Source organism: Phycisphaeraceae bacterium (assembly GCA_019636675.1).
Lineage (GTDB): Bacteria > Planctomycetota > Phycisphaerae > Phycisphaerales > UBA1924 > JAHBXC01.
The window spans coordinates 1-115,343 of the sequence record JAHBXC010000001.1 but is presented as its reverse complement, the minus strand read 5'-3'; the positions used below and the strand labels follow the sequence as shown (position 1 = coordinate 115,343).

Annotated in this window: 93 protein-coding genes, 4 tRNA genes and 1 riboswitch (1 of these 98 running past the window's edge); of the genes, 62 read left to right on the top strand and 35 right to left on the bottom strand. The window is 69.1% G+C overall.

Features of this window, described 5'->3' with window-relative positions; translation table 11 throughout:
* The 4 genes in view from KF684_00485 to KF684_00470 are tightly spaced (at most 25 nt apart) and all read left to right on the top strand, a layout consistent with a single transcriptional unit that may run on beyond the window.
* A protein-coding gene (locus KF684_00485; GenBank protein ID MBX3351385.1) for a CDP-alcohol phosphatidyltransferase family protein crosses the window boundary here: on the top strand, window positions 1-277 show its final stretch. It extends 401 nt beyond the left edge of the window; the window shows 277 of its 678 coding nt (coding positions 402-678); the start codon falls outside the window, past its left edge; its stop codon occupies window positions 275-277.
* Window positions 278-285: 8 nt separating this feature from the next.
* A complete protein-coding gene (locus tag KF684_00480; protein MBX3351384.1) occupies window positions 286-825 on the top strand; it encodes a phosphatidylglycerophosphatase A in 540 nt (179 codons plus the stop codon).
* A 9-nt stretch (window positions 826-834) separates the two neighbouring features.
* A complete protein-coding gene (locus tag KF684_00475; protein ID MBX3351383.1) occupies window positions 835-1,116 on the top strand; it encodes a hypothetical protein in 282 nt (93 codons plus the stop codon).
* A 25-nt stretch (window positions 1,117-1,141) separates the two neighbouring features.
* Window positions 1,142-2,305, top strand: a complete 1,164-nt coding sequence (locus KF684_00470; GenBank protein ID MBX3351382.1) for a membrane dipeptidase — start codon at window positions 1,142-1,144, stop codon at window positions 2,303-2,305.
* 34 nt (window positions 2,306-2,339) lie between these two features.
* On the opposite strand, the gene KF684_00465 is transcribed toward KF684_00470, so the two are convergent.
* Complete coding sequence (locus KF684_00465; GenBank protein MBX3351381.1) at window positions 2,340-4,121, bottom strand: S49 family peptidase; 1,782 nt, start codon at window positions 4,119-4,121, stop codon at window positions 2,340-2,342.
* Between the two features lie 118 nt (window positions 4,122-4,239).
* Between KF684_00465 and KF684_00460 the strand changes: the two genes are divergently transcribed.
* Complete coding sequence (locus KF684_00460) at window positions 4,240-5,199, top strand: dihydroorotate dehydrogenase (GenBank protein MBX3351380.1); 960 nt, start codon at window positions 4,240-4,242, stop codon at window positions 5,197-5,199.
* A gap of 12 nt (window positions 5,200-5,211) precedes the next feature.
* On the opposite strand, the gene KF684_00455 is transcribed toward KF684_00460, so the two are convergent.
* Window positions 5,212-5,664, bottom strand: coding sequence for a metallopeptidase family protein (locus tag KF684_00455; protein MBX3351379.1), 453 nt, complete (start codon window positions 5,662-5,664; stop codon window positions 5,212-5,214).
* Window positions 5,665-5,741: 77 nt separating this feature from the next.
* Here KF684_00455 and KF684_00450 point away from each other — a divergent pair, with 77 nt between their 5' ends.
* Genes KF684_00450 through KF684_00440 form a run of 3 tightly spaced genes read left to right on the top strand, consistent with a single transcriptional unit; the run spans window position 5,742 to window position 7,567 of the window.
* A complete protein-coding gene (locus tag KF684_00450; protein ID MBX3351378.1) occupies window positions 5,742-6,383 on the top strand; it encodes a Fe(2+)-trafficking protein in 642 nt (213 codons plus the stop codon).
* Window positions 6,380-6,985, top strand: a complete 606-nt coding sequence (locus KF684_00445) for a GNAT family N-acetyltransferase (protein MBX3351377.1) — start codon at window positions 6,380-6,382, stop codon at window positions 6,983-6,985. Before KF684_00450 ends, KF684_00445 begins: the two co-directional genes overlap by 4 nt.
* A gap of 33 nt (window positions 6,986-7,018) precedes the next feature.
* Window positions 7,019-7,567 (top strand): hypothetical protein, encoded by a 549-nt coding sequence (locus KF684_00440; protein ID MBX3351376.1) that lies wholly within the window; start codon window positions 7,019-7,021, stop codon window positions 7,565-7,567.
* 81 nt (window positions 7,568-7,648) lie between these two features.
* On the opposite strand, the gene KF684_00435 is transcribed toward KF684_00440, so the two are convergent.
* Entirely contained in the window at window positions 7,649-9,895 is a 2,247-nt protein-coding gene (locus KF684_00435) for a PDZ domain-containing protein (protein ID MBX3351375.1), read from the bottom strand.
* 251 nt (window positions 9,896-10,146) lie between these two features.
* Between KF684_00435 and KF684_00430 the strand changes: the two genes are divergently transcribed.
* The 7 genes from KF684_00430 (at window position 10,147) to KF684_00400 (ending at window position 16,556) form a co-directional block, all read left to right on the top strand.
* Complete coding sequence (locus tag KF684_00430; protein MBX3351374.1) at window positions 10,147-10,446, top strand: hypothetical protein; 300 nt, start codon at window positions 10,147-10,149, stop codon at window positions 10,444-10,446.
* Window positions 10,443-11,177 carry an SDR family oxidoreductase gene (locus tag KF684_00425; protein MBX3351373.1) on the top strand — a complete coding sequence of 245 codons (735 nt, stop codon included), beginning with the start codon at window positions 10,443-10,445 and terminating at the stop codon, window positions 11,175-11,177. Before KF684_00430 ends, KF684_00425 begins: the two co-directional genes overlap by 4 nt.
* A gap of 568 nt (window positions 11,178-11,745) precedes the next feature.
* Complete coding sequence (locus tag KF684_00420) at window positions 11,746-12,879, top strand: SUMF1/EgtB/PvdO family nonheme iron enzyme (GenBank protein MBX3351372.1); 1,134 nt, start codon at window positions 11,746-11,748, stop codon at window positions 12,877-12,879.
* 169 nt (window positions 12,880-13,048) lie between these two features.
* A tRNA-Leu gene (locus tag KF684_00415) sits at window positions 13,049-13,134 on the top strand.
* A gap of 98 nt (window positions 13,135-13,232) precedes the next feature.
* Window positions 13,233-14,741 carry an AMP-binding protein gene (locus tag KF684_00410; protein ID MBX3351371.1) on the top strand — a complete coding sequence of 503 codons (1,509 nt, stop codon included), beginning with the start codon at window positions 13,233-13,235 and terminating at the stop codon, window positions 14,739-14,741.
* 85 nt (window positions 14,742-14,826) lie between these two features.
* Window positions 14,827-15,690, top strand: coding sequence for an SPOR domain-containing protein (locus tag KF684_00405; protein ID MBX3351370.1), 864 nt, complete (start codon window positions 14,827-14,829; stop codon window positions 15,688-15,690).
* Window positions 15,691-15,974: 284 nt separating this feature from the next.
* Entirely contained in the window at window positions 15,975-16,556 is a 582-nt protein-coding gene (locus tag KF684_00400; protein ID MBX3351369.1) for a response regulator, read from the top strand.
* A gap of 145 nt (window positions 16,557-16,701) precedes the next feature.
* On the opposite strand, the gene KF684_00395 is transcribed toward KF684_00400, so the two are convergent.
* From KF684_00395 to KF684_00385, 3 genes are all read right to left on the bottom strand, one after another.
* On the bottom strand, window positions 16,702-17,301 hold the full coding sequence (locus KF684_00395) for a hypothetical protein (protein ID MBX3351368.1): 600 nt from the start codon (window positions 17,299-17,301) through the stop codon (window positions 16,702-16,704).
* Window positions 17,302-17,313: 12 nt separating this feature from the next.
* The gene (locus tag KF684_00390; GenBank protein ID MBX3351367.1) at window positions 17,314-17,718 is read right to left on the bottom strand and encodes a hypothetical protein; all 405 of its coding nucleotides are present in this window, start codon (window positions 17,716-17,718) and stop codon (window positions 17,314-17,316) included.
* Window positions 17,719-17,813: 95 nt separating this feature from the next.
* The gene (locus KF684_00385) at window positions 17,814-19,475 is read right to left on the bottom strand and encodes a YifB family Mg chelatase-like AAA ATPase (GenBank protein MBX3351366.1); all 1,662 of its coding nucleotides are present in this window, start codon (window positions 19,473-19,475) and stop codon (window positions 17,814-17,816) included.
* 53 nt (window positions 19,476-19,528) lie between these two features.
* Between KF684_00385 and KF684_00380 the strand changes: the two genes are divergently transcribed.
* From KF684_00380 to KF684_00355, 6 genes are all read left to right on the top strand, one after another.
* On the top strand, window positions 19,529-20,308 hold the full coding sequence (locus tag KF684_00380; GenBank protein MBX3351365.1) for a class I SAM-dependent methyltransferase: 780 nt from the start codon (window positions 19,529-19,531) through the stop codon (window positions 20,306-20,308).
* Between the two features lie 23 nt (window positions 20,309-20,331).
* A complete protein-coding gene (locus tag KF684_00375; GenBank protein ID MBX3351364.1) occupies window positions 20,332-21,432 on the top strand; it encodes a transglutaminase domain-containing protein in 1,101 nt (366 codons plus the stop codon).
* A gap of 85 nt (window positions 21,433-21,517) precedes the next feature.
* A complete protein-coding gene (locus KF684_00370; protein MBX3351363.1) occupies window positions 21,518-23,029 on the top strand; it encodes a transglutaminase domain-containing protein in 1,512 nt (503 codons plus the stop codon).
* A 77-nt stretch (window positions 23,030-23,106) separates the two neighbouring features.
* Window positions 23,107-24,618 (top strand): transglutaminase domain-containing protein, encoded by a 1,512-nt coding sequence (locus KF684_00365; protein ID MBX3351362.1) that lies wholly within the window; start codon window positions 23,107-23,109, stop codon window positions 24,616-24,618.
* Between the two features lie 138 nt (window positions 24,619-24,756).
* Window positions 24,757-26,571 (top strand): translation elongation factor 4, encoded by a 1,815-nt coding sequence (gene lepA / locus KF684_00360; protein ID MBX3351361.1) that lies wholly within the window; start codon window positions 24,757-24,759, stop codon window positions 26,569-26,571.
* A gap of 200 nt (window positions 26,572-26,771) precedes the next feature.
* Window positions 26,772-28,274 carry an AAA family ATPase gene (locus KF684_00355; GenBank protein ID MBX3351360.1) on the top strand — a complete coding sequence of 501 codons (1,503 nt, stop codon included), beginning with the start codon at window positions 26,772-26,774 and terminating at the stop codon, window positions 28,272-28,274.
* 87 nt (window positions 28,275-28,361) lie between these two features.
* Here KF684_00355 and KF684_00350 read toward each other — a convergent pair whose 3' ends face one another.
* Window positions 28,362-29,720, bottom strand: coding sequence for a metallophosphoesterase (locus KF684_00350; GenBank protein ID MBX3351359.1), 1,359 nt, complete (start codon window positions 29,718-29,720; stop codon window positions 28,362-28,364).
* Window positions 29,721-29,819: 99 nt separating this feature from the next.
* Window positions 29,820-30,022: riboswitch (cobalamin riboswitch) on the top strand.
* Between the two features lie 145 nt (window positions 30,023-30,167).
* On the opposite strand from KF684_00350, the gene KF684_00345 reads away from it, so the two are divergent.
* From KF684_00345 to KF684_00315, 7 genes are all read left to right on the top strand, one after another.
* Complete coding sequence (locus tag KF684_00345; protein MBX3351358.1) at window positions 30,168-31,235, top strand: hypothetical protein; 1,068 nt, start codon at window positions 30,168-30,170, stop codon at window positions 31,233-31,235.
* On the top strand, window positions 31,235-32,374 hold the full coding sequence (locus tag KF684_00340; GenBank protein MBX3351357.1) for a hypothetical protein: 1,140 nt from the start codon (window positions 31,235-31,237) through the stop codon (window positions 32,372-32,374). The genes KF684_00345 and KF684_00340 overlap by 1 nt, the downstream gene beginning before the upstream one ends.
* Window positions 32,371-33,171: a type II secretion system protein gene (locus KF684_00335; protein ID MBX3351356.1), complete on the top strand. Its 801-nt coding sequence runs from the start codon at window positions 32,371-32,373 to the stop codon at window positions 33,169-33,171. Before KF684_00340 ends, KF684_00335 begins: the two co-directional genes overlap by 4 nt.
* Window positions 33,168-33,434 carry a hypothetical protein gene (locus tag KF684_00330; protein ID MBX3351355.1) on the top strand — a complete coding sequence of 89 codons (267 nt, stop codon included), beginning with the start codon at window positions 33,168-33,170 and terminating at the stop codon, window positions 33,432-33,434. Before KF684_00335 ends, KF684_00330 begins: the two co-directional genes overlap by 4 nt.
* A gap of 59 nt (window positions 33,435-33,493) precedes the next feature.
* Window positions 33,494-33,844: a hypothetical protein gene (locus KF684_00325; GenBank protein MBX3351354.1), complete on the top strand. Its 351-nt coding sequence runs from the start codon at window positions 33,494-33,496 to the stop codon at window positions 33,842-33,844.
* A gap of 175 nt (window positions 33,845-34,019) precedes the next feature.
* Window positions 34,020-36,215 carry a glutamine synthetase III gene (locus KF684_00320; GenBank protein ID MBX3351353.1) on the top strand — a complete coding sequence of 732 codons (2,196 nt, stop codon included), beginning with the start codon at window positions 34,020-34,022 and terminating at the stop codon, window positions 36,213-36,215.
* 108 nt (window positions 36,216-36,323) lie between these two features.
* Window positions 36,324-36,396 (top strand) — tRNA-Ile (locus tag KF684_00315).
* 8 nt (window positions 36,397-36,404) lie between these two features.
* Here KF684_00315 and KF684_00310 read toward each other — a convergent pair.
* On the bottom strand, window positions 36,405-37,598 hold the full coding sequence (locus tag KF684_00310) for a patatin-like phospholipase family protein (GenBank protein MBX3351352.1): 1,194 nt from the start codon (window positions 37,596-37,598) through the stop codon (window positions 36,405-36,407).
* 264 nt (window positions 37,599-37,862) lie between these two features.
* Between KF684_00310 and pxpB the strand changes: the two genes are divergently transcribed.
* Together pxpB and pxpA are read left to right on the top strand one after the other, a co-directional pair.
* The gene (gene pxpB, locus KF684_00305; protein MBX3351351.1) at window positions 37,863-38,564 is read left to right on the top strand and encodes a 5-oxoprolinase subunit PxpB; all 702 of its coding nucleotides are present in this window, start codon (window positions 37,863-37,865) and stop codon (window positions 38,562-38,564) included.
* Window positions 38,561-40,249: a 5-oxoprolinase subunit PxpA gene (gene pxpA, locus KF684_00300; protein MBX3351350.1), complete on the top strand. Its 1,689-nt coding sequence runs from the start codon at window positions 38,561-38,563 to the stop codon at window positions 40,247-40,249. Before pxpB ends, pxpA begins: the two co-directional genes overlap by 4 nt.
* A 27-nt stretch (window positions 40,250-40,276) precedes the next feature.
* Here the strand turns inward: pxpA and KF684_00295 are convergent, their stop codons facing one another.
* The gene (locus tag KF684_00295) at window positions 40,277-42,367 is read right to left on the bottom strand and encodes a S46 family peptidase (protein MBX3351349.1); all 2,091 of its coding nucleotides are present in this window, start codon (window positions 42,365-42,367) and stop codon (window positions 40,277-40,279) included.
* Window positions 42,368-42,516: 149 nt separating this feature from the next.
* Here KF684_00295 and KF684_00290 point away from each other — a divergent pair, with 149 nt between their 5' ends.
* The gene (locus KF684_00290) at window positions 42,517-43,884 is read left to right on the top strand and encodes a carbohydrate porin (GenBank protein MBX3351348.1); all 1,368 of its coding nucleotides are present in this window, start codon (window positions 42,517-42,519) and stop codon (window positions 43,882-43,884) included.
* A gap of 64 nt (window positions 43,885-43,948) precedes the next feature.
* Here KF684_00290 and KF684_00285 read toward each other — a convergent pair whose 3' ends face one another.
* From KF684_00285 to recA, 3 genes are all read right to left on the bottom strand, one after another.
* Window positions 43,949-47,686 carry a PDZ domain-containing protein gene (locus KF684_00285; protein ID MBX3351347.1) on the bottom strand — a complete coding sequence of 1,246 codons (3,738 nt, stop codon included), beginning with the start codon at window positions 47,684-47,686 and terminating at the stop codon, window positions 43,949-43,951.
* A gap of 120 nt (window positions 47,687-47,806) precedes the next feature.
* On the bottom strand, window positions 47,807-48,481 hold the full coding sequence (locus KF684_00280) for a hypothetical protein (protein MBX3351346.1): 675 nt from the start codon (window positions 48,479-48,481) through the stop codon (window positions 47,807-47,809).
* Between the two features lie 195 nt (window positions 48,482-48,676).
* Window positions 48,677-49,771 carry a recombinase RecA gene (gene recA, locus KF684_00275; GenBank protein ID MBX3351345.1) on the bottom strand — a complete coding sequence of 365 codons (1,095 nt, stop codon included), beginning with the start codon at window positions 49,769-49,771 and terminating at the stop codon, window positions 48,677-48,679.
* A gap of 560 nt (window positions 49,772-50,331) precedes the next feature.
* Between recA and KF684_00270 the strand changes: the two genes are divergently transcribed.
* On the top strand, window positions 50,332-50,790 hold the full coding sequence (locus KF684_00270) for a hypothetical protein (GenBank protein ID MBX3351344.1): 459 nt from the start codon (window positions 50,332-50,334) through the stop codon (window positions 50,788-50,790).
* A gap of 443 nt (window positions 50,791-51,233) precedes the next feature.
* Window positions 51,234-51,336 (top strand) — tRNA-Pro (locus tag KF684_00265).
* Between the two features lie 220 nt (window positions 51,337-51,556).
* On the opposite strand, the gene KF684_00260 is transcribed toward KF684_00265, so the two are convergent.
* Entirely contained in the window at window positions 51,557-52,459 is a 903-nt protein-coding gene (locus KF684_00260) for an IS1595 family transposase (protein MBX3351343.1), read from the bottom strand.
* Window positions 52,460-52,591: 132 nt separating this feature from the next.
* Between KF684_00260 and murD the strand changes: the two genes are divergently transcribed.
* Together murD and KF684_00250 are read left to right on the top strand one after the other, a co-directional pair.
* Complete coding sequence (murD, locus tag KF684_00255) at window positions 52,592-53,995, top strand: UDP-N-acetylmuramoyl-L-alanine--D-glutamate ligase (protein MBX3351342.1); 1,404 nt, start codon at window positions 52,592-52,594, stop codon at window positions 53,993-53,995.
* 32 nt (window positions 53,996-54,027) lie between these two features.
* Window positions 54,028-55,470: a M28 family metallopeptidase gene (locus tag KF684_00250; protein ID MBX3351341.1), complete on the top strand. Its 1,443-nt coding sequence runs from the start codon at window positions 54,028-54,030 to the stop codon at window positions 55,468-55,470.
* Between the two features lie 75 nt (window positions 55,471-55,545).
* On the opposite strand, the gene rplU is transcribed toward KF684_00250, so the two are convergent.
* A complete protein-coding gene (rplU, locus tag KF684_00245) occupies window positions 55,546-55,866 on the bottom strand; it encodes a 50S ribosomal protein L21 (protein MBX3351340.1) in 321 nt (106 codons plus the stop codon).
* Between the two features lie 208 nt (window positions 55,867-56,074).
* On the opposite strand from rplU, the gene KF684_00240 reads away from it, so the two are divergent.
* Window positions 56,075-57,082 carry a DUF58 domain-containing protein gene (locus KF684_00240; protein MBX3351339.1) on the top strand — a complete coding sequence of 336 codons (1,008 nt, stop codon included), beginning with the start codon at window positions 56,075-56,077 and terminating at the stop codon, window positions 57,080-57,082.
* 18 nt (window positions 57,083-57,100) lie between these two features.
* On the opposite strand, the gene KF684_00235 is transcribed toward KF684_00240, so the two are convergent.
* Window positions 57,101-58,105 (bottom strand): 3D domain-containing protein, encoded by a 1,005-nt coding sequence (locus tag KF684_00235; GenBank protein ID MBX3351338.1) that lies wholly within the window; start codon window positions 58,103-58,105, stop codon window positions 57,101-57,103.
* 74 nt (window positions 58,106-58,179) lie between these two features.
* Window positions 58,180-59,163, bottom strand: a complete 984-nt coding sequence (locus KF684_00230; protein ID MBX3351337.1) for a hexose kinase — start codon at window positions 59,161-59,163, stop codon at window positions 58,180-58,182.
* 56 nt (window positions 59,164-59,219) lie between these two features.
* On the opposite strand from KF684_00230, the gene KF684_00225 reads away from it, so the two are divergent.
* The 3 genes from KF684_00225 (at window position 59,220) to KF684_00215 (ending at window position 61,996) form a co-directional block, all read left to right on the top strand.
* Window positions 59,220-60,017: a sulfite exporter TauE/SafE family protein gene (locus tag KF684_00225; protein MBX3351336.1), complete on the top strand. Its 798-nt coding sequence runs from the start codon at window positions 59,220-59,222 to the stop codon at window positions 60,015-60,017.
* A 109-nt stretch (window positions 60,018-60,126) separates the two neighbouring features.
* Window positions 60,127-61,002 carry a M48 family metalloprotease gene (locus tag KF684_00220; GenBank protein MBX3351335.1) on the top strand — a complete coding sequence of 292 codons (876 nt, stop codon included), beginning with the start codon at window positions 60,127-60,129 and terminating at the stop codon, window positions 61,000-61,002.
* A 19-nt stretch (window positions 61,003-61,021) separates the two neighbouring features.
* A complete protein-coding gene (locus KF684_00215; protein MBX3351334.1) occupies window positions 61,022-61,996 on the top strand; it encodes a UbiA family prenyltransferase in 975 nt (324 codons plus the stop codon).
* Window positions 61,997-62,002: 6 nt separating this feature from the next.
* Here the strand turns inward: KF684_00215 and KF684_00210 are convergent, their stop codons facing one another.
* From KF684_00210 to KF684_00195, 4 genes are read right to left on the bottom strand one after another with little or no spacing between them, the layout of a single operon-like run.
* Complete coding sequence (locus KF684_00210; GenBank protein ID MBX3351333.1) at window positions 62,003-62,857, bottom strand: ABC transporter permease; 855 nt, start codon at window positions 62,855-62,857, stop codon at window positions 62,003-62,005.
* Window positions 62,858-62,906: 49 nt separating this feature from the next.
* A complete protein-coding gene (locus tag KF684_00205; protein ID MBX3351332.1) occupies window positions 62,907-63,254 on the bottom strand; it encodes an STAS domain-containing protein in 348 nt (115 codons plus the stop codon).
* Window positions 63,247-63,813: an ATP-binding protein gene (locus KF684_00200; GenBank protein ID MBX3351331.1), complete on the bottom strand. Its 567-nt coding sequence runs from the start codon at window positions 63,811-63,813 to the stop codon at window positions 63,247-63,249. The genes KF684_00205 and KF684_00200 overlap by 8 nt, the downstream gene beginning before the upstream one ends.
* Entirely contained in the window at window positions 63,810-64,217 is a 408-nt protein-coding gene (locus KF684_00195; protein ID MBX3351330.1) for a hypothetical protein, read from the bottom strand. Before KF684_00195 ends, KF684_00200 begins: the two co-directional genes overlap by 4 nt.
* 121 nt (window positions 64,218-64,338) lie before the next feature.
* Here KF684_00195 and guaA point away from each other — a divergent pair, with 121 nt between their 5' ends.
* From guaA to KF684_00165, 6 genes are all read left to right on the top strand, one after another.
* The gene (gene guaA / locus KF684_00190) at window positions 64,339-65,949 is read left to right on the top strand and encodes a glutamine-hydrolyzing GMP synthase (GenBank protein ID MBX3351329.1); all 1,611 of its coding nucleotides are present in this window, start codon (window positions 64,339-64,341) and stop codon (window positions 65,947-65,949) included.
* A gap of 24 nt (window positions 65,950-65,973) precedes the next feature.
* Entirely contained in the window at window positions 65,974-66,183 is a 210-nt protein-coding gene (locus tag KF684_00185; GenBank protein ID MBX3351328.1) for a hypothetical protein, read from the top strand.
* A complete protein-coding gene (locus KF684_00180; GenBank protein ID MBX3351327.1) occupies window positions 66,180-66,587 on the top strand; it encodes a type II toxin-antitoxin system death-on-curing family toxin in 408 nt (135 codons plus the stop codon). Before KF684_00185 ends, KF684_00180 begins: the two co-directional genes overlap by 4 nt.
* Window positions 66,587-67,765, top strand: a complete 1,179-nt coding sequence (locus KF684_00175) for a 3-dehydroquinate synthase (protein MBX3351326.1) — start codon at window positions 66,587-66,589, stop codon at window positions 67,763-67,765. Before KF684_00180 ends, KF684_00175 begins: the two co-directional genes overlap by 1 nt.
* Window positions 67,766-68,010: 245 nt before the next feature.
* Window positions 68,011-69,498: an AAA family ATPase gene (locus KF684_00170; GenBank protein ID MBX3351325.1), complete on the top strand. Its 1,488-nt coding sequence runs from the start codon at window positions 68,011-68,013 to the stop codon at window positions 69,496-69,498.
* Window positions 69,495-70,838: a hypothetical protein gene (locus KF684_00165; GenBank protein ID MBX3351324.1), complete on the top strand. Its 1,344-nt coding sequence runs from the start codon at window positions 69,495-69,497 to the stop codon at window positions 70,836-70,838. Before KF684_00170 ends, KF684_00165 begins: the two co-directional genes overlap by 4 nt.
* A gap of 55 nt (window positions 70,839-70,893) precedes the next feature.
* On the opposite strand, the gene KF684_00160 is transcribed toward KF684_00165, so the two are convergent.
* From KF684_00160 to tig, 7 genes are all read right to left on the bottom strand, one after another.
* Window positions 70,894-74,460 (bottom strand): efflux RND transporter permease subunit, encoded by a 3,567-nt coding sequence (locus KF684_00160; protein ID MBX3351323.1) that lies wholly within the window; start codon window positions 74,458-74,460, stop codon window positions 70,894-70,896.
* Entirely contained in the window at window positions 74,457-75,689 is a 1,233-nt protein-coding gene (locus tag KF684_00155) for an efflux RND transporter periplasmic adaptor subunit (GenBank protein MBX3351322.1), read from the bottom strand. Before KF684_00155 ends, KF684_00160 begins: the two co-directional genes overlap by 4 nt.
* Window positions 75,690-75,694: 5 nt before the next feature.
* Window positions 75,695-76,252: a MarR family transcriptional regulator gene (locus tag KF684_00150; protein ID MBX3351321.1), complete on the bottom strand. Its 558-nt coding sequence runs from the start codon at window positions 76,250-76,252 to the stop codon at window positions 75,695-75,697.
* Between the two features lie 77 nt (window positions 76,253-76,329).
* A complete protein-coding gene (gene clpX / locus KF684_00145) occupies window positions 76,330-77,694 on the bottom strand; it encodes an ATP-dependent Clp protease ATP-binding subunit ClpX (protein MBX3351320.1) in 1,365 nt (454 codons plus the stop codon).
* A 210-nt stretch (window positions 77,695-77,904) separates the two neighbouring features.
* Complete coding sequence (locus tag KF684_00140) at window positions 77,905-78,249, bottom strand: SHOCT domain-containing protein (protein ID MBX3351319.1); 345 nt, start codon at window positions 78,247-78,249, stop codon at window positions 77,905-77,907.
* Window positions 78,246-79,565, bottom strand: coding sequence for an amidohydrolase family protein (locus KF684_00135; protein MBX3351318.1), 1,320 nt, complete (start codon window positions 79,563-79,565; stop codon window positions 78,246-78,248). Before KF684_00135 ends, KF684_00140 begins: the two co-directional genes overlap by 4 nt.
* Before the next feature lie 46 nt (window positions 79,566-79,611).
* On the bottom strand, window positions 79,612-81,009 hold the full coding sequence (gene tig / locus KF684_00130; protein MBX3351317.1) for a trigger factor: 1,398 nt from the start codon (window positions 81,007-81,009) through the stop codon (window positions 79,612-79,614).
* A 340-nt stretch (window positions 81,010-81,349) separates the two neighbouring features.
* Here tig and KF684_00125 point away from each other — a divergent pair, with 340 nt between their 5' ends.
* The gene (locus KF684_00125; protein ID MBX3351316.1) at window positions 81,350-83,557 is read left to right on the top strand and encodes a S8 family serine peptidase; all 2,208 of its coding nucleotides are present in this window, start codon (window positions 81,350-81,352) and stop codon (window positions 83,555-83,557) included.
* Between the two features lie 67 nt (window positions 83,558-83,624).
* Window positions 83,625-85,934 (top strand): prolyl oligopeptidase family serine peptidase, encoded by a 2,310-nt coding sequence (locus KF684_00120; protein MBX3351315.1) that lies wholly within the window; start codon window positions 83,625-83,627, stop codon window positions 85,932-85,934.
* Between the two features lie 80 nt (window positions 85,935-86,014).
* On the opposite strand, the gene KF684_00115 is transcribed toward KF684_00120, so the two are convergent.
* Window positions 86,015-87,724, bottom strand: a complete 1,710-nt coding sequence (locus tag KF684_00115) for an oligopeptide:H+ symporter (protein MBX3351314.1) — start codon at window positions 87,722-87,724, stop codon at window positions 86,015-86,017.
* A 207-nt stretch (window positions 87,725-87,931) separates the two neighbouring features.
* Between KF684_00115 and KF684_00110 the strand changes: the two genes are divergently transcribed.
* On the top strand, window positions 87,932-90,886 hold the full coding sequence (locus tag KF684_00110; GenBank protein ID MBX3351313.1) for a hypothetical protein: 2,955 nt from the start codon (window positions 87,932-87,934) through the stop codon (window positions 90,884-90,886).
* Window positions 90,887-90,898: 12 nt separating this feature from the next.
* Here the strand turns inward: KF684_00110 and KF684_00105 are convergent, their stop codons facing one another.
* Complete coding sequence (locus KF684_00105; GenBank protein ID MBX3351312.1) at window positions 90,899-92,560, bottom strand: agmatine deiminase family protein; 1,662 nt, start codon at window positions 92,558-92,560, stop codon at window positions 90,899-90,901.
* Window positions 92,561-92,714: 154 nt separating this feature from the next.
* Here KF684_00105 and KF684_00100 point away from each other — a divergent pair.
* From KF684_00100 to KF684_00080, 5 genes are all read left to right on the top strand, one after another.
* Window positions 92,715-92,799, top strand: a tRNA-Leu gene (locus KF684_00100).
* 18 nt (window positions 92,800-92,817) lie between these two features.
* Window positions 92,818-93,807, top strand: coding sequence for a zinc ABC transporter substrate-binding protein (locus KF684_00095; GenBank protein MBX3351311.1), 990 nt, complete (start codon window positions 92,818-92,820; stop codon window positions 93,805-93,807).
* A complete protein-coding gene (locus tag KF684_00090; protein MBX3351310.1) occupies window positions 93,804-94,598 on the top strand; it encodes a metal ABC transporter ATP-binding protein in 795 nt (264 codons plus the stop codon). Before KF684_00095 ends, KF684_00090 begins: the two co-directional genes overlap by 4 nt.
* The gene (locus KF684_00085) at window positions 94,595-95,461 is read left to right on the top strand and encodes a metal ABC transporter permease (protein MBX3351309.1); all 867 of its coding nucleotides are present in this window, start codon (window positions 94,595-94,597) and stop codon (window positions 95,459-95,461) included. The genes KF684_00090 and KF684_00085 overlap by 4 nt, the downstream gene beginning before the upstream one ends.
* A 42-nt stretch (window positions 95,462-95,503) precedes the next feature.
* Window positions 95,504-97,951, top strand: coding sequence for a heavy metal translocating P-type ATPase (locus KF684_00080; GenBank protein ID MBX3351308.1), 2,448 nt, complete (start codon window positions 95,504-95,506; stop codon window positions 97,949-97,951).
* A gap of 57 nt (window positions 97,952-98,008) precedes the next feature.
* Here the strand turns inward: KF684_00080 and KF684_00075 are convergent, their stop codons facing one another.
* Entirely contained in the window at window positions 98,009-98,476 is a 468-nt protein-coding gene (locus tag KF684_00075; protein MBX3351307.1) for a glutathione peroxidase, read from the bottom strand.
* Window positions 98,477-98,706: 230 nt separating this feature from the next.
* On the opposite strand from KF684_00075, the gene KF684_00070 reads away from it, so the two are divergent.
* The 7 genes from KF684_00070 to KF684_00040 all read left to right on the top strand — a co-directional run bounded on the left by KF684_00070 (window position 98,707) and on the right by KF684_00040 (window position 105,539).
* A complete protein-coding gene (locus KF684_00070; protein MBX3351306.1) occupies window positions 98,707-99,495 on the top strand; it encodes a 6-carboxytetrahydropterin synthase in 789 nt (262 codons plus the stop codon).
* Between the two features lie 107 nt (window positions 99,496-99,602).
* Window positions 99,603-100,295 carry a Maf-like protein gene (locus KF684_00065; GenBank protein MBX3351305.1) on the top strand — a complete coding sequence of 231 codons (693 nt, stop codon included), beginning with the start codon at window positions 99,603-99,605 and terminating at the stop codon, window positions 100,293-100,295.
* A gap of 41 nt (window positions 100,296-100,336) precedes the next feature.
* On the top strand, window positions 100,337-100,723 hold the full coding sequence (locus KF684_00060; protein MBX3351304.1) for a hypothetical protein: 387 nt from the start codon (window positions 100,337-100,339) through the stop codon (window positions 100,721-100,723).
* A complete protein-coding gene (gene lpxK, locus KF684_00055) occupies window positions 100,713-101,801 on the top strand; it encodes a tetraacyldisaccharide 4'-kinase (GenBank protein MBX3351303.1) in 1,089 nt (362 codons plus the stop codon). The genes KF684_00060 and lpxK overlap by 11 nt, the downstream gene beginning before the upstream one ends.
* Window positions 101,801-102,715 carry a carboxylating nicotinate-nucleotide diphosphorylase gene (gene nadC / locus KF684_00050; GenBank protein ID MBX3351302.1) on the top strand — a complete coding sequence of 305 codons (915 nt, stop codon included), beginning with the start codon at window positions 101,801-101,803 and terminating at the stop codon, window positions 102,713-102,715. The genes lpxK and nadC overlap by 1 nt, the downstream gene beginning before the upstream one ends.
* A 41-nt stretch (window positions 102,716-102,756) precedes the next feature.
* Window positions 102,757-103,830, top strand: a complete 1,074-nt coding sequence (locus tag KF684_00045) for a M28 family peptidase (GenBank protein ID MBX3351301.1) — start codon at window positions 102,757-102,759, stop codon at window positions 103,828-103,830.
* On the top strand, window positions 103,827-105,539 hold the full coding sequence (locus tag KF684_00040) for an amidohydrolase (protein MBX3351300.1): 1,713 nt from the start codon (window positions 103,827-103,829) through the stop codon (window positions 105,537-105,539). The genes KF684_00045 and KF684_00040 overlap by 4 nt, the downstream gene beginning before the upstream one ends.
* Before the next feature lie 7 nt (window positions 105,540-105,546).
* Here KF684_00040 and KF684_00035 read toward each other — a convergent pair whose 3' ends face one another.
* From KF684_00035 to KF684_00020, 4 genes are all read right to left on the bottom strand, one after another.
* Window positions 105,547-106,692, bottom strand: a complete 1,146-nt coding sequence (locus KF684_00035) for a 5-(carboxyamino)imidazole ribonucleotide synthase (GenBank protein ID MBX3351299.1) — start codon at window positions 106,690-106,692, stop codon at window positions 105,547-105,549.
* Complete coding sequence (gene purE, locus KF684_00030; protein ID MBX3351298.1) at window positions 106,689-107,219, bottom strand: 5-(carboxyamino)imidazole ribonucleotide mutase; 531 nt, start codon at window positions 107,217-107,219, stop codon at window positions 106,689-106,691. The genes KF684_00035 and purE overlap by 4 nt, the downstream gene beginning before the upstream one ends.
* 51 nt (window positions 107,220-107,270) lie before the next feature.
* Window positions 107,271-110,108 carry a S8 family serine peptidase gene (locus KF684_00025; GenBank protein MBX3351297.1) on the bottom strand — a complete coding sequence of 946 codons (2,838 nt, stop codon included), beginning with the start codon at window positions 110,106-110,108 and terminating at the stop codon, window positions 107,271-107,273.
* A gap of 76 nt (window positions 110,109-110,184) precedes the next feature.
* Complete coding sequence (locus KF684_00020; GenBank protein ID MBX3351296.1) at window positions 110,185-110,646, bottom strand: hypothetical protein; 462 nt, start codon at window positions 110,644-110,646, stop codon at window positions 110,185-110,187.
* A gap of 192 nt (window positions 110,647-110,838) precedes the next feature.
* On the opposite strand from KF684_00020, the gene KF684_00015 reads away from it, so the two are divergent.
* Window positions 110,839-111,897, top strand: a complete 1,059-nt coding sequence (locus tag KF684_00015; GenBank protein MBX3351295.1) for a hypothetical protein — start codon at window positions 110,839-110,841, stop codon at window positions 111,895-111,897.
* A 9-nt stretch (window positions 111,898-111,906) separates the two neighbouring features.
* Here the strand turns inward: KF684_00015 and KF684_00010 are convergent, their stop codons facing one another.
* Window positions 111,907-113,454, bottom strand: coding sequence for a hypothetical protein (locus KF684_00010; GenBank protein ID MBX3351294.1), 1,548 nt, complete (start codon window positions 113,452-113,454; stop codon window positions 111,907-111,909).
* Between the two features lie 366 nt (window positions 113,455-113,820).
* On the opposite strand from KF684_00010, the gene KF684_00005 reads away from it, so the two are divergent.
* The coding region (locus tag KF684_00005) for a hypothetical protein (protein ID MBX3351293.1) at window positions 113,821-115,343 on the top strand (1,523 nt) is incomplete at its 3' end.

Genomic DNA, 115,343 nt, shown 5'->3' with positions numbered 1-115,343 from the left:
CGAACTCCTCGTCACCTCCATCCGCGGCATCGTCGAGTCCAAGGGGATCTCCTTCGCCGCCATCGGCGCAGGCAAGATCAAGATGATCGCGCAGTCCGTCGCTGTGCCGCTGATCCTCGTCTGCGTCGCGCTCCAGACCGACTCGGCCGACACACTCCGGAGCCCTGCGCACACCGGCGCGATCGTCCTCGCGTGGGGCGTCACGCTCCTCACCGCATGGTCGGCCATTCCCTATCTCACGCGCGGCTGGCGCGCGCTCCGTGATTCCGCCGATTGATCCAACGCATGACAAACGACGCGCCATCGCCCACGACCGGCAACGACCTGCTGAAGACACTCGCCGTCACCGCGGGCGGGTTGGGCTTCCTGCGCCCTGCGCCCGGCACCTGGGGCAGCACGCCCCCCTGCGCCGTCGCGTGGTTCATCGTGCTGCTGGGCGGATCGACGCCGCATATCTCGATTGCCGCCGCGACGATCGCGCTCGTCGCGACGCTGATCTGCATCGCGCTCGGCGAATTCGCGGAGCAGAAGTTCGGGCGCAAGGACCCCAGCCAGGTCGTCATCGACGAGGTCGCCGGGCAGGGCGTCGCGTTGCTGTTCATCCCGGCGTTCGCGATCGAGACCTTCTGGCGCGCGACGCTCACGCTGGGCGCCGCGTTCATCCTGTTCCGTCTCTTCGACATACTCAAACCCCCGCCCGCGTACCGGATGCAGCGCCTCAAGGGCGGGCTGGGCGTCGTTGTCGATGATCTCTTCGCCGGGCTGTACGCCGGGATCGTGCTGGTCGCAGGGCTGTACGCCCTCCGGGCCGCCGGAATCCTGTAAACTGTCGGGATGCCCTGCCTCCTCGCCATCCTCGCGCTCGGTTTTCCACGGCTTGTCATCATCCTGCTGGCGCTGTTCTCGGGGTACCTGAGCAGCGCGTACAGCACGATCCTGTGGCCCGTGCTCGGGTTCTTCTTTTTCCCGTTCACCACGCTGGCCTACGCCGTCGCCATGAACGAGAACGGCGGGAATGTGAACGGGCTGTACCTCGTCCTCGTCGTCGTCGCGGTGCTGCTCGATCTTGGCTCTTTCGGCAGCGGCGGGTACTCGTACAAGACCCGCAAGCGCTAGACCACTCCCCCGCTACACTCGGCGCATGCTCCCCCTCTTCGACGCGCACCTTGACCTCGCGTGCCTCGCCGTCAACGGCCGGGATATGCACGCCGAGCCCGATCGCGCCGGTGGGCCGTGGCTCCCCGCCGCCGTTACGCTGCCCTCGCTGCGCGAGGGCAACATCGCCTGCGCGCTCGCCACCGTTTTCACCGAAGCGGTCCCCCACGGCGAGACCAGCGCCGACGCCGTCGCGTACCCGATGGGCGACGCCGACGCGGCCCATCGCAAGGGACGCGCGCAGCTCGAGGTCTACATGACCTGGGCGGATAACGGGCACGCACGGCTCGACCTGCGCAGGGCGCTGCGCGTCGACCCGCACCTGGGGACCGTGCGCGCCGGCATGGGCGTCGCCGAATCGCTCCCCGACGACCCGGTCGCGCGCCTCGCGCGCGCCTACCAGCGTCCCAAGAACCCCTCGCCCATCACGCTCGGCGTGCTCGTCGAGAACGCCGACCCCGTCCGCTCCCCTGACGAACTCGCCTGGTGGGTCGAGCGCGGCGTCGTCGCCGTCGGGCTCACCTGGGCGCGACCGTCCCGCTATTCCGGCGGCAACCTCACCCCCGAGCTCGGCCTGACCGACCTCGGGCGCGAGATGATCCGCGCGATGGACGCGCAGGGCGTCACCCACGACCTCTCGCACCTGTCGCAGCGTGCGACGCGCGAACTGCTCGAAGCCACGGACGCGCCAGTCGTCGCGTCGCACAGCAACTGCCGCGCGATCGTCGACCCGGGCGGCACGAACGAGCGTCACCTCGCCGACGACACCATCGTCGAGATCGGGCGTCGCGGCGGCGTGATCGGGATCAACCTCTTCGGCGTCTTCCTGCGACCGAAGCAGGACGGACGCGCCAGGATCGAGGATGTCGTCGCGCACATCGAACGGATCTGCGAACTCACGGGGCGACGCGACGGCGTTGGTCTCGGCAGCGACATGGACGGCGGGCTGTCGGCGAACGACCTGCCCGAGGGCATCGCGCGCCCGCGCGACATCCACCGGGTGCTCGACGCGCTGCGCGATCGCGGCTGGTCGCAGCGGGAACTCGAAGGGTTCGCGTACCGCAACTGGGCGGCGTTCTTCGGGAAGAAGGCGACGCCTCCCCGTACGCCGATCACCGCGTCGCCCCCCTCACCGGGCGCCCAGCGCTGACGAAACTGCTCACTGCTCCCTCTTCCCGGTCGCTTCACCTGAAGATGAGCACGCGCGGGTTGACCAGAAGGACGGGCTCGTCGCGCATCTGCATGAACGCGGTCATCGAGCCGCGGAGCTGCTCCCACGCGCGATCCCCGAGGATCTGACGCCCCAGTTCTGCGAACGCGCCGGCCTGCGAGCCCACGCCGGGCGACGCGACGCCGAAACGACCGAAGAGGTCGCTGAGGATCTCGTCGATCGAGCGCGGCGCCGGGAAGTCCATGACCTCGTACGCGCCCTCGCGCAGCGCGAGCTTCGCGGCCATCGCGCCGATCGCGTCGGTGAGGCCGCCGATCTCGTCGGCCATGCGCAGGTCGATCGCGTCCTGCCCGGCGAACAGGCGCCCCTCGGCGGTGCGCGCGATGTCGATGTTCTTGCGCCCTGTCTTCACGCGATCCACGAACTGGTCGTAGACCTTCTGCATCGTCGAGCGGACGACCTCGCGCTGCTGCGCGTTCCACGGGCTCACGCTCGACATCATGTCGGCCAGAGGCCCGCGCCCGCGAGGCACGATGCGGACCTGCGCCTTGTCGTAGACGCCCCCGAGCACGATCTTGCCACCGACCACGCCGATGCTGCCCACGATGCTCGTCGGCTCGACATAGATCCTGTCGCCGCCGACAGCGCAGTAGTACCCGCCGCTGGCGGCCATGTCGCCCACGCTGACCCACACGGGCTTGGAGGCGGCGACGCGGCGCAGGCCGATCCACATCGACTCGCTCGCGATGGCGCTGCCCCCGGGCGAATCGATGCGAACGACCAGGCCCTTGATGAGGTCGTCGTCCTCGATCTGCTTGAGCGCCTTGCGGATCGTGATCGAGCCGACGCTCGAGCCGCCCATCAGACTGGCCGCCTGACTCTCGCCGTCGACGATGGGCCCGTCGATGTGCAGCACCGCGATGGTGTCGCGGGTCGCTTTGGTCTTCGGCTTGGCGCTGAGCAGCTCGAAGATCGCGAAGGGGTTGGACGACGCGAGGGGCGAAGAGGCGCCCTTCTCGAAGTCGATCACGCGGTACGACAGCTCGTCGCCGTGCATCGACTGGAGGCGCTGGTGGATCTCGAGCCGGTCGAGGACCGCGTCGACGAGCTTCGCGCGCCTGGCGTCCTCGGGGTCGCCCAGCCAGGCCGAGCGCAGCGCCGCGTCGAGCTGCGTGGGCGACATGGAGCGCCCGGTCGTGAGGCGCCTCTGCATCGCGCCCCACATCGAGTCGAGGAGCTGGGTGATGTTCTGATCCCACGCCTTGCTGGGCGCGTTGTTCGCGAGCTGCTCGCTCGCGCCCTTGTAGTCGCCGATCTGCACGAAGTCGGCCTTGGCGCCGACCCACGCGAGCGTGTCGGCGAGGAACATCTCCTCCATGTAGAGCCCGGGGAACATGACCGCGCCGCCCCGCTGCACGATCACGTCGTCGCAGAACGACGCGAGCAGCAGCTCGACGGGGCCATAGATCTCGGTGAACGCGTGCACCTTCTTGCCCCGGGACCTCGCGTGCTCGACGGCGCGCCCGATCTCGTGGACCTGGGCCATGCCGGCCTTCAGGTCGCTGAAGCGGAGCACGATCGCCGAGATCTCGGGGTCGTTGGCCGCCTTGCGGATCTCGCCCACCACGCCGCGGAGGGTCATGCCCTGCGAGCCGGACATGAAGGACATCTCGGGGGCGCGTTCGGAAACAGCGCCCTTCATCTCGAGCCATGCCACCGTCCCGGCGCCGGCCGGGAGGGCGGCGACGAGCAGGGCGAGGGTCACGGACAGCAGACGGGCGAGAGCTCGGGACATTCGGGTGCTCCGGTCGGGGATCGGGTGCGCGTCGTCAGTTGTTGGGCCGACGCACGCCGTGGTTGCGGGATCGTACGCGACGCACCGGGCCCGGAACGCAGATACCCTTTCCTGCGCCATGACCCAGGACCACTCGACCGCCCAGGCACACCCCCTCGCCACCGACCTCGCCGGGCTTTCGCTGCGCAACCCGGTCATCCTCGCGGCCGGGACCGCCGGCTATCTGGACGAATACGCCGACGCGCTCGACCTCTCACGCGTCGGCGCACTGGTCACGAAATCCATCACGGCGCGCCCGCGCGAGGGCAACCGGACCTGGCGCATCCTCGACAGCAAGGCCGGGATGCTCAACGCGATCGGGCTCGCCAATGTCGGGCACGAGCACTACGCCGCCCACATCGCGCCGCGCGCCGGCGATGTCCCCTGCGTCGTCATCGGCTCCGTCGCCGGTTTCTCGATCGACGACTATGTCAAGGTCGCCGCGATGTTCGACGACGCGCCGGCGATCGGCGCGGTCGAGTTGAATGTCTCCTGCCCCAACGTCCACGGCGGCACGCTGTTCGGGCACGAGCCCGCCAAGCTCCGCGAACTGCTCGGCGCCGTGCGCCCCGTGCTGAGCCAGACCAAGCTCTTCGTGAAGCTCGCGCCCGACGCGCCGGATATCGTCGCGACGGCGCGCGTCAGCGTCGAGGCGGGCGCAGAGGGGCTGACGATCTCCAACACCGTCCCGGCGATGGCGATCGACGTCGAGACGCGCCGCCCGCGCCTCGCCGCCGTCACCGGGGGGCTGTCCGGGCCGGCGATCCACCCAATCGCGGTGCGGCTGGTGCACCTGGTCTATCGCGCCGTCGCGCGCGACGCCGGGGTGCCGATCATCGGCGCAGGGGGCGTCACCCACTGGGACGACGCGGCGGAGTTCATCCTCGCCGGGGCGACGGCCGTCGAGATGGGCAGCGCGCTCTTCGCCGACCCGCGCTCGCCGCTGCGCGTCGCGAAGGGGCTCGAGAAATGGGTCGCGCGCCAGGGGTGCTCATCGCTGCGCGAGCTGATCGGCGCCGTGGACCTTGGCGAGCATTGAGCACACGCCGGCTTACGCGTATCCGAGCGCGTCGAGGTCGTCCTCGTCGAGCCCGAAGTGGTGGCCGATCTCGTGCAAAAGCGTGACCCAGATCTCTTCGTAGACCTTGTCGTCGGCCCCGCGCTGGCGCCAGCCGCCGGCGAGATTCACGATCCCCGAACGGAAGAGTCGGATCTCCTCGGGCAGCGCGTGCCCGTGCTCGACGGAGCGCTCCGTGAGCGCGATCCCCGTGTGCAGGCCGCAGAGCTCGGTCGGGTCGTCCATGCCCAGCTCTTTCAGGATGTGCTCGGGTGGTGAGTCCTCGACGATCACGGGCGTGACCTCCAGGAGTTTGCGGATCTCGTCGGGCAGCTGGCCGATCGCCTCTTCGAGCAGGGTGTCGAAGCGATCGCGATCGGCCTCGGACAGCACCGGACCGACGCGGCTCGAGTGGGTTCGCGGCCTTGGGGTGTCGCGTCGCGCCATGCGCCGAGTGTAGCCCCAGCCCGGAGCCGCCCGGGATACCCTTGTCCGACAAAGCCCACCTTCCCACTGGAGCCCCGATGGACATCAACGAGCGCATCGCCCGCTTCGAGCACATGGCGCAGGCCGACGCCGACAACGACATGGCGCATTTCTCCCTCGGGGGCGCCTACGCCCAGGCGGACCGGCACGCCGACGCGGCCCGCTCGTTCCTGCGCTGCATCGAGATCAACCCCGACATGAGCAAGGCGTACCAGCTCGCCGGCGCGGAGCTCGTGAAAGCCGGCGATCGCACCGAGGCGGCGCGCGTGCTGACCGAGGGGTACCGCGTGGCAGCCCGTCTGGGCGACCTGATGCCGCGCAACGCGATCGAGAAACTCTTGAAAGACCTGGGCGAGGAAGTCCCCCAGCTCGACGCGTCGACGATCCAGCAGATGGACCGGCTCGCGTCCAGCGGCGCGTTCGTGTGCCGGCGCACCGGACGCCCGGGGACGAAACTCCCGGCGCAGCCCTTCAAGGGCCCCGTGGGCGCGTGGATCTTCGAGAACATCTCGGCCGAGACATGGCGCGAGTGGATCGGCCAGGGCACCAAGGTCATCAACGAGCTGCGCCTCGACCTCTCGCGCGACCAGGACGGCGCGACCTACGACCAGCACATGCACGAGTACCTCGGCATCGACGAGGCGCTCCTGCGCGAATTGCACGCGAAGCAGGGCGCGTGAGCGTGCGCCCCCTGCCGGCCGACACCGAGCGCCTTCGCTTCCGGCTCTGGGACGAGAGCGACCGCGACATCGACGCGGCCCTCGAGATCTATTCCGACCCTGAGGTGATGGCCTTCGTGGGCATGCGCCAGGTCGAGACGACCCGCGAGCAGATGCTCGCGCGCATCACGCGCCGGCGCGCGATGTTCGAGCAGGTCGGCTACACCGCGTGGGCCGTGGTCCTCAGGGATGACCCGACCGACACCCCCATCGGGACGATCGGGCTCTGGCCGCTCAACCAGGGCCCGCACGCCGACGCCGCGCGTCGAGACGATCGGTACGACGCGATGGTCGAGATCACCTACCACTTCCCCCGACGCGCCTGGGGCAAGGGGCTCGCGCGCGAAGCGGCGCGCAGCGTGGCCGAGTTCGCGCTGCGTCCCGCCCCAGACGGGCTCGGGCTCGACGAGATCGTCGCCACGATCTACCCCGAGAACCATGCCTCCATCCGCGTCGCGCTGGCCGCCGGGTTCACCGGTCGCGGGCCGGGCGGCACCCCCGAGACCATGCGTCTGTTCGGGCGCGACGACATCGTCCTCCTGCGGCGGACGCGCGAGGATTGATCCCCGGGGCCGCTCCGGGCCGATCTTGCCAGCGTGGCCAGACCCGTTGAACACCCAGACACCCTCGTCCTCGCCGACGCGACCCTCTCGTCGCTGGTCAGTCTGCTCTCGCTGCAGCGGCCAGACCTGGCGCTGCTCGCGCCGTCGACCCCCGACTCCGGCGCGCTCGCAGTGATCCGTCGCCAGGCCGACCTGGCGGGCGCGCGTGTGCTCGACGCCGGCGAACTCCCCAGCGCCGGCGAGGGCGTGACGCTCTCCCGTTCGCTGCTCGACGCGTGCGAACTCGCCTCGCGCGAGGGCTGCTCGCGCGTGGTGTGGCCGGTGTTCGTGAACGCGTCGATCGACGCGATCGCGCTCGCACTCGACCGGGCGCGACTCGTCTCGACCCTGGCGTCGCTCGACATCCGTGGGCGCGCCGTGCGCATCGATACGCCGGCGCTCGACCTGACCGAGCACCAACTCGCCGACCTGGCGGCCGACGTGGGCGTCCCGGCGCAGCGCGGCTGGTGGATCGGCCCGGATGCCGACCGCTGGCTCGAACTCGTCGCCGCCGCCGACGCGCGCCGACGCCAGCCCGCCTGAGCCGGACTCAACCTCGAAATGAAACACGCGAGGGAGCGTCTCCCTCGCGCGTGGTGTTCATTTAGGATGGGCGGTCGCCGGTCAGCCGCCGCGAGGCGCGATAGGCGCGTCGAGGAGCGCCTGGGCCTCGGTCTGCCCGAGGATGCGCGACTTGAGCAGCAGCAGCGCGGTCTCGAGCTGGGGATCGATGCCCTCGCTCAGCAGGCGCTTGGGGTCGGGGCGGTTGTCGCTGAGGACCGGCTTGCCGCGCCCGTCGAACTCGACGATGTCGGCGTCCTGTCGCAGCTCGAGGGCGTTGCCGACCTGCTTGGGCAGCATCTTGACCTCGATATCGGGGGCGACGCCCCAGCCGTCGGCGCCGGGGCGGCGATGGATGAGCCGGCCGCCCGGCAGCTTGTAGTACTGCGTGGTGAGTTTGAGCGCCGCGACGCCGTCGGCGAGGTCGTACACGTTCTGGACGCTGCCCTTGCCGTAGGTGGTCGCGCCGACGAGGATCGCCGAGATGCGCCCGCTCTTGGCGTAGTCCTGCAGCACGCCGGCGACGATCTCGCTGGCGCTGGCCGAGCCCTCGTTGACGAGGACCGCGACGGGGATGCGGTTGAGCGTGGCGAGCCCGCGCCTCGCGACCTGTCGGTCGGTCTGGAAGCCGCGCGCGTCGTGCTGGCTGACGATGACGCCGTCGTCGACGAAGCGGTTGGCGATCGCGACCGCCTGCGAGAGCAGGCCGCCGGGGTTGAACCGCATGTCGAGGATGAGGCCCTTGAGCCCGCGCGCCTGCATGGCGCGGATGGCGTTGTCGAAATCGCGCGAGGTGTTCTCGGTGAACTGGGTGAGCCGGATGTAGCCGACGCCCGACTGGTCGTCGATGAACCAGTTCCAGTCGGTCTCGGAGGGGCCGTTGCGCTCCCAGCCCTTGACGGTGTAGATGGGGATCTGGGCGCGGGTCAGCGTGACCTCGATCATGTCCTCGACGCCCTCGCGCTCGACGCCCAGGGTGACCTTCGTGCCGGCCGGGCCGGTGATGCGATCGACCGCCTGGAGCAGGGTCACGCCCAGCGTGGAGTCCTTATCGATGCGCCGGATGATGTCGCCGCGCTTGATGCCGGCGCGCTGGGCCGGGGTGCCCTCGATGGGGGTGACGACCTTGAGGTTGCCGGCTTCGTCGAGCTGGATCTGGATGCCGACGCCCTGGAACGAGCCCTGCGTCGAGCGCATGAACTGGTTCATGTCAAACGGCCAGATGATGCTCGAGAACTCGTCGAGCGCGAGCATCGCGCCGTCGCCGAAGGCCTGGAGGATCGCTTCCTCGGGCAGGTTCACGGTCGTCGAGTTGGCCTGGAGCAGCGTGGAGATCGCGCGCCGCAGCTCGAACTGGCCGGCGTTGGCCCGGTTGTCGTAGCGGCGCGCCTCGGCGCTCAGCTGCGAGAGGAACGACTCGCGCGCCTTCATGTCGGCCAGCGAGGGGAAGGTCTGGGTCAGCGCGCCGGTCGTCGCGAGATTCTCGACGGCGCGAAGGCCCCCGATGATCATCTCGCCCAGCCCGACGCCGTCGACATTGGCCTGGTCGGCGCGCATCATCGCGCGCAGCACCATGCCGCGGTCGATGCCCTTCAGGCGCTCCTTCCAGTCCTCGCCGATCGCGTTGAACGGGGGGAGTTTGTCCTTCCCGTCGCGCACGCGCTCGGCGTCGCGCATCTCGTGCAGCGTTTTCGGCGCGTACAGACGCAGATAGGTCAGGCGCTGCGAGAGCCTCTTGAGCTCCACGTCGTAACGCTTCGTGTTCTCGAACAGCAGCGACAGGCGGAAGTACAGCGACTGCGCACGCAGCCACTCGTTGCTCGCCTCGGCGCGCCGGGCGGCGTCTTCGGCGCGAGCGACCAGATCCATGATCTGCGGGTCGCGCAGGAACGCCTGCTTGTCCCCGGACAGGTCCTGCAGCTCGACCGCGCTGTTCAGCGCCTTGTCGTATTCCTTCTTGTCCAGCCGCTCCGCCAGCTCGGCGCGCAGCTCTTCCATCCGGGTCACGCGGGTCGCCTCGCGGTCCTGGATGTGGCGCTCGCGCAGGTCGACGGCGTCGCGAAGCGAGGTCACCGCCGTGCTCGCGTGGTTGCGAGGCAGCGCCTCGAGCAGCTTGAAGACCACTTCGCTCTTGCCCGCCTCGGCGTTCATCCACACCAGGCGCGACCACTCGTCCACCGAGACGCGCTCGGTGGACGACTGCGCCGTCGCCTGCTGGGCGATGCCCAGCGTGAGCGACGCGGCCGCGAGCAATCCCAGCGCGCGGCCGATGCGGCCATTCACGCTCCGGTCATTCCGTCCATGGGTCATCGTGTCCATCCTACAGATCGTGCCGGTCGCGGCTGCAAGGCCGCGCCTGGGCCCTCCCACGCTCCACGAGGGATTGACCCGCATTCCTGCATCGGACACCCCCCAAGGCCCTCTCAAGGCCCCGTGGAGACGCAAGTTCCGACCCGGTCTCGCCAGTCGGCACGACCCGCCCTCCGGCGGCGTCCGACCCATAAGACGCCCCCGTCGGCCCGGCTGTTCCCGTGCCCGGTCGGGTCGTGTACGCTTCCACGATGTTCGCCGCCGCGACCACCCCAGACGCAGACGAGGTAGTGCGCGCCGTCACCCTCCTTGTCTGGCTGACAGGCGTCCTGGTCCTGTTCGTCGCGATGGTCGCGCTGCTCACTATCAAGCGGCGGTCGCGCCTGCGTCGAGAGCGCGTCACCCACGAGCCCACCCGCCTCACCGACGCCTGGGCCGAAGCCGGGCGACGCATGGCCGTCGCCCCATCCAGACGATCCCCCGACGACGGGCCGCCACCACTCGACGACGACGACGACCCCAGCGCCAAGACCCGGGGCCCGGGCCAGTGAGCCGCCCGGTCGCGATCGTGACCGGGGGGGCGAAGCGCGTCGGCGCCGCCATCTGCCGGGAACTGGCCGGCGCCGGCTGCGAGGTCGTCCTGACCTACCGCGACAGCGAGGAAGAGGCCCACGCGCTCGCGCGGGAGCTGAACGGGCGCGCCGTCCCCCTCGATCTCGACAACCTCGACGATGTCGAACGCGTGGGCGTGTCGCTTCCCACGGAACTCTCGCGCGTCGATGTGCTGGTGCACAACGCGTCGGTGTATGGGCCGACGCCGCTGACGTCGCTGAGCGCCGAGGACGCGCTGCGACACTACCGCGTGAACGCGCTGGCCCCCCTGCTGCTGACCCGCGCGCTCGCCGCTCGACTGCGCGAATCGGCGCTCCCCGGGGGCGGCGCCGTCGTCGCGATGGCCGACATGCACGCGACGGGGCGCCCTCGCAAAGACTTTGCGCCGTATTCGATGTCGAAGGCGGCGTTGATCGAGATGGTGCGCACGCTGGCGCGCGACCTGGCGCCGCGCGTGCGCGTGAACGCGATCGCACCGGGCGTCGTGGCGTGGCCCGACGAGGGGTACGAGTCGGACCGCGACGCGCAGGAGGCGTACCTGAAGCGAGTGCCCCTGCGGCGCGCCGGGACCCCCGAAGACGCGGCAAAGGCCGTGCGCTGGCTCACGCTCGACGCGACCTACATCACCGGCGAAACCATCCGCCTCGACGGCGGGCGCTGGCTGGCGTGAGTGGGCCTTCTCGGGATCGGCTCCCCCTCCTCTCCGCTCCCCCTCCTGTGGAGCGCAGCGAGATCGGAGGGGCCAGGGGAGGGCTACCCAACCTCCGGCTTCTCTCCCCAATCTCTGCCTTTCTCTTCTCTACTCTCTCACTCTTCCTCCGGCGCCACCACACGAAGTGTGGTGCTACACCCTCTTGGGGCTTCCTCTTTCCGTCTCTCAGTCTTCCTCAGATCGAGAAGGGGGAGGAGGGGTAGGCACCACACTTTGTGTGGTGGCACCGGAGCGGAGAGAGAGAGAGAGAGATGATCCGGGTGCCACTGTCGGCTTGCCGACAGTGCTCCGTCTCCTCCATGCCTCGGAGTGCACCGGGTCAGTTTCGAGGTGATGCACGAGCGGCAGATCGAGAAAGGGAGAAGGGGTAGCACTGCCGGCAAGCCGACAGTGGCACCCAGAATTTCGCAACTTTCCGGTTCTCAGACCTTCCAATCCGCCCGCGTTTCCGGTACATTGCGGACGCACAGAACGCGCCCTTCGGGGGCCGCGTTGATCGAGTCACTCCGTTCCGAGGAGCGTCGCCGTGAAGATCCGTTCGTGTGGTTCTGTTGTCGGCGTGCTCGCGTGCGCGTCGGTCGTCGTTGCGCAGGGCTCCGGGGGCGCGGCCAACAACCAGCACCTGCGGTTCACGCAGGAGCACAATTGGACCTTCAGCACGATCGGCGATGTCGGCAACGCGCCCGCGATCGTGCCGAACTGGCTCACCACGCCGCAGAACCCCGGGCCCACGCGCCCGGTCGCGAGCGTCGACTACGAGTACCGCATCTCCACCACGGAGGTGACCTGGGGGCAGTACTTCGAGTTCGTGCAGGCCTATGCGCCGGTCCTTCCGACCAACTTCCGGCTCGCCATCGGCACGCCCGATGAGCTCGTGCCGCACCTCGCGCCGCCGCTCCCGAGCCCGATCCAGTTCGCGGGCGCCCCGGGCGGCGTGGCGAGGTTCACGCTGGATCAGTCGCGCGCGGATCAGCCGGCGACCTCGAGCTGGCACTTCTTCGCGCGCATGGTCAACTGGCTGCACAACGGCGCGAAGCCGGCGAGCGAGGTCACCAGCGCCGACTTCGAGACCGGCGTGTACGACACCTCGACCTTCGTGCGCGTGCCGGATGGGCCCAAAGGAGTTTCTTACAGTACCGATCAGGACTCACATTCACCGGGGTCGCGGTTCTGGATCCCGTCGATGGACGAATTGATCAAGGCGACTTATTACGACCCCAACCGCCACGGTGAGGACGAGGGCGGGTACTGGCTCTACGGCCATTCGAGCGACCAGACACCCATCCCCGGCGACCCCGCGCTGGGCGGGGAGACCAACGGGGGCACGCCGAACCAGTGGCCCGACGGACAGCACCGGCCCTTGGATGTCGGGAGCTACCCGGATGTGCAGAGCCCATGGGGTCTGCTCGACACCGTCGGCGGTGGGCGTGAGTGGACGGAGACCTGGCGCGAGGGAGAGCTGGAGTTCCGGCACAATCTCCGTCTGCTGATGCCGTCGCAGGCGTTCTTCGCGCTGAGCACCTCTGAACTCGGCCGCTACGGGTTCGCATCGCCCACCTCGGGCCTATTCACGCTGCGGCTGGCCGCGGCTATCCCATCTCCCGGTGTTCCCGCGCTGCTGAGTATCGCGGCGTTGGGCGCGATACGACGCAGGCGGTGACGCGCATCAACGCACCACGCACGCTTCGAGCCGCGTCCTCCCGGCCGCGGCTCTGATCGGTCTGGAACTCGCCTCGCGCCCCTCCCATTCGACTCCCCCTGCCTCCCGGGTATACTCCCGCCCCTCCGCAGGAGCCCCCGGGATTCGTCCCGGTCTCGTGCGATCCGAAGCCCAGGTGGCGGAATTGGCAGACGCGCCAGCTTGAGGTGCTGGTCCTGGTTAAACGGGGTGGAGGTTCGAGTCCTCTCCTGGGCATTCACGCTCGCCCGCGACGATCACCGTCGCGGGCGTTGCCGTTTTTCGGGGGGGCCGCGCTCTGGCCGCCCGGCGCGAAGATGGGGTATCGTCGGCGCATGAGTCTGCACTGGCCCATCCTCCGTCGGCTCGCCACCCACCCCCTCTCCGTGGTCGCGATCGACGACTTCAAGAAGTGGCGCGGCATCGAGATCCTCGTCGCCGCTTTCCACATCGCCGACGCCCTCGAAGACCGCTGCAAGACCGACACCGTCGGCATCATGCTCCCCACCAGCGGGCTCGCCCCGGCCGCCATGCTCGCCGGGTGGATCCTCGGCAAGACCGTCGTGCCCCTCAACTTCCTGCTGCGCCGCGACGAGCTGCAGTATGTCGTCGAGAACTGCGAGACGGACACCATCGTCACCGTGCAGCCCATGCTCGACTATGTCGCCACCGGCGGCGCCATCCCCACGGGCGTGAACTACCTCAAGATCGAAGACCTGAACATGAAGCGGGTGCCCCGCCCGCGCTGGCCCTCCCTGCGCGGCGTGGGCAAGTCCGAAGACGACCCCGCGGTGCTGCTCTACACCAGCGCCACCAGCGGCAGGCCCAAGGGCGTCGTGCTCACCCACAAGAACCTCGGCAGCAATGTCGCCCAGTGCGTCGAGTGGGCCGACTTCGATTCGAGCGACTCGCTCGTGGGCGTTCTGCCCCAGTGCCACTCGTTCGGGCTGACGGTGCTGACGCTGCTGCCGCTGACCGTCGGGTGCAAGGTGATCTACAGCGCGAAGTTCGTCCCGGCGAACATCGTTCGGCTGATCCGCGAGCACCGACCCACGCTGTTCGTCGCGATCCCGACGATGTACGGCGCGCTGCTGAGCGTGAAGCAGGCGAAGTCGGACGACTTCGATTCGATCAAGTTTCTCGTGTCGGGCGGCGAGCCCCTGCCGGAGGCGATAACCTCGCGCTTCGAGGAGCGCTTCGGCAAGCGGATCGCCGAGGGCTACGGGCTGACCGAGACCTCGCCGGTGACCAACTGGTGCCGCCCCCACGAGTACAAGAAGCACTCCGTGGGCAGGCCCATCCCGGGCGTGCGCCAGCGCATCGTCGACATGGACACCGGCCGAGACCTGCCGCCCAACGCCGACGGCGAGGTCCGCATCGCCGGCCCCAACATCTTCGGGGGCTACTGGAAGCTCCCCGACGACACGAGGGCCGCCTTTGACGAACAGGGCTGGTTCCGCACGGGCGACATGGGGCGTCTGGACGACGACGGGCACCTCTACATCACCGGGCGCATCAAGGAGATGCTCATCATCGGGGGGGAGAACGTCTTCCCGCGCGAGATCGAGGAGGCGCTGAACCTCCACCCCTCGGTGGAGATGTCCGGCGTGATCGGCATGCGCGACGACATGCGAGGCGAGGTCCCCGTGGCGTTCGTGAAGCTGCGCGAGGGCATGTCGGCGACGGAGAAGGAGTTGCGCCAGTGGTGCCGCGAGCGGATCGCGAACTACAAGGTCCCTGCGCAGGTCCGGATGATGGACGACCTGCCCAAGGGCCCCACCGGGAAGGTCCTCCGCCGGGCGCTGAAGGACTACCTGGTCGAGCCGAGCTTCCAGGAGCCGTGACGCGAGATCGGATCAAGGCGGACCCTCCGGTTGGACGATGCTTCTCGGACAGGAATCCCCTTCCAACGCGTCGAGAGAGGTTGTCATGAGTTCCACGCCCAAGTTCGTCACCCTATCCGTGCTGGCGTGCCTGCTGGCCGCCGGCCCGTCGCTCGTCGGCTGCTCCTCGGGCGCCGACCAGGGGGCGATCGCCTCCAACCCGCGCGGGTTCGACGGCGACGCGTCCGCCGCGATGATCACCGAGTACCAGGCGGGTCGCTTCTCGATCGCCTATCGCGCCGCGACGACCGCCGCTTCTCGGACCACAGGCCCGGAGCGCGAGCGGGCGATCCTCATCGCCGGGCTCTCCGCCCAGGCCCTGAACCAGCACGACGACGCCGAGCAGTGGCTCCGCCAGATCGAGCGGTCCGCCGACGCCGAGATCGCCGGTCGCGCCAAGGCCGGGCTGGGCCTCCTGGCGATGAACCGGGGCGACCACGCCAGAGCGGCGGCCATGCTGACCTCCGCCGCGACCCAGCTCAAGGGCGACGAAGCGGCCCGCGCCAGTCTGTTCGCAGGGCAGTCGTACGAAGCGATGAACCGGCCTGAGCGTGCGCGCACCCAGTACATGATCGCGCAGGGCGTCGCCCAGAGCCCGTCGCTCAAGTCCACGATCACCGGCCAGCTCGCCTCGATCGGGCAGCACGGGTACACGGTGCAGCTGGGCGCGTTCGCGTCGATGGAGAACGCCCGGATCGCGGTGTCTCGCTTCTCGGGCCAGTCCCAGAGCGCTGGGATGGGCACGCCGCGGATCGTGGAGCGCAAGGGCATCGGGGGTCGCCCGCTGTACATCGTGCAGGCCGGTTCGTTCCGGACCCAGCAGGAAGCCGACACGGCGCGTGCCGCGCTCGGGGCCGCGACCGCCCGATCCTCGTTCGTCGCGCCCGCCTTCGCGTCGGCGAACGAATAACACGACGGGACATCCGCTTTCTCACGAACACGCCCACGACCCGGCCCGCGAGCCGGGTTGTTTGTTTCTGGACGTGCGCGCGGGGCGCACACCCTGTCGGAGTGGTGCGCGCGCGACCGAGAACCACGCGTCAAGGTCCCGATACGGCGAACTTCTCAACCTAACACGCACAGGCGTCAACTCGTGCGCGTGCAACGCCGATTGGAGTCGCGTGCTCGGGCCGTGCTCGGAGGAGAACACGGTGTCGCGGGTTTCTGGTCGCGCTCCACGGACGAGGTGTGCGTATGCCGTTCGGCAAGGATGTGCTGACAACCGGTGAAGTCGCGAAGGTGTGCAATGTCGCACCCCGGACGGTTTCCAAGTGGTTCGACTCGGGCCAGCTCAAGGGGTACCGCATCCCCGGCTCGAAGGACCGCCGGATCCCGATCTCGCAACTCGTCCGGTTCATGAAGGAACACGGCATCCCGCTCAACGGCCTGAACACGGGCCAGACGCGAGTGCTGATCGTCGACGACGACGGCGAGGTCACCGCCACCCTCAAGAAGATCCTCACCGAGCAGGCCAACTACGAGGTCGAGACCGCCGCGTCCGCCTTCGAGGCAGGGCTCGTGTGCGAGAAGTTCAAGCCCCATGTCCTGCTGCTCGACCTGCACATCGGCGAGAACAACGACTCTCGCCATGTCGCCCAGCTCGTCCGGCGCTCGGAAGAGCTCCAGATGACCCGCGTCATCGCGATGAGCGGCAAGCTCACCGACGGCCAGGCCGCCCAGCTCAAGGGACAGGGCTTCGACACCTTCCTCAAGAAGCCCTTCCAGATCCGCCAGGTCGTCGAGGCCATCGAGCAGGCGTCGTCGATCATCCACTGATCGGCCGACGCGACCCATCGTCACCCCCCAGCAACCGGCATCGCGCCGCGTGCAACACGCGGCGCGATATGCCTGCGCGAAGGTGGTCACGGATGCCGCTTCATTTCACACAAGCCGACAGTGGCGGTCGGCGTGCCGGGCAACGCTATCGAAGGTCCACCTCCAGCATCCCGTCGCGGATCTGCGCACGCTCGCCGAGCAGCGTGAGCACGATCGAAGCGTCGTCGTGCCGGCCGACCGTCTCACCTCTGCCGGTCAACACGAAGTCGATGTCGTCCACGGGCACGGAATCGAGCACACGCAAACCGTGCGGCCAGTCGAAGTTCATGCATGCCGGCGTGGTGTTGCTTTGCGCGATCTGGAGATATTGCAGCACATCAAAGCCGATCCCAGCATGATGCGGCATGAGATACGGCCCGCGGTGCGGTGTCGATACGAGAATGAATGGATCGAGCGAGAGAAGGACGAAGACCCTTGGTATGCGGATTTCGTCCTGAGTGAGGCTGTTAACAGCTTTCTTGCACCGCGACAGAACATGGTCCAGGGCAACGGGTTCTCCCTCGGGGTGGCGGAGAGAGACTCTCAAATCAAGGGCGACTGGTCCGGAACAATTGACGATCATCGCTTGCAGCCCCCTCTCAGCCCCGCAGATGGGAACGGTCACCCTGTCGCGGCAGCAGCCGTGCAGCAGCGAGAGCGACGCGCCCGCGACGGTACACAGGATGAAAGGGGGTCGGCTGAACATTGGCGCGCACGATCAATCCTCTGGCTTGTCCACACGACGATCGGTTCGACCTTCGATTTCATGATCCCCCACCTTCACTTTCACAGCGCCATCTCCCGGGATGACCGCAAATGCGGGTCGTTCGAGCTTATCGACCGTCATGACCGTACCTCCCGAGGGAGATGCAGCGATTGCCGCCATCTTTGCCCCCTTGGGATCAAAGAGTTGAATCACACCGTGTCCGCGTACAGCGCGCAACACGATTGCAGGGTTGCCGTTCTCGTCGACGATCACGAGCTCGGTGCACTTCAGCTTCCCGACCGGAGCCTGGCGGCTTGTTCCAGCAAGAATACCGACACCCAAGGCGACAAGCAGGGAGAGCGAAATAACCAGAATGCTGCTAACAGATTTGCGCGCGTGCAAGAGAAACTCCTTCATCGTGCTCCACTATCCCACAGTGATGCGTCTTCAAACTGACTGTCCTCTCGATGACTCCGAGTGACGCCCGCCATGCTGCATCCAAACGACGCCTCTCAAGTCTTCCTATCCAGCAACCTGTACTGCACCGCCTCCGCCACATGGTGGGTCTCGACTCGTTCGGAGCCCTCGATGTCGGCGATCGTGCGCGACACTCTGCGCACCTTGTCGTACGCGCGCGCCGACAGCCCGAGTTCGCTGATCGCCTGGCCCAGCAGGGTTTTCGCTTCCTCGGACAGGGGGGCGAGCGTGTCGAGTTCGCGCCCTGACAGACGGCTGTTGCTCTTGCCCTTCTGACGCGTGCGCTGGCGTTCGCGCGCGGCCAGCACCTTCTCGCGGATCTGCGCCGTGCTCGTGCCCTTGGGCGCGTCGTCGCGCTTCCCGCCGCTCGCGCCGGCGGAGAGTTCCTTCCAGGGCACGGCGGGCGCCTCCACATGGATATCGATGCGATCGATCAGGGGCTGCGAGAGCCGAGACAGGTAGCGGTCCATGTCGCGCCGCCCGGCGCTGTCGTTCATCCCGGGGGCGGCGCCCTTGGCGGTCGGGTTCATCGCCGCCACCAGCATGAACGACGCGGGGAAGGTGACCTTCCCGCTGGCGCGGCTGATGGTGACCTTGTCGTCTTCGAGGGGCTGGCGCAGCGTCTCGAGCACGGCGCGCGGGAACTCGGGCAGTTCATCAAGGAACAGCACGCCCCGGTGCGCGAGCGAGACCTCGCCCGGGCGCGGCACGGGCCCGCCCCCCACCACCGCCGCGATGCTCGCGGTGTGGTGCGGCGAGCGCACCGGCCTGGCGGTCACGAGCCCGCGGCGCCCGTGGTCGCCGCTGGCGCTGGTGACCTCTGCGCCGACGGCGGAATAGATGCGCGTCACTTCGAGCGCCTCTTCGGGGGTCATCGGGGGCAGCACGCCGGCGATGGCCTTGGCCATCATGGTTTTGCCGGTGCCGGCGGGCCCGAGCATCAGCAGGTTGTGCGAGCCGGCGCACGCGATGGTGATGGCGCGCTTCACGCCCTCCTGCCCCCGCACCTCGGCGAAGTCGATCGGCGCGCTCGCGTGCTGGAGGAGCTCCGCGACATCGACCGGTGGGTGGGGCTGCGCGTCGAGCCCGCCGTTGAGCATGCCGACGACCTCGCTGAGCGAGCGCACGCCGTAGACCTCGATCCCTCGCACGACGGCGGCCTCTTCGGCGTTGTCGGCCGGGAGGATGACGCCTCGCATGCCCTTGTCGCGCGCGAGCATCGCCATCGCGAGTGCGCCCTTGATCGGGCGCAGGCGCCCGTCGAGCGCGAGTTCCCCGGCGAGCAGATAGCGGCGCTGGTCGACGCCCTCGTACTCCGCTTCGAGGAGCGCGTCGGCGGCGTCGCCGTGCTCGGACGACGCGCCCACGCGCTGGCGCGAGCGCGTCTGGATGACGGGGGTGGGCGGGCGGATCGTGCCGTCGGCGATGAGCGATCCGACGGCGATGGGCAGGTCGTAGACCGCGCCCTCTTTGCGCACATCGGCGGGGGCGAGACTGACGAGCAGTTTGCCCATCGGGAAGCGGTACCCGCTGTTCATGACGGCGGATCGCACGCGCTCGATGGATTCTCGCACGCTCGCGTCGGGCAGGCCGACGATCTGTTGTTTTTCGAGCCCGATGTCGGAATAGTCGATCTCGACCTCGCAAGGAGAGGCGTCTATCCCGGTTAAGACGAAACTCTGCACTCGTGCCAGCATATGGGCGACGAGGATATCAGAAACCGAACAGGCCGCAAGCGGCCCCCTCCCCCATGACCAGTCAGCCCCCGCCCAACTCGACCGCCCGCTTCGCCGACCGAGCGGGCGACTACGCGAAAGCCCGCCCGACCTATCCCGCGGCGTTGCTCGATGCGCTGCTCGCGCCCTTGGCCCACCCGTCGGCCCTTGTCGCCGCCGATGTGGGCGCAGGGACGGGCGTGTTCTCGCGGCTGCTGGCCGAGCGTGGCGTGCGCACGATCGCGGTCGAGCCCAACGCGCCGATGCGCGCCGCCGCGACGGCGCACCCGCTGATCGAGTGGCGCGACGGGACGGGCGAAGCGACCGGCCTGCCTGAGCGCTCCCTCGACCTGCTCACCGTCGCGCAGGCCTTCCACTGGATGCGCACCGAAGACGCGCTGCGTGAGTTCCATCGCGTGCTGAAACCCGGCGGAGTGCTCGCGCTGGTGTGGAACACGCAGGACCGCTCGGACGCGTTCACGAACGGGTACTGCGCCGTCATGGAGCGCCACGCGGTGGATCCGCCGCGCTCGCCTTGGGCCCTGGGGGATGTCTCGCGCGTGCTCGACGATCACCCGCTGTTCTCAAGGCGCGTTGTCCAGCGGTTCTCGCACGCGCAGGAACTCGACCTCGAAGGCCTGCTCGCGCGCGCACGCAGCGCGTCCTATTGCCCGAAGGAAGGGCCCGCCTGGGAGGCGGTTTCCCGGGATCTTCGCCAGCTTCACTCGCTTCACACCACGACCGGCGTGGTTCGACTGCGCTATCTCGCCGAGCTTCACACCTCGAAATCGTGCGCGACGCAAAGCCGGCCCTGACCTGCGCCGATCCTGAGTGTGCCATGCAGCAGTTCCGCGCCACGACGCTCGCGATCCTCAGCGCCTCGTTCTTCTCGGCCCCTCACGCCTGGGCGTCGGGGAACGCCGGGGCCTGGCTCCCGGTCCAGCGCGAGGAGCCCGTTCTTCGGACCTACGCGCTCAGCGTCCACCTCTCGCCCACCCCCCACGCGCAGACGCCGGCGCCGGGCGCGTCCCAGAACACGGGCGCCCGGCTCTTCGTGCTCGCGCCCAGCGCCGACCCGGTCTCCACGATCTCGCCGGCCTCGCGTGAGCCCGCCGCCGAGCGGACGACCACCCCCTCGGGCGAATCGCTCCTGTGGACGCTGACGCGGGTCAGCGAGCCGGCGGTGATCGCCGCCACGATCCGCGCGTCGTCCTCGCCGGTCTTCTTCGACGACCAGGCGGCGCGCAGCGTGCCCTGGCCCATCCGCGGCTGGCCCGAGCACACCGCCGACTTCCTGCGAGACCTCTCCACGCGCGACGCCGAAGACCCGCGCGTGCGCGACCTCGTCGCACGCTGGGTCGGCGCGCAGAACCGCTCCGTGACCCCGGTCATGCTCGCGAAGTACCTCGCGGCGCGCACGCTGACGCACGCCCCGGCCACGCTCGAGCCGCTGACGCTGCGCGACGCGCAGGGACGCGCGCTGGGCATCCGCTCGGGCGGCGCCGGTCGCTTCGCCGAGCGCTCCGGCTCCGAGTTCGACATGCTGCGCTTCTACGCGACCGCCCTGCGCGCCGCGAACATCCCGGCGCGCGTCGTCGTGGGGCTGCGAGACACCGGCGACGCCGGCGCCCGTCAGCACGCCTGGGTCGAGTTCTTCCTGTACGACGAGCGCGTGCGCAGGGGCGACTGGGTCCCGGTCGACCTCATCGCGCAGCGCGACCTCGACCCCACGCCCCCGGCCCTCGCCAAACCCTGGAAGCACTTCGGCGCCGACCGCGAGGGCGCGCTGATCCCCCTGGGCTTCGGCTGCCCGCCCCAGACCCGCGCCGAGGGCGTCCTCGCCCCTTGGTGGGTCGAGGCCGACTCCCCGGCGCGCACGCCCGTCGCCAGCGTCGCCGTCGAACGCCGCGCCGACGACAAGCTCGCCCGCGCGAACTGATCGGCGAACCTCGAGCTCGGGGCATCCGCGCACGTCGACCGCCCGTACCATCTCCTAGGCGGCACGCCGCCGGGAGGCCCTGTCGATGCGCACGCTCCTCGCCATTCTCACGCTCGCCGTGTTCACCGCGCCCGTGTTCGCGCAGCAGCGCTCCTCAAGGCCGGCAGCCGACGAGGGCCCCGTGCTCACGCTCACGGAGCGCCGGCTCTGGTCCCTTCGGGTCACGATCTCGGGCAGAACCGCCCCGACCAACGCGCGCCACGCGACGCCGCGCCCCCTTCTCCGAACCGGGCAGCCCGGGCTCGGGCAGCAGGGATCGATCGACCTGCGCGCCGCGACGATCGTCGTCCCGATCCTCGAGCGATCCGCGTCGCATGACGCGGCCCTCAGCCACGCGACGTGGGAGCTCCGGTTCAACAGGCAGGTCGTCCCGCAGGACCGTCTCGGCGCCCCGTCGGGGCAACCCGATCTCATCAATCTCCTGCAGTCGGTGATGATCGCAGACCCGTCGGGCGCGCCGCTTGTCCCCCTCGTGCTGAACGCCGAGCAGCTCGAGTTCCGTCTCCAGGTCCCGGTCTTCACGCACGAGACCCGCTACGACGACGCGCGCGCCGCGCGCATCGGCTGGCCCTCGCAGTGGCCAGAGTTCGTGCAGCCGTCGCGCGAGCCGTCGCCCTTCATCCCCAGCGACGACCCGTTCGTCGCCCAACTCCTCGACGACTGGACGCAGGGCGCCCATCGCTCCATGGCCCCGGCTGTTCTTGCCAAGCACCTCGCCAAGCGCATCGTCGACACCATTCAACCAAACGGGCTCGGAGTCGTGCCGTGGGATCTCGGCATGGGCAGCCACCCATTCGACGTCATCGGCCCCTGCGACGACTCGACCGACGGCCTGTGGCTGCTGCCAGGCAGTTCTCGCGCCTTCCGGCCCGCGCGCCGCGACCACGACACCGTCGACGCCACACGGTTCATCCGCGGCTTCAATGTCTACGAGCCGACCGGGGTCATCACGAACAACCGCTGCTTCACGCCGCGCATCCGCCAGCCGATCGAAACGGGGCGCGCCAACCCCGCCGTCATCGCCAACCTCTACGTCGCGCTGCTGCGCGCCGCCGGCATCCCGGCGCGCGTCGTCATCGGGACCGAGGTCAGCCCCGAGGATCTCCGCTCCGTCCCCAACACGCACATCCCGCCCCGCACCTTCCCGGAAGTCACGATCAACGGCTTCCGCGTCTCCACCCGCGGCTCGCTCATCCGCTTCTGGACCGAGTTCTACCTCTTCGACGAGGATTCCAACCGCGGCGAGTGGATCCCGGTCGACCTCCATCGCCAGCGCCTCGAATCGTCGCGCGCCCCCGACATCGACCGCGCCTGGCGATACTTCGGCAACCACGACGAACTCGACGAGATCGTCCCCATCACGAGCGTCTACACAGCGGTCGAAGCCCGGAAGCCCGACACCATCCCCACGCTGTGGGGCTGGGAGACCGAGCCGGATCACCCGCGCGTCTCGCTCGACAGCGTCCTGCGGATCGAAGCCGTCGGCCAGTCTCGCCGCGCCAACGACGGGCTCGACCAGCCCCGCCCGCGCAACTGACCCCCAACGGACGCATCCCCAGTCAGCGACCGCCCGTACCATCACGCAAGGCGGCACGCCGCCGGGAGGCCCTGTCGATGCGCACGCTCCTTGTCATTCTCACCCTCGCCGCACTGAGCGCCGCCGCGCTCGCGCAACCACGCTCCTCGACGCCGCCAGCCGACGAAGGCCCCGTCCTCACGCTCAAGGAGCGCCGGCTCTTCCAGCTGCGTCTGAATATCTACGGCTCGCGCGCGCCCTTTTCGCAGCACATCCAGACCAACAACCCCATCCTCCGGCTCGATCGACGCGGGTTCCTGCCGCGCCAGTCCATCGACCTTCGCAGCATCGAGCTCGTCGTCCCCGTCCTCGAGCGCAGCGCCTCGCACGAGATGTACCTCGACCGGGCCGAGTGGAGTCTGATCTTCAACAGGCAGCCCGTGCCGCAGGACCGTCTGGGCAACCCGGGCGAACAGCCCGACCTGATCAACCTCGAACAGTCCGTGCGCATCACCGACGACGAGGGCAACTGGCTCGTCGCCTTCATCCTGAACCCAGAGCAGATCGAGTTCTCGCTCCAGGCCCCGGTCGCCGCCCACGAGACGGTCTACGACGACGCCCGCGCCGCGCGCATCGACTGGCCCACCGAGTGGCCCGAATGGGTGCGCCCGGCGCTCGAGCCCAGCCCCTACATCCCCAGCGACCACGCCTTCGTGCGCGAGACGCTGAACGACTGGACCAACTCGCTCCCGCGCTCGATGCCCCCGGCCGTCCTCGCCAAGCACCTCGCCAAGCGCATCGTCGACAGCGTCCAACCCCTCGAGACAGGCGTCGCCGTCTGGCCCTACGCCGCCCGCTGGCGAGGGCTCATCAACGACCCGTGCGACCCGGTCCTCTCCGCACGCACCACGCGCGTCGAGCAGCGCGGGTCGAACCCCACCCCCTACGCCCTGCGCTTCGCCGACCGGCGCGTCGCCTTCCAGCTCCGCGGCTTCGACGTCGACGACAGGCGCCTCTTCCGCAACCAGGACTGCTTCGTCCCGCGCATCCGCGAACCCGTCGAGACCGGGCGAGCCAACCCCGCCGTCACCGCGAACCTCTATGCCGCCCTCCTGCGCGCCGCCGGCATCCCGGCCCGGGTCGTCATCGGCATCGAGCTCACCCCCGCCGAGCTGCGCACCGTCCCCGACGCCCACCTGCCCGGGCGCCCCCAGCAGGACCTGATCATCAACGACGTCCGCATCACGAACCGGGTCGCGCAGCTCCGTTTCTGGAACGAGTTCTTCTTGTACGACGAGGCCGCCAACCGCGGCGAGTGGATCCCGGTCGACCTCTTCCGCCAGCGACTCGAATCCTCGCGCGCCCCCGACATCGACCGCCCCTGGCGATACTTCGGCAACCACGACGAGCTCGACGAAATCGTCCCCATCACCAGCGTCTACACACCCTTCGGCGCCGACATGCCCGACTGGGTCCCGGCCCTCTGGGGCTGGCGCACCCAGCCGGCCCCGTGGTTCTTCCTCGACGGCATCATCCGTGTCGAAGCCGTCGGCCTCGCACGCAGGCCCAACGACGGGTTCGATCGCCCCAGGGCCCAGCCCACGCGCTGATCCCCCGCCCGTTTCGGATGCCCAGGGAACGACCAGGGGGCCGGGGGAGCCCGAACGCCCGCGTCTGCCCCCTACTATCCCGCGAATCTTCCGTCCCGGCGCCCCGTCACAGCCGAACGGCCCGAGGTATCCGACCGCATGCCCGAGATCCGCAACTTCTCCATCATCGCCCACATCGACCACGGCAAGTCCACCCTCGCCGACCGTCTCCTTCAGGCGACCAAAGCAGTCTCCGACCGCGAGGCCCGTGAGCAGATCCTCGACTCGATGGACCTCGAGCGCGAGCGCGGCATCACCATCAAGGCCTCCGCCGTCACGGTGTTCCACACCTACGACGGCAAGGAGTACATGCTCAACTTCATCGACACCCCCGGGCACGTCGACTTCACCTACGAGGTCTCGCGCTCCCTCACCGCGTGCGAGGGCGCCGTCCTCGTCGTCGACGCCACGCAGGGCGTGCAGGCGCAGACCGTCGCCAACGCCTACCTCGCGGTCAACAACAACCTCGAACTCATCCCCGTCGTCAACAAGATCGACCTGCCCTCGGCCCGCCCCGACGACATCGCGATGGAGATCGAGCAGGTCCTCGGCCTCGACGCCGCCGACGCGATCTATGTCTCCGCCAAGACCGGCCAGGGCATCACCGAACTCCTCGACGCCATCTGCGTGCGCTGCCCGCCCCCTCGCAAGAGCAGCACCAGACAGACCCGCGCCCTCATCTTCGACGCCACCTACGACGACTACCGCGGCGTCATCGTCTACTTCCGTCTCTTCGACGGAGAGCTCAAGGTCGGCGACAAGATCCGCATGATGGGCATCGGCCGATCCTTCATCGTCACCGAGCTCGGCAAATACACCCCCCGCCAGGTCAAGTGCGAACGCATCGGCGCCGGAGAAACCGGCTACCTCGTCGCCGCCATCAAGGCCCTCAAGGACGTGCGCGTCGGCGACACCATCACCCTCGAGCACGACCCGGCCCCCGAGCCCCTGCCCGGCTACGAAGAGCCCAAGCAGATGGTGTTCTGCGACTTCTACCCCGCCACCGCCGACGCCGACACCGGGGGCAAGGGCGCCGACTTCGAGACCCTGCGCGACGCCGTCGAACGCCTCTCCCTCAACGACGCGTCGTTCACCTACCAGGTCGTCCACTCCGACGCGCTGGGCTTCGGCTTCCGCTGCGGCTTCCTCGGGCTCCTCCACATGGACATCGTGCAGGAGCGCCTCGAGCGCGAGGGCGATGTCAAGATCATCCAGACCGCCCCCACCGTCACCTACGAAGTCCTCATGATGAGCGGCGATCTCGTCGAGATCCACAACCCCGCCGACCTCCCCGACATGGGAACCATCGAGGAAGTCCGCGAGCCCATGGTCAAGGTCGACATCATGGCGCCCACCGACTGCCTGGGCGACATCATGAAACTCTGCACCGAGCGGCGCGGCGAGTTCCTCTCCCAGCAGTTCGTCTCCGAGAAACGCCAGATCGTCTCCTGGAAACTCCCCCTCGCCGAGATCATCTACGACTTCTACGACAAACTGAAGTCGATGACCTCCGGCTACGGCACGATGGACTACGACCTCGTCGGCTTCCACGCCGACGACCTCGTCAAACTCGACATCCTCGTCAACGGCTCGCCCGTCGAGGCGCTCGCCGTCATCGTCCACCGCGACAAGGCCCAGCAGCGAGGCAGGCACCTCTGCGCCAAACTCCGCGAGCAGATCCCGCGCCACCAGTTCGAGATCCCCATCCAGGCCGCCATCGGAGGCAAGATCATCGCCCGCGAGACCGTCCGCGCCATGCGCAAGGATGTGACCGCGAAGTGCTACGGCGGCGATGTGAGCCGAAAGCGCAAGCTCCTCGACAAGCAGAAAGAGGGCAAGAAGCGCATGAAGTCCATCGGCAGCGTGGCGATCCCGCAGGAGGCGTTTATGGCGGTGCTGGAGCAGGGGGATTGACTTCGTCGGTCTTCTCTTGCTCCCTCTCCTGTCGAGCGCAGCGAGATGGGAGAGGGCCGGGGTGAGGGCTACCCCTTCTCCGGGCTTCGCTCCTCCCCCTCTGTCTTTCTCTCGAATCGTCCGTCGAGCGATCGCATCAGAGGTCATCACCCTTTCCCCTGCTTCCGTCCGGGTCCCCGTTTGATATCCTCTCCCCGGGCATGACCACCTTCCGCTCCGACATCGACCGCCTCTCCTCGCTCATCCGCGCCGGGCGGAGCGCCATCGCCATCGTGACGCACGAAGAGAAGGAGGCGGTCGAACTCGTCAGCACCGCCGCGATGATGCTGGGGCGTCAGGTACGGGAGTGGTCGTCGACGCTGGGCGTGCGTGAGGGGCTGCTCGCCGTTTCGACGCCCGTGCCCGACACCGAGAACGCCGCGGCGGGGCTGCACCACCTTGCGACCAACCACGCGCAGGACATCTGCCTGGTCCTCGACGCCGGGGCGCACCTCGCCGACGCTCGCAAACTCCGCGCGCTGCGCGACCTCATCACGCAGGCCGGCGCCCGCGAGGGCTGCGTGATCCTCGTCGAGCACGACGCGAGCGCCCTGCCCGCCGTGGTTCGATCGCACGCGACGCCCTTCGATCTCACCCTGCCCTGCGACGACGACCTGCGCGACCTCGTGCGCGCCACCGTCCAGCGCGCCCACCGGCGCTCGCCGCTGACCATCGAACTCACGAAGCCCGAGCTCGAAACGCTCGTCGCCGGCCTCCGCGGCCTCACCCGCCGCCAGGCGACGCTGGTCGTGCAGTCCACCTTCGCCGACGACCGGCGCCTCGACGCGAGCGACCTCGCGGTCGCCACCGCCGAGAAGCGCCGGATGCTGCACTCCGACGGCCTGCTCGAGTTCGTCGAAGCCCCGGCGACGCTCGACGACATCGGAGGGCTCGAGCGGCTCAAGGGCTGGCTGCGCCACCGCGAGCGCGCCTTCGACGCCGACGCGAAGTCGTTCGGCATCGAGCCGCCCCGCGGCGTGCTCCTGTTGGGGGTGCAGGGCGCCGGCAAGAGTCTCAGCGCCAAGGCCATCGCCACCGCGTGGAAGCGCCCCCTGCTGCGCCTCGACCCCGGCGCGCTCTACGACCGCTATGTCGGGGAGTCCGAGCGACGCCTGCGCGACTGCCTGCGCCAGGCCGAGGCGATGGCGCCGATCATTCTCTGGATCGACGAGATCGAGAAGGGCTTCGCGTCCGCCGCGTCGCAGAGCACCGACGGCGGGCTCTCGCAGCGCATGTTCGGGACGCTGCTCACCTGGATGCAGGAGCACCGCGCCCCGGTCTTTCTCGTCGCGACCGCGAACAACATCGACGCCCTCCCGCCCGAACTGCTGCGCAAGGGGCGCTTCGACGAGATCTTCTTCGTCGATCTCCCGTGCGACGCGGCGCGCCGGGTGATCTTCGAGATCCACCTGCGCCGACGCTCGCGCGACCCGAAGACTTTCGACCTCGATCAACTCGTCGCGCTGTCCGCGGGGTACAGCGGCGCCGAGATCGAGCAGGCCATCGTCTCCGCCCTGCACACCGCCTTCGGTTCGCGAGCGACGCTCACCACCGAGCACATCCTCACAGCGCTGCGCGAGTCCCCGCCCCTGTCGGTGACGATGCGCGAACGCATCGCCGACCTGCGCGCATGGGCCAAAACCCGCTGCGTCGCGGCGGATTGATCCCCTCTTTCTTCACTCCTCCCCCTACGGTGCCCCGGGGCATTCCTGACCCGGGCTACCAACCCTCGGGATCAACCAGTGCGTGGTTCACGAGTCATGAACCACCGGCGCAACAGCCCTCGTGCTTCCGCCCGAGGCTCTGATCAGGCGCACCTCCACCACCTCCGGCGGCACGCCGAATCGCACGGGAAGGATGGACATCCCCACGCCGCGGGTGGTCACCACCGGGCACGCCGGCCCCTGGTTGAGCCCGTCGGCGAAGCGCTGGCCCGTCCGCACCGGCACGATGGGTGCGCCGATGAAGGGGAGGCGCACCTGCCCGCCGTGGGTGTGCCCGCAGAGCATCAGGTCTGCTCTGTATTCCCGCGCCGTGGTCTCGCTGACGCGCGCCAGCGCGGGGTCAATCGCGACATCCGGGTTGTGCGACAGCAGCACACGCGGCACGCCCTCGCGCACGCCGCCGAGGGCCCGCGCGAGGTCCACATCGCGGTGATCGAGGTCCCCCACCCCCGCGACGCACAGCGCTAAACCCCCGGGGTCGCGCTCGGTCATCGACATCGTCTCAGGGTCGAGGTACACGCGCGTGTTCTCGACGAGGCGCACGCCGATCCGCCGCAGCGCCTCGCGCGTGGCGTGCGCGCCGCTGAACCAGTCGTGGTTGCCCAGCACGCCGACCACGCCGAACCCCGCGGCGCCCGGTTCGCACAGGGGTGCGAAGATACTCGCCCCGAGTTCGATCTCCCGAGTGTCGTGGTGCGAGTAGTCGCCGACGAGCGCGATGAGATCGGGCTTCAGATCCAGCGTCATGCGCACCGCGTGACGGATCAGCGACGGCGCGACGAACGGCCCCAGGTGCGTATCGGCGATGACCGCGATGCGCAGCCCGTCGAACGCCTCGGGCAGGTCGCGGATGGGGACATCGAAACGCCGCACGCGAAGGTCCATAGGCTCAAGCATGGTCGCCTTGGCGACCGAGCCGGCGCTCCCGAGCGCGACAACGCCGCCCACGCCGTGCAGCAGTACGGAGCGTCGCGACAGGTCTGTCCCCTCGCGCCGCGGGCGAACGAACGGGAATCGTCGCTGCGCCGTGTACCACGCGCGCCAGACGAGCCACGCGAAAGCGATCGCGACGACATACCCGCCCCACGCGAGCATGTTTGCGCGCAGCACCCACCGCTCGGTGCGGACCGCTTCGTAGTGACGCGGCCCGACGCGCACGACGATCACCCACCCCGGCTTGGCCGCGAGGTTCATCGCGTTGGCCACGGGTCGCAGCCCGCCCGCCGCGAGGGCGGAGCGCTCTCCAGAGGGGTCGTGAATCCAGGTCGCGCGATGGAACGCGGCGCCGATCAGCGACATCGCGACCCAGACGCCCACGAACGCCGTGAGCGTCACGGCAGCGAGTGCGATCCGACGACGACGGGGCGCGTGTGAGGGGGCATCCATCTGGGTGAGATCTACTCGTGCCCCGAACGACAAGTTCTCCCAACCGGATTGACATCTCCGCAGGTTCCGATAGTCTGATGGCGTCAACGGAGCCCTTCGTGTCCGCCCGCCGCTTGAGGCGTTCGGGGCGAGGGGTGAAACGGGAAGTGCGGTGAAAAGCCGCCGCGGACGCGCCGCCGTAAGGGGCAGCATCCTCGACCCTTGAGCGCCACTGACCCCACGCGACTCCATGCGTGTTCGGTCGGGAAGGCCGGTCGCAGGAGCCCCAAGCCGGAAGACCGACCGTTGACGAGTGCCTTTCCGCCCTCGCGAACCAGGGCGTCGGCGCAGCGCCCGCGCGCTCCCCGCCGGGCCCTCTGCGCAGACACACAAGCCCCTCGCGAGCGCCCAATCCTCGTCGGGAGCCGTCCTGCGCGAATCGGGACGAACAATCGGAGTCTGGTCGCCATGACCAACCTTTCCCTGCTCCGCGCGGCGATGCCGTGCGCCGTGTCGCTTTGCGCCCTCTCGTCCACCGCCCTCGCCGCCCCGAGTTACACGCTCGTCGGACAGTACACGGTCGCGTCCGGCATCGCCGGCGTCGATGTCCTGCCCGACGGGCGTCTCGTCGGCGTTCGCGCCGACGGCGCACTCGTCGCGCAGACCGCGGCCAACTCGTCGTCCTGGGCGCAGATCGGCGCGATCGACTCGTCGCTGCTCAACTCGTTCGGCCCCTCGTTCCTCGCCGTCACGCCCGACGGCTCGCGCCTCGCGATCGGCGATGGCAACTTCGGCGCCGGCGCGAGCGTGCTGCTCATCGAGGTGAATACGCTCGACCCCATGTCGATCAGCGCGGCGTCCAGCGTCGCGCTCGCGAACTACGCCGGGCGCTGGTCCGACAACGACACGCTCTTCGTGTCCGGCGCCGACGGATTCTCGGGCGGGATCGTCAGCGAACTCCGCGCGAGCACGCTCTCCACGCGCACCGTCGTCGACTCTCTCGACGGCGCCTCGGGCGGCGTCATCACCGACGGGACCTGGCTCTTCACCGGCAACGGCTTCGCGTTCGACTCTGCGCCTGGCAACAGCCAGACGGGCGAGGTCCGCGCGTTCCTGCTCAGCGATCTCGCGAACGCCGCGGCGCCGTTCTCGTACGAGGCATCGGGCGTCGCGGTCGCCGACGCGCTCTCGGCCGCGTCCCTCGCGATCGATTCGCGAGGCAACCTGCTGATCGGCGGCGCCGAGTTCGGCGGGGGAGAGTCCGGGTTCTTCGCCGTCATCGGCGCCGATCTTCTGAGCGACGCGCTCGCGGGCGCCGGCATCGTGCCCGACGCGCTCGAGCTGCGCTTTGACCCGTCGGGCGGCAGCGCGTTCTCATACTCGGTCCTCTTCAACTCGATCACCGGAGAGGCCATCGCGATCTCCGGGGGCGTGGCGTACCGCTTCGCCATCCCCACCCCCGGCGCGGGGCTGCCCCTGCTCGCGTCGGGACTCTTCGTGGTGTCGCGTCGCCGGCGTGAGAGGAGCGCCGCGTGATGCCGACCACGAGTGCGCACCCCTTCATGCCGCGCCGAGCCGTGACGCTCGTCGCGGCGTGCGCATCGGCGACGATCCTCGCCGGGGCCCACGCCGACCCGCACTGGTTCGCGAGCGAGGTCGTCCAATACCTCCCCGCGCCGGGCCAGTTCGTCAACGACCCCGACTTCAACAACCCGGCGCGCGCCCTGGGCGCGCCCGTCGGCGGCGGGACGAACAACGCCGACCTCTCCAAACTCGTCACCCTCGGCGGATTCGGCGGCAGCATCACCCTGCGCTTCGCCTCCACCGTGTGGAACGACCCCTGCAACCCGATGGGGCTCGACGCCATCGTGTTCGGCAACGCGGTCTATGTCAGCGGCGACCCGCGCCGGCGTTTCGCCGAAGCGGCCCACATCGAGATCTCCCTCGACGCCAACGGCAACGGCATCGCCGACGATCAGTGGTACATCATCCGCGGATCGTCGCTTCCCTCGATCCCGGCGACCGCGCTGCGCACGCAGCAGTGGGACGACGACGAGTCCACGCCCGCGCCGCCGATGGACATCTTCTGGTACCCGTTCTCGCTCGGTTTCGTCGGGCCCTACACCACCGTCGCGTACGAATTGCCCTCGTCGTTCGCGCAACAGATCATTTCGCTCCCCGCCGGCGCGACCGCTGAAGCCATCTACGGCTATGCCGACTTCACCCCTGTCATGGCCCTGCCCGGCGGCGTCGATCCGATCGATTTCTACACGATCCCCGACGACCCCTTCAACATCGGCATCACCCCCGGCTCGGGCGGCGGCGACGCGTTCGACATCGCCTGGGCCGTTCACCCGATCACCGGCGAGCCCGCCAACCTGCCCGGCTTCGACTTCATCCGCATCACCACCGGCGTCGACGCGATCAGCGGGTTCTTCGGCGAAATCAGCGCCGAGATCGGGGGCGTCGCGCGCGTCCGTTCGCGAGTGCTTCTCGCGGGCGACGCCAACGGCGACGGCGTCGTCAACTTCGCCGATCTCAACGCGGTCCTCACCAATTTCGGCGCCGGCGGCGCGAACCTCGAGGGCGATGTGAACTGCGACGGCGTGGTGAACTTCGCCGACCTCAACGCGGTGCTCACCAACTTCGGCGCGTCCCTCGGAGAATCGCGATGAACCGGCGCGCGTTCACGCTGGTCGAGGCGCTGGTCGCCGTCGCGGTGATCGCGCTGCTCATCGGGGTGCTCGTCCCGACGCTCTCGAGCGCGCGCGCCGCCTCGCAGGGCGCCCGGTGCGTCGCGCAGATCCGCCAGCTCGGCGTCGCGAACGCCGCCTTCGCCGTCGATCACCGGGGGAGGAGCGTCCCCGCCGCCGCCGAGTTTCGCGACAACCTGCGGCGCTGGCACGGCGAACGCTCCGGCGTCTCGGAGCGCTTCGACCCGGCGCGCGGCGCGCTGACCCCCTACCTCGGCTCCGGAGCAACCAGCGAGGGCGTTCGCGCGTGCCCGACCTTCGAGCCCACGCTGCGCGCGCTTCGCGAGGACGGGCGCGGCTTCGAGGCCGGCGCCGGTGGCTACGGCTACAACGCCGCCTTCGTGGGCGCTGATCGCACCGATCGGCTCCCCGGTCGGTGGACCGTCAGGGACGACCGAGTCGGCACGCGAAGGGACCGCTTCCGTCGCCCTGCCGAAACCGTGGAGTTCACAGACGCCGCCTTCGCGTCCGACGACGGGCTGATCGAGTACTCGTTCGTTGAACCCAGCGTCCACCCCCACGCCCCGACCGGCCGTCCCGACCCGTCGACGCACTTCCGGCACCGGGGATACGCCAGCGTCGCCTGGCTCGACGGGCACGTGAGCCGGCGCGAGCGCGACAGCACCGCCTGGTCGGGCATCTATCGGACCGACCCCGGCCCGCTCAACCTCGGGTGGTTCGGCCCGGAGGATTCCAACGCGCTCTTTGACTACGAATGATCCGCCAGAGCCCGGCCCGCGAAGTCACCCCGATGTACGACCCCTACGACCCCGAACCCGTCGACCGCTGCGTGTGCTACGACGTCACCTTCGCGGAGTTGAAGGAGATCGCCGCGCGCGAGGGGCTCGACTTCGACGCCCTGTGCGCCAAAACCGGCTGCTGCTGCGGCTGCGGGACCTGCGAGCAGTATGTCCAGCTCATGCTCGCGACCGGCAAGACACGGTTCCCGGTCCTGCCCCCCAAGCCCAAGGCGGCCGGCTGAGCCCTTTTTTGCTCGCCCGGTCTGATGTCCCCACGCGTGCGCGCTACTGTGTCCGCCCGATGAGCGACGCGCCGCGCATCACGGGTTCGCCGCAGCCCCCCCAGGGGGCCGGGCTGACCCTCGCCGCCTTCCAGAAGCTCATCCGGGACAAATACTTCGCGACCGATTCTGCCCGGGGCGCCCCGGGGACATTCCTCTGGCTGATGGAAGAGGTCGGCGAGCTCGCGACCGCGATCCAGAACAACCTGCCCGACCGGTCTCCCTCCCCTGAGGAACGGGCGAACCTCGACGAAGAGTTCGCCGATGTTCTCGCGTGGCTCACCACCCTCGCCAACATCACCGGGGTCGATCTTGAAGCGGCGCTGAAGAAGTACACCGTCGCGGGCAAGGTCGAGGGCGTGAAGCAATGACGCTCGCACCCGCCGGCCGCGCGAGCCCGCGCACGGCGCGGGTTGCACGCCCTGCCCGATCGACGACAATGCCCGCGCGGACGCCCGGCGCCCGCCCAGGCGACAGACCTCACAGCCCACGACGCGGCGCCTCAGCGACCGCCACGCACCTCCCTCGCGAGAGCCAGAAGCACAGATGAACCACAGCACGAGCCGCTCGGACGCTATCCGCTCGGTCATCCAGTGGAGCGAAGCCGCCCACGCGCGCGACACCCGCGCCGAGAAGGCGGAAGACCTCTTCGGCCGCGATGTCTTCTCCGAACGCGTCATGCGCCAGCGCCTCCCCAAAGAGGTCTTCAAGGCGGTCCAGCGCACCGTCAAGTTTGGCGAGCCCCTCGACCCCGCCGTCGCCAACACCGTCGCCAACGCGATGAAGGACTGGGCCCTCGAGCACGGCGCCACCCACTACACGCACTGGTTCCAGCCCCTTACCGGCTCCACCGCCGAGAAGCACGACTCCTTCATCATGCCCGACGGCATCGGCGGCGCGCTCGTCGAGTTCTCCGGCGATTCGCTCATCTCCGGAGAGCCCGACGCGTCCTCCTTCCCCTCCGGCGGCGTGCGAGGCACCTTCGAAGCGCGAGGCTACACCGCCTGGGACCCCTCCTCGCCCGTCTTCCTCGTCCGCGGCACGAACACCGTCACGCTCTGCATCCCCACCGCTTTCGTCTCGTGGACCGGCGAGGCCCTCGACTACAAGACCCCCCTGCTCCGCTCCATCGACGCGCTCTCCGAGCACGCCATGCGCATCCTGAAGCTCTTCGGGACCGACGCCGGCGTCTCGCGAGTCAACACCTCGCTCGGAGTCGAACAGGAGTACTTCCTGATCGACCGGAACTTCTACTTCGCGCGCCCCGACCTCATGACCTGCGACCGGACCCTCTTCGGCGCCAAGGCCGCGAAGGACCAGCAGCTCGAGGACCACTACTTCGGCTCCATCCCGCCCCGCGTCCTCGCGTACATGGCCGAGGTCGATCGCAACCTCTACGCGCTGGGCGTGCCGGTGCGCACGCGCCACAACGAGGTCGCGCCGGGGCAGTTCGAGATCGCCCCCCTCTTCGAGCTCGCCAACGTCGCCTGCGACCATCAGTCACTCGTGATGGAGACCCTCAAGCGCATCGCCCCGCGCTTCGGCCTCCAGTGCATCCTGCACGAGAAGCCATTCGCCGGCGTCAACGGATCGGGCAAGCACAACAACTGGTCGATGGCCACCGACACCGGCGTCAACCTGCTCGACCCGCGCGACGACACCCACACCAACATGCAGTTCCTCACCTGCCTCTGCGCCGTCATCCGCGCCGTGGACCTGCACTGCGACCTCCTCCGCGCCGCCGTCGCGCACGCCGGCAACGACCACCGCCTGGGCGCCAACGAGGCGCCGCCCGCCATCATGTCTATCTACCTGGGCGACATGCTCAGCGACATCGTCAGCCAGCTCGAATCCGGAGAGAACCGCGGCACCAAGAAGGGCGGCGCCATGTCGCTCGGCGCGCGGACACTCCCCCAGATCCCGCGCCACGCGTCCGATCGCAACCGCACCTCGCCCTTTGCCTTCACCGGCAACAAGTTCGAGTTCCGCGCCGTCGGCTCCACCCAGTCCGTCGGCTGGCCCAACACCGTCCTCAACACCATCGTCGCCGAGTCGCTCGACTACATCGCGACGAAGCTCGAGAAGGCGGTCGGCAAGTCCAACACCCCGGAGAAGCTCGACGCCGCTGTCCGCGCGTTGCTCAAGGAGATCGTCAGCGATCACAAGCGGGTTATCTTCGACGGCGACAACTACACCCAGGCCTGGCGCGACGAGGCCGCGAAGCGCGGGCTGCCCAACAACCGCGAGACGGTCGCCGCCCTCGCGGCGCTCAAGTCCAAGAAGGCCGCGGACCTCTTCGCGAAGTACAGCGTCATGAGCAAGACCGAGCTCGCGGCGCGCACCCACATCTTCTACGAGAAGTACAACAAGCAGATCGTCATCGAGGCGCGCACGATGGTCTCGATGTCGCGCCGGCTGGTGCTGCCGGCGGCCCTGCGCCACCAGGTCCAGCTCGCCGACGCCGTCGCGTCGGCCGAAGCGGTCAACATCGAGGCGACCGACTCGCGCGAGGACCTCGAGCGCGTCTGCGAGCTGATCTCGCGTCTGCGCGCCGCCGCCGCCCGCGTCGAGGACGCGATCGGCCACTCCAACGACGACCCCCAGAAGGAAGCCGAGCACCTGCGCGACAAGGCGATCCCGGCCATGACAGACCTGCGCGAGGTGGCCGACGAACTGGAAACCATCGTCGCCGACGACCTCTGGCCGATGCCGATCTACCGCGAGATGCTCTTCATCAAGTGACCCCCGGCCCCCGGCCCCCGGGCCACGGGCTCCGGGCCCAACCCAGCCACACCCCACGCCCGCGCGCCCACCCTGACGCGCGGGCGTTATGCTTGGGTCACGCCAACCGGCCCCGTAGCTCAGCGGTAGAGCAGCCGACTCATAATCGGTCAGGTCGCAGGTTCGAATCCTGCCGGGGCTACTTCCCTCTCACCGCTGGCGGGTGATGTCTTCCACATCGAACCCGGGAGGGGACTTCATCCACGGGTACCCGACCTTCCCACGCTCGTACCCGAGATTGAACAGGTTGGTCATGTACACCGAGTCGAAGGGCGCGCTCTTCGGAGGGAAGGGAAGGTCGTCCTCGATCACCGCGAGATTGAATTCCAGGCCGTCGCGCAGCGCTCCGAGGTAGATTCGGTACAAGTCCCCGACCCCCTGCGTGCGGATCAGCGCGCTGATCGAACGCGTCGCGATGGGCAGCGCACGCGGGTTGACCGGGTACCAGGTCGCACCCAGCAGGCCGTTGCGGATCACGTACAGGCGCCGCTCGCGCGTGAGGCCGTGCTCGCTCCCAAACTGCTGCAGATCCAGACTCGCGGGGTAGACGAACACCTGCGCCGTGGCGCCGCCGTCGACATGCATCTCATCGAATCTCTTCCCGCCGGACTCGACCGCGATGTACTGCGGCGGGAACGCCGCGGGGATCGACGCCGACGCGAGCATGACTTTCCGGAAAAGCGCCGCCGCCTCGGGCCCGCCCCGGCGCGCGATCGCGCCCATGTCCCACAGAACCGGGCGCTCCGCGTCGATGTATGTCGTGCCGATGAACAGCAGGCGTCCCTTCTCGTATTCCTCCGCGATGCGGCGCAGGAACGCGTCATCCACGATCTGCTCGATCAGCGACGCAAGCGGGCCGGTGTCGGCGGCCGCGTCCTTCCACAGCACATCCAACTTCCCGCGGGGTTTGGCTATGTCTTTCAGGGTGACCGAGGTGTAGAACCTCTTCAGGTTCGCATCCTGCTCCGAGCCCAGGAACGCCATCGGAGCGATCAGCGCCCCGGTGCTGATGCCCGTGACGAGTTTGAAATCGGGTCGGTTGCCATGCTCCGTCCAGCCACAGAGCAGGCCGGCGCCGTACGCGCCGTTCTCTCCACCACCCGACAACGCGAGCATCGCAGCCGGTGGCAGGCCGCCCGTGTGCCCCCGACGCTTCAGATACGCCTCCTCTCGCCGGGTCGCGGCAACAGCCATCGCGGCAAGCGCTTCCGGGTGCGAGTCTCCCCAGAACCGCACGGGCTCAGGGAAGCCGGGGATCTCGGCGAGTTCGACCGACGGTCCAGACAGCGGGCCGAACGGTCGCTTCGAGGTCACGCAGCCGGACATCGAGGCGACCAGAATCACCACCGCTCCCATAAGCAACGAAGCACCGTGTCTCATTTGTGCACTTTCGTGTATGTCGACTGCGTACGGGTGAGCATCACACCGCATCTCTCGCTGCCCACGACTGTCCCACGCGGCACACTCGCTGTCAAGATCCTGCCGGTCCACGCCGGGCAGTCCGCTCGACGCCGTGCGCGTCACGACGGGACGCCGCGATCGTCCCATACAATCGGGACAGGGTCCGCTCCGTATCGGGCAATCGTTGGCGCCCCCACGACCCAAGCCATGCACCACCCACGGATCATCTGGTCAGGCGACCGAACCCTCCACCTCGCACTCGTGGAGGGCCACGGTGACGCGCATGCCGAACGCATCGTCAATGTCTTCAAGGCCATACGAGATGAGGCCGTGGCCGGCGTCATTGACCTGACCCCCGCGTCCACCACTGTTCAGATCACGATCGACCCCGGCGCCGCCGACCCCGTCGCGATCGCGAACGAAGCGCTGCGCATCGCGCGGACCTGCGCGCTCCGGAATTCCGCACACGAGTCACAACGGACCATCGAGATACCCGTCTGCTACGACTCGGACCTTGCCCCCGACCTCGAGGCGATCGCCTCAGGCGCAGGGCTGTCGACGAGCGACGCCGCGGCGCTGCACGCATCTGCGGTATACACCGTGCGTTTCCTTGGGTTTTCGCCCGGGTTCGCGTACCTCGCGGGCCTGCCCGCCGCGCTCCACGCGGCGCGCCTGGACTCACCGCGTCCGCGCGTCCGCGCGGGGAGCGTCGGTGTCGCCGGGGCACGCTGCGGCATCTACCCGAGCGAGACGCCGGGCGGCTGGCGACTGATCGGCGCGACGCCACTGCCGATGTTTGATGCGCAGCGCCCCGACCCGTGTTCCCTCCGCGCGGGCGATCGCGTGCGGTTCCGGGCGATCACGCGCGAAGAGTACGACGCGAGGCACGCCGTGGAACGTTCGTCATGAGTCAGTGCCGTGTGCTTCATCCCGGCGCGCACACCACCGTGCAGGACCTCGGCCGCCCCGGGCTCGGCGCGATGGGCGTGCCGCTCTCGGGCGCCTCGGATGCGCTCTCGCTCCGCGTGGGCAACCGTCTGCTCGGCAACCGCGACTCCGACGCCGCGTTCGAGTGCGCGCTCGTCGGACCGACCCTCGGGTTCGACGCCGACGCGATCACCTGTCTCGCCGGCGGGGAGTGCCGGGACGCGTGCATCGAAGGTGTTGGCGGCGTGCGCCCTCTCCCCGCGTGCACACCGACCGCGGTGCGCGCCGGCGAGACCGTGCGCATCGGACCGATCCGCCCCGGCGCGCGCGTCTATCTCTGCATCGGCGGCGGCGCGCGGTCGCCGGTCGTGCTCGGCAGCAGGTCGGCGCTCACGGGACGACCGCTCCGCGCCGGCGATGCCGTGGCTCTGCCTTCTCGACCTCCAGCAAGCATCGTGCATTCGGACACCGCGCCCATCGCGCTGTGGCTGCGCACCGATCTCTCACGCCGGACGCTGCGCGTCGTTCCCGGCCTGCACACCGATCTGTTCCCGTCCGATGCGATGCGCACGCTGACCTCCGCCGAGTTCCGAGTGTCGGACCGATCGAACCGGGTCGGGCTCCGTCTCGAAGGCGCTCGCGTCCCGACCCTCGCCGGCAGCGGCCTCCTGCCGTCCGAGGGCGCGACGGTCGGCGTCGTGCAGATCCCCGCCGACGGGGCGCCGATCATCCTTGGACCCGACCACCCGACCACGGGCGGTTACGCGGCGCTCGCGTGCGTCATCGCGGCCGACCTCCATCTGCTCGGCGCTATGCCGCCTCGCGACGCGATCCGGTTCGCAGTGGTCACGCGCGATCAGGCGCGCGAGGCCGCCCACGCGAACGCGTCCGCGCTCGACGCCCTGCTTCCCCGCGCCCGCGTCATCGACCTCAACGCGGATGTTGGCGAGGCGTTGACGCCGGAACACCGCGAGGCAGAGGCCGCCGTCATCCGGCTCGTTTCCTCGGTGAATATCGCCTGCGGCGGGCACGCGGGCGACGAGTCATCGATGCGCACAACGCTCTCCTCAGCGATGCGCGCTGGGTGCGCCATCGGGGCGCATCCCTCGTATCCGGACCGCGAGGGCTTCGGCAGGCGGAGCGTTGCGATGGATGCGGATGCGTTGCGAAGATCGATCCATGAGCAGATAGCAGCGCTCGGACGCATCGCCGCGGCGAGCGGGGTTCGGCTTGCGCACGCGAAACCGCACGGCGCGCTGTACCACGACGTGTCGAGCGACGAGTCGATCGCCCGAGCGGTGTTCGAAGCGGCGCGCGCGTGGGACCCCTCGATGCGGCTCGTGGGACTCGCTGGGTCGCGGTCGATCGCGTGGTGGCGGTCGTGGGGCGGCGCTGTTGTGTCTGAGGCGTTCGCCGACCGCGGGTACTCGGGGCCATGCTCGCTGACGCCGCGCAGCGCTGCCGGTGCGATGCTCGATCCGGGCGATGCTGGCGCGCAGGCGGTCTCCATCGCCGTCGATTCCTCCGCGCGGAACGCGAAGGGGTCGCGGTTCCGGATCGACGCCCAGACGATCTGCCTGCACTCGGACGCGCCGAACGCAGCCCAAGCCGCACGCGCGGTACGCGACGCGTTCACGCGCGCCGGCTTGCGAGTTGCGCCGCTGTGAGGCCGTGGTCGACGCCCCGGCGCCCTTTCACCGACCGACCAGCTCTTCCACGAGCGGTCCCGCGTCATACACCTTGCGAAGCGCCTCGACGATCGCTCGCACATCGACCGAGACCGCCCTGCCACGCTCGGCTGAGAAGATCGTGTCCCACGCGAACGAGTATCGGTTGCCGTCGAAGATCAACCCGACGACGCGCCCGTCTCGGTTAATGAGCGGGCTGCCCGAGTTGCCGCCGATGATGTCGTTGGTCGAGACGATGTTGAAGGGCGTCTTCAGGTTGAGGGTGTCGCGCGACGCGAGCCACCTGCGAGGGAGCGAGAACGGCTCGGCGCCTCCCTTCTGCTCGTGCCTGGCGAACATGCCGGCGATATCCGTCGCGAACGTGAGATCGACGCCCTCCTGGTCGTATCCCTTCACGCGACCGGTCGACAAACGAAGCGTGAAGGTCGCGTCGGGATAGACATTCTCGCCGAACGCCGCGAACCGGGCGGCGGCGAGTTTGCCGTACGCGGCACGCTCCGCCGCTTCGACCGAGTCCTCGTAGCGAGACCGGACAGCTCGCGCCTCGTCCTCGATCGCAAGAGCCAGCCGGATCATCGGGTCTTCGCTGTTCCGGACCGCCTCGACTCCGCCCTCGACCAGCCCGCGCCGGTAGGAAACCTCGAAGAGGCGCGTGCCGTCGACCAGCTCTCGCGCACGGTCCGACGCGCTGACGCCGCCGAGGAGGGTCCGCACCGCGTCGTCCTCGCCGCCCAGCAGATCGGCGGCCATGCCAAGCCCGCTCGCCACTCGGTTGAGCTCGAGTTCCCGGTGGACGGGCGCGGTCGAGTACAGCGCCAGCTCGAGCTGGGGGATGCGGCTCTCGGTGTACGCGCTCATCCGCTCGCTGTCGGGCTTCTGACGCTCGGAAGTGAGTCGCACGATGTTCCTCGCGTGGCCGAACAGCTCGGACCTGCCCACCGGCCAGCGCTCGAGCGCGTTGTATCGGTCCGAGATCGATGCGTACTCTCGCTGCGCCTGCGCGATCATCTCGAACGCGTCGCCCACCTCCTGGGCGAGCTGTGGGTTGGACGCGATCGCCGATCGCAGCTCGGCCTCTTCCTGCGCCTTCTTGGCGAAGTTGCGCGGGTCCTGCAGCGCGACCAGCTTCCCGCCGAGCCCCTTGCGCCCGTTCGCGATGCTGGAAAGCTCGTTGTACGCCTGCGTCGCGAGCTCGGGCCCTTCGCTGGCGAAGACGGTCAGCTCGACCTCGCGTCGGCGGATGAAATCCATCCAGTCCGGGTAGACACGGTCGCGCAGCGATCTCAGGTGATCCACAGTGAACCCGCGCTGCGTGCGCCCCGGGTGGCCGGTGACGAACACCGGCTCGCCGTCCTTCACGCCGTCGAGCGTGAATCGCATGAAGTGCGTCGGCTTCGCGGGCCTGCCGTCCTCATAGAGTCGCAGGAACGTGGCGTCGAGGCACCATCGCGGGAACTCGAAATTGTCGACGTCGCCGCCGAAGGCGCCGACCGCTTCCTCGGGCGCCCAGACGAGTCGGACATCGGTGTAGCGCTTGTACTGGTAGAGGTGATACATCCCGCCGCCGTAGAGCGTGACGACCTGGCTCGTGAGCCCGGATTTCTCGGTTTCCTCGCGCTCGATCCGAGCGATCTCGGCACGACGAGCCGCTTCGGCCTGTGCGCTGCTCATGCCCGGCGTCGCGGCGGCCTTCACACGGCGCGTCACATCGACGATGTTCTGCAGACTCAACACCTCGAGATCGGGGCAGCGGAGCTCCTGGTCGCGCGACCTCGCGTAGAAGCCGTTGGTCACGATGTCGCGATCGGGCGTGCTCAGCTTCGCGAGCTGACCCTGCGCGACGTGGTGATTCGTCATCACCAGCCCGTCGGGCGAAACGATCGAGCCCGACCCGCCAGCGCCGAGTCGCACCGACGCCTTCTGCACCAGTTCGAGCCACTCGCGGCTCGGCTCGAAGCCGTACCGCTCCTTGAGCATCCTCGTCGGGGGCTGGTTGAGCAGCCACATGCCCTCGTCGGCGCGAGCGCTGTTGGACGCAAGACCGGCAAGCAGAGCGACGGACGCGGCGGCGAACACACGGGTGAACCTGTTTCTCATGCGGGAACAATACCGCCCACCCGGCCTTCGGCGGCGCCGCCCCAACGGTCCACCGGGGCCCCTCACAACCGGCGCAACCCCACCCGTCGGAAGAGGCCGAGGTCCGTTACGCTCCCGGCGTCGATCGTCGGGGCCGACGATGAGGTGGCATGCACCCGCCCAGAGCCCGCCTGACAGTCGCATCGTTCGCTCTCGCTGTCTGCGCGCCCGGCGCGATCGGGCAGGACGGGCGCCTCACGGGCCTCGAACTCGTGAATGTCCCCCCGGACCTCGAGGGCCACGACTACGCGCCTCGCGCCAAGCCGGCGCCCGACGAGCCGCGCGCGAGATTCTCTCCCGACGACCCCGAGCGCGAGTGGTTTGGACGACGCCCGTTTCTCACGTGGGAGCGATTCACCGGCGACTGGGGCGGGGCGCGCGCACGGCTCGAAGACGCGGGCCTCTCGGTCTCGTCCTCGTTCCTGCTCGACTGGTCCAGCGCGTGGAGCGGCGGCGTGTCGGGGCGCGCCACGCGGCGCACACTGTTCGACTTCAACCTGACCCTGGACCTCGATCGCTCCCTCGGCTGGGAGGGCGGGACCGTCTTTCTCGATTTCTACTCGACCAACAAGTCCGGCGGCAGCGCGGACATCGGCGACTTCCAGGGATTCTCGAACATCGAGACGGACCGCTCGCTCGACCAGATCGCCGAGCTGTGGTTCGAGCAGGTCGCCCTCGACGGCGCGCTGCGCTTCAAGGTCGGGAAGATCGAGGCGAACAGCGAGTTCGCCTTCGTCGATTCCGCGGCCCACTTCCTGAACTCCTCCGCCGGGTTCTCCCCCACCATCTTCGCCTTGCCGAGCTATCCAGACCCGGCGTTCGGCGTCGTCGCGCAGGTGTTCCCGTCGGACTCGATCTTTCTGTCGTTCGGCGTCTTTGACGGGGCGGCGATTGTCGACGGCGTGCGGACCGGAACGCGCGGGCCGTCAACCTTTTTCTCCGACGACCTCTCCGACGACTATTTCGTCATCGCCGAGGGCGGCGTGGGCTGGGAACTCGGCGGCGCGAGGACAGGCCGGTTCTCGCTGGGCGCATGGCGCCACACCGGGAAATACGACGCCTTCGACGGCGGCACGCAGCGCGGCGTCACCGGCGTCTACGCGATCGCGGAGCAGCGTCTGTGGACGCGCGACCTCGCCGCCGAGGACTCCGATCGCGGCGTGTACGCCTTCGGCCAGTTCGGCTGGGGCGACAAGGACGTGAGCGAGGCGGAGCTGCACCTGGGCGCCGGACTGAGCACGCTCGGGACGTTCCGCACGCGCGACGACGACAGCGCCGGCGTGTACTTCTCGTGGGTGAAGCTCAACCGCGACGCGGGATTCGACGACGACGAGTTCGTGGTCGAGGTCTTCTATCGCGCGATGGTGACCCCGGCGGTCTCGCTCACGCCCGATCTGCAGATCATCGTGAATCCGGGAGGCGATTCGAGCGTCGACACGGCGATCGTCGCGTCGATCCGGCTCGAGATCGTGTTCTGACAACGAAAGAGCCCGCCGAGACGCTCGGCGGGCTCCGTGGTTGCGTCAGGATGGAACGGTCAGATCACCAGTCGCTCTCGGGGATGCCCATGCCCGAACGATCGGGGTAGGCGGGACGCGCCGGGCGCTTGTAGGGGTTGGCCTGGATGGCCTTGAGCATCTCTTCGATGGCTCGATCGAGCTGCGGGTCGCCGCCGTTGACCATCTTGGCCGGGTCGTCGACGACCACGATGTCGGGGTCGACGCCGTGGCCCTCGATGCCCCAGGTCCCGTCGACGTTGTAGAAGGCGAAGGACGGCGCGGTGATGCTGGAGCCGTCGACCATCGCGGGGTATCCGCCGATGCCGACGAGCCCGCCCCAGGTGCGCATGCCGATGATCGGCCCGACCTGGTGATGGCGGAAGAGGAACGGGAAGGCGTCGCCGCCCGAACCCGACAGCCCGTTGATGAGCATGCACTTGGGGCCGTTGTGTGCGCGGAAGGGGCTGGTCCAGTCCTTCCCGTCGCGGCGGGCCCAGTAGTTGGTCGCCGGGCGCTTGAGCAGGTCGATGAATCGCGAGGGCATCTGCCCGCCGCCGTTCCATCGCTCGTCAATGATGAGCGCGTCCATGTGCGCCTGGCCGAAGAACTGACGGACCAGCTCGTTCTGGCCCTGCGCGCCCGTGTTGGTGACGAAGATGTAGCCGACCTTCCCGCCGCTCTTCTCGTGCACATAGCGACGGTTGGTCTCGATCCACTCGCGATAGCGCAGGTCGCCCTCGTTGCCGATGGTCTGAACGACGACCTGACGGGCCTTGTCGTCCATGGTCGGGTTCTCGCTGACGGTGAGCGTGACGGCCCGCCCGGCGAGGCCCCGGAACGCGGCCCACGGGTCCTTGCTGGTGTCGACGGGCGCGCCGTTGACCGCGAGGAGGTAGTCGCCTTCCTTGACGTCGATGCCGCGCTGGTTGAGGGGCCCGCGCGCGTCGGCGTCCCAGTCGGCGCCGCGGTAGATCTTGGCGATCTTGTACGCGCCGTTCTCGAGCGCGAAGTCTGCGCCGAGCATGCCGACGTTGATGCCGGGGACGTCGCTCTCGTTGTCGCGCCCGCCGCGGTAGTACGCGTGGCCGACGTTCACCTCGGAGATCATCTCCTGGATGATGAACGAGACATCTTCGCGCGTGACGGCGTCGGGGAGCATGGCGAGGTGGTCCTTCAGGACCTTCTCCCAGTCCACGCCGTGCATGGTGGGGTCGTAGAAGAAGTCGCGCATGACGCGCCACGCGTTCATGATGATGCTCTCCCACTCGACGCGCGGGTTGGCGGTCTGGAGCATCGGGGCCGTGACGACGGCCTTGCCGGTCGCCCCGGCGCTCGCGTCGTGGATGTTCGCCGAGGAGCCCCTGGGCACGAGGATCTTCTTGCCGTCGGGGGTCATCTGGAACGAGCCGGCGCCGCGGACGACGGCCTTCTCTTCCTTCTTGTCGTCCTTGATGTTGAAGAGCATGATGTCGGGACCGCCCTCGATGCCGCGCGAGGTGGCGCGGACATACATGAGCTCGCCCTTGGAGTTCACCTCCAGGTTGCGGAAGATGCCGCGCCGGAGAGGGAGCTGCATCGAGCGCGCCTCGAACCCGGCGATGTCGATCTCGACGGGCTTGGCCTTCTTCTTGGCGTCGGGCGAGCCGGCGTCCTTCTTCGCGTCGGTCGGCGCGCCCTTCTTCGAAGCGGTCCACTTGCCCGAGACCGCCATGCCCTCGACCTCCCAGGTCCCGCTCAGCTCCGAGCCGGCGAGCTGCGCCTTGAGCACGACCGCGCCGACGGGCGAGGGGATCTTCGCGCTGAACTCGCCCGTCTCGGCGTTGAACTTCACCTCCGTCAGGGACATCGTCTCGCCGTCGGTCGTCGTCGTCGCGCCGTACGAGCCGTCGGCGTTTTTCGTGACGGACATCGTGAACGCGACGCTGTCGTTGGGCATGCCCATCGCGGCCATGCCGGTGGATGTCCCGGACCACTCGCCCTCGATGGGGACATTCGCCGCGCCGTTCTTCTTCTCGTCGGGCTTCTTGTCGGCGTCGGAGCCCTTCTTCTCGTCGTCCTTCTTCCACTCCTCCTCGTCGCTCTTGGGGAGGTACGGGGACTTCACGTCGTCGCGCAGGGGGACCGCGATCAGCACCTGGGTGTTCGTGTAGACGAAGGGGGACTCGAGCCCGCTGAACATGTCGTCGTACACCGGGCTGAAGTCGCGGTTGGAGGCGAAGTAGAGGAAGTCGCCGTCGCGGTCGAAGGCCGGCGACGAATCGTTGTAGAACCCGCTGGTGACCTGGTGGGTCGTGCCGTCCTTCGTGTCGTGGAGATAGATCGCGGTGTTCTCGCTGCCGCTGTCGTCGCGCTTCGAGTACGCCATCCAGCGGCTGTCGCTCGACCAGCTCGGGAGCATCGGGCTCGCCCAGCCGTCGGTGTCGACGAGCGTGCTCTCGCCGGACTCGACGTCGACGACGAACATGTTGCCCGCCTTGTCGGTGTACGCGACCTTCGCGCTGTCGGGCGACCAGTTGAGCCCGTAGTAGAAGGTCTCGCTGTCCTTGGTGAGCTGGCGCCTCTCGCCCGAGCCGTCGGACTGCATCAGGTGGACCTCGGCCTCGCCGGTCTCGTCGGAGATGTACGCGAGCCAGCGTGCGTCGGGGCTCCACGCGACGCTGCGCGCCTGCGTGGAGCCGTCGCGCAGCAGGTTGCGCGGCGTGCCGTTCTCAGCCGGGAGCGTCCAGACATCGCCGCGCGCGATGGCGGCCACGCGCTTCGCGCTGGGCGAGATGCTCCAGTCGGTGATCTGGTTGCTGACATTGTGCGTGCGGTCGCGCAGCGAGGGGCGATCGCCGGGGATGAACACATCGACCGGCACGCTGCGCCCCTCGGCGATGTCGTAGCGGTACAGCTTCGAGCCGTTCTGGAACACGATCTCGCCGCGACCGTTCGGACCGGGGCCCATCGAGGGCCACTTGATGTCGTACTCGCTGAAGCGCGTCAGCTGCCGGCGCTGGTTGTTGCGCGTGTTGTAGGACCAGAGGTTGAGCCGGTGGTCCGGGCCGTCGTCGGACAGGTAATACACCGTGTCGCCGGCCCACATGGGCATGGTGTCGGTGCCCTCCCAGTCGGTCATCTGCCTGGACTCGAAGGTCTCGAGGTTGAAGAGCCAGATGTCGGTCGCCATGCCGCCGCGATAGCGCTTCCAGGTGCGGAACTCGCGCGTGTGCGGCGTGTAGGCGAGCCACTTGCCGTCGGCGCTGATCGCGCCCATCGCGCCGTAGGGCACGGGCAGCTGCGTGGGCAGACCGCCGGACGGATCGACCGTGAAGAGCTGGGTCTGACGACCGAGCCCGGCGAGCCCGCTGGTGAAGAACACGAGCCCGTGGGTGTCGGTCCAGTCGTTGAGCACCTCGCCGCCGGGGTGGTGCGTGACGCGCTCCGCGATGCCGCCGTCAGCGGTGACGACGTAGATATCGCGGTTGCCCTCGTAGTTGCCGACGAAGGCGATCCGCTTGCCGTCGGGGCTGAACTTCGGGAACTGCTCCTGCCCCGGGGGGCTGGCGACGGGCGACGCGCGCCCGCCCTCGCGCGGGACGGTCCACAGGTCGTTGCCGTACGCGAACACGATGTGTGTCGCGCTGATGTCGGGGTAGCGCAGCATGCCGCCGTGCGGGTTGATGTCGGCGAGCGTGAGCGACGAGAGCGCCGCGAGCGCGCCCGCGGCGGCGGCGAGCACCCCCGCTGGCGAGAAACGAGCGCGCACGGCGCGGGGAGCAACGACTGAACTCTGTGGCATCGAGGGCGGTCTCCAGGCAAAGAGCCGACCACCCCGGGGCGCGCGATCGCGCCCGGGGGTCGGCGTGGGGAGACCTTTGTACCGGAAAACCGCGCCGGGTTTGCACCGGCCGGGACTCAATCAGCGCCGACGACGCAGGCCGACGAGGCCGACGCTCGCGAGAACCGCCGCCGCGCCGGGCGCAGGAACCGCCGCATCGATGCGGAAGATCAGGTACTCGTCGTGGTTGGCGCCGCCCTGGAGGGGGTTGGCGACCCCGGCGATCTGGTTCCACATCCAGCGCGCGTCGGTCTGGATCTCGGGGATCTTCCCCCAAGGCGCGGTCGAAGCGAGGTTTTGGCCACCCACGAACGGGGTGCCCCAGAGGTTGTTCGCGTCGGCGAGCGCCACCTGCGAGGCGATCTCGGCGGCGAGGGGGTGCGGGTCGCCGGTGTTGCGGCTGATGCCGGTCGCGAAGACCTGCCAGCGCGCATCACCGGAATAGATCGTCTCGATGCCGTTGCTCAGCTGCCCGACCAGGCCCTGCGCGACGCTCTTGTCGCTCCAGGCGGCGATGTAGACCACGCCTGCGGTCTCAAAGGTGAACGTCTCAGCGCGCGACCAGTTGTACTGGCCCACCGAGCCGGCGGCGCCGGTCTCGTTGCCGCCGACGTAGCCGATGCCGCCGCCGGAGAGGGTGTTGTAGATCGAGTAGTGGTTATCGGCGGTAAAGGTCGCCGTGATCACCGACGCATTGGCGGCGGTGGCGAGAACAGCGAAGCCGGCGGCGAGCGTCAGAGAGCGGGTGTTGCGCATCGAGTCTTCCCCTGCGTGGAGAGGTCGGAGACGGGCCCCACCGGCCCGACGACACCGACCACAGAGGAAGCATGCAATACCCCCCGGCCCCGGGATAGGCCGGTTGCCGATTCCGACGCCCGCCGCCGCGATGAAGGCGGCATGGCTTGCGCAGACTCACTCGGGTGGGCCCGAGAAGGGGTGACGAGGGTCCGATCAATCCTCGAGCGACACGCCGTCGTCGTCGACGGCGACGCCGGCGTTCCCGGACGAGGACGCCGGCTTGCCGACGCCCTTCTTCTCCATGACCTTCTTGCGGATCTCGGTGAAGAGGTCGGGGTTGTCCTTGAGGAACTGCTTGGAGTTCTCGCGCCCCTGGCCCAGGCGGACATCGCCGTAGGAGAACCACGCGCCGGACTTCTCGACGATGTCCTCGGTCACGGCGAGATCGAGCAGGTCGCCCGTCGCGCTGATGCCCTCGTTGAACATGATGTCGAACTCGGCGTCGCGGAACGGGGGGGCGACCTTGTTCTTGACGACGCGTGCGCGCACGCGGTTGCCGACATTCTGGTCGCCGTCCTTGATCGCGCCGGTGCGCCGGATGTCGATACGGACGGACGAATAGAACTTGAGGGCGCGTCCGCCCGGCGTGGTCTCGGGGGAGCCGAACATCACGCCGATCTTCTCGCGGATCTGGTTGATGAAGATGACGGTGCAGTTGCTCTTGGCGATCGCGCCGGTGAGCTTGCGCATTGCCTGGCTCATGAGGCGCGCCTGCAGGCCGACATGGGTGTCGCCCATTTCGCCCTCGATTTCAGCCCGCGGGATGAGCGCGGCGACCGAGTCGATGACGATGACGTCGACCGCGTTGGAGCGGACGAGGAGTTCGCAGATGTCGAGGGCCTGCTCACCGGTGTCGGGCTGGCTGACGAGCATCTCGTCGATGTTCACGCCCAGTCGCTTGGCCCACGAGGGGTCGAGCGCGTGCTCGGCGTCGATGAACGCCGCGACGCCGCCGGCCTTCTGGGCCTGGGCCGCGACGGTGAGCGCGAGCGTCGTTTTGCCGGAGGACTCGGGGCCGAAGATCTCGACGATTCGGCCCTTGGGGATGCCCTTGCCGCCCAGCGCGAGGTCGAGGGAGATCGACCCGGTGGAAATCCCGAGGATCGCGAGGTGGGCCTCTTCGTCGAGGCGCATGATCGAGCCCTTGCCGAAGGTCTTCTCGATCTGGCCGAGCGTGCGGTCGAGGGCCAGCTTGCGGGCCTTGGTGTCGGCCGCGCTGGGCGAGTTCGGGGTCGTGGACGGGGGCATCTGGGCGTCCTTGGAGAGGGCGGCCATCCGCCCGTTGAGTTTCGTGTCCGACTTCGCTGCGACCATACCGGGGCCTCCTTCGTTCGTCAATGTTCGGTGTGCGATAGGATGTCCGATATGGTCGGGCGTGTCAAGTCTGTTTGGTGAGTTTTCGGAAAGTTTTTGTTCGGGAGTATGTACTTACCGCAAATATGAGCCGTCGCGTGCCGCTGCCCCTTGTCAGAAAAGAGCGAATCTAGCGCAACGGCACCCATGCGCGTAGACTCAATCCCCGGATGGACAGTCCCTCGCCTGCTGTTTGTGAGTGTCCCGGTCTGGGCCCTTCTGGGGCCACCCGTCAACCGGCCGCTTCTTGTCCAAGGCGCGATCCACGGCTTCTTCCCACTCGCCCTCAATTTGCAGGCGATCGGGCTCTGGGCCGGGCTTGTTGGGCTCTCGCTTTGCCATGCGGCCATTGTAGCGTGCGGACAGCGGGTGCATTTGCGGCCGCGGCTGTTGACGGCCGCCGCACCGCACGGTACGCTGATCGGCCGCCACAGGGTCCGATATGGAGCAGACAAATGAGCCAAAGCGCCGCAGCCATCGAGATTGTCCGCAAAAGATTGGCAGACGCTGAGAGCCGTGCGGTCCTCATCCAGCAGGAAATCGTTCTGCTGCAGGGCCTGCTGGGGGAACTGGGGCAGGTCAAGGGCGACTCCGCAGCGGCAGTGCCTTCTGAGAAGGCTTCCGTGCCCAGGGCTTCCCGCGTCGTCGTACGCGCGAAGCGGAAGAAGCCTCAGCCTCCCGTTCGCGGCAAGGTCACTGGGCGAATCTTCGAGTTGGTGAAAGCGAAGCCCGGCATGACGCTCAAACAGATTGGCGAGACGCTGGCACCGGAGTTCCCGGACATGAAGGACGCCGTCCGCAACATCTACAACACTGCACACGCCATGAGCCGCCGAGGGCGCATCTACAAACCCGCCGACGACCGCCGCATCTATCTGGATGAAAACACCTGGCGCAGGATGCGCGAAGGTTAACCCTAGAAGTCGATAAAAAGGGCAGTCGCGAGGTTCAGTCGCGGCTGCCCAGATGGCCTTTTCTCCCAAGGACAAGGGATTTTCGATGACGGATCATCGCGGGCCTGAGTGGCCCACTCTAGCACGGCCCCCACCCCAACACAACCCAGCGTCGAGACTCTGCGCGACTCACTGTGAGGCGTGCTCCATCATCCATTTCATTTCGAGAACACCAATGATCGCTATGCGACATCAGTTGGTCTTCCCGTTCTCTGTTCTGGTGCACCCGCCGGACAGACCGGACAAGACCGTGTTCGTACGCCCCCACTGGAGGCGTCCCCCCGGCCTTGGAATCCACGAACCGAAGCGCGAACTTCGGTCGCGGATGCTCAGCACCACCAAGATGGAGGGCCTGAACAACTAAGTGAAAGCGTCCCTATCCCCGAGAGGGGGTAGGGCGCATTGCAGGTATGGCGAAACTGGCAAACGCGGTGCACTTGGGTTGCACTGGAGCGAGGTTGTCTAGGCCTCACACGCTCCATCCCGGTTCGAGCCCGGGTACCTGCATTCTTACATTTTTCCCATTTCCTGCAGGGGCATTATCGGCAAGAGCCGCCCGGGTGTCAAGAAGTTTTGGCGCGCAAGCCGTTTGTTTTCCGGGGTTTAACCCCTATTGGCACAACCCTTTGTAAACGCGGCGCTTGTGGCGCACTGTGCACACTCACGCCACATGGTCCCGATAAGCCAGCCGACGCCCCTCCGCCTGCCGGATCGCGGCGTCCAGCCGCTACCCGTCCTCAAGGGCGCGGGTCGAATAGCGGAAGGCGAACTCGTCCAGATAGGCCTGCAGGTGCTTGCGGGACACCGCGTGGAAGGTGCCGTAGATGCCGCGCTTGAGGTTGCCGAAGAAGCCCTCGACCGTGTTCGTGTGAATGTCGGTCCCCTTGCGGACATACTCGCGGGCCGAGTGCTTCACATGCTCATGGCCGCCCGAGACGACCATGCGGACATCGGTGTAGCAGCGGTTTTCGTCGGTGATGACGCGGGCCGTCGGGTCCACATGACGCATGATTTCGGGCAGAAGGTTGTCCGCGGTGATCGTCGGGATGACCTTTGGCCGGACCGCGCCGCCGCGCTGGACGATGGCCATGACGATCGGGCGGGGCGTGGCGCCGCCGCGCGGGGTGTTGGGGCCGCGATAGCGGGGCTTGCCGCCCATGTAGGTCTCATCGACCTCGACCGTGCCGCCGAGCTTTCCGGGGTTCGGCCCGTCGGCCATGGTGAACCGGATGCGGTGCATCATGAACAGGGCGGACTTGTAGGAAAGCCCGGTCTGACGCTGAATCTGCTTGGCCGAGACACCCTTCTTGGACGCGCACGCGGCCCAGAACGCAAAGCACCAGTGGCGCAGGGGGATTCGACTGTCCTCGAAAATGGTCCCGATGCGAACGGTGTACTGTTTCTTGCAGTCGCGGCAACGCCAGAGAAAACGGGCGTTTCGCTCGCCGGTGGCCCGGTCGGTCATCTTGTAGAAGGCGGATGACCCGCAGTGCGGGCAGGCGGGGCAGTCGCCCCAGCGACGCTTCTCCATGAACTCGACCGCGGCCAGCTCGTCCGCACAGGCCAGTGGGATTTCCCGCGTGGTGCTGGACTTGTTCTCGCCGACCTTGACGGGCTTCTTCTTGGCCATACGATCATTATACTTGACGCAATTCCTAAGTCAAGCCCTCATTCGGCGGTTTGCGGTAAGTACATACTCCCGTTTTTGTTAGGGCACCACTCCTCTCTCGCCTTCGCGCCCCTCCCCCCGATAGAACTGCCCATGACCCACCCCGACGCGTTTCCATCCCTGCAGGGCCGCCGCGTGACCGTCATGGGGCTCGGGCGGTTCGGGGGCGGGCTGGGGGCGGCCCGGTGGCTCGCGGAGCAGGGTGCCAAGGTGCTGGTCACTGACCTTGCGTCCGAAGACACGCTCGCCGATTCGGTCCGTGAACTCCGCCCGCTCGTCGACGCCGGGCTGGTCTCGCTCCGGCTGGGCGGGCACGACGAGCATGATTTCACCGACACCGACCTGGTCGTCGCCAACCCGGCGGCGCCGCTGCCCTGGAACAACCGCTTCCTGAACGCCGCGCGCGGCGCGCGCGTGCCGATCACCACGGAGATCGCGCTGCTGATCGAGCGTCTTCCCCGGCGCGATCGGGTGCTGGCTGTGACCGGGAGCGCTGGCAAGTCGACGACCAGCGCGATGCTCGCGCACGCGATGCGCGCCCGGCTGGGCGAGGAGCGGGTGCATCTGGGCGGGAACATCGGCGGGTCGCTGCTCGCGCATCTGCCCTCGATCGCGCCGGGCGACGCCGTGGTGCTCGAAGTCTCCAGCGCGATGCTGCACTGGCTTGACGACATCGCGAAAGCGGGCGTCTCGGCGCCCTTCTCGCCGCGCGTCGCGGTGCTGACGAATCTCTCGCCCAACCACCTCGACTGGCACGGCGGCATGGAGCACTATCGCGACAGCAAGCGCCTGCTCGTCGCCCACCAGCGCGAGGGCGACATCGCGGTGTTCGGCGACGAGTCGATCGTGTGCGACACGCGATCCGGCGTGCGCCGCGTCGAGCCGGCGACGATCCGGGCGCTCGAGCCGGCGATCGCGCGCGAGCGCCTCTCGGTCCCCGGGGCGCACAACATCCGCAACGCCAGCGTCGCGCTGCACGCGGCGGGCGTCTTCCTCGGAGAAGACCCCGGCGCGCTCGCGCCGTCGCTTGCGGGTTTCACGGGGCTCCCCCATCGCCTGCAGCTCGTCGCGGAGCGCGTGCTCGAACGCGCGGGCGAGCCGGTGCGCTTTTACAACGACAGCAAGTGCACGACGGTCGACGCCTGCCTGCTCGCGGTCGAGTCGTTCGCGAACGACCCGGGCGTCTCGCGCGTGCGCCTGATCGCCGGGGGGTACGACAAGAAGGTCGACCTCTCCCCGGTGGGCGCCCTCGCGGAGCGACTCGCCGGGCTCTATCTCGTGGGCGCGACCTCGGACCAGATCCTCGAGAGCGTCCCCCCCGGGGCGAGGGGGCGCGCGCATGTCTGCGGCACGCTGGACGGCGCGATGGCGAAGATCCTCGACGACGCGCGCGCCGGCGAGGTCGTCCTGCTCTCCCCTGCCTGCGCGAGCTGGGACCAGTTCGACAACTACGAGCGCCGGGGCGAGCGCTTCGCGGCCCTGGCGCGGGGCGGGTGACGGCGGACGCCCCTTCCCTGTATCGTGGCGCCATGAACCATCGCGCCCCCTTCGTGCTCGCGTCCGCGTCGTTGACCGCCCTCGTCGGGGCGCAGGGCCCAGCCCTCGCGCAGCAGGCGCCCGGGCCGGCCCGGGCGCTGTCGGAGCAGGCGAGGGCCGCCGTCGACGCCATGCTGGCCGAGGTGTCGGCCGAGCGACTGAAGCGCGATGTGGAGACGCTCGAACGCTTCGGGACGCGCCACACGCTCTCGACGACCGAGTCCCTCGAGCGGGGCATCGGCGCGTCGCGCGACTGGATCCTGGACCAGTTCGCGAAGGCGTCGTTCTCGGCGCAGCGCCCCACCGAGCTGCGCGTCGAGGCGATGCTCGACCGGCATCGCGTGACGCCCGAGGACGACACGCGAGGCCGGATCACGCGCGAGGTCGACGTGGTGAATGTCGTCGCGGTGATCCCCGGCGCGATGCCAGAGGCGCGCCACCGGATGTACTACGCGGTCGCGCACTTCGACAGCCGCGCCACCGACCCCAACGACGCCGAGAGCGACTCGCCCGGCGCGAACGACAACGCCTCGGGCACGGCGGCGCTGCTCGAGCTGGCGCGCGTCCTGAGCAAGGCGCGGCTCGATTCGACCGTGATTCTGCTCGCGACGGCGGGCGAGGAGCAGGGCCTGTTCGGCGCGCGCTTCCACGCGCGGCGCGTCAAGGAACTGGGCGGCGACATCCGCGCCGTGCTCAACAACGACACCATCGGCGACCCGTACGGGCACTACGACCGCTCGAGCGAGCAGGGGCGATGGGCGAGGGGCACTATCCGGATCTTCAGCGAGGGCGTCCCCCCTCGGGCGAGCGCCGCCGAGGTGCGGCGGATCGCGCAGCAGGGCGCTGAGAACGACTCGGAGGCCCGACAGATCGCGCGGTATATGGCCGAGGTCGCGCGCTCGCACCGGCTCGCGCTGCAGCCGACGCTGATCTATCGCAACGATCGGTTCCTGCGCGGCGGCGACCACACGGCGTTCCTCGAAGAGGGCTTCCCCCCCAGCGTGCGCGTCACGGTCCCGTACGAGGACTACGCGAGACAGCACGAGGACGTGCGCATGGTCGACGGCGTGCAGTACGGCGACCTGGCGTCGTTCGTCGACGCCGACTACCTCGCCGACGCGACGCGCCTCAACCTCGCGGCGCTCGTGCACCTCGCCAACGCGCCCAGCGCGCCCACGCAGGTGCGCGTGATCGTCGCGACGCTGGGCAACGACACCGTTCTGCGCTGGAGCGCGTCGCCCGAGCCGGACGTCGCCGGGTACGAGGTCGTGCGCCGGCTGACCACGAGCGCCGAGTGGGAGCACTCGCACGATGTAGGAAACCGCACCGAGGCCACGCTGCCCTTCACGAAGGACAACTGGCTGTTCGGGGTGCGCGCGTATGACCGGGACGGGTTCCGAAGCCCGGTGGTGTTCCCGACGACCGCGAGGGAGTGACCCGAAAACGACAAACGCCGCCGGTGCGAACACCGACGGCGCCGTCGTTGTGGATCGTGGGATCGCCGATCTGGCTCAGGCCTTGATCGAGGCGACCTTAACGCGCATGTAGCGCTGGCGGTGACCAGTCTTGCGCTTGGAGTTCTTGCGCTTCTTGTACTTGACGATGTCGATCTTCTCGCCCTTGAACTCGCGGGTGACGATGTCGGCGGTGACCGACGCGCCGCTGATGTAGGGCATGCCGAGGGTCGCCTTGTCGCCGCCCAGCATGAGCACGCGATCGAAGGTGACCGTCTTGGCGTTGTCGGCGAGGTCGCGCAGGTCGACCTCGATGATGTCGCCCTCGCGAACCATGAGCTGAGAGCCGCTGTCTTCGATGATCGCGTAGGTAGTCACGACAAAACTCCGCGGAGCAAAGCCGGTCGGCGCCTTTCGCAGGTGACAGCGTCCGATGGTCGGCGGGTGTTCAGGTCCAGATGCGAGCGGGATGATAGCCCGGGCGCCCGGCCCGGCAAGGGCCACGCCCGGGGGTGAACACCCCCCTCTCCGATACGGGCGGGGCCTCCCCGGTTGTCAGACGCCCCGGGCCGGCCTTGACTGCCCCATGCTCATCCGCGGCGAGCCCGATCTGCCCCGCTCGATGGAGGACCTCCTCCCGGCTCGCCTGCTCGCCCAGCTCGACCGGCTCGACATGGGCTCGAGCCGGGTCTTCGCCGGCAAGCTCGTGGGCGAGCGCCGGAGCAAGCGCCGGGGGCGCTCCGTCGAGTTCGACGACTTCCGGGACTACACCCCGGGCGACGACCCGCGGTTCATCGACTGGAACGCCCTTGCCCGGCTCGACCGGCTCGTGGTCAAACTCTTCCTCGAAGAGCAGGACCTCGCGGTGCACCTGCTGGTCGACGCCAGCGCGAGCATGCGCGACTCGGGCGGCGCGGACGCGCCGAGCAAGGTGGTCTTCGCGCAGCGACTGGCGTTCGCGCTGTCGTACATCGCGCTCTCCAAGCAGAACCGGCTCTCGCTCAGCGTGCTCACGCCCGGGGGCGTCGCGTCGCTGGGCGAGATGCGCGGCAGGCGGAACATCCAGCGTGCGGCGAGGTTTCTCATCGACAGCGTGCGCGAAGAACGAACCGACGCGCGCGCGAGCGCCGGGATAGACATCAACGACGGGCTGCGCGAGTTCGCGCGCCGGCGCAGCGGGTCGGGCGTGAGCGTCGTCTTATCCGACCTGTTGACGCCGGCGCCGGGCGGGCCCAGCGAGGGGCTGCGGTACCTGGCCGCCGGCCACGGCGAGGCGTCTTCGGGCTCGTTCGACGCGTTCGCGATCCAGATCATGTCGCCCAGCGAACTGGAGCCCGAACGCGAGGCGCAGGCGTCCGGGGGCGGCTCACTCACCGGGGATCTGCGCCTGGTGGATGTCGAGAGCGGCGCGGGCGTCGAGACGAGCGTGACGGCGGCGCTCATCAGGAAGTATCGCGAAAACCTTGAGCGGTACCTGGGCGACATCTCGTCGTTCTGCGCCTCGCGGCGAATCGCGCATGTGCTCATGCGCACCGACGCGTCGCTCGAAGAGGCGCTGCTTCGCACGTTGCGCCAACGCGGGTTGATCCGCTGACAATCCCGGGAACTCTGCTCAGTCCGCGTACTCGTACACCGTCACCGGGAGACGCTGGCGCCCCCACTGGAGCGCACGCTCGTGCGTGGGGTAGAGCAGGTCGAGCTTGTTGCCCTTGATCGCGCCGCCTCGGTCGAGGACCGGGACGATCTCGGCGTCGTGGTAGCCGGGGATGCTCACGAGCGAGTGCATCTTGAGCACCTTCGTGTCGGCGGCGACGAGCTTCATGCCGTTGGTCCAGACCGAGCGATTGCTGGCGGTGATGCCGTCGGCCCACTTGCCGCAGGAGCGCTCGTCGGGGCTGTACGCGGTGGTGACCATCCAGATGACCCGGACGGGGCGGACGGGCCGGTTGTCGAAGTAGCGGATCTCGGCGTCAGCCGGGTCGATCTCGACGATCTCGTCGACGACGAACTCGGGCGCCGGGGCCGCGTGAACGGTCGTGGTCTCGTGAGCGGGAGCCGGCTCGGCGGCGGCGTGCGTCTGCGACGCGTGCGCCGGGATCAGGTCAACGGCGGCGAGGGCGGGCGCGCTGAACTCGATCCCGCCGCGCTTCGCCCAGACGGCGGAGGTGGCGGTCACGCCCAGCGCGATCGCGAAGACGCCGAGTTCGAGGCAGTTCCGACGCAGGCGCCGGGTTGCAACGACATGACGCGCGCGATCGCTCGCTTCGTGGGTCCTGATCTGCATCTGCTCGTCGTTCTCACGCTCGGTCGCGAGCGCCAGTCCCTGGCTCAACGCTTCCGGCTCGGACGCCGCCCCGATGGGCGGCGTGGTCTCCCCAAACCCGTCGGGGCTGGGGGCCCTTCCTTGGACGAACCGGAGTCTAACGCCTCGCGGCCAGGACGCCAGCCCCCACCGGCTGGTCTGGGCGGCAAAATCGTGGCGCTCCGCCCGGTCCGAGAAAATCGCCCACTCAGCGGCGCTGGGGCACGCCGACTCGGACCAGAGCCCCTCCAGACGGATCTGGGGAGCATTCTGCTCGCCCTCGGGCGGGATTTCGTTGTCGTGGGAATGGCCCATCCCGGGGCTATCGGGCGGTCCGAGAGCCGACTGAAGCGTTCTCGGACGGGTTTTCGGCAGTCCCTTCGCGGGTGTCAGACCGGCTCGATCTCGACGATCTCCCGGAACGACTCCATCTCGTCCATGGACAGGTTCCCGGCTTCGCGCTTGGTCGCGTTGATCGTCGCGGCGGCGACGCCCTCGCGCAGCGCCCGCTCCCACAGCGCGGGCGACATCTCGAACCCGTTGGACTGCAGGATCGCGAACATCCCGGCGAGCAGCGCGTCGCCGCAGCCCACGGTGCTGACCACGAGCCCGGGATGGATTGGCGCCCAGGCGCGCCACGAGCCCTCTTTGCACGCGAGGACCGCGCCGTGCTCGCCCATGGTGGCGCAGACGCACTCGACCGGCCCGCCCGACGCGGCGGACAGCGCCTTGGCCGCGTCGATGACGCGCTCGATCGAATCGGTGTCCCTGCCGGACAGGACGCCCAGCTCGTGCTGGTTCAGCTTGGCCATCCAGAGCTCCTGCCCGCGCATGGCTTCGAGCGGCGCGCCGGAGGTGTCGACGCACACGCGTGCTCCCTGGCGTCGGCAGCGCCGGACCATCTCGAGGAAGTCCGACGAGGTGACCCCCGGGGGGCACGACCCGCTGAACGCGACGATGGTGCCCGGGCGCGACAGCATGGCCAGTTTGCTGGTGACGCGATGCACGTCCTCGCGCTGGACCTTGAAACCCTCTTCGCGGATGTGGGTCTCGGTGTCGTTGACCGGATCGACGATGGTGATGTTGTCGCGCGTCGCGCCGTGGACCGCGAGGAGCTGCATCACGATGCGCCCCGAGCCCAGACGCTCGAGGTACTCCTCGAAGATCGCGAGGTCCTGCTTGCCGATGAAGCCGGCGGCGATGGATCGCACGCCGAGCATCGCCAGCACGCGCGACGCGTTGATGCCCTTGCCGGCCGGGTAGAGCGCGACCCGCTTGGCGGCGGCGTGGGCGCCGATCGCGAAGCCCGGCGCTTCGAGCACGCGGTCCATCGCGGGGTTGAGAGTCACGGTCACGATCCGGCAGTCGGCCACGGGCGCAGCGTAGCACGCTCTCCGCGCCGCCGCGTCCCCCCTACCATGCCGCCTTCATGATCGAGCTCACCACGCAGGATGTCGCGATCACGGCCGGAGTCGGTCTGCTCGCCGGCGTTCTGGGCGGGCTGCTCGGCATCGGGGGCTCGATCATCCTCATCCCGGGGATGGCCCTCGCCTTCGGGTCGGCGAACCCCGAGAGCCAGCACCTTTTCCAGGCGTCGGCGATGGTGGTGAATGTCGCCGTCTCGTTCCCGGCGGCCCTGCGTCATCACAAGGCCGGCGTCGTGCGCCGCGATCTCTTCCGCATCCTGCTGATCTCGGCCGGGGCGATGATCGTCGTCGGGGTGCTCGTGTCGAACGTGTTCCCCGGGCTGGTGCTGCGCCGGCTGTTCGCGGTGTTCCTGGCGTATGTGATGCTCAGCAACCTGGTGAAGCTCGTGCGCAAGACGCCCGACTACCCGGCGGAACAGGCGAAGGTCACCTGGCCTCGCGCCGGGACCGCCGGGGGCGTGATGGGTTTCGCGGCTGGCGTGCTGGGGATCGGGGGCGGGGTGATCGGCATCCCGTTCATGCAGGTCTTGTGCAGACTCCCCTTGCGACAGTGCATCGGGGTCAGCAGCAGCGTGATGTGCCTGACGGCGATCGTGGGAGCCGCGATCAAGATCGGGACCATCGAGCGCCACGGCTTCCCGATCTCCGACGCCCTGCTCATCTCGGCGCTCCTGGCGCCGACGGCCTTCGTGGGGGGGCGTTTCGGCGCCGGGCTGACGCACAAGCTCCCCCTGCCCGTCGTCCAGGGGGTCCTGATCGTCCTGCTCGCGGTCTCGGTCTGGCGGATGGGCTTCGTCTGATTTCGGTGGCCCGGATCGCGCCGGCGCGCGAACAATCACCCGGGCCGGTGCGTCGAATCGCCCCGGTTCAGAGGTACGGACACCTGTCGCACGGAGGTCGGCCAGCACGATGCACAACTTCGCCAACAGCATGAAAACCGCGATGATGCTCGGGGGCATGATCGCTCTGTTCGTCGCGGTCGGGAGCTTCTGGGGCCAGGAGGGCATGATCCTCGGGCTGCTCTTCGGCGGCGCGATGAACGTCGTCGCCTGGTTCTTCTCGGACAAGATCGCGATCGCCGCGATGCGCGCCAAGGAGGTGGACGCCCAGTCCGCCCCTGCGCTCTACGCGAGCGTCGAGCGCCTGGCCGCCAACGCGAACCTGCCGATGCCCAAGGTCTACATCTGCCCGCACGACGCGCCCAACGCGTTCGCGACCGGGCGCTCGCCGCGCAAGAGCGCCGTCGCCGTGACGCAGGGGCTGCTGAGACTGATGAACCAGCAGGAAGTCGACGGGGTGATCGCGCACGAGCTGGCGCACATCAAGAACCGCGACACGCTGATCTCGTGCATCGCCGCGACGATCGCCGGCGTTCTGGCGTTCCTGGCGCAGTGGGGCTTCTTCTTCATGGGTGGGGCGCGTCGAGAGGGCGCGAACCCGCTGATGATGATCGTGGTGGTGATCCTGGGGGCGCTGGGCGCCGCCCTCATCAAGGCGATGATCAGCCGCACGCGAGAGTTCATGGCCGACGCCGACGGGGCGCGGATCGCCGGGACCGCCGAGGGCCTCGCCTCGGCGCTGCAGCGCCTCGATTCGCACTCTCGGCGCATCCCCCTGGTCCAGCCCAACCCGGCGATGAACAACCTGTTCATCGTCGAGCCGCTGTCGGGCAGCCGGGGCGGGATGACGCTGGTCAACATGTTCGCGACGCACCCGCCGGTCGAGGCCCGCGTCGAGGCCCTGCGCCGGCTCGCGCAGACCGAGAACCTCGGCGCCATCCGCTGACCGAGGTACGATCCTCTCGATGCGTCAGACGCTCCTGCGCCTCGCGCCCATCCTGCGCCTGACACGGGTCACCACCGCCTTCGCCGCCGTCGGCAACGTGTGGTTCGTGATCCTGTGGTCGCGCGCCGCGCAGCCGGGCGAGACCGGCGCCATCACCCTCTCAACGACCCCGACCTGGGCGCTGCTCCTCGCCGGGGCGCTCACCGCGATCTGCCTCTACGCGTTCGGCGCGTCGCTCAACGACATCCTCGATGTCCGGCGAGACCGGCTGCTCCACCCGCGACGCCCCATCCCCTCGGGTCGCCTCAGTCTCGACGGCGCGATCACGGTCGTCGCGCTGACGCTCATGCTCGCCGTGCTCGGGGCCACGCTGCTGGGCGCCTCGGCCGTCGTGCTGACCCTCTTCACCGCGTGCGCGATGATGCTCTATCACTCCGCCGCCAAGTTCATCCCCTCGAGCGGCGCCGTTCTCCTCTCGCTCATCTACGCTCTGCATATGTTCATCCCCAACGCCGATCTCGCCTTCGTCTGGCCGGTGTGGTGGGTGATGACGCACTCGCTGGCGATCTCGCTGATCACGCACCGCCTGAGCGGGCGACGCCCCCGGCTTACCGGCGTCTCGATCGCGCTGGCGCTGGCCGGGTGGGCGTTCTGGTCGGCAGTGCTCTTGTGGGTCGGCGTCCGCCGCAGCGGAATCTGGCCCGACTGGATCCCCGTGACAGCGCTCCTGGGTCCGGTGATCCTGTCGATGCTCTTCGCCTGGTTCGCGTACCTCAAACTGCGTCGCTCGTCCACGCCGCAGGCCGCCGCGGACAAGCTCGTCCGCTACGGCGCCCTGTGGCTGACGATCTACAACACCGCGTGGCTGATGGGCGCCGGCGAGCTTGGCGCGGCGTTGCTGCTGGGCGCGCTGGCGTGCGCAGGCGTGCTCGGCATGACCCTGCTGCGCGAGCTGTACTCGTTCGTCGAGCACCCGCTGACCTACCGGCTCTGACGCCGGTCAGGTCCATCCAAGGGCGTAGAAGATCGCCGTGAAGAGCAGGTCGGCGATGACGACCGCAACGACGGACTCGACCACGGTGTTCGTCGTGGCTCGACCGACGCCGGCGGCGCCCCCGGTGACCTTCAGCCCGTTCGCGCAGGCGATGAGCCCGATCAGCATCCCGAAGATGCCGCCCTTGGCCAGGCCGGTCAGAAAGTCGCGAGGCAGGACCTGCTCGACCGTGCTGTCGTAATAGACCTTGGGAGGGATGTCGAGCACCGTCGCGCCGCAGACCATGCCCGAGGTGATCGCCGCGATGTCGGAGATGACCGCGAGGCAGATGAGCGCAGTGGTCGTCGCGATCACGCGCGGGACCACGAGGAATCGCACCGGGTTGAGCGCGATGCTCTCGAGCGCCTCGATCTCCTCGCCGACCACCATCGTGCCGATCTCGGCCGCGATCGCGGCGCCGGCGAACCCGGTGAGCACGATCGCCGCGATGAGCGGCCCCAGCTCGCGGAGCACCGCGACGGCGATGATGTTGGGCACGAGGCCCTTGGCGCCGAAGTCGTCGAGCGGGGGCGCCATCTGCAACGCCAGGATGAACCCCACCGCCGCCGACACGAGCGACACGATCAGGATCGAGTTCACGCCCACGCGAACGAGCTGCGAGATGATCGCTCGCCGGCCGAGCCGCACGCGCCGGACCGTCAGGCCCATCCAGAGCCAGCGGAGGGTGTCGACGAGCAGCCACCACACGCCCCCGATGTGCGCGATCGTGTCGAGCGATCGTTCGCCAAGCGACGCGAGCGCGCGCGCTCCCGGCGCGGTCCGTCGCGGGTCGAGTTGGTTGTTCTGGTCTGCGTCGGCCATGCGTTACCCGTCGAGACGATACCACGCGGGCGTCGCCCGAGCGAGACGCTCAGGCGTGCATCGCGGCGTCGACATCGGTCACGACCTGGAAGACCGTGTCGAGGCGCGCGATCTCGAAGATCGAGCGGACGCGCTCCTGGAGCCCGCAGAGCAGCAGCGTGTAGCCGCCCCTTCGCGCGAGCTGCATGGCCTCGACGAGCGTCGCAACGCCGGAGCTGTCCATGTACGGAACTTCGGAAAGATCAACGATCATCCGCTTGGTCTTCTTGTCGGTGACGGCCTTGAGCTGCTCGCGCAGCGCAGGAGAGCGGTTGAGATCGACATCGCCAACCGGGCGGACGACCACGGCGTCGCTGCGCCGTTCGACTTTGATCTCGATAGTGTCGCCGTTAGCCATTCGTGGTGCCGCAACCCTTCTTGGTGCAGTCGGCAGGGGCCTGCCCGGACTGTTCGCTCATGTCGATCTCGCGCCCGCCCGCTTCGGGGAGCCGGCGCACGAGGGAAAGGCGCATCCCGCTGGCGTCGCGACGCTCGTAGACGACCTCATCCATGACCTCACGGATGATGTGGACGCCGAGCCCGCCGGGGCGGATCTCTTCGAGTGCTCTGCCCTTGATCTGCGCCGGGTCGACCTGTCGCGCCTCGTCTTCGATCACGATCCTGATCCCGCCCGACTGGCGCCCGGACGCGGCGACCGGCCACAGCTTGATCCAGATCGGCCCGTCGGTGCGCTGCGCGTACCCGTGCCGGATCACATTGCAGATCGCCTCGTCAACGGCGAGCGCGACCTGCCCGGCGCAGCGGTCGTCGAAGCCGAACTGGCGACAGAACTCGTGCACCAGCCGGCGCGTCGGCGCGAGATATCTCGGCTGACTCAGCAGCTGCACGACCATGTGCGGCGAGGCGTGGCCCGAGGCGTTGGTCGGGGGTGTGGTGTGGCCCGTGGTCTGGGTCATAGTCCGCCGCTGGCTCCTGTGCCCGCCGGGGGGACGACCCCCGGGGCTGTTCGGGCGCGTTCATCGCGCCACCATGAAACCCATCGGTCCGCGGCCTCGGTCCGCTTCTGTTCCGGATCGGCAAATCCATACCCGAGGGTCTGGCCCGTCATCGATTCCAACGCCCGGATCGCCAGCATCCGCTCCGCCGGGTCGTCCGACCAGAGGGAGTCGATGAGGTCCGGGATCGCCCCGGAGTCCCGGGCCGCCGCGGCGTCCCCGATCGCCTTGGTCCGCCCGATGGGGCCCCCGGACTCGAACGACGGGTCCTGTCCCGACCCCCCGCACCCGGCGAGCAGGCCCAACGCGACGAGCAGCGCCATCGGGGCGCACGGCGGCACGGGCTGGAGAACCGATCGGGACACGCCCTGAGTCTACCTCCCTCGCCCAGAACCCGGCGGAGATCGCCTACCATCGCGATTCCTGCGGCGGAGCCCCCTCCGGCGCCCGCGCAGGGCTCGCTCTCCACCCCACGCGACCACGCCCATGACCACGCCATCTCTCTCGTCGCTCCCTCACGCCGAGGTCATCCCCGTCCTCGATTTCGGCTCGCAGACCGCGCAGCTCATCTGTCGTCGCGTCCGAGAAGCCGGCGCGTTCTCGCTGCTCGTCTCTCCCAAAATCACCGCCGCCGAACTGCGCGCGCTCAACCCCAAGGGCATCATCCTCTCGGGCGGGCCCTCGTCCGTCTACGACTCGGGCGCCCCTCGCTGCGATCCGGAGATCTTCAACCTGGGCGTCCCCGTCCTGGGGATCTGCTACGGCATGCAGCTCGCGTGCCAACTCATGGGCTGCGAGGTTTCGCGCGCCAGCCACCGCGAGTTCGGGCGCGCCAACCTCGAGCTCAAGGACTCCGCCGCGCGCGAGAAGGGCGACCTCTTCCACGCGATCCCCCAGCGCACCGCGGTCTGGATGTCTCACGGCGATCAAGTCCAGGGCATCGACGCGAAGTTCGACACCCTCGCCAGCACTCCGACCTGCCCCAACGCCGCCGTCCGGCACAAGACGCTCCCGTTCTTCGGCGTGCAGTTTCACCCGGAAGTGACGCACACGCCCCACGGTGTCGAGATCCTCCAGAACTTCCTCTACGAGATCTGCAAGTGCGCCGGCACCTGGCGCATGGCGGATTTCGTCGACACCGCCGCCCAGCGCATCCGCGAGCAGGTCGGCAAGGGACGCGTGATCTGCGGCCTCTCGGGCGGCGTCGATTCGTCCGTCTGCGCGGCGCTCATCCACAAAGCCATCGGCGACCAACTCACCTGCGTGTTCGTCGACAACGGCCTGCTGCGCAAGAACGAGCGCCCGCTCGTCGAGACGACCTTCCGCGACCACTTCGACATCGACCTGCATGTGATCGACGCGTCCGAGCAGTTCCTCTCTGACCTGTCGGGCGTCACCGATCCTCAGGAGAAGCGCAAGCGTATCGGCAAGCGCTTCGTCGACGTTTTCGACGAGGCATCGCGGTCCATAACGCCGAGGAAGGTCGCGGGCGCGAGCGACGAGTTCAAGTTCCTCGCGCAGGGAACGCTGTACCCCGATGTGATCGAGTCGGGCCACGGGCACGCGGGCCAGAGCGCGAACATCAAACTCCACCACAATGTCGGCGGGCTCCCCGAGAACATGGACTTCGCGCTCGTCGAGCCCCTGCGCGACCTGTTCAAGGACGAGGTGCGCAAACTCGGCGAGGTGCTGGGCGTCCCCGATCGCATCGTCTGGCGCCACCCCTTCCCCGGGCCGGGCCTCGCGGTGCGCGTGCTGGGCGAGGTGACGCGCGAGAAACTCGATGTCCTGCGCGACTGCGACGAGATCCTGCTCGAAGAGATCATCGCGGCCAACCTGTATCGCAGCACCAGCCAGGTCTTCGCGGTGCTCCTGCCCGTGCAGAGCGTGGGCGTGATGGGCGACGGGCGGACCTACGAGAGCGTCGTGGCGATCCGCGCCGTCGAGACGCAGGACTTCATGACCGCCGACTGGGCTCGGATCCCCTACCAGGTCCTCGCGACGATCAGCAACCGCATCATCAACGAGGTCCGCGGCGTGAACCGCGTGGTCTACGACATCTCCTCGAAGCCCCCGGCGACGATCGAGTGGGAGTGAGCGTCGGCCGATATAGTGAATGCCATGATCGCCCGATCAACGATCCAGTTCGACGCCAGCCCGGACCTCAAACGAGATCTGGAGGCGGAGGCACACCGCCTTCATCTCACGCTCGCGGCATATGTTCGATATCTCCACGAGAGACATCGTTCGAACGACCCTGCGCGGCTCGACCGAGTTGTCGAGCAGGTCTTTGGCACGCACGGGGAAGCGATGCGGAAACTGGCGGAATGATGAAGCCTGTTCAGCACCTCAACCTCGATGATGTGTTGTTCATTCACTCACTCGCGATCGAAGACCAGGGGGGTGACCACGGCATCCGTGATCACGGCTTGCTCGAGTCCGCCATGGCACAACCGAAGCAGTCATTCGGTGGCTCGCCGGTCCACACAACCCTGGAAGAAGTCGCAGCCGCATACCTGTTTTACATCTGCCGGAATCACCCATTCATTGACGGTAACAAGCGAGCCGGATACGGCGCCATGATCGGGTTCCTCGCGGTGAATGGCGTTGGTGTTCGTGCGAGACGGGATGAAGCGGTTGAGATGGTGCTCGCGATCGCGAGCGGTGTCTCGGGCCGTGAAGCGATCGTCGAGTGGGTGAAGCCGCGGATGCATCCGCTCGATGGGCGATCCTGATGATCCCCCGCGCCATCCCCATTACCGCCAACGACCCCGCCTTCCCCCCCTACGAAGTCCTCGTCGGGTCGGGGTTGCTGTCCGACCTCGGGCCAACCCTCGCGAACACGCTCGGCGCCGACCGGCGCGCGTTCCTGATCTACGACCGCGACCTGCCCCAGGAGCATGTCGCCGAGGCGTCGCGCTCGCTCGCGCACCACGGCTACGCGGTGTCGTCCGCCTTCGGCGTCGCGACGGAAACCGAGAAAACCCTCGACAGCGCCGAGCGCCTGCTCGAAGAGGTCGCCATCACCAGGCACGAGCGGCGCGACCCGATCGTCGCGCTGGGCGGGGGCATCGTGGGCGACCTCGCCGGCTTCGTCGCCGCCACCTACCGGCGCGGCGTGCCGGTCGTGCAGTGCCCGACCACCCTGCTCGCGATGGTCGACGCGTCGGTCGGGGGCAAGACCGGCGTCAACCTCGCCACCGAGCGCGGGCTGCTCAAGAACTTCGTCGGCGCGTTCCATCAGCCGGCGCTCGTCGTCGCCGATGTCAAGACGCTCGCGACGCTCTCCGACCGTCAATTCTGCGCCGGGCTCGCGGAGTGCGTCAAGCATGCGCTGCTGAGCGCGGACTGCGGCGACGCTGACCTTCTCGCATGGATGGCCTCGACAATGCCGCGGTTTCTTGCGCGAGAGAGCGAGGCGCTCACCGACCTCGTCGCGCGCAATGTTGCGGTCAAGGCGCGCGTCGTGCGCGACGACCCGCGCGAGGAGCGTGCGACTTCGGACGGGTCCGGCCTCTCGCGCATGCTGCTCAACCTCGGGCACACCTTCGCCCACGCGTTCGAGACGCTGCCCGGCGTCGCGCCGCTCGATCGCGCGTCCGACACCCCGCTCCTCCACGGCGAGGCGGTCGCGCTGGGCCTCGTCGCCGCGTGCGCCGCGGGTGAACACCTGGGGATGACCGATCCCGAGACGACGCGACTCGCGCTCGCCGCGCTGACCGCGGCGGGCCTCCCCACGCGCGCGATCAACCTGCCCCCCAGCGAAGACCTGGCGGCGCGCATGATGCACGACAAGAAGGTCGCGCAGGGGAAACTGCGGCTGATCGTCCCCACGGGGCCCGGGCGTTGCACGATCATTCCCGACGCGCCGCACGAGGCAGCGATCGCCGGGCTCGACGCGATCCGCGCTTGAGCAGTGCCAGCCCCCCCCTAATCAAGGACCGATTCGGGCAACGGTATGTACAGGGCGCCCCCACCCGTCGTGGGTCGCTATTCGCGTCCCCCTAGATTATCAAGCCCCGAACCGGACCCTTCCGATGGATAGGGCGCGTGGATTGCGCGGCCGTGAAGCCGCCCATCGCGGGCTCACCTCTCCCACAGCCCCCACGCCCGGAGCCACGGACCCGGCCCGGAACCCCTGCCCCGAGGGGATTGCGCGTGCGCACCGTCGCGATCATCAATCAGAAGGGTGGATGCGGGAAGACGACCACCGCCGTCAACCTCGCCGGCGTTCTTGCGCGACGAGGCCTGAAGACGCTGCTCATCGACCTTGACCCGCAGTCCCACTGTGCCGCCGGGCTCGCAATCCCCGACTCGGCGATCGACCGGCACATCGGCGACGCGATGCTCGCCCCGGAGCGCATCTCGTCCGAACGGGCCCGGCTCGTCTGGCGCGCCGGGAGGAACCTGGACCTGGTGCCCAGTTCCATGCGCCTCGCGGGGCTCGAAGCCGCACGCGGCGGGCTGGCGGAACTCGACGATCGCGACCAGCGCCTCGAGCAGGCGATCAAGGCCATCTGCGATTCCGCCCCTCGCGACACGGGCGAGCCGTACGACTGGTGCGTCATCGACTGCCCCCCATCCATCGGACTGCTGACCTACAACGCGCTGCGCGCCGCGACCGAGGTCGTGATCCCGGTCGAGACCGGGTTCTTCGCGATGAAGGGCGCCGGGAAACAGGCGAACACCATCCGCTCGCTCGCGCGCCGCCTGGGCGGGAGCACGCCCTACTTCATCCTGCCCACGATGTACGAAGACGACAGCCCGCTCTCTCGCGCGCTGCTCAGCGAGATCCGTGAGAACTTCGCGGATCGGCTGATCCCCGTCATCATCCGTCGCGACGAGAAGCTGCGCGAAGCGACCTCGATCGGCCAGCCCATCAGCGAGTACGCGCCAAGCTCCACGGGCTCGCTCGACTACGCGGCGCTCGCCGACTGGCTGCTCAGCGCGACATCCTCGCGCAGGGGCGCCGCCGAGCAGATCGTCGATCTCAAGCCCGCCGCGACCCTCGCCGGGCTCGACGATTCGACCGAGACAGAGACCGTCAACTCCTCCGACGCCCCGACGCCCGCTCAGGCTGCGCAACCCGTCGCGGAGCGCGACCCGGTGCTGAGCCGCGCCGCCGAGCTCGCGGCACGCGCGCGCCAGCTTGTCGAGCAGAGCCGCAAGCTTCAGGACCGTCTCGCGAGCGACCCTCGTGTCTCCCGCGCGATGCACCGCTTCGACGACGCGCTCGTGGGTCAGAGCGAGCCGGAGACGCCCGTGGTCGACACGCGCCCGGCGAGCGTGCCCTCGGCGCGACCGCCTTTCGTGGGCGTGCGACACGCGCCCGATGGCGTGCGGTTCATCTTCCCCGGCCGACCCGAGCAGCGCGTTTCGGTCGCGGGCGACTTCAACAACTGGTCGCCCTCGGCGGCGGTCATGGAGTACGACGCGCGCCTCGGCGCGCACGCGATCACGCTGACGCTCCCGCCCGGGCGGCGTCAGTACCGGCTCGTCGTTGACGGGCGATGGATCGCCGACCCGCACAACCCCGAGACGCAGCGCAACGCGTTCGACGAGGTCAACAGCGTCGTCGCCGTCCGTCCGAGCGTCCCCTCCGAACTGAACCATCACGCGCACGCCGGCGTGGAGGCCGGCTCGTGACCAGCTACCCATCCGATCATCTCACGCCCCGCGTCACTCCGGAGTACGACGCGCTCGCCGAGCTTTTCCTTGGCGCCGACGCCCCCGCTCCGGCGCGGATCGAGGCCAAGCCGGCGCCGCGCCCTGCCGACCCGCCACTGCGTCTCGCCGGGGTCGAGCCGGATCTTCACAGCGATGAACCGCCTGCTCCCGCGCGCGACGCAGCCGTCATCGACGCGGTGATCCTGGGCAGTCTCCCGGTCTACGCCAGCGCGTGGCTCCTCCAGCACGCGCGCGATCAGTCGCAGAAAGACGCGGCTCCGGTCGCGCTCGTGCGAACGCTCTCGGGCGAGTGCTCCGTCGATGTCGTCGGCATCGCGCCGGGCGATATCCCGAAGGACGCGATGTCATCTCTCGACGCCGCGCTCGCGTTTGTCGCTGCTTCGTGCGCACGGGTTCTGCTGCGCACGGGCGAGACGAGCGAGCACGACCTCGCGTCCCACCCGGCGGTCGGGGCCATCACGATCCTCACCGGCGTCGACGACCCGGCGCTCGTCGCCGCGTACCGCACGGTCAAGGCCATCCACTCGTGCGAGAAGCCCATCCGCATCGCGACCATGGGCGCTCCCGAAGCCGACTCGCGTCGCGCGTTCGACAAGATCTCCCGCGCCGCCGGCGCATTCCTCGAAACCCCGGTCGAATTCGCCGGGCACGTCGAGAAGATCGAGCCGGCCCCCAGCGTGTGCCTGCACAGGGGCGCATCACGGGTGTCGCTCGAATCCCTTCTCGATTCGATCCGGTCGCGCCCCGTTCCCGTGAGCCCGCCCGATCCGGAGTACTCGACTGACGAGAATCAGTCCTCGGACGCGGCCCCGGAGCCGGATGCCCCGCGCGATCCACCGGCTCTCGCGACCGACGCGCCAACGCCGGACGATGCGCCGAGCCACGCGCGTGCGCCCGCTCCAATCGTTGAGCAGACGCCCACCCTCGCGTCGCGAGTGAAGGGTCTCGCCCTCACGCCCATCAAGGCGCCGGGGTGTGCGCGCGTCGAGATCGCGGTCGATGCCGCCGGCCGCGTGCACCTGCTGCTCGAGGAGCAGCACGACGAACCTCGCGCCGGCGGCGTCGCCGAGCTTCTCGCGGCCGGGGCCTGGGCACGCACGAACGCGTCGCTCCTGGCGACTGCGTGCGCGACGCTGCTCGGGGCGCCGGTCGACGAGACGGCGGCCCCCTCGCTCCACCTCTTCACGAGCGACCCGCGCCGGGTGCGTCCTCTGCTGGACGCCGACATCCGGCTGCACTTCCTGGGCCGAGTCGAAATTGACGGCAGGCGCGCGTGGTGCGTCGCCGAACTGAACTGACGCACGCCTGCCGCCGCGGCGCATGCCGCGTGATCCGCACTCTCGCTGCCGGCTCTCAGCCGGCGCGCGGAGGGTCTTTCTTCGAGCCCGACGCCTCGACTGGAGAGCCGTTGACCTCCGAAGCGACGGTCGCCGCGCCGTCAACGCCGGGACCGACGATCGCCGTCCTCGACTGGGCGAGCGTCACGGCGGCGGACGGCTTCGAGACCGAGGCGCGCCAGCGGTCCATCGCTTCCTTCGCCGGCGCGTCAGCGGCGCCGAAGATGAGCTGCTTCGCGTCGAGCACCAGCGTCAACAGCATCGGCACGATGCCGAGCGTGAAGATCGACGCGAACAGCAGGCCGCCCAGGACGACCGAGCCCAGACCTCGGTACAACTCCGAGCCGGCGCCGGGCTGCAGGACGAGGGGCGACATGCCGATGACCGAGGTCATCGTGGTCATCATGATGGGCCGGAAGCGGGTGCGCACCGACTCGACGACGGCGGCCCGCGGGACCATCGGCTCGATCGCGTCCGATTCCGTCTCGCCGAACCCACGCATGAAGTTGAGCGCCTGCGCGACGATGAGCACCGCGTTGTTGACGACGATGCCGATGAGGATGACGAATCCGAGCATCGTGAGCGTGTCGAGCTGTTGCGTCGGGTCAAACTCGTGCACGAGGCGCAGCCCGAGGATGCCGCCGATGAGGGCGAGGGGCACCGTCACCATGATGACCATGGGGTAGAGGAAGCTCTCGAAGAGCGCGCACATGAGCAGGTAGCAGAACAGGATCGCGAGGAACATGCGGCTGGTCAGGATCGAGACCAGCGTGCTCCACAGCCCCCCGGTCCAGTCGCCCAGCATCGCCTCCTGCACCTGCGTGAGTTTGCTCGCGGCGCCGCTGAGGTTGGTCTGCACGGAGGGCGGGATGACGCCCTGCTCGCGCATGGGCGCGATGAGGTCGGTCTGGATGGTGCGCATCACGTCCTCGAGCGCGATGCCGACGGGCGCCGAGATGTTCAGCGTGATGGCGCGCATGCCCTCCGAGCGGTTGATCTGCTGGGGCGAATCGACGCGGCTGAGCGTCGCGAGCGAGCCGATCGAGGAGATCCTGCCCGAGGGCGTCGCGAGGGGCACGCTTGCGATCTCGGTGAAGTCGATCGACGGGCTGGCCCAGTCGTTCTGGCGCTGCTCGATCACGCGCAGGTCGATGCGGCGCCCGCCGTCCTGGAACTCGCCGATGATCGCTCCGTCGCCCAGCGCGCGCACGCCGAGCGCGACGTCGGAGACATTGAAACCGACCTCAGCGGCGCGAACGCGATCGACCTCGACGCGCACCTCCTGGCTGGAGATGTTGAAGTTGCCGGGATCGGGGCGGATGGACTCGAACACGCCGCGACCGACGAACTCGAAGCCCTTGCCCATGAGCGCGCCCGCGGCGTTGCGCACCTCGTTGAGGTCCTCGCCCACGATCTCGAGCTCGACCGAGTTGCCCGAGCCGAACCCGCCCACCTGGAACAGCGGGAGCTGGATCGGGAACGCGAACACACCAGGGGCGGCCTGCGGCCCGGCGGCCTGCTGGAAGAGCGTGATGAGCGGGCGGATGCGGTTCTCGTCCGAACTGATCGCGCCCATGAACATGCCGCCGGGCGTCGCGACGAAGAAGAAGTTGTCGATCGGCGCCGGCTGCACCTCGGTCAAACGCCCGGTGACCGGGTCGGGCCCGGTGACGCGCGGCAGGGCGGCGGCTTCGGGCGAGCCCGGCGCTGCCTCCCAGTACGGCTTGATGGTCTCTTCGACGCGCAGGCCCAGGCGCTGCTGCATCGCGAGGTTGTACCCCGGGGGAGGGATCAGGAACGCGAAGATCAGGTTGCGGTTGCCGGCGGGCAGATAGCTCGCGGGCGGCAAAAGCAGCGTCGCGCTCACGAGTGCGCCGAGCGTCACGCCGGCAACGATGACCAGACGCGCCAGCCATGATCGCATGACGCGCTCGAGCAGCGAGACATAGCCGTCGCGCAGCCGCACCGCGCCCCTGCCGAGCGAGCGGAACGGCGCCCGGAGCGCGCCGGCGAGGCGACTTTCTCGCTTCTTGGCCGCCGCCAGTCGCGACTCGGCGCTGGGGACGCCCGACTTGAGCAGGCGCGCCGCGGCCATGGGGATCAGCGTGATCGAACCGAAGAGCGACAGCACAACCGCGGCGCAGATCGCCAGCGCGATATCGCGGAACAGCTGGCCGACCTCCTCCTGGATCGTCAGGACCGGCGCGAAGACGATGACGGTCGTGAGCGTCGAGACGAGGACCGCGGCCCAGACCTCGCGCGCGCCGCGGAGCGCCGCCGCCGGGGCAGCGTCGCCCAGCTGCCTGCGCCGGTAGATGTTCTCGAGCACCACGATGGCGTTGTCGACCACCATGCCCGTCGCGAACGCCATCCCGGCGAGACTGATGACGTTGATGTTCCGGCCGAGCAGGTTCAGGAACACGAACGAGCCGATGATCGACACCGGGATGGTGACGGCGACGATGAGCGTCGCGCGGACCGAGCGGAGGAAGACGATGAGGACCAGCACCGCGAGCACGCCGCCGATGTAGATGTTGCTCTGCACGAGCGAGAGCGCCTGGAAGATGTAGACGGTCTGGTCGTAGACCTGGGTCATGCGCATCGGCTCGGCGAGGCCCAGGCGTCTGGACTCCTGCTCGAGCATGCCTCCGGGCCCGTTCAGCTCGTCGATCCTCGATTTGAGCGAGGACATGACCGCCAGCACGTTGGAGCCGGGCTCGCGCTGCACGTTGATCGCGAGCGAGGTGGTTCCGTTCTGGCGGACCTCGCTGGTGGCTTCCTTGTACGACAACTCGACGGATCCGACGTCGCGGAAGTAGACTGGCCCGCCCGGGCTGAAGCCGATGACGGTGTTGAGGATCTGCTCCGGCGTCTCGTACTCGCCCACGACGCGCAGTCGCACGTCGCGCTTGCCCTCGGGCAGCTGGCCGGCCGACGCGTTGATGTTCTCCGAGCGCAGCGCCGAGACGAGCTGGGGGAAGGTGATCCCGCGCAGCGCGAGACGCTCCGCGTCGACGAGGACGCGGGCCTCGCGCTCGACGCCGCCCAGCACATTGATCTCGGAGACGCCGGGGGTTCGCTCGAGGTAGGGCTTGACGCGGTCTTCGAAGAAGTCGAAGGCCTGTCGCATGTCGAACGCCGGATCGCCGGTCTTGACGATGATCCACGCGATGTAGTCGCGGTCGCGGTCGTCGCCGGTGCGCACGACGGGCTCGTCGACGTTCTCGGGGTAGCTTGGGACCTCGCGCAGGCGGTCGGAGACCTCTCGGAGGGCGACGTCCTTGTTGGTCCCGATCGCGAACTCGAGCGTGATGACGCCCTCGTCCTGCTGCGAGACCGAGCGCATTTTGACGAGGTTCGTGACGCCGCGGAGCTTCTCTTCCTGCTTGTCGATGATCTCGCGTTCGATCTCGAGGGGGCTGCTGCCCTCCCACCGGGTGCGGACCGTGATGTTGGTCTTGTCGATGTTGGGCGTGAGCTGCACGGGCACCGCCGCCAGACTCAGCAGGCCGGCGAGGACGAGCACGATCGCCCCGACGATGACCGTGACCGGCCGGTTGATGCAGAGCTGGATGAGACTCATCGCGCACGCTCCTGGCCCGACGCGACGCCTCCGGTCGGGACGGAACCGGGTGCGCCGGGGGTCGGGGGCGGCGCGTCGAGCGTCTCGGGGTTGACGATCATGAGGGGCTGGCCGGGGAACAGGATGCGTTCGTTGCCCTCGACGACGACGGCGGCGCCTGGGAACGCGGGCCCGCTGATCACCCGGATCGCGACCCACTCACCCGTGCGGAAGAGCTGCTCGACGCGCGCCGGCAGGGCGATGCGCCCCTGCTCGGTGGGCGTGGCGGTGTACACGAACCAGCCGGCGTCGTCGCGCAGGAGCGCGTCGGCGGGCGCGAGCATCGCGGGACCGCGCACGCCGGTGGGGATGGACGCGACGACCGTCATGCCCGGGTGCACGAGACCCCTGTCGTTGGGCGCCTCGACGCGCACCGGGAAGGTGCGGGCCGCCGCGTCGGCGACCGGAACCACGCTGGCCTTTGTTGCCTCGATCTCGACCCCGGCGGCCTCGACGCGGATGCGCAGCGCGCCCTCGCTGGACTCGAGCGCGTTGATGTATCGCTGGGGCACATCGAGGTAGAAATCGACCGTGTCGGTGGTCACGAGCTCGATGACCGGGGCCCCGACGCCCGCCCACTCGCCTTCGTCCACCAGCTTGGCGGTGACGCGCCCGTTGAACGGGGCCCGCACGGTCATGTCGGCGAGGCGTTCTTCCAGACGCGCGATGCGCGACTGCGCCGTGGCCACCTCGGCCCGGCGCTGGGCGACGCGCGCCCGCTGCGCGTCGCGCACCGACCGCGCGTCGGCGACCTCGTTCTCGGTCGCGCTCTGGCGCCGGAAGAGCTCTTCGAGGCGAGAGAGATCGCGCTCGCGCTGCGTCTCGAGCGATTCCGCTTCGGCGAGCAGCGCCGCCGAAGCGTCGAGCGTGGCGCGTTCGCTCACGAGATCGATCTTCAGCAGGTCGTCGTCGAGGGTGACGAGGATGTCGCCCCGCTTGACGCGGTCGCCCTCGCGCACGCGCACCTCGTGGACGCGCCCCGGCTCGCGCGACGCGACCCGTGACCGCTGCGTGGCGCGCGCCTCTCCCGTCGCGGTGGCGCGCAGGTCGACCGGGCGCATCTCGATCAGCCCGACGCGCACCGCCGCCGAGGGCGGGCCCCCGTCCTGCATCGCGACCGCGCCGCCCGCGCTGATCCCAAGCAGCACCGTCGACAGAACGCTCCCACGGAACATGGCTCGCTGCTTCACGGCTCTCACTCCTTGCGTTGATCCAGGAAGGTCTCGAACGCGCTCAGGTTCTCGATCAGGTGATCGAGCTTGCTCTTGAGCAGTTCGACATCCCGCGCGTCGAGCCGCGCGAGGAACCACTGATCGAAGTTCTCACCCAGCGCGTGGCACGCATCGACGACGGCGCGTCCCCGCTCGGTCAATCGCACGAACGTGGAGCGCCCGGCGCCCGGTGAGCTGAACCTCTCAACGAGGCCCTCGCCCTCGAGCGACACGACCATCCTGCTGACGTTCTGCGCGCTGAGCATCGCGTCGCCGCTCAGGTCCGCGATCCGGGGCGGCTCTTCGTAACGGCTGATCACGCACAGCATCAGCCAGCGTGCGCTGGTGATGCCCAGCGGCGCCGTGAGCCGGTCGCCGATGCGCATCGTGATGTTGTGGATGATGAAGAACCGCGTGATCAGCGGGAGGTCGTTGACGCACTCGGGGCAAGCGGCGCCCTCCGCCGCGGCGATGGCCGCCGCGAGGCGTTCCGCCTCGACCGAACAGCCCCTGCCCACGCTTTGTGCCGCCGACTCGTCCATGCGAGGGAACGGTACCCCTCGCCGGCATCAAGTCAACATGTTGACTTACTCTTCACACCCGCCCGACCCGCCGGCCCTCAGGCCGATTCCTTGCGCTTCACGCGCATGTCGGCCAGACGCCTGGGGTTGGAAATGTCCTGCTCGTCGATGATGTATTCCGCGCCGGTGTTGTCGAGGTCGGGCAGATCGAACATCAGCTCGAGCATGATCTCTTCCATGACCGCGCGGAGCGCGCGGGCGCCCGTCTTGCGCTCGCGCGCCTTCTTCGCGATCGCGAGGAGCGCGTCCTCGGTGAAGGTCAGCTTGGCGCCCTCGAGCGAGAAGAGGTGCTGGTACTGCTTTACGAGCGCGTTCTTGGGCTCCTGCAGCACCATCATGAGCGTGTCGAGCGACAGCGGCTCCAGCGGCGTGACGACCGGCAGACGACCCACCAGCTCGGGGATCATGCCGTACTCGATCACGTCCTGCGCCGAGACGTGCATCAGGATCTCGGCCGCTTCCTGGATCGCGTCCTCGTTCATCGCCGCCTGCGAGGTGAAGCCGATGCGCTTGCGACCGAGACGACGACGAATAATGTCCTCGAGCCCGACGAACGACCCGCCGCAGATGAAGAGGATGTTCGAGGTGTCGAGCTGGATGTACTGCTGCTCGGGGTGCTTGCGCCCGCCCTGTGGGGGGACGTTGGCGACCGTTCCCTCGAGCATCTTGAGCAGCGACTGCTGGACGCCCTCGCCGCTGACGTCGCGGGTGATCGAGACGTTGCTCGAGGTCTTGCCGATCTTGTCGATCTCGTCGATGTAGATGATGCCGCGCTGCGCGCTCTCGAGGTCGTAGTCGGCTGCCTGGAGGAGCTTGAGCAGGAGGTTCTCGACGTCCTCACCGACGTAGCCGGCCTCGGTGAGCGTGGTCGCATCGCCGATGGCGAAGGGCACATTCAGCATGCGCGCCAGCGTCCTGGCGAGCAGCGTCTTGCCCGAGCCGGTGGGCCCGATGAGCAGCACGTTGCTCTTGTCCAGCTCGACGGGCGACTGGTCGTTCTCGATCTGGGTGAGGCGCTTGTAGTGGTTGTGGACCGCGACGGCGAGGGACTTCTTCGCCTGGGTCTGGCCGACCACGTACTGGTCCATGAACTCCTTCACCTGGCGCGGCGAAGGGATGGTGCCGAGCATGGGGCGCGACGACGACACGCGTCGGCGCTCCTGCTTGAAGATGTTCTGGCAGAGGTCGACGCAGTTCGAGCAGATGTAGACCTCGCTGGGGCCCTCGACCATCGGGCCGACCTCGCGGGAGGTCTTGCCGCAGAAGGAGCAGGTCGTGACGCGACGCCCACGGAAGCCGCCGTCGCCGCCGCCGGATCCGCCGGGGCCGCCCGGGCCACCGGAGCCGCCGCCTCCCGCGTTTGCGCCGGAGCCGGTCGTGCTGGTGGGTCCCTCTCCATCCATTCGGTTCTTGGCCATGCGGTCCTCTGGCTGGTGTGCGCAGGGTCAGTCGACGCGGACGAAGCCGCGGCCGCGCGACGATGGTGAGTCTATCGGCTCGCCGAGCGCGATTCTCGATGCGCCGAGGCACAGGATCAGAACTTCATTTCCGACGGACACTTGTCCGCAGCGTTCTCGGTCCTGGTTCGGACCAACGCGAGGAAACCGCTCGGATTACTCGCGCTGATCGGGCTTTGGAAGCGGGTCTCCGGTCAGGTCCGTCCCCGGCGCGGCCTGCATATGGAAACCGTCCTGCCCGTGCCCGGTGGAGGGCCGGGCGCCCTGGGGCTTCCCCCCCGCCGCCCCGACGATGGCGGCCCGCGCCGCGTCGAACTCCTCGTCGCTCAGCTCGCCCGACGCGTGCAGGCGCCGCAGGTCCGCCAGTGTTAGCCCCAGCCCCGACCCGGTCTGGTCGGAGAGCGCGCGGTGCCTGATCCTGAGCACGATCCAGAAGCCCAGGAGCGAGGCGACGATGAGCGCCGCCGCCCATATCGCGATGATCCCGGCGCTCCCCGTCACCGCTGGTCCTTCATGACCCGCCCCGATCGCATCACGACGCGCACGCGACGCATGGCGGACGCATCGTCGAGGGGCGAACCATCGAGCGCGATGATGTCGGCCTCCATGCCGGGGCGCAGCGCGCCGACGCGATCGGCGATGCCGCAGAGATCGGCGGCGTTGACCGTGGCTGCGACGAGGGCGTCCATGGGGGACATGCCGGCCTCGACCATGAGCTCGAACTCGCGCCCGTTCTCGCCGTGCTTGCCGACGCCGCAGTCGGTGCCGTAGGCGATCTTGACGCCCTCGCGCGCCGCACGCCCGAGCGCGCCCTGCATGATGGGTCCGACGGCGCGCGCCTTGTCGCGCACCGCGGGGACGAAATAGCCCTCGACGTCGGCCAGCTCCGCGACGGTGACGCCCGCGAGGATCGTGGGCACGAGATAGGCGCCGGTCTTCTTGAAGAGCGCGATCGCCTCGTCGTCGAGGTACGACCCGTGCTCGATGGAATCGACGCCGGCGCGCAGCGCGGACTTGATCCCATCGGCGCCGTGCGCGTGGGCCGCGACCTTTCGTCCCAGCGCGTGGGAAGTCTCGACGATGGCTCGGAGCTCGTCCTCGAAGAACTGCTGGCCGATGCCCTGCGCGGTCTGCGAGAGCACGCCGCCGGTCGCGGTGAGCTTGATGAGATCGGCGCCGCGTTTGACCTGGTGGCGGACGGCCTTGCGCGCCTCGTAGGGACCGTCGGCGACTCCGACGAAGGGCAGCGGGTAATCGAAAAGGTCGTCGCGGAAGCCGTGAGTGGAGTCGCCGTGCCCGCCGGTGGGCGTGATGCTCTCGCCGGACGCGAGGATGCGCGGGCCGTCGATGCGTCCGGCGTTGATGGCGTCGCGCAGAGCGAAGATCGCGTCTCCCGACGAGCCGACGTCGCGGACGGTGGTGAACCCGGCGTCGAGCGTGCGCTTCGCGTGGATGATGGCGTGGATCGTGGCGTCGGCGTCGGACTCCTGCACCGCGCGGAGGCGCGAGTCCTTGGACATCTCGCCGGTGAGGTGCACGTGACAGTCGATCATGCCGGGCATGACGAACAGACGCGACGCGTCGATGACGGTGGCGTCCATGTCGCGCACGAACCCGTCCCGGATCTCGGCGATCTTTCCGTCACGGATGAAGACGCTCGCGTTGCGGCGCGGCGGCTTGCCCGGCTCGTCCAGGAGCGTGCCGCAATGCACGACGACCAGGCCCGCGTTCGCGAGCGCCTGCGCCGGCGCGAACGACAGCGCCAGGATCGAACAGAGGATCCAGGAGACGACCCCGGCGAACGCGTGGTTGCGCACGGCGAGTCCTTTCGGCAGTGAGAGAGAGCACGGGCTGTGCCGCCGATCACGCGCCGGCGGACTTCTTCATCTCGGCGTCGAACTTGTCGGCGGCGACCTCGTCGACCTTCGCCTTGCTCAGCAGCTGGTCCATGGCCTTGTGCTCGCGCACCTGCTGGACGACGAAGCCGATCTGGCGGTTCTCGATGAGGTCGTTGCGCAGCTTCTCGGGGCGCTCGTTGCGCTCGTAGGCCATCTGCGCGATGCGCCCGTTGACCTCGCCCTCGGTGACGCCGACGTTGAAGTCGGTCGCGACCTTGTCGAGGATGAAGAACAGCTTCAGCTCGCGGCTCGAGAGCTCGTGCGACTGCGAGCGCAACTCGGCGACGCGGTCCTCGACCGCGATCGGGTCGAGCCCGCGGTACATCAGCTCGAGGCGGGCGCGCTGGAGGCGGCGCTCTGCCTGCTGGGCGCTGAGCTTCTGGGGCAGCTCCATCTCGGTGTTCTTGAGCAGGTAGTCCGCGATCTGCTGGCGCATCGCCGACTGCTGCTGGATGAGGACGCGCTGCTGGAGGCGGCTGCGCATCGCGTCGCGAAGGCCCGCCTCGTTCTCGAAGCCGAAGCGCTCGCAGAGCGTGTCGATGGGCAGGGGCTCGATGCGATAGACGTTGGCGATCTCGAAGGTGATGGTCAGGTCCTTGCCGCGGACGGACTCTGTCTCGTGGCCCTCGGGCCCCTTGGCCTTGACGGTCACGGTGTCGCCCTTCTTGGGCAGCCCGACCTGCTTGGCGAAGTCCTCGACGAGCACGCCCAGGATCTGGCCCTTGTCGACGCCTTCCTTGGGGATCTGGATGACCGCGCCGTTGATGTCGAGCGCGGGCTTGTCCTGGCCCTTGACGACGATCGTGCCGTGGCCCATGCAGTAATCGCCGCGCTGCGCGACGTCGCGCTCCTGCAGGTCGCCCTCGTTGACCTGGAAGCGCTCGACCTGCTCAGCGACGAGCTCGTCGGTGACTTCGTACATGGGCTTCTTGACGCCGATCGCGTCGAGGGCGGGGAGCGTGAACTCGGGGGCGACCTCGACCTCGACGGTGAACTTGAGGGGCTTGTCGCCGGAGAGGTCGGCGTCTTTCAGCTCGTCGCCGCCGTCGGGCTCGCCCAGCACGCGGAGCTTGTGCTTCTCGATGGCCTTGCTGTACGCGGCCGAGACGATGCGGTTGCGCGCCTCGTCGCGAGCGGCCTTGCCGTACATGCGCTCGACGAGCGCGCGCGGGGCCTTGCCCTGTCGGAAGCCCTTGATAACCGCGGCGCCCATGAGCGTGTCGAAGGTCGAGCCCAGCGCGGCGCGCACCGCCTCGGCGGGCGCCTCGATGTGGAGCTTCTTGCGGCAAGGGCCGGCGTCGGACACGGTCACGATCGGGTCGAAGGAGGCCGCGTCGGCGGGAGAGGTCTGCATGGTGCTCATCGGTCAGAGGGTTCCAAAAAGAACGGCGTCTGGGCCGCGACGCGGCCCGGGCGCAGGGATGAACCGGGGGCAAACGAACAGTCAGGCGCGGGACGGTCTCCGCGCGTGACCGACAGCATACCTCCCCCGTTCGGACAGTCGAGCCCGCCATTTATCCAAACATCATACAAACAGGCCGCCCTCACAGACGAAAAAGTCATACGAAAACCTCACAGGACCCCGAAAAACCCCTCGCGTCCCGGGCCGGTTTGTGGCAGTATCTGCGTACGGAACCATGAAAGTCCCCGGGTCGCGACCCGTCAGTGATCGGACAACGGCTTACTCAGCGGAGGCCCTCAGCGTGAATCGAAGCAACAACGACCGTGCAGCGCGGTCGAACCGAGCCATTTCTCTCATCCTCGCCGCCGGCATGTGCTGCGCGGCGTCGATGACCGCCCTCGCGGCCCCCGCGACCGACCGCCTCGTCCTCCGGACCGGGATCGTCGACACCTCGCGCGGCGCGGTCGGTCTCGAGGCCGACGGCGGCGCCATGCTCCCGGACCTCGAACTCCGCCCCGGTCAGCGACTGGTCGTCCAGCTCGACGGGCCGATGACCCCCGCCCGGCGCGCGCAGCTCGACGCGACCGGCGTGCGCGTCCTCAGCTACCTCCCGGTGAACGCGTTCATCGTGACCGCCGCGAACAACGCGCAGGCCAACGCCGCCGCCGGCCTGCCCTTCGTCCGCTGGGCGACGGGCTTCCAGAACGACTGGAAGATCGACCCGGTGCTCAGCGACATCCTGGCCAACGCGCAGGACGCTGCGGCCGAGCTGATCGTCGTGAATATCTCGTTCTTCGCCGATGAGGTCGAGCTCGTCGCGAAGCAGGCCCTCAACACCGTGCCCGGCGTGACCGTGCACGCGTCGGGCATGAACGGGACGCAGGAGCTGCTGGTGACGGCGACCGTGCCGGCGTCGGCGCTCCGCCCGATCGCCGGCATCGACGGCGTGCAGTTCATCGAGATGGGGCTCGAGGCCGAGCTTCGTAACGCCACCTCGCGAGAGATCGTCCAGGCCGGCCAGACGGGCCTCACCCCGCTCTACGACAACGGGATCACCGGCGAGGGCCAGGTGGTCGCGGTCATCGACGGCGCGATCAACGTGAATCACTGCTCCTTCGCCGACACCATGCCCGTCGGCCCGGGGCACCGCAAGATCCTGAAGTACTACGGCTCCTTCGGCTCCGATTCGCACGGCACGCACGTCGGCGGCACGGTCGCCGGCAAGGCGCCCAACGGCTCCAGCAACGACCTCACCGGCGTCGCCTACGACGCGAAGCTCGTGTTCGAGCGCATCCCCGGGAATCTCAACGGCGTCCAGTTCTACAACCAGCTCTCGAGCCACTACAACGACGGCGCTCGTGTCCACACCAACAGCTGGGGCGCGGACTTCCGCACCGACTACAACGCCTGGACCCGCGCCATCGACGAGTTCTCGTACAACTTCGAGGACTCCATCGTCCTCTTCGCCATCACGAACCGCTCCACCCTCTACACCCCCGAGAACGCCAAGAGCGTGCTCGCCGTCGGCGCCAGTCAGGACTGGCCCAGCGTCAACTCGCACTGCTCGGGAGGCGTCGGCCCCACTGCCGACGGGCGGCGCAAGCCCGAGATCTACGCCCCCGGCTGCAGCACGGTCTCGTCCAGCAGCAGCACGACCTGCGGCACACGCACGCTCACCGGCACCTCGATGGCGTGCCCCGCCGTCGCGGGCGCCGCGGCGCTTGTCCGCCAGTACTTCGTTGACGGCTACTACCCCACCGGCGTGCCCGGCGACAACCCCTCGCTCGTCCCCACCGGCGCCCTGATGCGCGCCGTCCTGCTCAACGCCACGCGCGACATGACCTCGATCTCGGGCTACCCGAGCAACCTCGAGGGCTGGGGCCGTCTGTCGGCCGACGACGCGCTGCACTTCCCCGGGGACGCACGCTCCATCGTCGTCCGCGACGTGCGCAACGTCTCCGACGAAGCGCTGTCCACCGGCGGCAGCTACGAGTTCGGCGTCGAGGTCCTTTCCTCGTCGCAGCCGCTGAAGGTCACCATGGCCTTCACCGACCCCCCGGCCGCCCCGCTGGCGGGCTTCGCTCCCATCAACAACATCGACCTCGTGGTCACCTCGCCCTCGGGCACTGTGTATCGCGGGAACGCGATCAACGCGGGCGTCGGCCAGTCCATCGCGAACTCCGCCACCGCCGACAGCGTGAACTCGGTCGAGCAGGTCATTGTCGGCTCGCCCGAGGCGGGCGTCTGGACCGTCACGATCGCGGCGCCCAGCGTCAATGTCGGGAATCAGGGCTTCGCGGTCGTCGCGACCGGCGCCGTGGCTGATTTCCTCGAAACCAGCTGCGACGGCGACACCAACGGCGACGGCGTGGTCAACTTCTCCGACCTCAACGCCATCCTCGGCGCGTTCGGCACCGACGACCCCAAGGCCGACCTGGACGGCAACGGGGTGGTCAACTTCGCCGACCTCAACATCGTGCTGACCAACTTCGGCAACCAGTGCAACTGATCGCCTGCTGAGAGCTGACCGATCCGATACAGTCTCCGTCGGCCCCCTGCCGACGGAGATTTTTTTCATGCGCACCCAACGATTCACCCTGTCGTTTCTCGCCTCGCTCCCGCTCTGCGCCGGCATGCTCGCCTCGCTGAGCCCGGTCTCGCACGCCCAGGTGCGAGAGGCCCGCGCCGAGATCCCCCAGCCCGGGTTCCTTCGCGCCTTCGCCGAGACCGGGCGCTTCGCGCTGGGCAAGCCCGCCGGCGTCTCGCTGCTGCCCGACGGTCAGGGCGCGCTGTTCATGCGCTCGGGCCCGCGCTCGTTCGTGCGCGACATGTACTTCGTCGACTCGACGGGGCGTGAGCGCGTGTTCCTGACTGCGCAGCAGCTGCTGGGAGGGACCGAGGAGCGCCTGACCGCCGAGGAGCTCGCGAGGCGCGAGCGAATGCGCCTCGCGGCGCGCGGCATCGCCGACTTCTCCGTCAGCCGCGACGGCGAGACGCTGCTCGTTCCGCTGTCCGGGCGTCTGTTCCTGGTCGATCGCGCGTCCTCGCGCGCGACCGAACTCCCCGGCGAGGGCGGCGCGGCGATCGCGCCGGCGTTGTCGCGCGACGCGTCGCTCGTGGGCGTGGTGCGCGACGGCGACCTGTATGTCATCGATGTTCCCAGCGGCGTGCAGCACCGCATCACGGATCGCCGACGCGAACCTGCGACGGTGTCCTTCGGCGCCGCCGAGTTCGTCGCACAGGAAGAGATGCGCCGTCGCGAGGGCTTCTGGATCGCGCCGGACAACTCGTCGATCGTGTACCAGCGCACGGACGTGGAAGGGCTGGAGATCTTCACGATCGCCGACCCTGCCGACCCGGCCAAGCCGGCGACGACCTGGCCCTACCCTCGCGCCGGCACGAAGAACGCCGAGGTGCGCCTGTTCGCGCAGAAGCTCGATCAGGGGCGCCCGCTCGGGCCGGTGGCCGAACTGCGCTGGGACCGCGACGCGTACCCCTATCTCGCGCGGGTCGTGTGGAGCAAGGGCGCTCCGCTCACGATCCTCGTGCAGAACCGCCTGCAGACCGAGCAGAAGCTCTACGCCGTCAACGAGCGCACCGGCGCGTTGACCGAACTGGTGACCGAACGCGACGACGCGTGGGTCGACATCGACGCCCAGATGCCGCGCTGGATCAACGAAGGACAGGCGTTCCTCTGGACCACGAAGCGCAACGGCTCGGAGCAGCTCGAGCTGCGCGACCGGTCGGGCCGGCTCGTGCGCGCGCTGACCGACGCGACGCCGGGGTACCGGTCCGTCGCGCACGTCGACGAGAAGGCGTTCGACCGTCGCGGCGCCGTCTATATCCACCACTCCGACGACCCCACGCAGCAGCACGTCGTGCGCGTCCCGCTGTCGGCAGAGGATGGTTCGCCCGTGCGTCTGACCAGCGAGCCGGGGGTGCATTCGCTCAGCGTGGCGCACGACGGCTCGACCGCGGTTCTGCACTCGCGCCCCCTCGTGGGCAACGAGCGATGGGAGATGATCGACCTGCGCCAGGCCAACGCGGCGGCGCCGTTCGCGTCGCCCTTCGCCCAGCTCCAGAGCAAGGCCGAGGACCCCGGGTTCCGCCCCTCGCTCGAGTTCGTGCGCACCGGCCCCCGGCGCGACATCGACGCCGTGGTCATCCGCCCGCGCGATTTCGACGCGACGAAGCGGTACCCGGTCATCGTGAATGTCTACGCCGGGCCTACCTCGGTCATGGTCGAGCGCGTGCGCGACCGGTACATCTTCCAGCAGTGGGTCGCGGATCACGGCTTCATCGTCGTGGCGATGGACGGGCGCGGCACGCCGCGGCGCGGGAACGCGTGGCAGCACGCGCTGAAGTTCGACTTCATCTCCAAGCCCCTCGAGGACCAGGTCGCCGGGCTGCGCACGCTGGGCGACCGCTTTCGCGAGATGGATCTGTCGCGGGTGGGCGTCTACGGCTGGTCGTACGGCGGGTACTTCGCCGCGATGGCTGTCATGCAGCGCCCCGATGTGTTCCATGTCGGCGTCGCCGGCGCGCCGGTCGCCGACTGGATCGACTACGACACGCACTACACCGAGCGCTACGCGGGTCTGCCTCAGGACAACCCTGAGGCGTATCGCGTGAGCAACGTGCTCACCTACGCGGACCGGCTGGTGCGCCCGCTGCTGATCATCCACGGCACGGCTGATGACAATGTGTACTTCGTGCACGCGCTGAAGATGGCGGACTCGCTCTTCAAGGCGGGCAAGCAGTTCGACTTCATCCCGCTGTCGAACCAGACGCACATGGTGACCAGGCCCGACTTCGTCGAGCCGATGTGGGCTAGGGTGCTGGCGTACTTCCAGCAGCACCTTGGTGGTCCGGTTTCTCCCGAATAACTTCGCGCGTTGCTGACACAACGAAAGCGGCGGGCCTCGAGGGAGGCCCGCCGCTGTTCATTTGGGAGATGTAGGGCGGATCAGGCGCGTCCGTGCATGAGCTTCTTGAGCACGGGGCTGATCCCGAGCATGATGACGCCCGCGCCGAGGGAGGTGATGACGAAGATGAGGTAGAAGTCGGCCTGGCCCCCGATGATGGGGTTGAAGAGCTCGCCTTTCTCGATCTTCTCGATCTTGCTGAAGGTCATGCCTCCGATGAACTGCGCGATTGCGGGCGAGAGGAACCACACGCCCATCAGGAGGGACATCCACTTGACCGGCGCCAGTTTGGTGACGAGCGAGAGACCGATGGGCGAGAGGAACAGTTCGCCGATGGTGTGCAGGAAGTAGACGAGTATGAGCCAGTAGGGCCCGACCTTGCGGATGAGGTTGGCGCCCTCGGCGAGGAAGCGACCGCCGTCGGTCTTCTGTGCGACGAAGACCATCACGACGAAGCCCAACCCGAGGAGGATGAGGCCCAAGCCCATCTTGACGGGTGTGCTTGGTTCGATGCGACGGCGTCCCATCCACGCCCAGAGGATGGCGAGAACGGGCGCAAAGATGAGGATGAAGGCGGAGTTGACCGACTGGTACCAGGACGCCGGGAACTGGTTCTCCATCCCGGGCAGCACGCGGTCGGTGCGGTGGAGCGCGAAGAGGTTGAGCGAGGTCGCGGCCTGCTCGAACGCGAGCCAGAAGCAGATGACGAAGGTCGAGATGATGAAGATTGCGGCGACGGGGCCCTTCTCGCCGGGCTTCTGCGACAGGATGAAGAGGATAATTCCGAGAATCGCGCCGACGACGATGGTGATGCCGTAGGCCGGCGCCGCCCAGTCTGGGAACATGGGGAGCTTCACGCCGAAGACGAACTTGCCGGGGCTGCTCAGCATCTGCGCGATGCCGATGAGGAGCGCCGTGGCGCCGATCATCAAGGCGAGGCGCGTGAGGGTCTTGCTCGCGGGCGGGCGCTCGTGTTTGGCCGGAGGCAGGCCGATGCCGCTGAGCAATCGCGGCCTCCAGATGACATACACGACCATGCCGGCGATCATGCCGACGGCGGCGGCGCCGAATCCCCAGTGCCACCCCACCTTCTCGCCCAGGTAGCCGCAGGCGAGCGCTCCGAGGAGCGCGCCGACATTGATGCCCATGTAGAAGATCGTGAATCCAGCGTCGCGGCGGCTGTCGCCCTGGCGGTACAGCTGCCCCACCATCACGCTGACGCATGGCTTGAAGAAGCCCGTGCCGATGACGATGAGCGCCAAGCCGGTGATGAAAATCGCGACGGTGGCGGGCGAGCCGGGCTCGGTGAACCCCATGCCCGAGAGCACGATATGCCCTATCGCGATGATGGTTCCGCCCGTAAGCATCGAGCGGTGCGTCCCGATGAGTTTGTCAGCGAGGTACCCGCCGAAGATGCCTGTGAGGTAGACCATCGAGGTGTACCACGCGACGAGAACGCCGGCGTTCTCCCGCGACCAGCCCAGGCCCTCGCCCAGCACTCCGTCTTCGCCCTTCATGACCTGAGAGGTCATGAAGAGGACCAGGAGTGCGCGCATGCCGTAGTAGGAGAATCGCTCCCACATTTCGACGACGAAGAGAAGGAAGAGCCCGGCGGGCTGGCGTTCCTTGATCGGGGCGCCGGGGCCGCCTTTGAGCGTCTCCATCGTCGGGCGGATGTGCTGCATGTCGCCCGGGAGGGGCGCGGACTTGGGTTCGAAGGGGCCCTGGCCCTCTGGTGGACGCTCGCTCATGTGGCTTATTGCACCTGTTCCTCGTTCGCGTGGGGGTCTGGCGCGCGCGCCCAGACCCGGAGCCAGAGATGAGCGTACCGGGCTGGGGGCCTTTCGGCGAGACGCCCCGTTTCGGGCGATTCGGCGTCGTACGCTCGCTTGCCCCCCAGCGTTGACGGCGGGACACTCTCCGGACTCGTCCGTTCGTGCGCCGTTCAGGAGACCGTCATGCCGCTGCCCCTTCGCGCCGTTGCGCTGCTCGCTTCGCTCGCCTGCCCCCTCTCGCTCGCGCAGCCGGTCGTGGAGGCCCCCACGCCCACGCCGCCCTCGCCTGCGCCCGAGTTGCGCTACGACAAGCCCTTCTTCCCCGGGGCCCGGCACGACGCGTCGGTCCCGACGGTTCGTCAGCTGATCGGCATCGACGCGGGTGATCGCGCCGCCACCCCGGCGGAGATCGAGAAGTGCTTCCGCGCGTGGGCCGACACCAGCGACCGCGCGACGCTCGTCGAGCACGCGCGCTCGTACGAGGGGCGCCCGCTCTTCCATTTGATCGTGACGCGCCCGGACAGGCAGGCACGCCTGGGCGACATCAAGGCGGCGTACGCGAAACTCTCGGACCAGCGTGGCGTCTCGCGCGCCGACATCGACCGCGCGATGCGCGACCTGCCGGGCGTCGCGTGGATGGGCTACTCGATCCACGGCGACGAGACCTCGGGCGCCGACGCGGCGCTCGCGCTGGCGTACCACCTCGTCGCGGATCAGTCCGACGAGACTCGTTCGATGCTCGACGACCTCGTGATCATCATCGACCCGATGATGAACCCCGACGGGCGCGAGCGTTTCCTGAAGATGATCCAGCAGCACCGGGGCAACGCACCGGACACCGACAACCAGTCGCTGCTGCACACGGGGTACTGGCCTCGCGGGCGCGGGAACCATTACCTGTTCGATCTCAACCGCGACTCGATCTTCGGGGTGCACCCCGAGACGCGCGGGCGCCTGCGCGCCGTGAGCGAGTGGCGCCCCCTGCTGTTCGTCGACGCGCACGAGATGTGGCCGCTCGACACCTTCCTGTTCGCGCCGGGGAGAGCGCCGCAGAACCCCCACTTCCCGGCGCGGCGCGGTCACTGGAACGAGAAGTTCGCCGCCGACCAGGCGGATGCGTTCGATGGCTTCGGGTGGCGCTATTACACGGGTGAGTGGAACGAGGGGTGGTACCCCGGGTACACCGACGCGTGGGCGGCGCTCAAGGGCGCGGTGGGCATCCTGTACGAGCAGGCGCGCATCGCCGACACCGGCGTGCTGCGCCCCGAGGGCGCGACCGAGACCTACAAGGAATCGGTGCACAAGCAGTATGTGAGCAGCATCGCGAACCTGCGCTCGCTCAGGACACACAAGGCGGACCTGCTGCGCGAGTTCGTGGCGGAGCGTGCGGCGAACATCGCGCGCGACGGAGCGTTCGGGAACACGCTCTACGCGATCAACCCGGGGAGCGACGAGGGACGCCGTCGCGCGTTCCTCGACCTGATGGAGCTGCAGGGCGTCGAGGTGCACGAGGCGACGCGCGGGTTCAGCGCGACCGGGAAGGACGCGGTGGGGCGCGCGTTCGACGGGCGTGCGTTCCCCGAGGGCACGCTGCTGATCGCCGCGGCGCAGCCGGACGCCCCGCTCGCGTCGGCGCTGCTCGAGCTCGATACGCCGATGCCCGGCGAGTTCCTGACCGAGGAGCGTCGCGAGCTGCTGCGCAAGGGCGAGTCACGCCTCTACGACACGACGGCGTGGAACATCCCCATGCTCTACGGGATGGAGGCGTTCGAGCTCACGGGATCGCTGCCGGCTGGGGCGGAGCGCGTGCGGCTCGAGCCGGTGCGAGGGGGCGTGGACGTGCGCGAGTCGCGGGTCGGCTGGGCGATCGACGGCGCGGACGACCGCTCGGTCGTCGCGGCGGCGCAGCTCATGGAGCGCGGCGTGCGCGTGCGCCTGCTCGACAAGGCCACCGACCTCGACGGACGCCCGCTCGCCCGGGGGACGATCTTCGTCCTCTGGGCCGACAACCGCGCCAACACCGGGCTGGTCGACTCGCTCGACGAGGTCGCGCGCGTGCTCGGCGTCGCCGCGGTCTCGCTCGACACGGGTCGCGGCGTGGGCGATGCGCCGGATCTCGGGGGCGGGCACCTGCTGCTGCTCGAGCGCCCGCGCGTCGCGCTCGTGGGGCGCGCGAACACCGACCCGACGGACTACGGCGCGGTCTGGCACACGATCGATCACCGGCTGGGGATGCGTGCCGCGTACCTCGACGCCGACACGCTCTCGTCGGCCGACCTTCGCCGGTACAACACGCTCGTCTTCCCGAACGGGTCGGGGCGTGTGCTGCGCGCGAACGCCGAGACGCTTCGCGCGTGGGTCGAGGCGGGCGGGACGCTCATCGCGATCGGCAACAGCGCCGCCGCGGCGTCGAGCGCCGGGCTGAACCTCTCCTCGGCGCGAACGCTGGGCGACGCGATCGAGAAGCTGGACGAGTACGCGCTCGACATCGTTCGCGAGCACGAGGGGCTGCTCGCGCAAGCGACGGCGGAGGATGTCTACAGCCACACGCTTGCGCCGGCGGTCAGGGCGCCCTGGGAGAAAGTCGAGGCGCTGCCCTCGACCGACGAACTGAAGCGGCGCGCCGAGTGGAACGCGCTGTTCGCGCCGCAGGGCGCGATCGTCGCGGCGAGGACCGACGATCGCCACTGGCTGACGGTCGGCGTCGAGGGGACGCTGCCGGTGCTGGTGGGAGGCGAGTCCCCCCTGCTCGCGAAGCGCCCGACGGAAGCGCCGGTGCGTCTGGGCGTGTACATCGAGAAGGCCGCGACGAGCGAGGCGGCTCCCGCGACGGCCAAGCCCGGGGCCGAAGAGGAAGGGAAGAAGCAGGAGGAGCCAAAGCTCGCGCGGTTCGGCTTCGCGCCGGCGCCCGAGGGTTACGAGCCCCGTCTGCGAATGAGCGGGCTGCTGTGGCCCGAGGCGGCGCACTCGCTGATGAACAGCGCGTACCTCACGCGCGATCGCGTGGGCAGCGGGCAGGTGATCTGCTTCGCGTCTCCCCCGGCGTTCCGAGGGGCGACGCTGGGCACGGCGCGCCTGCTGCACAACGCGATTGTCTACGGGCCCGGGGCGGGCGCCTCGCACCCGATCAGGCCGTGAGGGTTCGCTCGATCAGTTGCAGTCGGAGCCGAACGCGCTGAGCACGGCGTTGAGGTCGGCGAAGTTGACGGCGCCGTCGTTGTTGAGATCGGACGGGGAGAAGCCGGGCGCGCCGGTCTGGCCGAACTCGGACAGGACGGCGTTCAGGTCGGCGAAGTTGACGAGGTTGTCGCCGTTGGTGTCGCCGGGGCAGCCCCCGAGGATGGCGAAGACCGCGTCGCTGTCGTCGTGGCCGGTGTTGTTGAGCAGGTTGCGCGGGCGGACGCGCACGAGCGCGTTGGTCGTGCCGGTGTTGGGGACGGCCCACATGTAAGAGCCGGTGTCGGGCAGCGCGCTGGCGATCACGGTCGGGAAGGTGGCGCCTCCGTCGGTCGAGAGGAGCAGATCGACGTTGAGGACGCCCTGGCGGTCGTCGGTGTCCCAGCGGATCTCGACGGAGTCGCCCGGGGTGAGCTGCTCGCCGCCGTTGGGGAAGCGGACGAGGGCCGTGGGGTTGTCGCCCCCGAGGTGGCGGGGCATGTGCATGACGATGCAGTGCATGACGCCGGCGGCGGTGACGATCGCCTGGCAGGGGATCTGCACGATGGTCTTGTCGGGCAGGGCGGCCTGGAGCGTGGCGAGGGCCTGCTGGTTGAAATTGTTGTTGACGACGGTGGTGTTGGTGTAGGAGGGCAGCAGAACCAGGTCGTTGCACATCACCATGTTGGTGAAGGTGTAGTGCGTGCCGCCGGTGGCGACGGCTGGCGTGCGGTAGACGGTGAAGCCCCGGTTGGCGAAATCGACGGCGGCGGCGTCGCAGATGAGGTCCTGCGTGCTGCCGCTCTGGAGGGGCCAGTCGCTGATGATGACCTTGTTGTCGGCGATGACCTGGATCCACATGTCGATGTGCTGGGTCGCGTCGACGCTCGTGGGGAAGGGCTGATAGAGGCGCGTGCCGAGGTTCTGGTAGTCCTGCCAGATGCCGATGATCTGGGGCTCGGTGAGGCCGGGGTTTTCGTTGTTGATGAGGCGGGTGGCGTAGCCGACGCCGTTCGCGTCGAGGTGGTAGTTCCCGCCGCCGTGGACGAGGGGCATCTCGTAGACGGTGTGGTTGAACTGCTGCCCGTGGAACGAGGGCAGGAGGTTGTCTGCAGGACGGGGGCGGTTGTAGGTGTGGTCGACGATCGAGCGGACGTCGCCCTCGTAGACGTAGCGCGGGCCGTAGTCGCGCATCCAGATCGAGTTGAGCGAGCGGATCCGGATATCGACGCGGCTCATGTCGGCGCCCTGGGCGGCGATCTGCGACTGGGCGGAGGACGCGGCGCTGGCGCTCGCGGCGTAGACGACGACGTTCGCGTCGCCGACGGTGGTGATCCGGCCGGACATCTGGGCGATGATCGAGAGCCAGGACGCGCTGCCCTGCCACGAGAAGATGATCGCGTCCATCGGCTCGTACTCGGCGACGGTTCGCAGCCCGGGGTAGTCGGACGGGGGCGTGACGGCGCGAGGGGCGACGATGGGGTTGTCGCGGACAAAGTCGCGCTCGGCCTTGGTCATGAAGCGAGGAAGGGCCTCGCCCTCGGCGTGGATCGCGGAGGGCGCGCCTGCGCCGGCGAGCCCGGACGCCGCGACGAGTGAAAGAAGCGCGAGGATGCCCCTGGACCTGGGCGCGCCGACAACAACCCGATAACTCATATCGATCTCCTGAATCGCGAGCGCAACGCCCGACCGCTCGAACATACCCCGGGGTTGACCCGGGCACAAGGGAACTTCACAAAAACGACGCCGCGTCCAACCCGCGTCCCGGGGCCGGGAAGGCGGTTTCGCGGCTATCCTCCGACGCACACTCGCCGGAGTGGCGGAATTGGCAGACGCGACGGATTCAAAATCCGTTGCCCCTTAAAGGCGTGCGGGTTCGATTCCCGCCTCCGGCATTTCCCCTGAGGCCGCCCATGCGACAGACCCGACTCTCAGCCCGGACGGCCCTTCTCGCCCTGCTCCTTGTCGCGTTCGGGATCGGGACCCGGGGATGCACCCCGGCGTCGCCCGGGGGGCCCGAGGGCGAGGGGCTGGTGGTGGTCGCGACAGTGGGCGAGCTGACCGACCTGGTGCGGGTCATCGGGGGCGACGCGGTCGAGATCACGACGCTCGTGCCTGTCGGTGAGGACCGCCACACGCCGCAGGTCAGGCCGAGCTGGGCGGAATCGCTTCGACGGGCCGACCTGCTGGTGCTGGTTGGTCGTGGGAACGAGGCGGGCTGGCTGCCGGGCGTAGAACGGGCGGCGCGCAACCCGGGCCTGGCTCGGGGCAGGCAGGGGCGACTGGACATCAGCGACTCCATCCCGAAGGAAGAGCCGGCGCCGGAGCGGCCCGAACCCGAGCCGGGCGCGCACGTGCACGCGCTGGGCAATCCCCACTATCTGATGGACCCGGAGAACGGCCGCCTCGCGGCGCGCGCGATCCGCGAGCGTCTCGCGGCGATGCGCCCGGCGCACGCCGATGCGTTCGGGGCGCGCCTCGCCGAGTTCGAGGAAGCCCTCGACGCGCGATCGTCTCGCTGGGAGCGCGACGGCGCGGCGCTTCGCGGCCTGCTGGCGTTCGGCGATCACGACGAGCAGTGGGACGCGTTCGCGAACCGCTTCGGCGTGACGGTCGTCGCGTCGGTCGAGCCCGAGCCGGGGGTGGAGCCAAGCGTCGCGCACCTGCAGCGCCTGGTGGAGCGTGCGCGGGCCGAGGGTGTGCGCGTGGTGCTGACGGGCGTGGGGCTGTCGTCGCCCGGGGCCGCGTCGCTGGCGCAGCGCGCCGGGCTGCCGCTCGTGAAACTGGCGCAGGAGCCGGGTGAAGCGCCGGGCGTCGAGTCGTACCTGGACATCTTCGATTTCAATCTTGACGCGATGCGCTCGGCGCTGGGTGAGCGCGCGAGCCCCGGGGAGCGCGAGTGAGCGACGCTCCGACGACGCGACCCGAGCCGGCGCCCGACGCCGGGCCCCCGATCGTGCTGTTCGCGCGTGCGCTGGCGCTGTCGTACGGATCGACGCCGGTGCTGAAGGGCGTGGACCTCGATATCCGCCGGGGCGAGTTCTGGGCGCTGCTGGGGCCCAACGGCGCCGGCAAGACGACGCTGGTGAACGCCATGCTGGGGGCGCACGCGCCTTCTGGGGGCGTGCTGCGTCGCCATAAGGAGTTCGGCGCCGCGAGCCGGATCGGGTTCGTGCCGCAGGCGGCGGGGATCAACCGCAAACTGCCGACGACGGTGCGCGAGTTCGTTGGGCTGGGCACGGTGGGGCTTCCCGACGCTTCGACGCTGCGCGTGAAGCGGGTGGACCACGCGCTGGACATGCTCGAGATGCGCCCGTTCGCGCGGAAGGACCTGTGGACGCTGTCGAGCGGCCAGCGCCAGCGCGCGCTGGTCGCGCGTGCGCTGGTTCGCGACCCGTATCTGCTGATCATGGACGAGCCGACGACCGGGCTGGACATCCGATCCGAGCGACGGTTGCTGCAGACCATCGAGCAACTGCGCGAGAAGCACCGGATCACCGTGGTGCTCGTGACGCACAACCTGCAGATCGCGAGGTCGCACGCGACGCACGCCGCGATCTTCGAGCGCGGGCGCGTGCGCACAGGAGACGCGTCGGAGATGCTCTCGGAAGCGACGCTGCGCGCGGCGTTCGATGTCGACGACACGCGCGAGGGCTCGGACGCGACGCGCGAATCGGAGGGGGCGTTCGCGTGATCTCCTCGTTTCTCGATTCCTGGCAGACCTTCGCGCCGACCTACCTCGCGTCGATCGGGCTCGCGACGCTGCTGGGCGCGCTGGGCGTGCCGATGATGGCGCGCGACCAGGTCTTTCTCGGCGCGGCGGCGGCGCAGTGCGCGACCTTTGGCGTCGCCCTCGTCATGGGGCTCAGCGCCGGGCTCTTCGGCGTTTCGGTGGGGCTGCTCAGTTCCCCGGCGGCGACGACGGTCGCGGCCCTGCTCTTCGCGACCGGCGCGACGCTGCTGATGAGCCGGCGCGAGGGGTGGATGCGCCAGACGCCCGAGTCGCTGACGGGGCTCGTGTTCCTCGCCGCGTCGGCATTGACGGCGTTGCTGCTGATCAATTCGCCCTTCGCGCTGCGCGACGCGCAGCAGCGCATGCTCTCGAGCGCCACGACCGCCGGCTGGGCCGAGGCGGGCATCGCGATCGTCGCGGCGCTCGTCGTCTTCGGGGCGCTGCTCTCGCGGCGAGACGCTATCGCGCTGCTGCTGCTCGACCCGGCGACGGCGGTCGCGAGCGGGCTGCGCGTGCGTGCGTGGAATGTCGCCCATGCGACGGCGCTGGGGCTGGCGGTCGGGCTGAGCGTGGGCGTCGCGGGGCTGTTGTTTACGCTCGGCGCGCTGGTGCTGCCGGCGATGATCGGTCGCGCCGCGTGCCGCACGACGACCGGGATGCTCGTGTTCGCGCCGCTCGCCGGGGGCGTCGTCGCGGGCATCGGGTCGTTCGTCTCGCACGCGCTGGACCTGCCGATGGGGTCGACGATCGTGGCCCTGCTGGTGATCGCGACGCCGGCGGCGCTGCTGGTGCGCTCGGGACGGGGTTTCGTGGTCCGGGAGTGAACCGGGGCGTGCCCGTCGCCCGATGGGTACGCTCTTCATCAGATGCCCCCAACGACCGAGAACCACATCGAGACCCCCCTGCTGCTGCCGGCCGATCCGGTGGAGCGGGCGCGCCGTCTCGAGCACTTCCTGCGTCACGCGCGCCACACGCCGGGCGTTCATGGCGTGGAGGTGGTGGGCGGCGACGAGAACCCTCGCCTGCGGATCGATCTGGACTCCCAGTCGGTGTCGTTCGACGCGATCACGCGCTGGGCGGAGCACGCGGGCATCGGGCTTCGCGAGCGCTGGGGCAGCGTGGTGCTCGCGGTCGAGGGGATGGCGTCGAAGCAGAGCGAGCAGGCGATCGAGGGCGCGCTGGCGGCGATCCCGGGGGTGCGCGCCTCGGCGTCGTTCCCGTCGCGCACGGTGCGCATCGAGTTTGACCGCGCCAGGTGCCAGCTGGCGGACGTGGCGCTGCGTCTGAGCGACCTCGGGTTCCGCGTGTCTCCGGTGACGGAGCGTGAGGCCAAGCGTCGCGCGGCTCGCGCGCGCGTCTCGGCGATCCCAACCCGGATCCGTCGCTGGGCGAGCGGGCTTCGCGACTCGCCCGAGCTGGCCGGGGCGATCGCCGGCGCGCTGCTGCTGCTTACGGGGTTTCTGCTTCGCAGGGCGTTCGACGCGCCGGACTGGGCGTGGCTGCCCCTGGTCATCGCGGCGTACCCCCTGGCCGGATGGCACACGGCGCGCGACACGCTGCTGACGCTGATCCGGTTTCGGTTCAACATCGATGTGCTGATGTTCGTGGCGGCGATCGGCGCCGGCGCGATCGGTCACTGGGAAGAGGGCGCCCTGCTGCTGGTGCTGTTCTCGTTCGGGCACGCGGGCGAGTCGCTGGCGATGGACAAGGCGCGCCGGGCGATCGAGGCGCTGCACGAGCTCGCCCCGGACTCGGCGATGAAGCGGACGCCCGACGGCTCGCTCGTCGAGGTCGCGGCCGAGACGCTCGAGGTCGGGGACACGATCGTCGTGCGCCCGGGCGACCGCGTGGGCGCCGACGGCGAGGTGCTCTCGGGCTATACCTCGATCGACCAGTCGGCGATCACCGGGGAATCGACGCCGGTGGAGAAGTCGGCGGGCTCGCACGTGTTCGCGGGCACGATCAACGGCGACGGCGCGATCGATGTGCGCGTCACGCGCTCGCACCACGAGACGACACTGGCGAAAGCGATCCGGCTCGTCGAAGAGGCGCAGACGCGTAAGGGCCAGACCGAACTGTTCACCGCCAAGGTCGAGCGGTTCTATGTCCCCTTCGTGCTCGGCGCGACCGCGCTGCTGTTTTTCGTGCCACTGCTCGTCGAGGGATTCACGGCCGAGGTGTTCAAGACCTGGTTCTATCGGTCGATGGCGTTCCTGACGGCGGCGTCGCCCTGCGCGCTCGCGATCGGGACGCCGGCGGCGACGCTGTCGGCGCTGGCGCGCGCGGCGCGTCTGGGTGTGCTCATCAAGGGCGGCGCGCACCTCGAGACGCTGGCGAAAATCGACACGGTGGCGTTCGACAAGACGGGCACGCTGACGGAGGGCAGGCCGCGCATGGTGGGCGTGGTCGCGCTCGGGGGCGCGACCGAGGACGACGCGCTGTTCGTGGCCGCGTCGCTCGAGGCGGGCAGCGCGCACCCGCTGGCGCGAGCGATTCTGGAGGCCGCGACGGCGCGGGGCTGGACGGGCGCCCTCGCCGAGGATTCCTCGATGGTGCAGGGCAAGGGGCTGCGAGGGACCCTGCGCGACGCGCAGGGCGGGCCGGTGGTCGTCGAGGTCGGCTCGCGCAAGCTCTACGACGCGTCGTCGATCCCCACGGCAGCGCACGAGGCGATCGATCGTTTCGAGCGCGAGCACGGCGCGACGGCGGTGCTCGTGCGCCGGGGTGAGGAATGGCTGGGCGTGATCGCGCTGGCGGACCCGCCTCGCCCGGATGCGGCGTCGAGCGTCGCGGCGCTGCGCTCGCTGGGCGTCAAACGGCAGATGATGCTCACCGGCGACAACGAAGGCGCCGCCAGGGCGATCGGCGCGAGCGTGGGTCTGGACGAGGTGCGTGCGTCGCTGATGCCCGAAGACAAACTCACGATCGTCGGGGCGATGGTCGAGGAGGGCCGCGTCGTCGCGATGGTGGGCGACGGCGTGAACGACGCGCCCGCGCTTGCGGCCGCGAGTCTGGGCGTCGCGATGGGGGCGGCCGGATCGGACGCGGCGCTGGAGACGGCGGATGTGGCGCTCCTCCACGACCGGCTCGAGCGGTTCCCTCAGGCGGTGGCGCTGGCGAAGTTCGCGCGCAGGATCGTCTTCCAGAACCTGCTCATCGCGATGGGCGTGATCGTGCTGCTGGCGCCCCTGGCGGCGACGGGGTACGCGAGCATCGGGTGGGCGGTGCTGTTCCACGAGGGCAGCACCGTGGTGGTCGTGCTGAACGCGCTGCGCCTGCTCGCGTGGAGGCGTCGCGGCGGTTCGGCGCAGTAAAAAAAGAAGGCCCGTCCTTTGGGACGGGCCTTGGCGAGCGCGCCGAGGCGGTTCCGCTCAACCGCCCCGGCGAAGCAGCTCGTCGATCGTGGAGAGAAGGTTCTTGTCGTCGGGTTTCGTGCGCGGGTCGAAGCGCGCCACGACGTTGCCCTCGCGGTCCACCAGGAACTTGTCGAAGTTCCAGCGGATGTCGCCGCCGATGGGCGCCGGCTGCGAGGTGAGCTGCCGGTAGAGCGGCGTCGCGTCGTCGCCCTTGACGCTGATCTTGGAGAACATGGGGAACGACACGCCGAAGTTCGTCTTGCAGAACTCTGCGATCTGCTCGTCGGAGCCGGGCTCTTGCCCCTGGAAGTTGTTGGCCGGGAACCCGAGGATGACGAACCCCTCGGCCTCTTTGTTCTCGTAGAGCTCCTGCAGCCCGGCGTACTGACCCGTGAGGCCGCAGCGGCTGGCGGTGTTCACGATGAGGATCACCTTGCCCTTGAACGCGGCAAGGTCCTGCTGCTGCCCGTCGATGAGGGGCATGGTGTAGCCCAGGACATACGGGCCTTCGGACTCGGGAGCGTCCTCCGGGGTGGCGGCGATCGCGCGGTCTCCGGCGGTCAGCGCCAGCCCGGCGACGGCGGCGAGGCCGATCGCGGCGAAGATCATCCCGGTTCGACACAGCGTGCAAGCCATCAGCGGACCTCCGAGCTCGGTTCGTACCTGGGCAGCATACCAGACGGGGCGGCGAGGGCTTGCCGAATACAATCGGCGTGCTCCTTCTGGCTCGCACAGTCCGTTTCGCCGTCAACGACCGGGCGGATTCTCCCTCCGGACCCAACGGGTACGCCGGGAGGCCCCCGATGCGTGGGCTGGGGAGGCACTACGAGCTGGATGTGGTCTGCCGCGGCGAGGCGGACCCGGCGACCGGGTACTTCCTTGACATCAAGGCGATCGACGAGGCCGCCCGCCGCGGGGCGATCCCCGAGATCGAGCGCGCCTGCCGCGACGCGCCGGCTCGCGAAGCGTCGGAAGTCGTGGTCGACGCGGCGCGAGGGCTGGCGAGGGAGCTCCCGGGGAAGTTCTGGTCGGTGCTCTGGCGGCTGTCGCCGTTCTATTCAGTCGAGATGAGGGCCGAGGACATGACGAGAGCGATCCTGCGACAGCGTTTCGAGTTCGCCGCGGCGCACCGGCTGCATTCGGCCTCGCTGAGCGAGGAAGAGAACCGTCGCGTGTTCGGGAAGTGCAACCACCCGAGCGGGCACGGGCACAACTACGTGGTCGAGCCGGCTGTCGCCGTCGACACGAGGGAGGCCGGGCGGCGCTTCCGCCTCGAAGACCTGGAGCGGATCACGGACGAGACGGTGATCGCGCGTTTCGACCACAAGCATCTGAACCTCGATACGGACGAGTTCGGGGAGGGCGGGCTGAACCCGTCGGTCGAGAACATCGCGCGTGTGTGTTTTGAGCTGCTCTCGGGCCCGATCGGGAGCGCCGGGGCGGAGCTTGTCGGGGTGACGGTCTGGGAGACCGAGAAGACGAGCGCGACCTACCCGGGGTGATCGAGGGTTCGCACAAAGTTCGGCGCAGGGGCGTGTTGTGTGCGCAAAGTTCGGGCCATGCGGGTGAAACCGGGCAACTTTCGTCCGGGTTCGTCGTACCATCGTGCATGAGCGGCCTTGCCCCTCTTGACGACCTGCACGGGCTGCGAGCGACTCGCGAGGGGTCGCTCGCCCGGGCGGCGCTTCGTCTGGCGAGCAAGTCTCCCCGGCGCGCCGACCTGCTGCGTCGACACGGGATCGACTTTGCCCCGATCGAATCGCGCCTGGACGACTCGATGCTGGCCAAGGGCGCGGTCACCCCGGCGCAATGGGTCGCGTCGCTGGCGTTCCTGAAGGCGTCGGGCGGGCTTGACTCGCTGCGGGCGGAAGATCCGGCGTCGGTGGCGATCGTGCTGGGCGCCGATACGGTCGTGGTCAAGGACGGTCGCGTGATCGGGCAGCCCCGCGACGCGGACGACGCGATCGCGACCGTGCGCACGCTTGAGAACGGCGAGCACGAGGTCATCACCGGCGTGGCGCTGCTGACGCTCGACGGTCGTCGCCTGATGTTCACCGACAGCGCGTCGGTGCGCGTCGGCGCGCTGGGCGAGGATCGCATCGGCCCCTACATCGCGTCGGGCGGTTGGCGCGGCAAGGCCGGGGCGTACAACCTCGAGGAGCGCCTCAGCGAGGGCTGGCCGATCGAATTCAAGGGCGATCCGTCGACGATCATGGGCCTGCCGATGACGCGCCTCGCGCCGGTCCTGACGCGGATGCTTGGGCAGGGCGTGACCGGGGGCGATCGCCTCTCGCCGTGCTAGGCCTCACTTCCCAGAACGTCGCGGTTTCTCCATGGGTTGCCTTGCCGATCGCTGCTGTGGCGATGGCGCTCGTCGGCTGGCACGCGAGCGGGCTGTCGAGCGGCTCGGCGCCGGTGAGCCGGCGCCGGATCCGGACCGCGAACTCGTGGGTCATGATGCTGGGCATCCCGCTGGTGGCCGCCGGGGCGTCGGTGATCGATCCCCAGCGCTCGCCGCGCGCCTTCGTGCTGGTGTGGCTGAGCGTGGCGATCCTGCTGGTGCTGTGCGTGGCGCTGGCGATGCTGGACGCGGCGAACACCTGGCGACTGACGAGCGCCGCGAGGAAGGACGCCGCCCGATCGACGCTGGCGATGCTCGCGGCGTCGAGGATGACCCGGTCGCGTGGCGAGGAGTCGCGAGAGGCATCACAATCCGCTCATGACGACTGACGCGCCCCCACTGCCAAGCCACCAGCCCCCGACGACGCCGCTCCCCCCGGCGCTCGGCCCGGTCGCGGCGGCGCTGGAGCCGGTGTATCGCTGGGCAGTGCGGAGGCGCAACCGGGGCTTCGATCGCGGCGAGCGCGTGTGGCGCGCGCCGGTTCCTGTCGTGAGCGTGGGGAACCTGTCCGTCGGTGGCACGGGCAAGACACCCATGGTGATGTTCCTGGCGCGCGAGCTGCAGGCGCAGGGACGCCGGCCCGTCATCGCGATGCGCGGCTACGCGAAGCGCGCCGGCGAGCGGTCGGACGAAGAAGCGGAGTACCTCGCGGCGCTCGAAGGCGTTCGCGTGCTCGCGGACCCAGACCGTCGCGGTGCGATCGCGGCGTGCTTCGGCTCGGGCGCCAAGGCCGATTGCGTGCTGCTGGACGACGGGTTCCAGCACCGCTTCGTCGCGCGGGACGTCGACATCGTGCTGCTCGACGCGACGCGCGACCCGTTCGAGGGCCGGTGCCTGCCGGCAGGGTGGCTGCGCGAGCCCGTCGAATCGCTGCGTCGGGCGCACGCCGTCGTGCTGACGCGCACCGACCGCGTCACTCCGGAGCGCGTGCGATCGATCCTCGAGAAGGTGCGAACGATCGTGGGCGAATGCCCGGTCGTTGCGACGACGAGCCACCGCTGGGCGCGCGTCGAGCGACACCGACCGGGCGAACGAACGGAGCGTCTGGAACCGGCCGACGCGCTGCGGGCCGCGCGTGTGCATATCGTCGCCGGCATCGGCAACCCCGGCGCGTTCGCGGCGCAGGCGACGGCGATTGGCGCGTTCGTCGCGAGCGAGTCGCGCGTGCCGGACCACGCGCGTTACACGCGCGAGAGCGTCCGAGCCATCGTGTCGGAAGCGCAGCGCCACGGCGCCGGGGCGGTCCTGACGACCGCCAAGGACTGGGTGAAGATCGCCCCCCTCCTGCGCGAGGACGCGTCGCGGGGCGTCGACTGGCTCGTTCCGTCGGTCGAGCTGGAGTTTCACGACGGGCGCGAGGATCTGCTCGCTTTGGTCCACGGCGCTCTGGATGTACCATCACCGTGATGACCGACCCGAACACGCTGGCTCTCGCCGATCTCTGGGAGACGCTCGAACGTGACCGACGCGTCGAGGCGCTGCTGCGCCTGGCGCGCGACGAGGACCTCGGCGACGCCGGCGACCTGACGGCGATCGCGATGCGCTCCGCGACTCGCGTGGCCCGGGCGGAGGTCAGGGCGCGCGAGCCGATGACGGTCAGCGGTCTCGCGGCGATCCCCCTGCTCACGCGCGTGTTCGGGACGACGGTTCGCGTCGCGGGGGGCGTCGCCGACGGCGGGCGCGCCGGGGCCGGGCAGACCCTCGCGACGCTCGAGGGCGATCTGGCGCAGATCGTGGCCCTTGAGCGCACGCTGCTGAACCTTGTCGGGCGGCTGTCGGGCGTCGCGACGCTGACGAGCCGGTACGTCGACGCCGTCACCGGGACGCGCGCCAGAATCCTCGACACGCGCAAGACCACCCCGGGCATGCGGCTTTTCGAAAAGTACGCGGTTCGCTGCGGCGGCGGGTCGTCGCATCGGCTCGGTCTGTACGACGCGGTGCTTGTCAAGGACAACCACATCGCGCCCATCGCGCTGGATGATCTGGCGGGCGAGCTGGCGAGGGCGTCTCGCGAGATCCGCGCGGCGCGTTCCGTGCTGTTCTTCGAGGTCGAGGTGGACACGCTCGCGCAGCTGGAGCGCGTGCTCAGTGTCGAAGCGGGGCTGATCGACATCGTGCTGCTTGACAACATGGCGCCCGAGACGCTCAGGGAAGCGGTGCGTCTTCGCGACGCGAGGGCCCCGGGTGTTCTGCTCGAAGCGTCCGGGGGGGTGCGCCTCGACACGGTGCGCGCGATCGCGGAGACCGGGGTGGACCGCATCAGCGTCGGCGGCCTGACACACTCGGCGGTGTCGGTGGATGTGGGCCTCGACATCCGTTGAGGGCGTCGCGGGCCCGGGGGCGGCGCGGTAGCATGGCGGGCATGAGACCACGCACCACCCGTGCCGCGCTCGTGGCGATCTCGCTGTGCGCCGCAGCCCCGTTCCTCGGCTGCACGAATACGAACGAAGCGTCGGCGCCGGTTCGTCCGGCCCCGGCGTACGCGTACCCCATCACGCCCCAGACGATCGAACGCCAGATGCGCGCCATCCCGCCCGAGCGACCCGCGGCGCGCAGCGTCGCCGGCTCGGAGGGGCTGCGCGCGACCGAGGATCTTCTGGTGCAGCGCCTGGAGGCCTACGGCTACGCGGTGCGGCGCGAGCCGATCCCCTGGCCCGCGCCCACCAGCAGCGCCGGGTGGAGCAACATCATCGCCGAGATCCCGGGGCACGACGCGCCGGACGAGGTGATCCTGGTGTGCGCCCACTTCGACGCGGTGCCGGGATCGCCCGGGGCGGACGACAACGCGTCGGGGACGGCGGGCGTGCTCGAGCTCGCGCGCCGGCTGTCGGCGCCCGATGTCGCGGATCGCGCCGGGCGCACGATCCGGTTCGCGCTGTTCAACCTCGAGGAGATCGGTCTGATCGGCAGCCGCGAGCACGCGCGTCTGGCGGCGGAGCGTGCGCGTCGCGGCGAGGAGCGGATCGTCGGCGTCATCAACCTTGAGATGATCGGGTACTTCACGGACGAGCCGAACAGCCAGCGCTCGCCCATCCCGGCGATCCCTGGGGTATTCTCGCCCCCGACGGTCGGCGACAGCATCGTGATCGTCGCGAACCAGGCGTCGTCGGCGTTCGCGCGGGAACTCGACGCGAGGATGCGCGAGAACCAGCCCTCGCTCAAGACGCTCGTGGTGGACTTCATCCCGGGCGCCGGGCGCGCGGTGCCGGATGTTCGGCGCTCTGACCACGCGCCGTTCTGGGACATCGATGTCCCGGCGGTGATGGTCACGGACACCAGCGAGTTCCGCAACCCTCACTACCACAAGGCGACCGACACGATCGAGACGCTGGACCTCGTGCGCATGGCGCAGGTGGTGCGGGCCCTCGAGCACGCGATCCGCTCGATGAGCGTGCGCGAGTCCGGCTCCTCCGAACGGAAGGGAACCCCGTCGTGACTCGATCGCTGCTGGTCGTGCTCGTCGCGATCGTCGCGTCGCTGTCGTCGCTCGCGCGCGCGCAGACGCAGGAGGTCGCCGACGCGGTCTTCCTCAACGCGACGATCCACACCATGGACGACGCGCGCCCCGTGGCGCAGGCGATCGCGATCAAGGGCGATCGCGTGCTGCGCGTGGGCACGGAGCGGGAGATCCGCCCGCTGGTTTTCCCGCGCACGCGCGTGGTGGATCTGCGCGGCGCGACGGTGCTGCCGGGGCTGATCGACGCGCACGCCCACATGCACGGGCTCGGCGCGTACGGGCTCGGCATGCTCGACTTCTCGGCGGCCCACGACTTCCACGAGGTGGTCGAAGCGGTCGCGCAGCGCGCCAAGGGCTCCGAACAGGGGCGCTGGGTGCTGGGCGGTCGCTGGGACCACGAGAGCTGGCCCGGCAAGGAACTCCCCACGCACCACGAACTGAGCGAGGCGGCGCCGGCGAACCCGGTCTGGCTGCGCCGCGTCGACGGGCACGCCGGGCTTGCGAACGCCGCGGCCATGCGACGGGCCGGCATCACGCGCGACACGCCTAATCCCCCGGGGGGAGAGATCCTGCGCGACGAGACGGGCGAACCCACGGGCGTGCTGGTCGACAACGCGATGGGGCTGGTGACGAGCGTCATCGACGACGCGTCGTTCACGACGGAAGCGCTGGTGCTCAAGGCCCAGGAGATGTGCCTGGCCGCGGGGCTGACCGGCGTGCACGACATGGGCATCACGCCGGACGAGATCGAGGTCTACCAGCGTCTCGCGCGCGAGGGAAAACTCAAGATCCGGGTATACGGTCTCATCTCGGGGGCGTATGCGCAGGAGTGGTTCGCGCGCCGGACGCTGATCACGGGCCCGCGCTTCACGATGCGCGGGACAAAGATCTATATCGACGGCGCGATGGGCTCGCGCGGCGCGTGGATGAAGGCCCCCTACGCGGATCGCCCCGTGGACTCCGACGGGCGCCCCTACACCGGCCTCGCGGTCATGACGCCCGACGCGATCGAGGCGGCGGCGCGCCACGCGCTCGGACGCGGCTACCAGGTCTGCGTGCACGCGATCGGCGATCGCGGCAACTCCGAGACGCTCGACGCTTTCGAGCGGGCGGCGGAGTCGTCGGGCATGCCGCTGGCGACCTCGCGATTCCGCGTCGAGCACTGCCAGCTCCTCGACCGCTCGGACATCCCGCGGTTCGGCGCGCTGGGGGTCATCGCGTCGATGCAGCCGACGCACTGCACGAGCGATATGCGCTGGGTCGAGGAACGCGTCGGCCCCGAGCGTGCGAAGGGCGCGTACGCGTGGCAGAGTCTGCTCGACGCCGGCGCGACGCTGGCGTTCGGGAGCGACTTCCCGGTGGAGCACCAGAACCCGTTCCTGGGGCTGTACGCCGCGGCGACGCGCCAGAACCTCGACGGGTGGCCCGAAGGCGGGTGGCTGCCCGAGAAGCGCGTCTCGCGCGAGCAGGCGCTGCGCGCGTTCACGCTGGGGGCCGCGTACGCCGAGTTCAACGAGCGGCGCAAGGGCTCGCTGGTGGAGGGCAAATACGCGGACTTCGTGGTGATCGATCGCGACATCATGTCGTGCGAGGCGCGCGAGATCGCGGACACGCGCGTGTTCGCGACGGTCATCGCCGGCGAGATCGTGTACGAGTCGGAGGGCTCCCCCACGCGTGAGGGCCGGTGATCGCCGGTCAGCGCCGCCACGCGCCGTCGACGAGCGCCCGGGCCTTCGCGACGCGGTCGTCGAAGGTGGGATCGTCGGGCCCGCCCAGCGAGACGACGGTGAGGTGGCCGACCTTGCGCCCTGGGCGTCGGCCCTTGGCGTAATCGTGAAGGTGCGCGCCCTCGATGGTGATGACGTCCTCGAGCGAGGGCATGCCGCCCACGCAGTTGAACATGACCGAGCGCCCGAGCGGCGTGGGATCGCCGAGCGGGAGTCCGAGGATCGCGCGCAGGTGCTGGGCGAACTGGCTCGTGCGTGCGCCCTCGATGGTCCAGTGCCCGGTGTTGTGCACGCGCGGCGCCATCTCGTTCACAAACAGCTGGTCGCCGACGAGGAAGAACTCGATGGCGATGACGCCGACATAGTTCAGCGTCTCGAGCGCGCCGCGCGCGATGCGCTCGGCTTCGGCCTGGACCTGCGCCGGGATGCCCGGCGCAGGGGCGACGGTCTGGCGCAGGATGCCCTCGTCGTGCACGTTCTCGACGAGCGGGTAGCAGGCGATCTCGCCGGTGGCGCCCCGGGCCGCGACGATCGAGAGCTCGCGGTCGAAGCGGACGAATTCCTCGAGGACGGTGCCGGCGCCCCCGAGGTGAGCGATGGCGTCGACGCCGTCCGCGGCGGTGCGCAGCATCCACTGCCCTCGCCCGTCGTAGCCCATACGCCGCGTCTTCAGGATCGAGGGCAGGCCGATGTGCTCGATGGCGGCGGTGAGGTCGAGTCGCGCGTCGACGTGCGCGTACCGGGGCACGCGCGCGCCGAGCAGTTCAAAGAATCGCTTCTCGGTCAGGCGGTCCTGCGACGCGTCGAGCGCCTCCGGCGAGGGGTGCACCGGGGTGCGCTTCGCGAGCCAGCGCGCGGCGTCGCTCGGCACATTCTCGAACTCGTAGGTGATCAGGTCGGCCCGGTCGGCGAGCTCGGCGAGGGCGCGACGGTCGTCGTAGCCCGCTGTGACCAGCGGGCCGAGGTCCTTCGAGCACGCCTCGGGAGAGGGGTCAAGGAACACGAAACGCAGCCCCCACGGCGCGCCAGCGAGCGCGAGCATGCGCCCGAGCTGCCCGCCCCCGAGGATGCCGACCGTCTTGCCCTCGCGGCGCGAGGTGTTGGAAGGGATCATGGCTGGCCCGCCTTCACGCTCACGCGCGGATCGGGGTTCTCGAGCACGTGGGTCGTCTGGTATCGCCGGTACGCGCGGAGCGCCTCGCCGATCGCCGGGTGGTCGTGCGACAGGATCGACGCGGCGAGGATGGCGGCGTTGGTCGCGCCGGCCTTCCCGATCGCGAGCGTCGCGACGGGGATCCCGGCCGGCATCTGCACGATCGAGAGCAGCGAGTCGACGCCGTGGAGGGCCTTGCTCTCGACGGGCACGCCCAGCACGGGCAGGTGCGTCTTGCTCGCGCACATGCCCGGCAGGTGGGCGGCGCCCCCGGCCCCGGCGATGATCACTCGCAGGCCGCGCTGCTCGGCGGTCGAGGCGTACTCGAAAAGAAGGTCCGGCGTGCGATGCGCCGAGACCACGCGCACCTCGTGGGGGACGCCGAGCGCCTCGAGCGCCTCGCTGGCGTGCGACATGGTCTCCCAGTCGGACTGCGAACCCATGATGACGCCGACGAGGGGCGATTCGTGCTTGCCGGGAGCGGTCATGACGCCAGCGTAGCGGGAGCGGGCGCGTCTGTCCCACCCGAGGGGAGGCCCTCAGCGCGAAAGACGCCAATCCTGTGACGGGGGACGCACGCCCTGCAAGAGGAGGATCAGGTCCGTCGCGCCGATGACGCCGTCGGAGTCCAGGTCGAGCGCCGGGTCGAACCCGGCGTCTCCCGTCGCGGCGCCGAACGCGGCCAGGAGATCGCGTAGACGCGACGGGTCCGGAGTCCCAAGCGGAAGGGCGTCCGGTGCTTCGAGCCCCGCTGCCCCGGGGGACGACGGGCCCGCCCCGCCCTGCGGCGGCATCGACAGGGCCTCCAGGATGATGCGGATCAGTTTGGGCAGCGGCCCATCGATCGGAGGAGGGGGCGGCGGCGGAGGCGGAGGGGGCGGCGGAGGAGGCGGCGGGGGCTCGCCCTCGCAATCACCCGTCACGCAGTCCGCGGTGACGAGCAGGTCGTCGAGATACCAGCCCAGGAACCCCGGGAACTGCGTCGGCTCGAACGGGTCCACCTTCAGCGTCCAGCGAAGCCGGACACGCTGGCCGATGAAGGGCGTGAGATCGAAGGACTGCGCGCGCCACCGGTAGGAGGTCGGGTCGTGCGCGTCGAGCAGCGTCGCGAGCACGCTGGGCTCGATGCCTCCGGGCGGGGCGTCGACGACCTCGACCCTCGCGAAGTCGAACCCGGCGCCGCGAACCTCCAGCAGCTCGTAATAGGTCGCGGTCACACTCGCGAGTCGCCCCTCGGTCAGGTTCAGCACCGGCGATGTCAGCGTGTGGTCGACGGAGGATGAATAGAACCCGTCGAGGCGCGTGGCGCGCAGCGAGTTGCCGCTGCGTGGCTGGTTGAACCCGACGATCGCGTTCGGGAGAGGCCTGCCGAGGTTGCCCGTCTGCGTGCCGCGCGCGGTAAAGAGATCGGGCTGACCCCGGCCCCAGTCGCCGGAGCTGTCCCAGCCGAAGGGCTCGTCCTCCATGTCGTCGAAGAAGAGCGTGATCTGTCGCTGGCGGGGCTTGAACACCGTCTCGCCGAAGCTGTGGCGTCGCGCCTGGTTGCGCACATAGACGACATACTCGGCGGCGTCGCGCGCCGTCACGCCGGCGTCCGTGAACGAATCCAGCGCGCCGAGCGCGAGCACGGTCACGCCCGCTTCGACGACCTCTCCGGGCTTGTAGATTCTGCCGTCCATCGGGATCCAGTCCCGCGTTCCCGTGAAGCGGACGACCAGCGCGGTGTCGTACTCGCCTTCCGGTCCGCTCGGGGGGTTCGTCCACGCGATCGTCGTTCCCGCGCCGGTTGTTTCCACCACGCGCAGGTCTCGAACCGGGGCGGGCCACGAAAGCCCGGGCGTCGATGCGCTCGTGTTTGCTGCGGCGACGGCGCGAGTCGCGTCGACGAGACCGTACCCGAGCGACTCGCTGAACTCACGCCTGAGCTGGAACGGACGCACCTCGGGCTGATAGAAGACGTCCTCGTTCGGCGTCGGGCGTCGGGCGCGCTCTTTGATGATCCGCACGATCTGAGAAGCGGTCAGCTCCTGGTGAGCGCTCTGCACCAGCGCCGCGATGCCTGCAACCAGTGCTGCCGACGCGCTGGAGCCGGTGAAGTCCTGCGTGTAGTCCCCTGCGTCGAAGCCCGGGGGGCCGCTGAGATCAGTGGTTGTGATCGCGGCCCCGGCGCCGGACGCCGGCGCGAGCACGCCCATCCAGGGGCCGAAGGCCTGGAATGGGACCGACGCGCGATGGTCGTACCGACCGACAGCCAGGACGCCCGGCAGCGTGCCGATCGGGTTCTGCAGCGTCATAGGGAGCTTCGCGTTGCCGGCCGAAACGACGAACACCACGCCGCGCCCGTCACGCGCGTTGTCGCGCAGGTCTTCTATCGCGTCGACGAGGGCTTCGCCCATAACGCCCAGCGCCGCCGGTCCCCACGCCACGCAGAGGATCGACGCGCCGGCATCGACCGACTGGTACATCGCCTCGATCAGCTGCGACTCCGATCGGCCGAGCACGGAAGCGATAAACAACCCGGCGCGCGGCGAGATCCCTCGCACGCCGATCGAGTTGTCGCGCCCGGCGATCAGCCCCGCCATCGCCGTGCCGTGCAGACCGGTGTCGCCGGGGCGGAACGGGTCGAAGGTATTGCGGAACGAGCCGACGACGTTCGGCGCATAATCGGGGTGGCCCGGCTCGACGCCGCCGTCGAGCAGCGCGACGATCACGCCGCTGCCGAGCGTGGTCTCCCACGCGCCGATCACGTTCGAGTCGATCCCCGGGATGCCCCCGGTCTGCGCCGTGTTGCGCAGGTGCCACTGCGCCGGGAAGAGCGGGTCGTCGATCGAGAAGGAGTTTCTCGCGAAGATCGCGTCCGGCTCCGCGTAGCGCACGCCGGGCTGCGCGCGAAGCTCCCACGCGATCGCGAACGCTTCCAGCGCCGTGGATGTCTCGCCGATCCACGCGTGCCGGGGCCCGGACCCGCTGGGCGAGCGGAGCAAGCGGATCTCGCCCGTCACCCCGGCGCCGCGAAGTCGCTGGTCCACCTGCTCGAAGGACAGATCCGAATCGAACGCGACGAGCACGCGCGAGAGCCCCGTGACCACTGGGGGGAACCCGGGGCGGTCGGACAGGGGAAGGGCCGTCGCTGCCTGCGATGCCGCGTCTGAGAGCGTTGAATACAAACGCAGCGAGTTGGCCCCCAGCGGGTACTCCACGCTCAGGGGCACTCGCGGCCTGGGCTCGGGCAAGTCCGGGCCGGGTGAGTCGATGATCCCCGACGAAGACGGCATCGCGAACGACGAACCGGCAAGGACGAAGGAAAGCACCGCCGCGACCCGGCGCGAACACCGGCGGCGACTCAGGAGCGCGATGTGCGTTCCCGGACCTTCCATGGATTGGTTATACGCTCGCCGAGACCCGGCCGGTTTCACCTCAATGCCGCCGGGCTCGGCGAGTGCCGGAGACGCCTCAGCGCCCGCGGTCCTTGCGGATGCCCACGGCGCGCGCCAGGGGGTTGTCGAAGGCGCGTCGTTTCACGATCAGATCATCCTGATCGAGGATCTCCAGAGCCCCATCGTCGTGCGCGGAGGGTTCCGCATCCTCGGTCATGCCGTCCTGGACTGGAAACTCGCCGCCGTGGTGAACGGCGGCCTCCCCTTCCTGATTCCCGAAGACCGGCTGAACCGTCACCTTGAACCGCAGACCGAGATTCTCGCGCAGAATCTGCTCGATCGCTTCGGGCCCGCCCGGGAAGTTTGGCTGCTCCTCGCTGATCCGGCGCGCGAGCGCATCCATCGCCGAGGACTCGACTTTCGCCGCCAGCCCCATCGCGATCTTCTCCACCCTGGGACGGAGAATGGTCGCGAGGTACTCGTCCCAGTACGGCAACGGGACGTTCCCGCCTCCTGAGTGTGCTTTGCCGTTGCTCACGCGTGGGCTCCAAGTGGTGTCGTGCGAAACTGTCCGGACTCCAACAGTTGTCGGTCCGACGGCGCCGATCATTTATGGTATACACCCTGAGATTGGCGGGTTCTCGCCCCCCAGACCCCAGACTCGCCCCGGGTGAGTACGGAACGCTGCGCTCGCGGATCCGCACCACCAGCCCTCCAGCATTCGGACGCCATGCCACAGCAGAAACCGACCCCGAACTCGCGCCTTGGACGGGCTGCGCTCGCAGGGTTGCTCCTGGCGTCCTGCGCGCTGGCCCAGCCGGACGCCGCCCAGCGCGACGTCGTCGGCGCGCTGGAGCGCGAGGCCCGGGCGGTCCGCCCGCTGGTGGAGACCGACCTGGCGCGGGCCTTCCTCGACGCCGTCGCCGACCTGCCTCGCCCCGGTCCGCGCGTCGTCTACTACAACCGGCGATCGCGCGACGCCATGACCGAGTCGGACGCGCAGCGTCGAGGCAAGGCCGAAGTCGAGCGCGAGGGATACGAACGGACCGAACTCTCCGATCGCTTTTTCTACTTCACCCGCTACGGGAGCCCAATCGCATATGTCCGAGCGATCGACCTCGCCGCACGGCACGGCCTCGCGTCCGTTTCCAACACGAAAATCATGGACTTCGGCTACGGCGGGATCGGGCACCTGCGCCTGCTCGCCTCGCTCGGGGCCCATGCCGTCGGCGTGGACGTCGACCCGCTCCTCCACGCGCTGTACACCACCGACCCTGCCGACACCGGCGCGTCCCCGCGGGCCAAAATCGCCGGCGAGGGCCCCAACGGCTCTGTCACGATCGTCCACGGACGGTTTCCGGCCGATCGCGCCGCCGTTGAGCAGGTCGGCGCCGGCTGCGCGCTCATCCTGAGCAAGAACACGCTGAAGCTCGGCTACATCCACCCCGAGCGCGACCCGCCTTCGCAGGACATGCTGATCTCGCTGGGCGTGGACGACGAGTCGTACCTGCGCGCCGTGCGCGACGCGCTGGCGCCGGGCGGGCTCTTCGTGATCTACAACCTGTACCCGAAGCCGAGCGAGCCCGACGAGCCGTACAAGCCCTGGGCCGACGGGCGCTGCCCGTTCCCCCAGGCGATGCTCGAGCGCGTCGGGTTCGAGGTCATCGAGTACAACCGCGACGACACCGAGGCGGCCCGCGCGATGGGAGACAAACTCGGCTGGCGGTCGCAGATGGACTTCGAGACCGACCTGTTCGGGATGTTCACGATCGCGCGCAAGCGCGAGTGATCGTGTCGCTCACTCGCACTCGGCGCCGAAGTTGCTGAGCACCTCGTTCAGGTCCGCGAAGTTCACCACGCCGTCGTTGTTCAGGTCGCCGGGGATTTCGTCGCCCGACTGGCCGAACTCGCTCAGGACCGCGTTCAGGTCGGCGAAGTTCACCACCCCGTCGCCGTTGGTGTCGCCCGGGCACGCGACGCCCCCGAGCACAAACCCACTGAGCGTGACGACGCGGGCCGGCTCGTCCGGCGCGTCGGAGAGGATCGTCAGCGTGCCGATCACCTGACCGGCGACCGAGGTGTCCATGACGATCGTGTGGGTGTTCACGCCTCCGCCGGGCGCGTCGGCGAAGTCGCCTGACGGCGCCGAGAAGCCGCTCGTCGCGTCGAGCGTGTAGCGGAGCGTGGCGATGCCGCTCTCGGTCCACATGTCGACATCGCCCGCGTTGAACACCGAAAGCTCCGCGGTTGCCGTCTCACCGAGCGCCACCGTCCCGAAGTCAAGGAACTCGTCGGACCCCACCACCGCCGGCACGCGGAAGTCCATGAACACGGGCAGGTGTCCCGCGCCGTTGCACATGTCGATCAGCGCCTGCGCGATCACCGGACCCACCATCGTGTTGCCCGCGACGCGCAGCGTCGTGTCGAAGCTCGTCCCGTCGTTGCCCCACGCGCGGTACGAGTGGTTCGGGTCGTTCCACGTCGTCGTGCTGTAAGGAACCGGAAGCCCCGTGCCGGGATTCACCGTCCCGATGTACGCGAAGCCCCCCTGCTCCACCAGCGATCCCGAGATGAGGATCTGGTCGTGGCGATCGTCCATCCCGCCGGCGCCGATCGGATCCTGCGTGTGCACGATCCGGAAGCTCCCGTTGTTGTTCCACGAGCCCGGCGTGTTGATCGGGTCGAAGAACCGTCCGTCGTCGTTCGCCTGCGAACCGACCAGTTCCTGGTACGCCGCCTGATTCGACGACTGGATGTTGAAGTCGCCCCCGACCACGAAGTTCCAGCCGCCCGGCAGCTGCTCCGCGTCGTCGCGGATCCGCTGCGCCTCGACAAGGCGGCGCGCCTGATCCGTGCTCGTCGACCCCGCCTTCATATGCACGCTATACGACGCGACCACGGTCTGCGGCGCCGCGTACCCGACCGGCCTGAAGTCGTAGCGCATGATGTTGCGTGGGTGGTTCGGGTTCACGCCGCCCATCGACACCACGACCGTGTTCAGCAGCTCGACCCGCGTTGTTCTGTACGCAAACGCGCTGTCGGTGTCCGGCCCGTTGACGAAGGGCGCCGCGGCCCAGTCACCGGGTGAGCCCGGAGCGCCGTTCAGCGCCGCGACGAACTGGCTCAACGCCGACTCACTCAGAAACTCCTGCAGCAGGAACACGTCGGGCGCCATCGAACGCCCCTCGAACTCGCCGTAGACGGACGCGTGGATCGCCGCCACCCGGCCGCCGCTGTAGTTCGAGATGTTCCAGGCCGCGACCCGCAGCTGGGCCAGGGCGCCGGCGGACACAGACAGACCAACAGCCAACGCGATCGCGTGACGCGGAGCGAGACAAACCGGCATACGACAACTCCTCAGGGTTCGGGTCGGACGGGCCGCGACGCGCACCTCGACGAGGAGACACACCGGGCTGGCTGAGTCAGATCGGCCGACGACCGGCCTCACTGTTGGCGGGAGGCAACGCGCAACTTCGGCGCGTCCTCCCAGGGTCGGACCAGTCTACCCAAGGCCCGGCAAAACACCCGGGCAATTCACCAAGCCTTTACGCCGCAATACCTTATACATCCCAAACAGCCGGGCTCCCGGTGGGTTTTTGTTGGTTCCTCGAGTTTTTGCTACCAGATTCTGAGACCTTCTGATACCCTCTTCGCCTTGGCCGCGGTCACCTCGCACCGGGACGCGGGCCACGCGCACTTGGAGGAACAGAGAATGACTCGGAATCGCTTGTTGTCGTCGCGCGCCATCCCTGCGCGCTCCCTCGTCGCCGCCGCCGGACTGGCCGCAGTCGCCGCGACATCTGCGTTCGCGCAGCAGGTCGACTCGAACTGGCTCAGCCCCGTCAGCGGCACGTGGAACGTCGGGACCAACTGGTCGACGGCTCCCAACGCGCCCAACAACGGCGCGCCGGCCGGCACGACCTATCGCGCGATCATCGACGCCGCCGGCGCCGCTTACACCGTGACCCTCAACTCTGGCGTCACGATCGATGAGCTGGTGCTCAACTCCGCCGACGCGACGCTGTCCCACACCGCCAGCACCCTCTCGGCCGCGATCGCCAACCTCATGTCCGGCGTCTACCGCCTCCAGGGCGGCACGATCAGCGGCGGGACCTGGAACGTCACGGGCGGGAGCTTCGAGCTCACCACGAGCGGCGGCACGCTGAACAACGTGCAGTTCAACGGCGACCTGCTCGCCAACGCCACGTCCTCGTTCGTCACTCTCGGCGGCACGACGCGGTTCGATGCGCTGCGTCTGCAGGCAAACAACGCCCAGGTCCGCCTCAACGCCGGCTACACCATCAACGACGCCATCGTCTCCGAGGGCGCCGTCGCCGGAGCGCGACAGATCTACAACAGCGCCGCAGGGACCTACACCATCTCCGACACCGGATCGATCACCCTCGCGTCCGGCTCGGGGGGCGATCTCGGAATCAACAACTTCATCGGCAACATGAACCTCGTCAACGACGGGCTCATCTCGGCGCAGGCCGCGGGACGCACGCTGACCATCGCGGCCGGCTCCTTCACCAACAACGCGACCACCGAAGCGACGGCGGGCACGCTGACGATCTCGTCGGCGAACTGGACCAACAACGGGCTCATCCAGGCCTCCAACTCCACGCTCAACCTCAGCGGCTCGTGGAGCAACGCCTCGGGCCAGATCACCGTGACTGACTCCCTGCTCAACCTCGGCGGTTCCTTCACCACCGCCGCGCTCGGCGCAATCACACGCACCGGCGGCACGGTCGACCTCTCGGGATCGCTGAACAACGACGCCGCCGCCCTGTCCCTCAACGCCTCGACCGGCTCGTGGAACCTGCGCGGCGGCACGATCACCGGCGGGACCGTGAACACCTCGGGCGGCTCGACGCTCCTGCTCACCAACAGCGGCGGCACGCTCAGCAACGTTCAGTTCAACGGCGACATCCTCGCCGAAACCACCTCCGCCTTCGTAAGCATCGGCGGCACGACGCGGTTCGACGCCCTGCGTCTTCGCGCCAACAACGCCCAGGTCCGCCTCAACGCCGGCTACACCATCAACGACGCCATCGTCTCCGAGGGCGCCGTCGCCGGAGCGCGACAGATTTACAACAGCGCCGCAGGGACCTACACCATCTCCGACACCGGATCGATCACCCTCGCCGCCGGCTCGGGGGGCGATCTCGGAATCAACAACTTCATCGGCAACATGAACCTCGTCAACGACGGGCTCATCTCGGCGCAGGCCGCGGG

Excerpts from the sequence above, each read along its gene's own strand:
- KF684_00480 (MBX3351384.1), top strand. The coding sequence starts at position 286 with ATGACAAACGACGCGCCATCGCCCACGACCGGCAACGACCTGCTGAAG.
- KF684_00475 (MBX3351383.1), top strand. The coding sequence starts at position 835 with ATGCCCTGCCTCCTCGCCATCCTCGCGCTCGGTTTTCCACGGCTTGTC.
- KF684_00470 (MBX3351382.1), top strand. The coding sequence starts at position 1,142 with ATGCTCCCCCTCTTCGACGCGCACCTTGACCTCGCGTGCCTCGCCGTC.
- KF684_00465 (MBX3351381.1), bottom strand. The coding sequence starts at position 4,121 with ATGTCCCGAGCTCTCGCCCGTCTGCTGTCCGTGACCCTCGCCCTGCTC.
- KF684_00460 (MBX3351380.1), top strand. The coding sequence starts at position 4,240 with ATGACCCAGGACCACTCGACCGCCCAGGCACACCCCCTCGCCACCGAC.
- KF684_00455 (MBX3351379.1), bottom strand. The coding sequence starts at position 5,664 with ATGGCGCGACGCGACACCCCAAGGCCGCGAACCCACTCGAGCCGCGTC.
- KF684_00450 (MBX3351378.1), top strand. The coding sequence starts at position 5,742 with ATGGACATCAACGAGCGCATCGCCCGCTTCGAGCACATGGCGCAGGCC.
- KF684_00435 (MBX3351375.1), bottom strand. The coding sequence starts at position 9,895 with ATGACCCATGGACGGAATGACCGGAGCGTGAATGGCCGCATCGGCCGC.
- KF684_00430 (MBX3351374.1), top strand. The coding sequence starts at position 10,147 with ATGTTCGCCGCCGCGACCACCCCAGACGCAGACGAGGTAGTGCGCGCC.
- KF684_00410 (MBX3351371.1), top strand. The coding sequence starts at position 13,233 with ATGAGTCTGCACTGGCCCATCCTCCGTCGGCTCGCCACCCACCCCCTC.
- KF684_00405 (MBX3351370.1), top strand. The coding sequence starts at position 14,827 with ATGAGTTCCACGCCCAAGTTCGTCACCCTATCCGTGCTGGCGTGCCTG.
- KF684_00400 (MBX3351369.1), top strand. The coding sequence starts at position 15,975 with ATGCCGTTCGGCAAGGATGTGCTGACAACCGGTGAAGTCGCGAAGGTG.
- KF684_00395 (MBX3351368.1), bottom strand. The coding sequence starts at position 17,301 with ATGTTCAGCCGACCCCCTTTCATCCTGTGTACCGTCGCGGGCGCGTCG.
- KF684_00390 (MBX3351367.1), bottom strand. The coding sequence starts at position 17,718 with ATGAAGGAGTTTCTCTTGCACGCGCGCAAATCTGTTAGCAGCATTCTG.
- KF684_00385 (MBX3351366.1), bottom strand. The coding sequence starts at position 19,475 with ATGCTGGCACGAGTGCAGAGTTTCGTCTTAACCGGGATAGACGCCTCT.
- KF684_00380 (MBX3351365.1), top strand. The coding sequence starts at position 19,529 with ATGACCAGTCAGCCCCCGCCCAACTCGACCGCCCGCTTCGCCGACCGA.
- KF684_00375 (MBX3351364.1), top strand. The coding sequence starts at position 20,332 with ATGCAGCAGTTCCGCGCCACGACGCTCGCGATCCTCAGCGCCTCGTTC.
- KF684_00370 (MBX3351363.1), top strand. The coding sequence starts at position 21,518 with ATGCGCACGCTCCTCGCCATTCTCACGCTCGCCGTGTTCACCGCGCCC.
- KF684_00365 (MBX3351362.1), top strand. The coding sequence starts at position 23,107 with ATGCGCACGCTCCTTGTCATTCTCACCCTCGCCGCACTGAGCGCCGCC.
- lepA (MBX3351361.1), top strand. The coding sequence starts at position 24,757 with ATGCCCGAGATCCGCAACTTCTCCATCATCGCCCACATCGACCACGGC.
- KF684_00355 (MBX3351360.1), top strand. The coding sequence starts at position 26,772 with ATGACCACCTTCCGCTCCGACATCGACCGCCTCTCCTCGCTCATCCGC.
- KF684_00350 (MBX3351359.1), bottom strand. The coding sequence starts at position 29,720 with ATGGATGCCCCCTCACACGCGCCCCGTCGTCGTCGGATCGCACTCGCT.
- KF684_00345 (MBX3351358.1), top strand. The coding sequence starts at position 30,168 with ATGACCAACCTTTCCCTGCTCCGCGCGGCGATGCCGTGCGCCGTGTCG.
- KF684_00340 (MBX3351357.1), top strand. The coding sequence starts at position 31,235 with ATGCCGACCACGAGTGCGCACCCCTTCATGCCGCGCCGAGCCGTGACG.
- KF684_00335 (MBX3351356.1), top strand. The coding sequence starts at position 32,371 with ATGAACCGGCGCGCGTTCACGCTGGTCGAGGCGCTGGTCGCCGTCGCG.
- KF684_00330 (MBX3351355.1), top strand. The coding sequence starts at position 33,168 with ATGATCCGCCAGAGCCCGGCCCGCGAAGTCACCCCGATGTACGACCCC.
- KF684_00325 (MBX3351354.1), top strand. The coding sequence starts at position 33,494 with ATGAGCGACGCGCCGCGCATCACGGGTTCGCCGCAGCCCCCCCAGGGG.
- KF684_00320 (MBX3351353.1), top strand. The coding sequence starts at position 34,020 with ATGAACCACAGCACGAGCCGCTCGGACGCTATCCGCTCGGTCATCCAG.
- pxpB (MBX3351351.1), top strand. The coding sequence starts at position 37,863 with ATGCACCACCCACGGATCATCTGGTCAGGCGACCGAACCCTCCACCTC.
- pxpA (MBX3351350.1), top strand. The coding sequence starts at position 38,561 with ATGAGTCAGTGCCGTGTGCTTCATCCCGGCGCGCACACCACCGTGCAG.
- KF684_00295 (MBX3351349.1), bottom strand. The coding sequence starts at position 42,367 with ATGAGAAACAGGTTCACCCGTGTGTTCGCCGCCGCGTCCGTCGCTCTG.
- KF684_00290 (MBX3351348.1), top strand. The coding sequence starts at position 42,517 with ATGCACCCGCCCAGAGCCCGCCTGACAGTCGCATCGTTCGCTCTCGCT.
- KF684_00285 (MBX3351347.1), bottom strand. The coding sequence starts at position 47,686 with ATGCCACAGAGTTCAGTCGTTGCTCCCCGCGCCGTGCGCGCTCGTTTC.
- KF684_00280 (MBX3351346.1), bottom strand. The coding sequence starts at position 48,481 with ATGCGCAACACCCGCTCTCTGACGCTCGCCGCCGGCTTCGCTGTTCTC.
- recA (MBX3351345.1), bottom strand. The coding sequence starts at position 49,771 with ATGCCCCCGTCCACGACCCCGAACTCGCCCAGCGCGGCCGACACCAAG.
- KF684_00270 (MBX3351344.1), top strand. The coding sequence starts at position 50,332 with ATGAGCCAAAGCGCCGCAGCCATCGAGATTGTCCGCAAAAGATTGGCA.
- KF684_00260 (MBX3351343.1), bottom strand. The coding sequence starts at position 52,459 with ATGGCCAAGAAGAAGCCCGTCAAGGTCGGCGAGAACAAGTCCAGCACC.
- murD (MBX3351342.1), top strand. The coding sequence starts at position 52,592 with ATGACCCACCCCGACGCGTTTCCATCCCTGCAGGGCCGCCGCGTGACC.
- KF684_00250 (MBX3351341.1), top strand. The coding sequence starts at position 54,028 with ATGAACCATCGCGCCCCCTTCGTGCTCGCGTCCGCGTCGTTGACCGCC.
- KF684_00240 (MBX3351339.1), top strand. The coding sequence starts at position 56,075 with ATGCTCATCCGCGGCGAGCCCGATCTGCCCCGCTCGATGGAGGACCTC.
- KF684_00235 (MBX3351338.1), bottom strand. The coding sequence starts at position 58,105 with ATGGGCCATTCCCACGACAACGAAATCCCGCCCGAGGGCGAGCAGAAT.
- KF684_00225 (MBX3351336.1), top strand. The coding sequence starts at position 59,220 with ATGATCGAGCTCACCACGCAGGATGTCGCGATCACGGCCGGAGTCGGT.
- KF684_00220 (MBX3351335.1), top strand. The coding sequence starts at position 60,127 with ATGCACAACTTCGCCAACAGCATGAAAACCGCGATGATGCTCGGGGGC.
- KF684_00215 (MBX3351334.1), top strand. The coding sequence starts at position 61,022 with ATGCGTCAGACGCTCCTGCGCCTCGCGCCCATCCTGCGCCTGACACGG.
- KF684_00210 (MBX3351333.1), bottom strand. The coding sequence starts at position 62,857 with ATGGCCGACGCAGACCAGAACAACCAACTCGACCCGCGACGGACCGCG.
- KF684_00205 (MBX3351332.1), bottom strand. The coding sequence starts at position 63,254 with ATGGCTAACGGCGACACTATCGAGATCAAAGTCGAACGGCGCAGCGAC.
- KF684_00200 (MBX3351331.1), bottom strand. The coding sequence starts at position 63,813 with ATGACCCAGACCACGGGCCACACCACACCCCCGACCAACGCCTCGGGC.
- guaA (MBX3351329.1), top strand. The coding sequence starts at position 64,339 with ATGACCACGCCATCTCTCTCGTCGCTCCCTCACGCCGAGGTCATCCCC.
- KF684_00185 (MBX3351328.1), top strand. The coding sequence starts at position 65,974 with ATGATCGCCCGATCAACGATCCAGTTCGACGCCAGCCCGGACCTCAAA.
- KF684_00180 (MBX3351327.1), top strand. The coding sequence starts at position 66,180 with ATGATGAAGCCTGTTCAGCACCTCAACCTCGATGATGTGTTGTTCATT.
- KF684_00175 (MBX3351326.1), top strand. The coding sequence starts at position 66,587 with ATGATCCCCCGCGCCATCCCCATTACCGCCAACGACCCCGCCTTCCCC.
- KF684_00160 (MBX3351323.1), bottom strand. The coding sequence starts at position 74,460 with ATGAGTCTCATCCAGCTCTGCATCAACCGGCCGGTCACGGTCATCGTC.
- KF684_00150 (MBX3351321.1), bottom strand. The coding sequence starts at position 76,252 with ATGGACGAGTCGGCGGCACAAAGCGTGGGCAGGGGCTGTTCGGTCGAG.
- clpX (MBX3351320.1), bottom strand. The coding sequence starts at position 77,694 with ATGGATGGAGAGGGACCCACCAGCACGACCGGCTCCGGCGCAAACGCG.
- tig (MBX3351317.1), bottom strand. The coding sequence starts at position 81,009 with ATGAGCACCATGCAGACCTCTCCCGCCGACGCGGCCTCCTTCGACCCG.
- KF684_00120 (MBX3351315.1), top strand. The coding sequence starts at position 83,625 with ATGCGCACCCAACGATTCACCCTGTCGTTTCTCGCCTCGCTCCCGCTC.
- KF684_00115 (MBX3351314.1), bottom strand. The coding sequence starts at position 87,724 with ATGAGCGAGCGTCCACCAGAGGGCCAGGGCCCCTTCGAACCCAAGTCC.
- KF684_00110 (MBX3351313.1), top strand. The coding sequence starts at position 87,932 with ATGCCGCTGCCCCTTCGCGCCGTTGCGCTGCTCGCTTCGCTCGCCTGC.
- KF684_00105 (MBX3351312.1), bottom strand. The coding sequence starts at position 92,560 with ATGAGTTATCGGGTTGTTGTCGGCGCGCCCAGGTCCAGGGGCATCCTC.
- KF684_00095 (MBX3351311.1), top strand. The coding sequence starts at position 92,818 with ATGCGACAGACCCGACTCTCAGCCCGGACGGCCCTTCTCGCCCTGCTC.
- KF684_00080 (MBX3351308.1), top strand. The coding sequence starts at position 95,504 with ATGCCCCCAACGACCGAGAACCACATCGAGACCCCCCTGCTGCTGCCG.
- KF684_00075 (MBX3351307.1), bottom strand. The coding sequence starts at position 98,476 with ATGCCCCTCATCGACGGGCAGCAGCAGGACCTTGCCGCGTTCAAGGGC.
- KF684_00065 (MBX3351305.1), top strand. The coding sequence starts at position 99,603 with ATGAGCGGCCTTGCCCCTCTTGACGACCTGCACGGGCTGCGAGCGACT.
- lpxK (MBX3351303.1), top strand. The coding sequence starts at position 100,713 with ATGACGACTGACGCGCCCCCACTGCCAAGCCACCAGCCCCCGACGACG.
- nadC (MBX3351302.1), top strand. The coding sequence starts at position 101,801 with ATGACCGACCCGAACACGCTGGCTCTCGCCGATCTCTGGGAGACGCTC.
- KF684_00045 (MBX3351301.1), top strand. The coding sequence starts at position 102,757 with ATGAGACCACGCACCACCCGTGCCGCGCTCGTGGCGATCTCGCTGTGC.
- KF684_00035 (MBX3351299.1), bottom strand. The coding sequence starts at position 106,692 with ATGATCCCTTCCAACACCTCGCGCCGCGAGGGCAAGACGGTCGGCATC.
- purE (MBX3351298.1), bottom strand. The coding sequence starts at position 107,219 with ATGACCGCTCCCGGCAAGCACGAATCGCCCCTCGTCGGCGTCATCATG.
- KF684_00025 (MBX3351297.1), bottom strand. The coding sequence starts at position 110,108 with ATGGAAGGTCCGGGAACGCACATCGCGCTCCTGAGTCGCCGCCGGTGT.
- KF684_00015 (MBX3351295.1), top strand. The coding sequence starts at position 110,839 with ATGCCACAGCAGAAACCGACCCCGAACTCGCGCCTTGGACGGGCTGCG.
- KF684_00010 (MBX3351294.1), bottom strand. The coding sequence starts at position 113,454 with ATGCCGGTTTGTCTCGCTCCGCGTCACGCGATCGCGTTGGCTGTTGGT.